The following is a 115343-nucleotide window of genomic DNA, read 5'->3' on the forward strand; positions in this document are numbered from 1 at the left end:
TCGGTTCCGGGGCGGGTCCCCGGGCGTCGGCCCTGGTACAGCTACTGCGGGTGTGCGGTTGTGTCAGCGGACGCCGAGCAAGTGCTCCATCGCCAACTGGTCGAGCTTCTCGAAGCCGAGGCCACGAGCGGCCAGGGCGTCGGGGTCGTAGGTTGCCTTGCGCAACTCATCCAGGGACTCCCCCGCGCCGAGCGTCGGCTGGGCCAGGTCCGCGACCCGCGCCGCGGCGAGCGCCTCGGCGACCTCCGGGTCGGCCCGGAACGCGGCCACCTTGTCGCGCAGGATCAGGTAGTTGCGCATGCAGCCGCGCGCGGTCTCCCAGACGCCGTCGATGTCCTCGGTGCGCGGCGGCTTGTAGTCGAAGTGCACGTAGCCGTCGTATCCCGGCTGGCCCTCTGCGCCCTGCAGCACGTCGACGGTCCAGAACGCCTCGCGCAGGTTGCCCGCGCCGAAGCGCAGGTCCTGGTCGAACCGGGGACCGTGCTGCCCGTTGAGGTCGATGTGGAACAGCTTGCCGTGCCACAGCGCCTGGGCGATGCCGTGCGCGTAGTTCAAGCCGGCCATCTGTTCGTGCCCGACCTCGGGGTTGATGCCGACCAGGTCGGGGTGCTCGAGGTCGTTGATGAAGGCGATCGCGTGCCCGATCGTCGGCAGCAGGATGTCACCGCGCGGCTCGTTCGGCTTCGGCTCCAGCGCGAACCGGATGTCGTAGCCCTGGTCGCGCACGTACGACGTGAGCAGGTCCATCGACTCCTTGTACCGGTCCAGCGCGGCCCGGACGTTCTTCGAACCGCCCGACTCCGCCCCTTCCCGGCCGCCCCACAGCACGTACGTCGTGGCGCCGAGCTCGGCGGCCAGGTCGACGTTGCGCAGCACCTTCGCCAGCGCGTACCGGCGTACGTCACGGTCGTTGGCGGTCAGACCGCCGTCCTTGAAGACCGGGTGGGCGAACAGGTTCGTGGTGGCCATCTCGACCACCAGGCCGGTGTCGGCCAGCGCCTTGGTGAACCGCTCCAGCACCTGCTGGCGCTGCGCGTCGTCCGGCACCAGGTCGTCGTCGTGGAAGGAGATCGCGGCGGCGCCCAGCTCGGCCAGCTTCTCGACCGCCAGCACCGGGTCGAGCGGCGCCCGCACCGCCGTACCGAAGACGTCGACACCTTCCCAGCCGACCGTCCACAGTCCGAACGAGAACTTGTCGGCCTTGCTCGGGGTGTATGCGTTCACTCTGGAATCTCCTGCCATTGTCGGGAGTTCGAGCTGTCCTCGACGGCTGCCAGGACGCGCTGGACCTGCAGGCCGTCGGCGAACGACGGCTCCGGGTCCTTGCCCTCGGCAATCGCCGTGACCAGGTCGACCACTTGGTGGGTGAAGCCGTGCTCGTAGCCGAGCAGGTGACCCGGCGGCCACCAGGCCGCGACGTAGGGGTGCACCGGCTCGGTGGCCAGGATGCGCCGGAAGCCCGCGGTCTCGGGGTCCTCGGTCGCGTCGTAGTAGTGCAGCAGGTTCATGTCCTCGAAGTCGAAGGCCAGGCTGCCGGCCGAGCCGTTGATCTCGATCCGGATCGCGTTCTTGCGGCCGGTGGCGAACCGGGTCGCCTCGAAGACACCCAGGGCACCGCTGCGGAAGTTGGCGATGAACACCGCGGCGTCGTCGACGGTGACCGGGCCGCGTTCGCTGCTCGCCGTACCGGACAGGCCGCTGTGCGCCTCGGCCTTGGGACGCTCCTTGACGAAGGTCTCCAGGCGACCGCTCACCTCGGCGATCCGGTCGCCGGTGATGAACTGGGTCAGGTCGACGATGTGCGCGCCGATGTCACCGAGCGCGCCGGAGCCGGCCTTGTCCTTGTCGAGGCGCCACGACAGCGGCGCCTCGGGGTCGGCGATCCAGTCCTGCAGGTACTGCGCCCGGACGTGCCGGACGGTGCCGATCTTGCCCTCGGCCACCAGTTTGCGGGCCAGCGCGATCGCCGGGACCCGCCGGTAGGTGAACCCGACCATCGACCTGATCCCGCTGCCCGCCGCCTTCTCCGCCGCGGCGGCCATCGCCTCGGCCTCCGCGACGGTGTTGGCCAGCGGCTTCTCGCAGAGCACGTGCTTGCCGGCCTCGAGCGCGGCGATCGCGATCTCGGCGTGGCTGTCGCCCGGCGTACAGACGTCGACCAGCTGGACGTCGTCACGATCCAGCAGCGTGCGCCAGTCGGTCTCGGTCGTGCTCCAGCCGAGCTTGCCCGCGGCCTCCTGCACCGCCTCGGCGTTGCGGCCGCACAGGACGTTGAGGTCCGGGTGCAGCGGCAGGTCGAAGAAGCGCGGCGCGTTGCGCCAGGCCTGCGAGTGGGCGGCCCCCATGAAGGCGTAACCGATCAGGCCGATGCCCAGGTTCGTCATACCGTGTGTTCCCTTTCTCAGCTCTCGCGGTGTTGGTCAGCTTTCGAAGGCGGTCGGGAGGTACTGGTCCACGTTGTCCTTGGTGACGACCGGCGCGTACAGCTGGACGGTGCGCGGCACCTCGACCTCCACCAGGTCGCCGAGGGCCTTCTTCTGCACCAGCAGGCGAGCCAGCCGGACGCCGTCCGCGCCCTGCGTGGACGGGTAGATGACAGTCGCCCGCATCAGCGTGTTGCCGGCCTTGATGTCGCGCATCACGTTCGCCGAACCGGCGCCACCGACGACGAAGAACTCCTTGCGGCCGGAGTTCTTGATCGCGGCCATCACGCCGACCCCCTGGTCGTCGTCGTGGTTCCAGATCGCGTCGATCTTCGGCGCGGCCTGGAGCAGGTTGGCGGCGGCCTTCTCACCGGACTCGACGGTGAACTCGGCGGCGACCCGGTTGTTCACCTTCAGGCCGCAGTCGGCCAGCGCCTCCTTGAAGCCCTGGCTGCGGGCCTGGGTCAGCGGCAGCGAGTCGATCCCGGCGATCTCGGCGATCACCGCGTCCTTCTTGCCCTTCATCTCCTGGCAGATGTAGGTGCCGGCCGAGACGCCCATGCCCTTGTTGTCGCCGAGCACGGTGGTCCGGGCCGCGAAGTTGCTGCTGAACTCGCGGTCGACGTTGACCACCGTGATGCCGGCCTCCATCGCCTTGGTCGCGACGGGGGTCAGCGCGGCGCCGTCGAACGGCAGCAGCACGATCGCGTCGACCTTCTGGTTGATGAAGGTCTCGACCTGGCTGATCTGCTGGCTCACGTCGTTGGTGCCCTCGGCCACCACCAGTTCGACGTCGGACAGCTTCTTCGCCTCGGCCTGAGTGGCCTTGGTGATCGCGCTCATCCAGCCGTGGTCGGCGGCCGGCGCGGAGAAGCCGATCTTGACCTTCTGGCCCGGCTCGTCGTTCTTTCCGGCGGCCGCCGGCTGGTTGGAGTTGCTGTCGGCGGTCTTCTCGGCCTCCGGGGTGTTGCTGGTGCAGGCGATCAGTGCCAGCGAGCTCAGGCCGGCCACACCGGCGACCTTCAGGGATCGTGCTGTCAGGAACCGCGCGGGTCGTGCGGACATCGTCGTCCTCCAATGTGCGAACTGCTCTACAGGGGTAACGGAACTCATGGTGTGGTGGCGCGGGCGGCCAGGCGCTGCTGGAGGAGGACCGCGATCACGATGATCAGGCCCTTCGCCACCGACTGCGCGGAGAAGCTCAGGTTGTTCAGGGTGAAGACGTTGTTCAGCGTCGTGAAGATCAGTACGCCGAACACGGTGCCGACGATCGTGCCGCGGCCGCCGGACAGCAGCGTGCCGCCGATCACCACCGCCGCGATCGCGTCCAGCTCGTACAGCACACCGTGGGTGGAGCTTCCGGTCGTCGTCCGGGCCATCAGCATCACCGCGGCGATCCCGCAGCACAGGCCGGCCAGCACGTAGAGGGCGACGGTGTGGCGCTGGACCTTGATGCCGGCCAGCCGAGCCGCTTCGGCGTTGCCGCCGACCGCGAAGGTGCGGCGGCCGAAGGTGGTGCGGTTGAGCAGCACCCAGCCGAGCGCGGAGACGATGACGAACATCCAGACCAGCACCGGCACGCCGATCACCGAGCCGCCGAAGATGTCGAAGAACGACCTGACGGAGATGATCTGGGTCTTGCGGTCGGAGATGATCTCGGCCAGACCGCGCGCCGCGGCCAGCATCGCCAGCGTCGCGATGAACGGCACGATCTTGCCGTAGGCGATCAGCAGGCCGTTGACCAGGCCGCAGGCCGAACCGACCAGCAGCGCGGTGGTGACGATGAAGATGACGCCGTAGTCGGCGGCCAGCTGCTGGGTGGCCAGCGTGGTGGCCCAGACCGACGACAACGCGAGCATCGCGCCGACGGACAGGTCGATGCCACCGCCGGTGATGACGAACGTCATACCGATGCTGACCACGCCGATCACCGCGGCCGCCCGCAGGATGGTGAGGACGTTGGCGCTGGTGGCGAAGGTGTCACCGGAGGTGACGACGCCGACGATGCACAGCACCACCAGCGCGACCACGAGTCCGACGTTGCGCCCCATCCCGCCGCGCAGCAGGGCCGCTCCCCCGGTACGCCGTGGCGCCCCCGGCTGGGTCGTGGTCGACTGGGTCGACGCCGTACCGCCGTCGAGTGCCTGGGCCGGCAATCCGTCCCGCGGCCCCTGGGCCGCCTGGGCGGGCAACCCGGTGGCTGATCCCGCTCCCGCCGGCGTGGCGCCGGCGGTGCTGGGAACGGAGTCCTGGACGGAGGGCTTTCCGTTCGGTGTTTCGGGGTTCGTCCCCGGTCGTGCGACTTCCTCGCCCATCACACGGCACTTCCTTCCATCACCAGGTCCAGGACCCGGTGCTCGTCGATGTCCACCGCGGGACCGGTGTGTACGGCCCGCCCCTCCCGCATCACCACGACCCGGTCGGCCAGACCGAGCACTTCCTCGACCTCGCTGGAGACCAGCACGATCGCGACTCCGTTCGCGGCCAGCTTGCGAATCAGCGCGTAGATCTCCGAGCGCGCGCCGACGTCGACCCCTCGGGTCGGTTCGTCCAGCAGCAGCACCCGGCAGTCCCGGAGCAGCCAGCGGGCCAGGACGACCTTCTGCTGGTTGCCGCCGGACAGGTTGCGCACCGGATGCTCCACCCCCGCTGGGCGGACGTCCAGCGCCTTGGTCAACTCCTCCGCGGCCTTCTTCTCCGCGGCGCCGTTGAGGAACCCACCGCTGGCGAACCGCTGCATCGTCGAGACCGTGATGTTCTTGTAGACCGCCTCGTCGAGCAGCAGCGCCTGGCTCTTGCGTTCCTCGGGCGCCAGGCCGACACCGGCCTTGACCGCCGCCTGGACCCGGCCCGGCTTCAGCTCGGTGCCGTCGACGCGGACGGATCCGGTCGCGGCCCGGCGAGCGCCGTACACGGTCTCCAGGATCTCGGAGCGGCCGGAACCGACCAGGCCGGTCAGGCCGAGGATCTCGCCGGCCCGGACCACGAAGCCGATGTTCTCGAACTCGCGCGGCCGGGACAGGTCGGTCACCTCGAGCACGGTCGGCGCGTCGTCCGGAACCGTGCCGCGGGGTGGGAAGACGTACTCGATCGAGCGGCCGGTCATCAGCCGGATCAGCTCGGACGTCGGCGTCTGGCGCGCGTCCAGGCCGGTGGCCACGGTGGCGCCGTCCTTCAGCACGGTGACCCGGTCGCCGATCTCGCGGATCTCCTCCAGCCGGTGCGAGATGTAGATGACCGCGACGCCGCGGGACGTCAGGCCGCGGATCACCCGGAACAGGTTGCCGACCTCTTCGGAGTCGAGCACGGCGGACGGCTCGTCCATCACGATCAGCTGAGCGTCACGGGACAGCGCTCTGGCCATGCTCACCACCTGCTGACCGGCGGCCGGCAGCAGCCCGACGGCGCGGCCGACCGGGATCTCGCCGTGGCCAAGGCCTTCGAGGATCTCCCGCGCCCTGGTGTTCGCCTCGTGCCGGCGGGTCAGCCCGAAGCGGGCCGGCTCGTGGCCGAGGAACACGTTCTCGGCGACGGTCAGGTCGGGCACCAGGTCGAGCTCCTGGTAGATCGCGGCGATGCCGAGGTCGATCGCGGCGGTCGGGCTGTTCAGCGCGACTTGCTTGCCATCGACAACGATCGCGCCCTGGTCGGGCTGGTGCGCGCCGGTCAGCACGCGGATCAGCGTCGACTTGCCGGCGCCGTTCTGGCCGAGCAGGCAGTGCACCTCGCCCCGCCGGACGTCGAGATCGACGCCGTCCAGTGCCCGGACGCCTGGGAACTCCTTCACGATCCCGGTCATCCGCAACAGTTCTTCGTCGGCCACCCCATCACCTCTCCTACTGACCCCGCCCACGGTGTTCTGACTGCTCATTGCGCGACTCCGGTGGCGTCGCGGCCGACCAGGGTCGGGTCGAGAAAGACCTGGTCCAGCGAGATCTGCGCGCCGCCGCGGACGGCGGCGGTGAAGCCCAGCTCGGACTGCACGACGCGGCAGCCGCCGCCGTCGGGAGCGATCACGCGATCGCGGATCGCGCTCTCCAGCGGTTCCTTGAGCCAGGGGCCGAGCACGGCGAAGTACCCGCCGAGCACCAGCACGTCCGGGTTCAGGATGTTCACCAGGATCGCGCCGCCGATGCCCAGCCAGGTCCCGACGTCGGCGAGTGCGCGCAGAGTCCGCGCTCCGCCGGCCTCGGCCCGGCGGGTGATTTCGGCGAGCCGCTGCTCGACGTCGAGCGACGGGTCCCGCACCGGGTCGTCCGCGTCGGTCGCCTTGTTCAGCAAGGCGGTCAATCCGACCACGGTCTCCCAGCAACCGGTCCGGCCACAGCCGCAGATCCCACCGGCCGGCGCGACCGGCATGTGCCCGACCTCGCCGCTGAAGCCGCGGCCGCCGCGCAGCAGATGCCCGCCGGCGACCATGCCGCCACCGACGCCGACCGCGCCGGTCAGCAGCACGATGTCCTCGACCTTGCTCCCGGTGTCCTTGCGCAGTTCCGAGTACGCCGCGAGCGCGGCCAGGTTCGCCTCGTTGTCCACCCGCACCGGGTACGCCGGACCGCCGAGCCGGTCGCGCATCGCGTCGACGATCTGCAGCTCGCCCCAGCCGAGGTTGGGCGCGAGCTTGAGCGAACCGGTCGTGCTGTGCACCAGGCCCGGCGCCGCCAGCGTCAGGCCCGCGGTCTGCCCGCCGCGCGCTCCGACGGCCGTCACGGCTTCGTCGACCAGCTCGGCGAGGCGGTCGAGCGTCGTACCGGGCTCGAGGTGGGCCACGTCGAGCGGGACGCGGCGTTCGATGATCGTGTCGCCGCTGAGGTCGAGCGCGGTGACGGCGAGGTAGTCGACGTTGATCTCGGCGCCGACTCCGCAGACCGCGCTGCCGTCGAGCTCGACCAGCTGGCCGGGGCGGCCGAGGGCGCCACGCTCGGACTCGGCGCGGCCGTCGCGCAGCAGCCCGCGCTCGACCAGCTCGGCGACCAGGCTGGAGACGGTGGCCTTGTTCAGGCCGGTGTCCGCGGCGATCCGGGCCCGTGACTTGGGACCCTCGGAGCGCACGTGGCGGAGAACGACGGACAGGTTGTTGCGGCGCAGCGAAACGTGGTCAGCGGCAACCATGCCGCCGCCCGGCCGACGACCGTCGGTCAGCGTCACAAGACCCCCACCCCTTCTCCCCCGACAGGAGAACGGCACCGGCACTGTGATGCCAGTCACAGACTTTGTCTGTTGAGCCAACAAACTAAGTACGCAGGCTTTCGCCGTCAAGATGTTGCGGCCAGATTTCTTGCGAATTACCGGCTGTAAGAGAACGCTCTCTCTGCGGATCTCGTAGTGATCTTGCAAGAATTCGTCAAGCTCTTGCGATCAGGTCTTGCGTCGTGAAGCGACCGTTTGTACGCTCGGCGCCACTCTCCGCAGTCCTGCCCGCCCCCACCAGGAGCCTGCACATGGCACTCACACGACGTACTTTCCTGGCCGCCTCCGCGGCCACAGCGGCGACCGCCACCACCGTCGGCAGCACCCTCGCCGCCTCCGCCACCACCGCGACACCGGTGGCCAGTCCGCCGGGCGACGTGGTCGGCAAGATCACCGTCGGCTACCAGGGCTGGTTCGCCTGCGCCGGGGACGGTGCCCCGATCAACGGCTGGTGGCACTGGAGCAACAACTGGGGCCAGCCGCCGTCACCGACCAACAACGCCCTCGGCAGCTGGCCGGACGTGCGCGACTACACCGCGACGTACCAGACGGCGTACGCGAATCTCGGCAACGGCCAGCCCGCGAAGCTGTTCTCGTCGTACGACCAGCAGACGGTGAACACTCACTTCCAGTGGATGCAGCAGAACGGCTGCGACACGGCCGCCCTGCAGCGGTTCAACCCGTTCGGCGGCGAAGGCCCGACCCGGGACGCGATGGCGGCCAAGGTGCGCCAGGCCGCCGAGCAGTACGGGCGCAAGTTCTACATCATGTACGACGCGACCGGCTGGCAGAACATGCAGTCGGAGATGAAGCAGGACTGGATCGACAAGATGCGCGCGTACACGTCGTCGCCGGCGTACGCGAGGCAGAACGGGAAACCGGTGGTCTGCATCTGGGGCTTCGGGTTCAACGAGGGCAACAAAGCCTGGCCGGCTTCGGTCTGCCTCGACGTGGTGAACTGGTTCAAGGCCCAGGGCTGCTACGTGATCGGCGGCGTACCGACGCACTGGCGACGCGGCGTCGAGGACGCGCGGCCCGGCTACCTGGACGTGTTCCACGCCTTCAACATGCTGTCGCCGTGGATGGTCGGGCGGATCAGCGACGTCGCGGGCGCGGATCACTACTACAACAACGTGAACCAGCAGGACCAGGCGGACTGCAACGCGCACGGCATCGACTACCAGCCGTGCGTGATTCCCGGTGACCTGCAGTCCGGGCACCGGCGGCACGGCGACCTGATGTGGCGGCAGTTCTACAACCTGACCCGGGTCGGCGTGCAGGGCATGTACATCTCGATGTTCGACGAGTACAACGAGGGGAACCAGATCGCCAAGACCGCGGAGAGCGCTGCCTGGGTTCCCCAGGGATCAGGGATCCGGGCGCTGGACGAGGACGGCACGGTCTGCTCCTCGGACTACTACCTGCGGCTGACCAACGACGGCGGGCGGATGTTCAAGGGGCAGATCGCGCTCACCCCGAACCGGCCGACGCCGCCGATGCCGCCGCAGGGCGCGGGCGGGGTGATCTTCTACGAGCATGTGGACTACCTCGGCGCCGCCGGAGCTGCGCTTGCCAAGGGCAACTACACGCGGGCGCAGCTGCAGGCGGCCGGCGTCCAGGACAACTGGGCGTCGTCGGTGCGGATCCCGGCGGGCTGGACGGTGACCGCGTACGCGGAGGACAACTTCAGCGGACAGTCGTGGACGTGGTCGTCGAACACGCCGAACTTCACCGCCCTGTCCCCCAACGCGAACGACCACTTGACGTCCTGCCGGATCCAGTAGGTCGCGCACAGCAACGAACCCGGCCTCCGACAACTGTCGCTCGAGGCCGGGTTCGCTGGTGGTGCGTCAGAGCATCTCGAGGCTGTCGGTGGTGAGGGTGATGACGGCCCCGTCGAGGTGCAGGCGGCAGGCGATCGCGTGGCCGGCGCAGGTGAACAGCGCCGGCCCGGCGGCGTCAACCACCTTGTAGGCAACGGGTTGCGGGCACCGCTCGGCCGGAGCCTGCTGCTGGAGATGGCAGCCGAGCACGTGACAGCTGGCGATCTCGCCGTCGACGTTCATCAGCGTCAAGCCGTGATCCGGGCAGACGCCCCACGTGACACCGCAGACCAGACCCTCGCTCGCGGCGAGCCGGACCAGACTGCCGGCGGTCGACTGGAGATGGCTGGCGACCGCTCGGAATGTCTCCACCGCGGCGTCGAGATCGCGCCGGAGTTGCCGCGACTCGACGGACTCGGGCAGACCGCGGGTCGCGATCAGCAAGTCCTCGGACAGCGCCTTGGCGGCCAGGGCGATCTCGTCCACCCGGACCGGCGTACCGAAGCCGGCCTCGCGAGGATGCACCGCAACGCGGCCGTTGGTGCCGACCTCGTTGCGCCAGTCGCCGGACACGGGAGAGCGCTCCCCGGTGTTCTCCGTGGTTTCCGGATCGGGGTGTGTGCCCGACTGGTCGGGCGAGGCTGATTCGGCCGGCTGCAGGTGTGGCTCAACGCTCGCGCGGGGTTCCTGCGGATCGGGGTGTGGATCGTCCTGCGGCTCCGGGTCGCTTGGTGGCGCCTTGCGCTTCGGCCTCTTGGCAGGAGCACCTTCGGATGCGTCACTGCCACGGCTGGTGGCCGAAGCCTCCAGCGGTGCGTCGGGATCGTTGCCGACGACGCCGATCGGTCGGCTGGGGCCGTCTGGTTGGGGTGCTGCCTGCGAAGCGTTCATACCTGCCTGTGGATCGATTCCGAGCCGGCCGTCCTGGATCGGCGGCAGCGACCGTGCGCCCCAGCCGAACTCCTCCCGGCCACCGGCGTCCGCCGTACTGTTCAACCACCGCGACCTCTCACTGTCGCCGCGGTTCGCCCGCTTGGCTCTCGCCATTCGTCGCCCCCTGATGACGTGTCTCCCCGGTGGCCGATGGTGCCATGTCCGCAGGGGGTGCGACCAGAGCGAATCACCGAGCGTCACACAGGGCTGAACAAGCCTTGCGCACAGCAACGACCCCAGTCGGTGAACCTCGCCCGGACCGGCCCGGGCGACACCTCACCTCGTCCACTTCCTACGTTCCCCTGCGGGCCGGATCGCAATCACACCAAGGGAATTTCCCAACGCGCGCTTAACACTTCCCGTCGCGACGTGTCGGTAACCACACGCAGCGGTACGACCGCTCCGGGTGGTGGCCACTCGTTGCGTTGAGTTACATCGAAATTTGATATGGTTTTCCGGTGCCGGAGCAGATGCCCGATCTCGACGACCTGACCACCGCGATCGAGGACTTCACCACGATCTTCATCCGGCTGCCGGCGGTTCGCCGGTTCAACTTCTCCACGCTCGGCGTGCTGCACACGCTCGGCCGGCGAGGCCCGCTGCGGCTGACCGATCTGACCGCGACCGAGCAGTTGAAGCAGCCGGCGTTGACCAGCCTCGTCGCGAAGCTCGAACGCGACGGCCTGGTCACCCGCTCGCCCGATCCGACCGATGGCCGCGCGGTTCTGCTGTCGCTCACCGCCGAAGGCGAGGAGATCGTGCGGTCCCGCCGGATCAGCCGGGTCGAGCGACTGGCCGAGCTGGTCGATCAGCTGAGCGACGAAGAACGCGCTCTCCTGGCCGACTCCGTGCACGTGCTGAAACGCCTGACCGAGATTGCCGACGACGACCCCGTGAGGACTCGATGACGACCAGTTCCTTCCCGCTCCAGCCGACGCCGATCCACGTCGCCGACGAGGTGCTCGACGATCTCCGGCAGCGCCTGCTCGCCACCAAGTGGCCGCTCGACAAGGACAACGAGGACGGCCGGTACGGCGTACGGCGTACCGATCTCAAACGGCTGGTCGCGTACTGGGCCGACGGGTACGACTGGAGAGCGGCGGAGAGCGCGATCAACGCCTACGAGCACTACCGGGTCGAGGTGGACGGCGTACCGGTGCACTTCCTGCGCAAGCCGGGAGTCGGTCCGCGCCCAGTGCCGCTGGTCCTCAGTCACGGCTGGCCGTGGACGTTCTGGCACTGGTCGAAGGTGATCGACCGCCTCGCCGACCCCGCGGCGTACGGAGGTGATCCGGCGGACGCGTTCGACGTGATCGTGCCGTCGTTGCCGGGCTTCGGGTTCTCGTCCCCGCTCGAACGGCCGGACATGAACTTCTGGAAGATCGCCGACGTGTGGCACTCGCTGATGACCGACGTACTCGGCTACTCACGGTACGCCGCCGCGGGGTGTGACGTGGGCGCGCTGGTGACAGGGCAGCTCGGGCACAAGTACGCCGACGAGCTGTACGGGATCCACATCGGGTCGGCGCTGAAGCTCTCGTTCTTCGAGGGCGAACGCGCTTGGGACATCACCGGCGGACGGCCGATCCCGGACGGACTGCCTGCGGAGGACAGGGCCCGGCTGCTCGAGGTGGAGAAGCGCTTCGCCGTGCATCTGTCCGCGCACATGCTCGCGCCGACGACCCTGGCCTTCGGTTTGTCCGACTCCCCCGCCGGCCTGCTGGCGTGGCTGCTCGAACGCTGGACGAAGTGGTCGGACAACGGCGGAAACGTGGAGAGCGTGTTCTCGGCCGACGACCTGATCACCCACGCGATGATCTACTGGGCCGGCAACTCGATCGAGACCTCGATCCGCACCTACGCCAACAACAACCGCTACCCGTGGACACCGTCCCACGACCGCAAGCCGGTCGTCGAGGCGCCGACCGGGATCACCTTCGTCAGTTACGAGAACCCGCCGGGGGTGCACAGTGCCGAGGAGCGGATCCAGAACTTTCTCGGCAGCGACCGGGCGGAGTGGTACAACCACGTGAACATCACCTGCCACGATCGCGGCGGGCACTTCATTCCGTGGGAGATTCCCGAGGAGTGGACGGAGGATCTGCGGCGGACTTTCCGCGGGCGCCGGTGAACCTCAATTCGTTGCCTGTCGCCCCTATCGGCGCGGCGGGCGGGCACCGAGGGTCCGATCTGCGGCTCCCGGTTGGTTCAGTCGGTCGGGGTGAGCTGCTTGCGGAGGAACTCGACGGTGCGGGTCCGGGCGGCCAGCGCCGGGTGGCCCGGGGTCTCGCGAACTTCGGCGGTCAGGACCTGGTGCGCGTTGGCGGAGAAGCCGCCGACGTTGCCAGGTCCAGAGTCCAGCTCGAACACCTCGAACGCGTCGCCGAGCCGCTCCCGCAGGGTGGCGAAACGCTCGTCCGGGACCGCGCGGTCCTTGGTGAAACGGAGCCCGAGAACGCAGAGGCCGTCCGTGCAAGAGCGCTCCACGACGGTCTCCAGTTCCTGCTCCGAGACGCCGGGATCGCGTCGCCTCGCCCGGCCCAGCGGGAACGGTGTCGCCGGCTGACTCATCACCGGGGCCCGGACCGCGTCGTCCACCGCCGTCGCCAGCGCGAACCCGCCGGTGAAGCACATCCCGATCACGCCGACCCCGCGTCCCGGCGTACGGGCCGCCAGCTCCGCGGCGACGGCCCGCAGGAACCGCGTGATCGGCCGCTCGGCGTTCACCGCGAACGCGCGGAACTCCTTGGATACGCACAGCCGCGCGAACACGCTCACGCCGTACGCCACCGTCGCCTCGCGCCCCGGAGTCCCGAACGGCGACGGCACGACCACCGTAAATCCCTCCGCCACCAGATGATCGGCGAGACCGAGTACCTCCGGCGAGATGCCGGGGATCTCCGGGATCAGTACGACGCCCGGTCCCGAGCCCTTCTCATAGCAGTCATAGGTCAGCCCACCGCCCGTGAACGGCGCCTTCCGCCAGCCGGACAGATCGGACCTCGGTGCGGAATCAGCAGTCATCGTCGAGCACTCCTCAGCAGCTGAAAGGGCTCAGGGTGGCCACGGTGGCACGCCCTCAAACCAATCTTGCAGCTTTTGACATCGGCATCGACCCGAAACTGTTTCCCCGCTCTGACATACTCCGCCCCAGAATGTCACTCTCAAGACCCTTGGGGGGGTCCCCTGTGTTGCCCATCCGCCCGTCCCACCTCCTGAAACTGGGCCTTCCGGCCGCGCTCGTCGCGACCACGCTGGTCACCGTCACCGGTTCGTCGGTGTCGGCAGCCCCACCGAAGCCCTTCTACGACGCCTTTGCGGTGCCGGACCGTCAGGTCGCGGCCGCCACCGAGGCCTACGATCCGCACTCGGTCCTGGTGAAGTTCTCGTCGCGGGCGAGTGCGGCCGCCCGCGCGTCGGTCCTTGCCAAGCACAACAGTCGCCAGGCCGCCGTGCTGGTGACCGACGACTACGCCACCGTGACCAGCAACACGGCCGCTCCGGAGCTGCTGAAGAAGCTCAAGGCCGAGCCGAACGTCGAGCTCGCCTCGCTCAACTACGTGCGGACCAGCGCGGCCACGCCGAACGACGAGTTCTACGGTTCCGACCAGGGCTACCTGTCGACGATCCGGATGCCGCAGGCCTGGGACCGCCAAAAGACCGCCGGCAGCCAGACGATCGCCGTACTGGACACCGGCGTCGACGGTGGGCACCCGGAGCTGGCCGGCCGGGTCTACACCGGCTACAACGCGATCAATCCCAAGGCGTCGGCCAACGACGACGAGGGTCACGGCACGATGGTGGCGGGCATCATCGCCGCGAACACGAACAACGGACGCGGGATCGCCGGCGTCGCGTGGAACGCACGGATCCTGCCGGTGAAGGTGCTCAACTCCCAAGGCAGTGGCTCGGACTCGTCCGTCGTGGCCGGCATCAACTGGGCGGTCTCACACGGCGCCCGGGTGATCAACATGTCCCTCGGCGGCCCGAGCTACAACCCGGTCATGCACGCCGCGGTCAGGAACGCCGTCGCCAAGGGGGTCGTGGTCGTCGCGTCCTCGGGCAACGAGTACTCCTCCGCGCCGAACTATCCCGCCGCGTTCCCGGAGACCATCTCGGTCGGTGCCACCGACACCAACGGCGTCCTGACGTCGTTCAGCTCGTGGGGCGACTCGGTCGACCTGGCTGCTCCGGGCTGGCGCATCATCTCCACCGGTCCGCGCGCGCTCACCGACCCGGCCTACCTGCCCTACTGGGGTGGCAGCGGGACGTCGTTCTCGGCGCCGATGGTGGCTGCCGTCGCCGCAATGGTGCGCAACAGGTACCCGAGTTGGACTCCTGCTCAAGTCGAGGCACAGCTGAAGAACACCGCCCGCGACGCCGGTCCGCGCGGCCGCGACCCGTACTACGGCGCCGGCGTTCTCGACGCCGCGAACGCGCTCGGCGCCCCCTGGGCACCGGAGTTCTGGGCCGCCGGCCCGGACGGCAACGACGTTCCCGCCCGGGCCACAGCGATGGCCCACGCCTCGATCACCGGCGCGATCGGCACGGAAGGCGAGGAGGACTGGTACTCCGCGCAGTCGTCGGCCGCCCGCAACGTGGTCGTCACGCTCACCCCGCCGCGCTACGACGACGCGAACCGGCCGCAGAACAACGACCCGGTGCTGTCGATCTACAACGCGCAGCTCCAGCTCATCGGCTTCGCCGACGCCGGCGACAAGGTGGCGGAGAAGGTCACCCTGAGGCTGCCCGCCGGCCGCGCGTACCTCAAGGTGAACAACTTCAACGGGGCGCGGGACAGCCGGCCCTACACCCTGTCGGTCGCGGCCAGCTCCACTGGCGGATCGTCGGTCGGCCAGCGCTACTGGGTCAACAACACCGCCCCCGCCGACCTGACCGGCAATGTGGCGCAGACCTACTCCCCCTCGTTCACCTTCGAGCGCGAGCTCGCACCGTCGAGCGTGAACACCACGACCGTGCGACTGCTGCACGGCAAGACCGGCGCGGTCATCCCGAGCACGGTGTCGTACGACCCGGCCACCAAGCGGGTCACGATCGACCCGACCCCGACGCTGCAGGACAACACGCCGTACCGGGCGGTTGTCGGCGCGGTGAAGGACACCGGCGGCGCCACGATGCCGGGCTCGTACTTCGTGTTCTTCCGGACCGTCGACGTCGCGCCGGCGCCGATCACCAACTTCACCGTCACCGGCCAGTACGCCGCGGCTGCGATGAAGTGGACGCTGCCCGGCATCACCGACCTCGACCAGGTCGTCGTACGGCGTAACGCCGGAACGGTCGCGCCGACCGCGCCGGACACCGGCACCTCGGCGTACATGGGCCCGGCCTCGAGCGCCACGGCGACCGGGCTGGCGAACGCGACGAGCTACGCGTTCCGTGCCTGGGTCAAGGACCGCAGCGGCAAGTGGAGCACGTCGGTCGCCGCGAACCTGACCGGCACCTACCCGACCATGAAGGCCAACGCGACCGCATTGGACTTCGGCGGCAAGGTGACGCTCAGCGGCACCCTCGTCCGGGTCGACACGAAGGCGCCGATGGCCGGCGTACTGGTGTCGCTCTACGGCCGCAACAAGAACAGCTCGACCTGGCGCGAGATCACCCGCGTCACGACGAGCGAGACCGGCTCGTACAGCGTGACCTACCAGCCGACGTATTCCACGGTCTTCGCGTGGGGCTACAACGGTTCGCCACAACTGCTCGGCTCCCGCACCGGCACCTGGACCACGGACATCCGCCCGACCCTGACCGCCAACCTGTCGGCCACGTCGATCAAGCTGGGTTCGGCCACCACGTTCTACGGCTACGTCCGCCCCCAGCACGCCGGTTCCCCGGTCTACCTCCAGCGTTCCACCGGAACCACCTGGACCACGATCACCAGCACCAAGCTGAACTCGACGGGCAACTACGCCTTCTCCATCAAGCCCACCACCCGAGCCAGCTACACCTACCGAGTCGTCTTCCAGTCCGACGGCGACCACGCAACGGGCGTCAGCCCGGCCAGGAGCTTCACGGTCAGCTGACCTCGGGTCGCTGACACGACAGCGCGCCTGCCTGGTATTTCGGGCAGGCGCGCTGTTTGTTGTGCGGGATCAGAACTTGACCTCGTACCCCAGCACATCCGACCACTCGCGCGCCCACTTCCGCGCCTGGTCCAAGTCCGTGACCCGGCCTGTCGGCAGGTCGACCGAACCACCGGCGTGAAGCTTGGCGACTATTTGCTCTTCAAGCCCCTCGTCGCCCAGATCTCGGGCAACGATCAGTGCTTGCACCAGGCGCGCGGGATAGTTCGCCGGTGGCAGCCACGCGTGAACAGGACCGCGGCGCACGTCTTCGGAGGAGGCGAGCAGCCGACAGAAGTCAACGCGGTCCTTGACGAACTCAGCCGCCGCCTGCCACGGACGAACGAAGTCGATCAGAACCTCGTCGGCCGATACCGGCCAGGGAAGAGCGCCACGACTGTCGTAGATCGGTACTGGCCTGGCTCCCCGGCCCGCCATCCACGACTCGAGTCGCACGTCCCCGACATTGAACACCCAGGTGAGCTCACCGCCATGTTTGCTGCCGAGCCACAAGCCATAGCTCAGCTCGCCCGCGGTCCACTCAGCTCCGCGACGTGGCACCAGCGACGCCTCGACCGGGATCGCACCCGCTTTGATCGCCTGCCTCAGCATGGCGGAAGCATTCACCTTGGTTGCCATCGATCATCTCCGCCCAGTCATCCCGGCTTCCGAGCAAACCCATCACCACGTTCGCAGAAATCTGAAGCCGTGTTTGTCGTTGCCTTCTTCGTACGCCATCGCCTGTATCGACCGGTCGAACGGCGAACGCTCCAGGAATTTCACCAGTTCAGGCGCCTTCCCCTTCAGCACCTGATCGGCCTGCCGAAATTCGACGGCGGGATCGTTCCCGATCATCTCCGCGGCTCGGTGGAGCAGCGACAGCCGCGGCAGAATCTCCCGCGGGTCATCGGTGAGGTCGAGCGCCGCCGCGGCCGCCAATAGGCCGGCTCGCAGTTCCCGCACGTCCTGATGCCGGACCGCAATCGAAGCGGCCCGCTCAGCGAACGAGCCCAGGACCCCGTCAGCGCCGAGTGGCATCAACGCCTTCAGTTCCTCGAACGACATCTCGCCGACCGCACGCACCAGCAGATCACGAATCTGACCGTCGCGAGCCGACGGGAGGTCCTGTGGGCCGTAAGCGACGTTCCGATCGGGCCGAAGAATGTCGAAGCGTTTGTCTGGGTTCAGATCACTCACCTCGTCGGGGGAAGCACCGTCATGGCTGTCCCACTTGTATCCGGCGTTGGTCAGCATCTCAACCTCACGGGCCAGGACCGTCTGTCGCTGAGCTCGGGCATCTCCACGGCATCTGATGTGCGAGCGGTGAGCCTACAAGACGCCTTGACTGTTCGTGATGAGCAATCAACTTTGGGGCCGGCTTCAGACGAATGCTCTCAGCCAAGTTGGATTGTTCAGCTGGCTGAGTGCCCACTCGTACTGGGGACCTCGGAGGGAGTTGAGTTCGGGGCTGCTGGTGGGACCTAGGTGGGCCAGGTCTTGGAGGAAGGTGAGCGGCGTGCGGAGGATGGCGTGTGGGAGGGCTGCTCGTTCCGCCTCGGTTAGTTGGTTGGTCAGGGCCGCGTCGTAGCTGTCTACGAGCTGGCGGAGGGGTGGCGAGGCGGGAGGGGTGGCGTCGTGTCGGCCCAGGTGTTCGTTGACGAAGAAGAGGGTCAGGGCGAGGTCGTCGATTCGGGGGCGGTCTCCTAGGAAATCGAAGTCGAGCAGGAGGGTCAGGCGGTCGCCGGAGAGGTGGACGTTGGTGGCCCAGAAGTCGCCGTGGACCAGTTGCGTTGGTAGGGCTGGGTGTGGGAGGGACGCGGCGAGGTGGGCGGCGGCGTTGACGTAGGTCGCTTCGGTGGGTGACAAGTTCCAGGTGCGGATCGCGGCGACTGCGCGAGTTATGTCTGTGTGGGGTGGGACGTGGTTTGCGAAGGGTGCGACGGCGGCCGCTGGAGAGCTCGGCGCATCGACGAGGGCGTCGTGGAGGCGGGCGAGCCAGGGCATGGCTGCGGTGATCGTGGGCCAGGTGGTCATGGGGACGCCGCGGGGATCGACGAACTGTTCGACCTCGATCAGGTGGTCGGCGGTTTGCAGCATCGTGGCGCCGGTGCGGGTGGGGAGCGTTTGTGGAATCGGCCAGTCGTGGGCGCGTAGGTGAGTGCGGACAGTTTGTACCGCGGTCAGGCGGTCCGGGGTGACCCAGGGTGGGCAGGCTCGAACGACGAGACGGCCTTGTTGCGTGGAGATTTGCAGGTTCAGGTTGAAGTTGCCGCCGAGGTCGCGGGTGACGGTCACGTCGGTGAAGGCGTATGCGTCGCGGACGTCTTCGAGTAGCTGAGCGGTGGGCTCGGCGCGGTGGGAGGACGGGGTCATGGGGCGTAGTGCTGGACGGCGCCGGGGTGGCTGAGGTCTACGAGGGTGTGCGCCACGGCGTTGGCTTCGGTGAGGATTTCGGTGAGGTCTGCCGTGGTCAGGGTGCGGTTGTGGACTACCAGGTGGCCGTCTACTACTACGTGGACCACGTCAGTGGGCCGGACCGAATAGACGAGGGCGGCGAGGGGGTTGTGCAGCGGTTGGTTGTGCGGGGCGGAGAGGTCGACCAGGGCGATGTCCGCGGCGTGGCCTGGGGTGAGGGTGCCGTTGTTGTGGAGGGAAGCCTTGGCGCCGGAGCGGGTGGCCAGGCGGAGGGTTTCGGACAGGGGCATCCATTCGGCTGACTGTTGCTGGTGCTTCTCGGTGAGGGCGACCAGGCGTACGGATTCCCACACGTCGAGGGTGTTGTGGACTGCGGCGCCGTCGGTGCCGATCGCGACGGCGACGCCGGCGGACCGGAGTTGTTTGATCGGGGTGGTGTTGCCCATGGCAAGTTTCAGGTAGACCTTGGGGCAGGTGGCGACGGTGGTGCGGTCGGCGTGAAGCTGCAAGAGCTCCAGGTCGGAGTCGAGGATGCCGCAGCCGTGGGCGATCAGGGTGCCTGATTCGAGGACGCCGGTGCGGTGGAGGATCTCGATCGGGGTCGTGCCGTGCTGGGCTTGGGAGGACGTGGTCTGGTCGATGGTTTCGGCGGCGTGCAGGTGGACGCGGAAGCCCTCGGACCGGGCGACCTCTGCGGTGCGGCGGAGGTCGTCGTCGGAGACGGTGTAGGGGGCGTGCGGGCCGAGGCTGGCGGTGATCCGGGGTGGGCGGCCGTTCGCCTTTTGGTTGCCTAGGGCACGGATCTGGCGGGCGGTGTCGAAGGCGGCCTCGCGGGCTTCGGGGCCGGTGGAGGTGAAGAAGGTGGGGGCGAGGTCGGCGCGGATGCCGAGTTCGAGGGCGGCCTCGGCGATCTGGTCGGCGTGGAAGTAGTGGTCGACGAACGTGGTGACGCCGGCCAGCAGCATCTCGGCGCAGGCGAGGCGGGCTCCGACCCGGACGCGCTCGGGGGTGAGGTTCATTTCCATCGGCCAGATCTTGTCGTTGAACCAGTCCTCGATGGAGACGTCCTCCGCGGCGCCGCGCATCATCACCATCGGGCTGTGCGTGTGGGCGTTGGTGAGGCCGGGGACCGCGAGCAGGCCGGTGGCGTCGAGGGTGTCCGGCGGGTCAGAGTCCGCAGGGCGCCCGGCCTGCGACGACGCGGAGGTGCCGCTCGGGGACAACGCGGAGGTCTCGGTCGGAGCTGTCCCGGAGGCGCCGGCCGGGAATGAGGCGGAGGTGCCGGCCGCCGACGACCCGGAGGTGCCGGTCGGGCCGATCGAGCTGATCCGGCCGTTCTCGATCAGGATGTCCTGGCCCTCGTCGACGTGGCACTCCCCCATCTCGGGGACGACGAGCACCGAGCAGTTCCGGATCAGCAAGCGTGACATCAGGGCTCCCATGCGGTCCGCGGTCGTCAGGGCAGTCTTTCGCAGGTGGAGGCCAGGGCAGAGACGACCTCACTCGCCCCACTGGCACCACTGGTCGCAGCAGGTCGTGGGCGTCGGAAATAGCTCCCGCAGTCAGGGGAACAAATGTTCGAGTGTCGGGTACTGTGGGGTCATGGGTGCTGACCTTCAAGCGTCCTTGCTGGATGCTTTCGCCGATCCGGAACTCGGATCTTTGGACGCGATCCAGCGGACCGAACTGAGCCACGGCGCGTGGATCGACGTGCTGCCGGGCTGGCTGTCGGGCGCCGATCAGGTGTACGAGCGGCTGGCGGCGGACGTGCCGTGGCGGGAAGAGCGACGGCAGATGTACGACCGGGTGGTGGAGGTGCCGCGGCTGCTCTGCTTCTACGGGGAGAGCGACACGCTGCCGCTGCCGATTCTGGAGGAAGCGCGCGAGCTGCTGAGCGAGCACTACGCGGAGGAGCTCGGCGAGCCGTTCCGTACGGCCGGGTTGTGCTTCTACCGCGACGGCCGGGACAGCGTCGCGTGGCACGGCGACAAGCTCGGGCGCGGGAACCACGAGGACACGATGGTGGCGATCCTGTCGGTGGGTGAGCCTCGGGTACTCGCGTTGCGGCCACGGCCCGGTTCCGTCACCGGACCGGTGGGATCGACCATCAGGCATCGGCTCGGGCACGGCGATCTGATCGTCATGGGTGGCTCGTGTCAACGGACGTGGGAGCACGCGATTCCGAAGGCGTCGGGACGGATCGGTCCCAGGATCAGTATTCAGTTCCGGCCCCGCGGGGTGCGCTGAGGCCGTCGCCGGCAGAGTCGGGATGATTCGGGGCATCGGGGCACGCTCCTTGGTCAGGCTGCGGCGGGAAGGTCGACGACGGCCGTGGTGACGTCGGCCGGGAAGACCGCGTCGCGGGAGGCCAGGTAGAAGCCGAGCAGGCGCACGCCGAGCGAACGGCAGACACGGATGGCGGCGTCGACCCACTCACGATCGGCCGCGGTCGTCGTGGCAGGACCGGACCGACTGAGGGCCAGCATGAGCGCGCCGCCGGGGAACACCTGCAGAGGCTTGATCACCGGCCTGAGCCCGGCGGCACGGCCGATCGGACGGGCACTCTGCGGACCGACTCCCCGCTTCGGTAGAGGCTCGACGGCGAGGTCGCACAGGTCGATCACCACAGCGCCGCGGAAGCGGTCCCGCTCGTCGCAGATGAACAGGGTCAAGGTGCCGCGCCGGCGGTCACCGGCGGAGCAGTAGAGGTCGACGACGTCGGCGGCGAGCCCGGGGTCGGTGAGCGGCCGGCGACGCCAGTTCTTGGGCAGGTCGGTGAAGGTCATGCCTAGAAGATGCCGTCGAAAGACCCCGTTCCAGCGGTTGTCCACAGGGAAACATTGGCCCATCATCAGGCGCCCGAAGTGGACCTGACCGATGGGCCTCTGGACCCTAGGCTCGCTGTATGACGACCTCGAAGCACCTCGCGATGGCTCAGCTGGCGAACTCCGTGGGCGACGGTGCCTTCATCGTCACGTCGGCGTTGTTCTTCACCCGCGTGGTCGGACTGTCGACCGCACAGGTGGGACTCGGACTCACGATCGCTTGGCTGGTCGGATTTCTGACCGGTGTCCCGCTCGGTCACCTGGCCGATCGACGCGGCCCTCGAGGCGTCGCGATGCTGCTCGCGGTGTCGACCGCGGCATCGGTCGGAGCGTTCCTGTTCGTTCGCAGCTTCCCGCTCTTCCTCATCGCCGCGATCGCCTACGCGACCAGCCAGACAGGGCTGACCGCCGCCCGACAGGCGCTGCTGGCCGGCCTCGTCTCCCCCGCCGAACGGACGAGGATCCGCGCGATGCTCCAGGCGACGGCCAACGGCGGATTGGCGGTCGGCGCCGCGTTCGGTGGAGTCGCGTTGAAGTTCGACACCACCGAGGCGTACCTGACGGTTTTCGCGATCGATGCGGTGAGCTTCCTGGTGGCCGCGGCGTTGATCCGGCCGGTGCCGGCCGTTCGAGCCGCGACCGAGCGGCACGCGAGTACGCCGCGACTCGCGGTCCTGCGCGACCGCCCGTACGCCGTACTGGCGCTGCTGAACGCCGTGATGCTCATGTTCATGCCGCTGCTCAGTCTGGTCGCGCCGTTGTGGATCGTCGAGCGCACCAACGCTCCGGGCTGGGTGGTCGCGTCGTTGCTGGTGATCAACACGCTCGGCGTCACCGTGTTCCAGGTCCGCATCGCGCGCGGTGTCACGAGTCTGAAGACGGCAACTCGATCGGTACGGGTGGCCGGCGTCGCGATGCTCGTTGCCTGCGCGGTGTTCGCCCTCTCCGCGATCGACGCTCCCCCAGCCGCGACGGCCGTCGTACTGGCCGCGGCTGCTGCGTTGCTGACCTTCGGCGAGATGAAGCTGGCCTCGGGCGCTTGGGAAATCAGCTTCGGTCTCGCCCCGGCCGAACAGCAAGGCCAGTACCAGGGATTCTTCGGCACCGGCCCCGCGATCGCCCGCATGTTGGGCCCGGTTCTGCTCACGACACTGGTGCTCGGCTGGGGTCCGATCGGCTGGATGGTGGTCGGTGCGCTGTTCCTGGGGACCAGTTGCGCGACTGGTCCCGCCGTACGATGGGCGGTACGGACTCGGCCCGCCAGCAAGGCGGTCCAGCCTTTACTGGTAGAGGAGTACGCCGCCTGATGGACATCCCCGGCCTGGTCGAGATCACTACCTACGAGGACCTGCGCGAGGTCGTGCCTGCCCCGCTGGCCCACGCTGCCGACAAGAACCGCAAGGAACTGCACGAGCTCGACAAGCAGTGGCTCGCCGCGTCGCCGTTCTGCCTGATCGCGACCTCCGCGGCCGACGGCAGCTGCGACGTCTCCCCCAAGGGCGACCCGGCCGGCTTCACCAAGGTGCTCGACGACACGACCATCGCGATCCCCGAGCGGGCGGGCAACCGCCGGATCGACGGCTTCCAGAACATCCTCACCAACCCGCACGTCGGCCTGATCTTCCTGATCCCGGGCCGCGGCGAGACGTTGCGGATCAACGGCCGGGCCCGGATCGTCCGGGAGGCGCCGTTCTTCGACGAGATGGTGGTCAAGGGCAACCGGCCGCAACTGGCCCTGCTGGTCGAGATCGAGGAGATCTTCCACCACTGCTCGAAGGCGTTCCTGCGTTCCAGGGTCTGGAAGCCGGAGACCTGGGAGCCGGACGCGGTGCCGAGCCGCGCGAAGCTGGCCAAGGCGCTCGACCGCCCGAACGACGACCTGGCGACACTGGAGCAGTACTACGGACCGAAGTACGAAGAGGGCATCTACAGCGTCAAGTACTGACGTACGCCCGGTGAAGCAGGCGCGAGTACTCCGTGGCGCCGATGACACCTGGTCGCCGCGACCTCTACCGTTCTCAAGGTGAGCACTACAGCGTCGGTCCCCCGGTCGCAGGTCAGACGCATCGCCCTGCCCGCGATCATCTCCGTCGTGGCCGTCTTCGGGTCGATCCGGGCCACTGAGGGTCAGGCGGACCGGCGTCCGGCCGACTGGCTCCTGGTCGTGCTCGTGCTGATCGGCTCGGTGGCGCTTTACTGGCTGGACACCCACCCGGTTCCGGTCATCTGGACGATCACTGTCGCGACGCTGATCTACATGCTGCGCGAGTACGGCTACGGGCCGGTGATCTTCAGTTTCGTGATCGCGGTGTTCGCCACGATCAGAGCCGGGCATCGAGCCGCGGGCTGGGCGGCCATCGCCGCGCTCTACAGCGGACACGTGCTGGGCCGGCTTGTGCTCGGCACCAACGACCAGAACGTCTACCAGGTGCTCCTGGTCGGCACCTGTTTTTTGGTGCTCGGCTTCCTGGCCGAGCTGTTCCGTGCGCACCGCGAGCGCGTCGCGGCGGCCAACAAGACCCGTCGCGAGGCGGAGCTCCGCCGAGCCGGTGAGGAGCGGTTGCGGATCGCCCAGGAGTTGCACGATGTCGTCGCGCACCACATCTCTCTGATCAATGTGCAGGCCTCGACAGCACTGCACTTGGTCGACCGGCAGCCCGAACAGGCCGGTCCGGCGCTGTCGGCGATCAAGGAGGCGAGCAAGGAAGCGCTGGTCGAGCTGCGGTCGATCGTGGGCATCCTGCGGCAGACCGACGAGTCAGCGCCGCGGCAACCGGTGGCCGGACTCGAGCGGCTCGACCATCTGATCAGCGGTACGTCGCGGGCCGGGCTGGAGGTGCACACGATCGTGCACGGCGACCCGCGCCCGCTGCCGACCGGGCTGGACCGGGCGGCGTTCCGGATCATCCAGGAGTCGCTGACGAACATCGTGCGGCACGCGAAGGCGACCGCCGCGACCGTCCGCATCCAGTACGGCGAGGAGACGCTGGTGCTGCAGGTCGACGACAACGGCGAGTCGCTGACCGGACCGCCGCGCGAGGGCAACGGGATCATCGGCATGCGCGAGCGCGCCACGGCTCTCGGCGGCACCCTGACCGCGAGCCGTACGCCGACCGGTGGGCTGCGGGTCGTGGCGCACCTGCCGCTGGAGCCGCGCACCACCTGACGGGCGCGCGGCCGTACGGCGTACTGGCGTCGGTCAGGGCAGCCGGACGTGGGACGGGTTGAGGTCCTTCACGCTGGGCACACCGAGCAAGGCCATCGTGCGCCGCACCTCGGTGGTGAGAATCTGCGCCGCACGCTCGACTCCACGCTGCCCACCGGCCATCAGCCCGTACAGGTAGGCACGGCCGACCAGACAGGCGTCAGCGCCCAGCGCCAGCGCTGCGACGATGTCGGCCCCGCTCATGATGCCGGTGTCGAGGTAGATCTCGGCGTCGGAGCCGATGGCCTTGCGGACGTCCGGCAGGATGCGCAGCGGCGTCGGAGCCCGGTCCAGCTGGCGGCCGCCGTGGTTGGACAGTACGACGGCGTCGGCGCCGGCATCGACCACCCGGCGCGCGTCGTCGACGGTCTGGATGCCCTTGATGATCAGCGGGCCGTCCCAGATCGAGCGGATCCAGTTGAGGTCGTCCAGCGTCATCGTCGGGTCGAACAACTGGTCCAGCAGCTCGGCGACCGTACCGCCCCAGCTGGACAGCGAGGCGAAGGTCAGCGGCCGGGTCGTGAGCAGATTGATCCACCAGGCCGGGTGCAGGGACGCGTCGAGCACCGTCTTGGCGGTGAGCGTCGGCGGGATGGTGAAGCCGTTGCGGACGTCCCGCAACCGCGCACCGGCGACCGGTACGTCGACGGTGAGCATCAGCGCCTCGTACCCGGCGGCGGCCGAGCGCTTGACCAGGTCCTCCCCCGCGTCGCGGTCGCGCCACACGTACAGCTGGAACCACTTGCGGGCGTCCGGACCGGCGGCGGCGACGTCCTCGATCGAGGTGGTGCCCATGGTGGACAGCGCGTACGGGATGCCGATCTGCTCGGCGACCTTGACCACCGCGCTCTCGCCCTCGTGGTTCATCATCCGGGTGAAACCGGTTGGCGCGAACGCGAACGGCAGCTCGGAGCGGCGGCCGAGGATGTCGGTGCCCAGGTCGATGTCGGACACGTTGCGCAGGATCGACGGCTGCAGCTCCATCTCGGCGAACAGCCGGCGGGCCCGCTGCAGGCTGATCTCCGACTCGGCCGCGCCGTCGGTGTAGTCGAACACCGAGCGCGGCGTACGGCGCTTGGCGATCGCGCGCAGGTCCGCGATGGTGAGGGCCTTCTCGAGTCGACGCTCGGTCGGGTTCACCGTGACCGGCTTGGGCCGCAGCAGCGGCTTCAGCTCGGACCAGCGGGGGATCTGGCGATCGGTCATCGGGTGTCCTCGTGGTTCGAGCGGCTGTGGTCGGACCACAGCATAGCCTGTGGTCCGACCACACAGCTAGACTCCCCGCTGTGAAGAACTACGAGCTGGTGCTGCAGCAGGTCGAGGCCGACCTCGCGGCGGGGCGGTTGCGGCTGGGTGGGCGACTGCCTGGAGAGCGGGCGCTGGCGGAGCAGCTCGGGATCAGCCGGCCGTCGGTGCGGGAGGCGGTGCGCGTACTGGAAGCGCTGGGCGTCGTGCGGACGGCGACGGGGTCAGGGCCGGAGGCGGGCGCGGTGATCGTTGCCGAGCCTTCGGCGCCGTTGACCGCACTGCTGCGGCTGCACCTGGCGACCAGTCACTTGCCGATGCACGACATCGTGCAGACACGGGTGCTGCTGGAGTCCTGGTCGGCTCAGGAGGCGGCTGGGCTCTTCGCCGAGAAGGCTCGACACGAGGTTGCCGGCGAGGACCTGGTGGCAAAGCTCGCGGTGGCCGAGGAGCTGCTCGAGCGGATGGACGGCGAGGGGTTGTCGCCGGAGGAGTTTCATCTGCTGGACGCGGAGTTCCACGTCGCGCTGGCGGGGCTGGCGGGCAATGTGCTGATCGCGGCGGTGATGGGATCGTTGCGGTCGGCAATTCACGGATACGTGCTGGCGGCCGTGCCGAATCTGCCGAACTGGGACGCGACGGCGATCGGCCTGCGGACCGAGCACCGCGCGATCGTGGCGGCGATCCGGGACGGGCAGGGTGACGACGCTGCCCGGCTCGTGACCGAGCACATCGAGGGGTTCTACCGGGCCGCCCGGTTGTCGTCGCCGACCTGGTGAGTCAGTTGGTCGCGGCGCCGGCGATGAACGGGATCGGGATCAGGCCGGGCATCGTGTAGTGCTCCAGCTCGATCGTCGTGAAGCCGGCGTTCTGGATCGCGGTCGCGATGTCGCGGGCGGGGTTGCAGCCGCGGTCGAGGCGCCGGGTGAACGGCGTGGCCGCCACCTGGAGGCGGTGGGTCCAGGTGCCGCGGGGTGCGGCGACGTGCTCGACGAAAACGAAGCGGCCGCCGGGACGAAGCACCCGGCGGAGCTCCTGGAGTGTCGCGGGGAGGTTGCCGACCGAGCAGAGCACCACGGTCGACAACACCCCGTCGACGCTTGCCGCTGGCAACGGAATCTCCTCGGCGCCGGCGGCGAGGACGCGGCGCCCGGCCGCTGTGCGGGTGAGCCGGGCGCGGGCGCGGCGGTTCGGTTCCAGACCGATCCACTCGACGTGATCGGGCAGGTCGGCGAAGTTGGCGCCGCTGCCCGCGCCGATCTCCAGCACCGTGCCGGAGAGCGTGCGGATCAGGTCTCGTTTCGCCGTCTGGTAGCCGCTCCAGTTCCTCATCTCCGGCGCCATGTTAGTCGCAGCGGTCAGTGGCCGACAGGGCCGTGCGACGGAGGCCGAGCACGACGACGGCGCCGACGACCAGGTGCAGCAACGCCAGGCCCAGCTTGGCGCCGATACCGATTCCGCTGACGAGCGGGCTGCCGAGGGACAGGACGCAGGCGGCGACCGCGAGCATCGTCCAGATCTTGCGGGCATTGACGGTACGGCGCTCGAGCAGCGCGAGCAGACCCCAGCCGGCCAAGGCCGAAACGGTCGCCGCGAGGAAGACCGCGACGCCGGTGACCTCCGTCGTCGACGAGCCCTGCTCGGCCTTCAGCTCGATGCCCGCGAGCGGAGCGAGGACCGCCCAGGTCGCCACCGTCGCCGCGGACGTCGCGCCGATGACCGCCAAGCGGCTCTTGCCGGCGACGCGGGTGGGTGAGGTGTTCTTGGTGATGGTCATGATCGGTGCCTTCCACTGGTCGAGGTGCGTCCCAGCGTCACGAGAGAGCGCGTTCTGCCGCATCGGCCGCGCGGCTGCGGCGCCCCGCCCGGAAGTCGGTCCGGCACCGACTTTGGTCGGTGGTCGCCGCACCGGCCCCGGACCTAGGCTCGAACGCATGGATTCGAGCTGTCAGCCGCCGACGCGGCGACGACGCGTCTACGACCTGCTGCCGCTGATCGCGATCGCCGTCTTCACCGGCTGCACGATCGTCGGACGGCAGGCCGGCCACCAGAGCGGAACCGGCTGGCTGGTCTTCGACATCGTCTTCGGGGTCGTTGCCGTCGGCCTCATGCTGCGGCTGGGCCCCTGGCCGGTGCGCACGGCACTGGTACTGGCCGTGCTCGCCGCGTTCTCCCCCGCCGCGACTCCGACGTCGACCGTCGGCACCTTGACGGTTGCGCAGCGCCGGCCTTTGCGGGTCGCAGCACTGGTCGCGCTCGCCGGTGCGGCCGGGCACCTCCTCCAGCGCATCTGGCGGCCGGTCGAGGGGCTGAACCTGTTCTGGTACGTCGTGCTCGACATCGCCGTTCATGCGGCCTTGCTGGGGTGGGGCCAGTGGACGCAGGCCCGGCGCGCGTTGGTCGGATCACTGCGAGAGCGCGCTCTCCGGGCCGAGAACGAGCAGGGCCGGCGCGTGGCCGAGGCGCGAGCGCTGGAACGGACGAAGATGGCGCGGGAGATGCACGACGTGCTCGCTCACCGGCTGTCGTTGCTGGCGACGTACGCGGGCGCCTTGGAGTACCGGCCGGACTCGTCGCCGGAGAAGCTCGCCCAGGCGGCGGGCGTGATCCGGACCGGAGTGCACCAGGCGCTGGACGAGTTGCGTGAGGTGATCAGCGTGCTGCGCGACGGCGAGATCGAGGAGTTGCCGGGTGGACGGCCTCAGCCGACGTTCGGCGATCTGGACGCGCTTGTGCAGGAGTCCAGAGACGCGGGGAGCGCGATCTCGTACGACGCCGAGGTCAGCGCGGCGGAGACGTTGCCACCGGCGACCGGGCGGACGGCGTACCGGGTGGTGCAGGAGGGGTTGACCAATGCGCGCAAGCACGCGGCCGGGCATCCGGTGAATCTGGTGGTGCGGGGTCGGCCGGGTGACGGGTTGACGATCGAGCTGACGAATCCCGGTGGCAACGGGGTTCCGGTAGCGCCTGGGAGCGGGGCCGGACTGGTCGGGTTGACCGAACGGGTGCAGCTGGCCGGCGGGACGCTCGATCACGGGGAGGTGGCCGGGCGGTTCAGATTGCATGCTTCGTTGCCCTGGCCCGGAGTGACACCGGAGTGACTACGGTGGACGGCTATGAGTGAGAGCGCGACGATTCGGGTGCTGGTGGTGGACGACGACGCGCTCGTCCGGGCCAGTCTGGAGATGATGCTCGACGGCGCGCACGGGATCGCCGTGGTTGGTCAGGCGGCGGACGGGGACGAGGTGCCGGCCGCGGTCGACGCGCACTTCCCGGACCTGGTGCTGATGGATCTGCGGATGCCAAGAGTCGACGGGATCGCCGCGACCCGTCGGGTCCGGGCGCGGAAGAACCCGCCGGAGGTCGTCGTGCTCACCACCTTCGACACCGACGAGAACGTGCTGCACGCGCTGCGCGCCGGCGCGAGCGGGTTCCTGCTGAAGGACACACCACCGGCACAGATCGTGGACGCCGTACGCCGGGTCGCCGCGGGTGATCCGATCCTGTCGCCGGCGATCACGCGGCGGTTGATGGATCGGGCGGCGACGCAGGCGGACGCGCACACGCAGGCCCAGGGAGCGCTCTCCCGGTTGAGTCCGCGAGAGTACGACGTGATGCTCGCGGTCGCGCAGGGCAAGGCCAATGCGGAGATCGCGGCGGAGCTCTTCATGAGTCTGGCGACGGTGAAGGCGCACATCTCGCACATCCTGACCAAGCTGGAGCTCGGCAACCGCACGCAGATCGCGCTGCTCGCGCACGACGCCGGGCTGGCGTGAGCGGAGCCCGCCGCACTGGCGTGCGCGGCGGTTCACGTTGGCTTTGGTGGGACGGCGCTGACCGGGCGATGCTCTAGCGTGGGCGCATGATTCGGGTCTTGCTGGCGGACGACCAGGCGTTGGTGCGCGCAGGCTTCCGGTCCTTGCTGAACGCCGAGGACGACATCACGGTGATCGGCGAGGTCGCGGACGGCGCCGAGGCGGTCGCGGTGGCGCGCGCGGAGAAGCCTGACGTCGTCCTGATGGACATCCGGATGCCGGGGACGGACGGGCTCGAGGCGACACGGCAGATCGGTTCCGAGGAAGCGCTCTCCGACGTTCGCGTGGTGATCCTGACGACCTTCGACCTGGACGAGTACGTGTTCGAGGCGTTGCGGGTAGGCGCGAGCGGGTTCCTGGTCAAGGACACCGAGCCGGTCGAGCTGCTGCAGGCGGTGCGGGTGGTCGCGCGCGGGGACGCGTTGTTGTCGCCGGGAGTGACGCGGCGGTTGGTGGCCGAGTTCGCGTCGCGGAGCCGGCAGCCGCATGCGAGCAAGGAGCTCGACGTCCTGACCGAACGCGAGAAGGAGATCGTCGCGCTGGTCGGCGAGGGGTTGTCGAACGACGAGATCGCGGCCCGGCTGGTGCTCAGCCCGGCGACGGCGAAGACCCACGTCAGCCGGGCGATGGTGAAGCTCGGCGTCCGCGACCGGGCGCAGCTGGTCGTGCTGGCATACCAGACGGGACTCGTCCGGCCGGGCTGGTTGGGCTGACTACCTAGGTACGTCGCAGCGCCGGGACGGCGGCGGCCGAAGGTCCCGGACGGCGCCGAGGGCGACGACCGTCGCGGCGCCTTCGGGGCTCCACCGACGCGCCGCCCGGGGTGCGTACTCCCCCGGCGGTAGTTGCAGTGACTCCTGGTGGGCGACGCGGGAGGTGGGGGTTCGGCGACACCCTCGGGGTATGACGACGACAGCTGCCCCGCTGGTTCAGGTGCACGGCCTGACCAAACGTTACGGCGACACCCTCGCGGTCGATGGTGTCGATCTGGTGGTTCGGCCGGGTGAGGTCTACGGGTTCCTCGGGCCCAACGGCGCCGGGAAGACGACGACCCTGCGGATCCTGACCGGCCTGATCGCACCGACCAGCGGGAGTGTCGAGGTGCTCGGCGGCACGCCGGGCCAGGCTCGGGTGCTCGCACGGACCGGGTCGATGATCGAGTCGCCCGCGTTCTACCCGTACCTGTCGGGACTCGACAACCTGCGACTGCTCGCCGAGTACGCCGAGGTGCCACGCGCCCGGGTCCGGGAAGTGCTCGAGCTGGTGGATCTGGCCGGCCGCGCGAAGGACCGCTTCTCGACGTACTCGCTGGGCATGAAGCAGCGGCTCGGAGTCGCCGCGGCGTTGCTGAAGGATCCGGAGCTGGTGATCCTCGACGAACCGACCAACGGGCTGGACCCGGCCGGCATGCGGGACATGCGCCGGCTGATTCGCGAACTCGGGTCGGAGGGCCGCACCGTCGTCCTGTCCAGCCATCTGCTCGGCGAGGTCCAGCAGGTCTGCGACCGGGTCGGGATCATCAACGCCGGCCGGATGGTCGCCGAGCACGACGTCGAGGAGCTGCGCGGTCAGCAGGAACTGGTGATCCGGGCGAGACCGCTGGAGAGCGCTCACTCGGTTCTCCGGGATGTTCTCGGTCCCGAGGCCGTGCACCTGTACGACGACACGCTGCGCGTGAAGGTCTCCCCCGATCGCGCGGCCGAGCTGAACCGGTTGCTGGTGCAGGCGGACATCGCGGTGTCGGAGCTGCGCAGTACCGAGAGAGCGCTCGAGGACGTGTTCTTCGAGCTCACCACGGAGGAGAAGTCCCATGCTGGGTAGCTATCGCGCGGAGCTGATCAAGCTGCGCAAGCGGTCGGCGGTCTGGGTGCTGTTCGGGGCCGGCCTCGTGCTGAGCCTGATCTTCGGGTACGTACTGCCGTACGTCAGTTATCTCACCGGCGACGACAACCCGCAGACCACCGGAGTCCCTCGCGCGGAGGTGCTGCGCGGGTTGCTGCCCGAACGCGTGCTGGACAACACGATCGGCGGGTTCCCGGTGTTCGCGGGAGCGCTCTCGCTCGTTCTCGGGGCGATCGTCGTCGGCGGCGAGTACACGTGGGGCACGTTGAAGACCGTGCTCACCCAGCGGCCGGGCCGGATCTCGGTGCTGGGAGGGCAGTTGCTCGGACTGTTCACGATGGTCGCGGTGTGGGTGCTGGGGATCTTCGTGGCCTGCGCGCTCAGCAGCCTGGGAATCGCGGCCGCCGAGGGCGGGGCGATGAACTGGCCCGGGCCGCTGGAGATTGTGGAGGCGTTGGCCGGCGGGTGGCTGGTGCTGACGATGTGGTGCCTGGCCGGCGCGGTGCTGGCTGTTGCCTTCCGCAACGTTGCGTTGCCGATCGGGCTGGGTGTGGTGTGGATCCTGGGCATTGAGACGTTGCTGGCCGGCGTGGTGAGCAGTTTGCTGCCCGACCTGGAGGTGCTGTCCGACGCGTTGCCGGGGGCGAACGCCGGAGCGCTGGTGTTCAGCGTGACGGGGATGGTCGCGGCTGACGCGCCGCCCGGGGTAAGGGATGCCGTTGGTGGCGGACGGGCGTTGGCGACGCTGGTGGCGTACAGCGTGGTGTTCGTGGCGCTGGCGGCGTACACCACTCGGCGGCGGGACATCGTGTGAGACCGCGGAGCGTCCGCGGTCAATGCTCTCGGCTCCGGATCGCGAGGCGGATGCGTTTCCCGCCGCCAGGCCGGAAGATGTGGTCATGAGTCATCAGGGCCACGAGGGCTGGTTTCCGGAGTGCCTGATCTGCGGGGCCGGCAATCTGGGCGGCAGCGTGTGCCTGACTCCCGACGTACACCCTCTGACGCCGATAGGCACGGGGCGACCTCGGACCTCGATCCTTGGCCAGGATGACGATCGGCATTGGTGGACGCAGTGTCTGCTGTGCGATCACCGCATGCTGTCGGACCCGCTCGCGTGGGGGTCGGTGGCGTACTGCGTCGATTGCTGGGATCGCTTCACATCGCGCGGTTTCTTTCCGCCGCCATCTGCGGCGCAAGCGCGCCGGCTGACGGACCAGGAGTGGGATCAGTGATCGAGCGGACCGCGTTGGTGGTTCACGCGCATCCGGACGACGAGGTGTTCGCGACGGGGGCGGCGACGATCGCGCTCTCCGACGCGGGGTGGCAGGTCGTCCTGCGGGTCGCGAGTGGTGGTGAGGCCGGTGAGGATCCGGAGCTCGGGGAGGCGGACGCGCGGCGGGTTCGGACCGGGAAGTTGGCGCGGTCGTGTGAGTTGCTGGGGATCTCGGAGTGGGGATGGCTTGGCGAGCCGGGACAGTGGATCGATCGCGGTGGGGACGGGGGGCCGGGGACGGTTGCGGACGCGGAGAGCGCGATCTTGGTCGACGCCGTACGGCGGGCGCTGGTGGACGTGCGGCCGGACGTCGTACTGACTGTCGGGGGCGATGGGCTGACCGGACATCCGGATCATGTCGCGATGGGCGCAGCCGTGCGGGAGGCGGCGCGGGCGGGCCAGGTGGAGGTGCTGGGCGCGCGGCTGCGGGCGGCGGATGTTGCTGCGGGGCGGGCCGAGCTCGGGCGGCTCATCGCGCAGGGTGGAACCCCTGGTCGCCAGAAGCCGAGGATCGGATCTGGCCGGGTGGTTGGTGCGGGCAACGAGATCGCGCTGGTCGAGGTGAGCGGCTCTGGGCTCTCGTCGAAGAGCGGCCGCGGCGAGCGGGATCCAGGACGGCCGATTGCGGAGGACGGAAGCAGAAGCTCGACGGCCGAGACCGAGCAGCGGCGGCGGGCGGCGCTCGACGTCTATCGCGACGGGCTCGGATCTCTGCCGCTACGAGAGGTGGTGAGTGGGCAGGGACGGCTCGGAGATTCGGTACTGCTCCGAGCCGTCCTCGACGTGCGTGGGTGGGACCGGGACTTGTTCGAGCGGGGTTAGAGCCGGCGGCCGGCGTGGGCCAGGGCCAGTTCGCAGAACATCGCGTTGGCCCAGGAGAACCACTCGCGGGTGTACTGGTTGGGGTCGTCGACGTGGAAGCCCTCGTGCATCTGACCGGTGCCGCCGGTGGTGTCGCGCAGCGTCTGGAGGATCTGCGCGCGCTCCTCGGCGGATGTCGCGGTCAGGCCCTGGACGGCGAGCGCGATGTGCCACACGTAGTTCGGCGGGGTGTGCGGGCTGCCGATGCCGGACGCGTGCTTTCCGCTGTAGTAATAGGGATTCTCCGGGCTGAGCAGCAGCTTGCGGGTCGCGAGGTACGTCGGGTCGTCCGGCTCGGCGTACCCGCTCAGCGGAGCCGACAGCAGGCTCGGCATGTTCGCGTCGTCCATCAGCAGGCACTCCCCCGCACCGTCGACCTCGTAGGCGAAGACGCGCCCGAACGTCGGGTGGTCGACCGTGCCGTGCTGCGCGATCCCCTCGTCGATGCCGGCCCGCAGCTCCTTGGCGCGGCCGGCGAGCGCCGGGTCGCCGAGCACCTCCGTCGCGATCACCTCGAGGTAGCCGAGCACCACCGAGGCGAACATGTTGCCGGGCACGTTGAACCCGTGCTCGGTGGCGTCGTCGCTCGGCCGGAAAGCGCTCCACGACATCCCGGTCGGCTTGGTCCAGCGGCCGCGGCCCTCGCGGACCAGCGTGTCGGTGACCGGCTCGCCGTGCCGCTCGAACCGGTACGGCGAACGCTGCTCGTGGTCGAGCTCGACCGTCCACAAGTCGATGATCGCGTTCGCGGCCGTGCGGAACCGCTCGTCGATCACGTCGTCGCGGCCGGTGATCCGCCACAGCTTGTACGCGAGGTCCAGCGGGAAGCACAGTGAGTCGATCTCGTACTTGCGCTCCCACACCCACGGCGACATCTCAGTCAGGTCGGTGGTGTGGCCGGCGCCGTTGGCCTCGCGGTTGAAGGCGTTCGCGTACGGGTCGATCGCGACGTACTCCAACTGCCGGTGCAGGACGCCGATCAGCACGTCCTGCAGACCGGGGTCGTCGGCGCACAGCACCAGGTACGGGCGCAGCTGGGCGGCCGAGTCGCGCAGCCACATCGCCGGGATGTCGCCGGTCAGTACGAACGTCGTACCGTCGGGCAGGCGTTCGGCGACGGCCGGCAGGTTCTGCGCCATCGACTGCTGGAACATCGTCGCGATCACCGGGTCGCCGGTGGCCTGGCGGACCTCCTCGGTGGCGCGGGCCAGCACGTCGGGGTCGATCATCAACACATCACCTTTCAGCGGGACAGGATGTCTCACACCGCAGTATTCACGGCGCTCGACGGGGCGGGATCGTCAGGGAGCGCTCTCCACGGGCCCGAGCAGCAGGACCGACGGGTTGGGCGAGAACGTGTGGTCGAGGACCAGGCTGGCCGCACCCACCGCGCCGACGTCGGCGCCGAGCGCGGTGCCGGCCACGGCGAAGGGGTGCACCGAGCGGACCAGGAAGCGCTCTCCGAGCGTTTCCCGGACATTGTCGGCGAAGAACGGTGCGAGCTTGTCCCAGTGCGGACCGCCGAACACGACGCGCTCCAGGTCGAGCAGGTTCGCGATGTCCTCGACCACCTTGGCGACACGCGCGGCCAGGGCGGTGAGGATCTCGCGAGCCGCGCCTGGTGCGTCGGCGGCCGCGGCGCAGAGCGCGGTGAAGGCGCGGTCGACGGCGTGACGATCCTCGAGGTCGATGCCGTCGGCAATCACTCCGGCCTTGGCCGCTTGCTGGACGAGGTAGCGCGGCTGGCTGGTCTCGCCGACGCAGCCGCGGCGTCCGCAGGCGCACGGCGGGCCGTCCGGGTCGACGATCACGTGACCGATCTCGCCGACGTTGCCGGACGAGCCGCGGACCACCTCGTCGTTGATCACCAGGCCGGCGCCGACGCCGGTGCCGAGGTAGAAGAACACGAAGCTGCCGCGGCCGTTCGGTCCACCGGCCCACTTCTCGGCCGAGGCGGCCGCGGTGACGTCCTTGTCCAGCAGGACGGGAAGCCCGGTGCGGTCGCGCAACGCGTCGCGGAGGGGAACCCGGTGCCAGGCGGTGAGGTTGGGTGGGTCGACGACCGCGCCGCGCTCGACGTCGATCGGTCCGGGGGCGGCGATCCCCACGCCGACCACGCGGGCGCGTGGTGCGCCTGCTTCGGTGATGACCTGCTCGATCATGGCCGAGATTCCGTTGATCAGCGCGTCGGGGTCGTCGGCCCGGGACAGGTCGGCCGTGCGCTTCGGCGCGGGGTCGGCGTTGAGCAGCGCGGGGTCGGTGTCGAGCAGCGCGGGACCGGTGCCCGACGGCGGCGGCGCGGAGTCGGCGTACGTCGCGACGGTTTCGGTGTCGGCTCGGCGGCGGGCGACGATGGCGCCGGTGAGGTCGAGCACGACGACCGTGACGACGGCGGGGTCGAGGTGCACGCCGACGGCGTACTGGCCGGTCGGTTCGAGCTCCAGCAGGGTGCGGGGTTTGCCGAGGCCCGCGTTCTTCTGCCGGCCGGCTTCGCGGACCAGGCCGGCGTCGAGCAGGCGGCGGGTGATGTTGGAGATGGCCTGGCCCGACAGTCCGGTCGCGGCGGCGAGCTCGACCCGGCTCAGCAGCTGGTCGGCGCGGCGGATCGCGTCCAGGACGACGCTGTCGTTGAACCCTCCGACGCGGTCCAAGTTCGTACCGCGCCGGACCACAGCCGGCGGCTGCACCGTGCTCACCACTCCCCCTGTCCTCACGCCGCGGTCACCCGGAGACCGGGTCCGCACCCCACGGCAACGACCAGTCGTACTGGATGGTGCCGGCGCCCGTGCTCCACGTGTTCGGCGTCGTGTTCACCAGCCAGTCCAGCGGCTCGAGCTGGTCGCCGCCATCGAGCGCCAACCGTATACCTTCGGCAAGTTCTCGATCCGCCCGCGCGGTCCGGGCCGCCGGGTCCACGGAAACGAAGAGAGCGCTCCCCGACCGAGCGACGAGATCCAGGAAACGCTGGTTCAGCTCCCACGGGGTCTGTGGAGTACATGGGACGCAGTCGGCGTCGAGCACGAAGAACCGCTGGTGCTGCGGCAGCCGGAAGGCCAGCGAGTTCACGCCCATCTTGCGGGTCCGCCCCCAGTCCCGGCCGGACGTGTCGTCGCCGGTGCGCTGGACATCGACCAGGCCGGCCGCGAGATGCCCGACGGTGTTGCAGCCGATCAGCACGACGTCCTCGGCGGCCGCGCGGATCTCGCGATAGAAGTCGAGCACGATCTCGGCGGTGGTCCGGGTCGGGTCGTGGAACTGCCAGCCCGAGTTCGTCAGCCGCGCCCCCATCGCCGGGCCGAACCGGCCGAACACGTCGTACGTGCTGAAGTCGTGCTTGACCAGCTCGAAGCCCCACGACCGGAACCGCTGGAGGTCGCCGCGGACCAGGTCGAGCACTTCGGGGTACGTCGGGTCGAGCGCGCGGCCAGGTCCCTCGCCGCCGTTGGGATGCGCCCAGGGACCGCTCTCCCGGGACAGCAACGGCCGGAACCACAGGCCCGGCCGGGCGCCGAGCTGCTTGACCGACTCGGCGGTTGCGGCCATGTCGTCGAAGAGTCCCGGAATCCCGCTGTCCCACGGGCCACCGGACGCGTTGCCGCCCGGGTTCCAGCCGTCGTCGACGACGCTGAACGGCTTGACCGGGTGACCGTCGGCCAGCTCGACGATGGTTGCCGCGTCCTGGAGGACCGCCTTTTCGTCGAAGCCTTCGCCGTAGGCGTAGTACCAGTTGTTCGCACCGACGACCGGCCCGATGTCGGTACGCGGCGGAAGGTTGGCGCTCATCGCTTCGGTGGCGGCGTGCAGAGTGGTCCACGGCGTGCCGGCGTCGGCGAACTCGCGGACGACGGCGGCCTGAAGGCGCCGTCCGTTGAGCTGGGTCGGGCCGCCACCGTTGCGGAGGTCGAGCCAGAGGGTGACGCCGGTACGGTCGACGGTCCAGGAGCAGAAGGCCCCGGGATGGACGTCGACGCCCATGCCGGTGGTCGCGCCAGTCTGCTGATCGTGGGCGAGCCAGTACCACGGAAGCAGCCGCTCGGGCTGGAGATGCCGCCACTGCAGATCGCCGTACGAGCGCTCCCAGGCGTCGCCGAGGATCAGGGCGTTGTCCGGGAGAGCGCGATCCCAGCGGAGCGCGACGCGGGAAACGGTGGTCGCCGTGACGGTGATCTCGCCGCTGTCGGACCAGGTGATCTCGGTCCGGAGAGCGCTCCAGCGGTGTCCGTCCCGGGTGGCTGCGGTGAGGGCGTCCGTCGGGCCGGACTGCACGAAGACGTGGCTTGGCTCGTTCACCGGGCCGAATTTACCCCACAGACTTTAGTAAGTCTGCGGGGTAGCCCAAATCGGCCTCGGGACGTCAGGCAACCAAGCGCTCGACGGCTTCGACCAGGCGGTCGACGTCCGACTGGTCGGTGTACGGCGCCAGGCCGGCCCGGGTGGCGCCGGTGTCGCCGAGGCCGAGGTGGCGTGAGGTCTCGATGGCGTAGAACGAGCCGGACGGAGCGTTCACGCCGTACTCGGCGAGCTTGGTCGAGACCGCGACGGGCTCGTGGCCGGCGACGCTGAACAGCAGCGTCGGCGTACGGCGGCGCGCCTTGCCGTGCAGGGTGATCGCATCGATCGCGCCCAGCCGCGACTCCAGCTCCGCCCGGAGCGTGTCCTCATGGATCTCCAGCACCATGAGAGAACTCAGCAACCGCTCTCTGCGGTTCTCGCCCACTCCCCCGAGACCGGCGATGAAGTCGATCGCGGCGGTGGTGCCGGCGAGCAGCTCGTACGGGAGCGTGCCGAGCTCGAAGCGTTCCGGTACGGCGTTGCTGGACGGGAGGAGCTTGTCCGGGTTCAGGGTTTCCAGGAGCGCGGGTGACGCGGACAGGACACCGCAGTGCGGGCCGAAGAACTTGTACGGCGAACAGGCGTAGAAGTCGGCGAACGAGGTGTCGATCGGGGCGTGGGCGGTGAGGTGGACGCCGTCGACGTACAGAAGGGCGTCGGTGGTGCGGACCGCGGCGGTGATCGCTTCGAGATCGGGCCGGGTGCCGAGCAGATTCGAGGCGGCGGTGACAGCGACAAGCTTGGTGCGCTCCGAGAGCAAGGGCGTGATGTCGTCGAGCTCGGTGGTGACGGGGTCGAACTCGAGCCAGCGGACGGTGGCGCCGACGGCTTCGGCCGCCTGGACCCACGGCCGGACATTGGCGTCGTGGTCGAGGCGGGTCACCACGACCTCGTCGCCCGGCCCCCAGCTCTTGGCCAGCGTGCGGGAGAAGTCGTAGGTCAGCTGGGTCATGCTGCGGCCGAAGACGATGCCGTTCGGGTCGGAGCCGAGCAGGTCGGCCATCGCCTGGCGGGCCTCGCCCACGATCTCGTCGGCGCGGCGCTCGGCAGGGGTGAGGCTGCCGCGGTTCGCCAGCGCCGACGTCATCGTGCGGGCGACGGCGTCGGCGACCACCTGGGGTGTCTGGGAACCACCGGGGCCGTCGAAGTGCGCGGCACCTTCGGACAGCGCCGGGAACTGCTTGCGGACCGCATCCACGTCGAAGTCAGGCATGGGGACATCCTTGCTTGCCGTACGGCACGGAAGGAAGGAGCAGGCGAGCTCCGCAGTGGCGCGACCCCGCGTACGCCGGTACGACGTGGAACCCGAACGACAGCGAGCGCCGGGTCGGCCCGGACGTCGAGCGGGTCTTCGGCCGACGTCAACTCCTGCCCAATTTCAGGCAGAAAGCGGACATTGTCGGCGCCGTACTGCAGGATGTCAGGAGTGAGCACCTTGACGACTCCTGACAAGCCGCCGGTCCGGGCGTGGCTTCCGACCATGTTGACGCTGGCCGCGATCTGGGGCTGCAGCTTCCTGTTCATCTCGGTCGGGGTGCGCGAGCTGCATCCGATGTATCTGGCGCTCGGGCGCGTGATCGCCGGCTCCGTTGTCCTGCTGGCGTTCCTGGCGATCAAGCGCGAGTCGCTGCCCAGGGAGCCGCGTTTGTGGGCGCACACGTTCGTCATCGGTGCGATCGGGTCGGCGATCCCCTGGACGCTGTTCGGGTACGGCGAGCAGCGGGTGCCGTCGTTGCTCGCCGGGATCTGGAACGGCATCACCCCGCTGGTCGTGCTGCCGGTCGCTGTCCTGGTGTTCCGCACCGAGAAGTTCACCGCGCAACGGGTGATCGGTCTGCTGATCGGGTTCGCCGGCATGATGGTCGTGCTCGGCGCGTGGAACATCGAGGGCGGCGCCGACCTCACCGGCCAGCTGTTCTGCATGGCCGCCGCCGTCTGCTACGGCCTCGCCGTGCCCTACCAGAAGCGATTCGTGGCCGGCAGCAAGCTGTCCGGGACCGCGCTCTCCGCGAGCTTGTTGCTGTGCGCAACGATCCAGCTCGCGATCGTCGCGCCGATCGTCACCGGCGAGGCGCCGCCGATGCCGTGGACGCTGTCGCCCGAGGTGATCGGCAGCGTGCTCGCGCTCGGCGGTCTGGGCAGCGGGGTCGCGTTCGTGCTGAGCATGCGCAACATCCGGCTGATCGGCGCGAGCATGTCGTCGATGGTGACCTACCTGATGCCGATCTTCGCGATCGTCGTCGGCGTGCTCGTCCTGGACGAGCACCTCACCTGGTACCAGCCGGTCGGCGCGCTCGTCGTGCTCACCGGAGTCGCGGTGTCACAGGGCGTCGTACGGCGTCCGGTGCGGTCGGGAAAGAAGCCGCGCAAGCCTCTGCAACCGACGGTCGCGCCGGTACCGTGAGCTGAAACCGGCGATCCCGGGGAGGGCGGTCGCCGGCTTCAGGGCACAGGGGGCGAGACGATGAGTACTGGCACGAAACCCGACACCCACGCGATGGTCGTGGTGCATCGGGCGTTTCGGCGGGAGTTCGAACGGCTGCCGGACCTGATCGACAGGGTGCGTGAAGGCGACACCAAGCGCGCGGCCGTGCTGGCCGAGCACTTGAGCGACCTGGTCGCGGCCCTGCACCACCATCACCAGGCCGAGGACGACCTGATCTGGCCGTTGCTGCTCGAGCGCGCGACGCTGCAGACCGACCTCGTGCGCCGGATGGAGGCGCAGCACGCGGCGCTCGGTGTCGAGCTCGATCGGATCGAGAGGCTCGCGCCGGTCTGGGGCCGGACCGCGAGCCGGGTCGAGGGTGCCGACCTTGCCGCCACGGTTCGGGACGCGTCCGCGATTCTGCGGCAGCACCTGGCCGAGGAGGAGGACGAGATCCTGCCGGTGATCGCCGAGCACCTGACGGTCGAGGAGTGGGGCGAGGTCGGCGAGCGCGGCGCGAACGGGATCCAGGACAAGCGCAAGCGGTTGCTGTTCCTCGGCGCGATTCTCGAGCAAGCCTCACCCGACGAGCAGCGCGAGTTCCTGAGCGAGCTGCCGCCGCCGGTCCGCGGACTGTGGAAAGTGGTCGGCCGACGCTCGTACTACAACTACACGCGCCGGATCAGGAAGGGCTGACCCGGGGCGCCGGAGAGCGCTCCCCGATGGTCAGGACCGGCGCAGGTTGGGAATCGACGCGACGACCACCGCGACCAGTGCCAGCAAGGTGCCGGCCACGGCCTGGACGGTGACCTCGGTGTCGGTCGCCGGCGCGAAGAGGTCGATGAGCAGGCTGGCGATCAGCTGGCCGGCAATGGTGCCGAGCCCGAGGACGAAGACGCCGACGATGCGGACCACCGCGGCCGCCGAACTGATGAACACCACGCCGCACAGGCCGCCGACGTACAGCCAGGGGTCGCTCGGCAGCGGGCGCGGCGCACCGCGGAAGGCCAGATCGACGAGGAAGACGACGACCAGCGCGCAGGTCCCGACCAGGAAGTTGATCGTGCCGGCGGCCAGAGCGCCGTACGCGTCACCGGACGCCGTGCGCGCGACCCGGCCGTTGATGCCCTGCTGGATCGCCGTGCCGATGCCCGCCACCGCGGGCAGGATCGCGAGCAGCAGCCCGGACGGATGACTCAGCTGGTCCGACACCGCCAGTACGACGGCCAGCAGCGCGACGACCGCGCCGACGACGCGCAGAGTCGTGTACGGCTGCGGACCGGCCGGGCCGAAGCCGAGCCGGTCGACCACGAGGCTGCTGACCGCCTGCCCGCCGACGACCGCGACGGTGAACACGGCGACGCCGATCACCGCGACCGTGATCGACTGCGTCGCGACCAGGAACGCCCCGGCCAGCCCGCCGAGGCACTGCCACCAGCGCAGCGGACCACCGGAACCTTCGGACGGCGTACGGATGGTTCGCCAAACCTGGCCGAGCGCCTCGCGGATCCGCGGCACCAGCGCCGCCGCGGCGAGCAGCACGATCAGGCCGGAGGTGAACGAGATCAGCGCGGCGGTCACCCCGTCGCCGAGCCGATTGCCGAGATCGCCGTTCACTCGCGACTGGACAGCGACGAGCATGCCGATCCCGAAGGACGCGGCGAGCCCGAGGAGCTGGTGCTGCTGAGCGCTGCGGACGGGACGGTTGTCGGTCGTTGTCACCCTTCCATCATGACCGTTCGCCTTCAGACGCCTGACACCGGTCCAGGTCTCAAGACCGCCGGATCAGCGCGAGGTACATCGCGTCGGTGCCGTGCAGGTGCGGCCACAGCTGCACGTCGGGCCCCTCCCCCAGCTCCGGTACGCCGGGGAACAGCGCCCGCGCATCCTCCAGTACGGCGTCCGGCCGGCGCGCCAGCACGGCGTCGACCACCTCGCGCGTCTCCCCCGGATGCGGCGAGCACGTCACGTACGCGACGACGCCGCCCGGCCGGACCGACGTGATCGCCGACGCGAGCAACGCCTCCTGCAGCGGTCGCAGCTCGACGACGTCTTCCGGCGTACGGCGCCAGCGCGCCTCCGGGCGACGCCGCAGCGCGCCCAGACCGCTGCAAGGCACATCGGCCAGGACGCGGTCGTACCAGCCGGCGGGCCAGGTCGGCTTCGTCCCGTCGCCGACCAGCACCTGGTGTTCGCCGGGGATCGCGCGCAGGTTGGACCGGACCAGCTCGGCCCGATGTTTCTGCGGCTCAACCGCCGTCAGCACGGCCTCGCCCTGATTGGCCAGCGCCGCGAGCAGCGCGGACTTACCGCCCGGACCCGCGCACAGGTCGAGCCATTTCGCGTCGCTGCCCTCGAGCGGCGCGGTCGCCAGAGCGGTCGCGACGAGCTGCGACCCCTCGTCCTGAACACCCGCTCGGCCGGTCGCGACGGCCTGGATCCGGCCGGGATCGCCGCCGCCCTGCAAGACCGCCGCGTACGGCGACCAGCGGGCACGGCTCGCGCCGGCTTCGATCAGCTCGTCGATGTCCGACAGACCGGGCCGCGCGACGAGCGTGACCTTCGGCGGGTCGTTGTCCGCGTCGAGCAGGTCCTCGACCGACCACTCCACGGACTCGGCGTGCTCGGCGACGGCCGCCGCGTCGGGCGTCCTCGTCGCGAGCGCCTCGGCGAACGCCTCGATCACCCAGCGGGGATGCGCCTTGGCGATGGCCAGATAGCCGACGTTGTCCTCCTCCGCGGGCGGCGCGACGGTGGCGATCCACTGGTCGAGCGTGCGCTGGCTGATCTTGCGCAGCACCGCGTTGACCAGACCGCTGCGGCTCTGGCCGACCTCCGCGCGCGTCAGCGTGACCATCTCGTTCACCGCGGCGTAGGAGTCGACGCGCATCCGGAGCAGCTGGTGCGCGCCGAGCCGGAGCAGGTCGAGCAGCTCCGGGTCGAGATCGGCCAGCGGGCGGGAAACGCTGCGGGTCAGGAACGCGTCGTACGTGCCCTGCCAGCGCAGCGTGCCGTGCACGAGCTCGGTGCAGAACGCGGCGTCGCGACCGCTGAGGCGCTGGTCGCGCAGTGCCTTGTTGAGCGTGAGGTTGGCGTAGCCGTCCTCGCCGTTCACCTGCCGGATCACCCGGTACGCGATCTGGCGAACCTTGTCGGGACGCCGTTGCGGGGCGCGGTTGCGCGGCGTACGGTCGCTCACTCGGCACCCAACTGGTCGTCGTCGGTGAGGCGAACCCCCCGGGCCCAGTCGGCGCCGGGCATCGGCTTCTTGCCCTGCGGCTGGACGGTGACCAGCTCGATCGCCTTGCTGCCGGTGCCGACCGTCACCGAGGACTTCGTACTGCGGATCGCGCCCGGTGGCAGTTCCTCGTCGGTCAGCGCGGTCGCGAGCACCTTCAGCCGCTCGCCGCGGAACGTCGTCCAGGCGCCGGGCGACGGGTTGCAGCCGCGAACCAGGCGGTCGACCTGCCGGGCCGGGTGCTTCAGGTTGATCTCCGCGTCCTCGACCGTGAGCTTCGGCGCGATCGAGACGCCGTCGGCGGGCTGTTCGACCGCTTGCAGTACGCCGGCTTCGATGCCGTCGAGCGTGTCGACCAGGAGCTTGGCACCGGACTTCGCGAGCCGGTTGAGCAGGTCGCCCGCGGTGTCCTGCGGGCCGATCGGCTCGGTCAGGACGCCGTACACGGGACCCGCGTCGAGCGCCTTGACGATCCGGAACGTGCTCGCGCCGGTCACGTCGTCGCCGGCGATGATCGAGTGCTGGACCGGCGCCGCGCCACGCCAGGCCGGCAGGACGGAGAAGTGCAGGTTGATCCAGCCGTGCGGCGGGATGTCGAGCGCGGCCTGCGGCAGCAACCCGCCGTACGCGACGACCGGGCAGCAGTCGGGGGCGATCTCCTTCAGGCGGGCCAGGAAGTCGGGGTCGCTGGGCTTGACCGGCTTGAGGATCTCGACGCCGCCGAGCTGTTCGGCGTACTGGGCGACCGGGGAGGCGACCAGCTTGCGGCCGCGGCCGGCCGGGGCGTCCGGCCGGGTGACGACGGCAACGAGTTCATGGCCGCTGGCAACGATGGCTTCGAGCGCGGTGACCGACACCTCGGGGGTGCCGGCGAAAACGAGTCTCACAGGCCGAATCCGTTCATCGCGTGCGGGGAGACCTTGATCTGCGGCGGGCCGGACAGGCCCGACCACTCGGCCTCGCGGATCGCCTTCATCGCGGCCTTGCGGGTCTCGCGGTCCAGCCGGTCGACGAACAGCACGCCGTCCAGGTGGTCGGTCTCGTGCTGGATGCAGCGGGCCAGCAGGTCGTCGCCCTCGATCACCACCGGGTCGCCGTACATGTTGAAGCCGCGGGCAACCACGCGCTCGGCGCGGCGGCAGTCGAAGGTCAGGCCGGGGATCGACAGGCAGCCCTCGGGACCGAACTGCTCCTCGGCCGACAGCGTGAGCTCCGGGTTCACCAGGTGCCCCAGCTCGCCGTCGACGTGGTACGTGAAGACCCGCAAGCCGACGCCGATCTGCGGCGCGGCCAGGCCGGAGCCGGGCGCGGCCTGCATGGTGTCGGTGAGGTCCGCGACCAGGCGGCGCAGCTCGGCGTCGAAGTCGACGACCGGGTCGGCCTTGGTCAGCAGCACGGGATCGCCGAACAGACGGATGGGTTGGACCGACACACAGACTCCTTCGCAGCAGGACCTGACAAGTCTAGTGGCGGGCGTACGGCGGGCTGCGGCGCGTGGGGTGATACGGCGGCTCGGGGCGCTGGGGTGCGGCGGTTCGATATCACACGGATGTAATTCGCGGGGCCCACTCCCAGTTGTTGCCGTGAGCACGTAGTGTTGCCTCAGGCGTACCTACAGTCACACAAACCACACGCCCAACGGGAGTAGACGATGCGCACAGCGACACGGGGGGCTGCCGCACTGATCAGCTTGGGGGTCCTGCTGTCGCAGGCTCCGCTGGCTCGGGCCTACGAGTTCGACCCGGCGTACCGCGCCGCGGACGCGAAGCCGCTGCGGGCGCCGGCGGTGGTCGGGCCCTCGGCGCCGGCCGCTGAGCCTGCCGAACCGTCCGAGGCTTCCGAGCCCGCTGAACCTTCTGAGCCGGTGGACGCGCCGACGGCCGCTCCGGTGGCCGACGACGGCGCGGCGGCCGAGCCGCCGGTCGCGCGGAGCTGGAGCGAACTGGTGAAGCAGGTGACGCAGACGTCGCCGAACAACCTGAAGCTACGGGCGACCGCGGCGGAGCAGTCCAAGCAGGTGATGCGGTGCTTCACGCTGGAGACGGAGAACTACTGCCTCGGGCTCGGGTTCGTGGACAAGGTTCCGACCGGGGCGCAGATCAGTTCGACGGTGGTCGAGCCGGACGTCGCGCGGGACGACCTGCGAGCCGGTGTGTCGGCCGAGCAGGACATCGCGACGGGTGCGTTGAGCCCGGCGGCGTTCGTGGCCGAGCGGGCGTCGATGTCGAAGGCCGAGCGGACGAACGCCGAACTGGAGGAGATGCAGACGGCGTGGGACGGGCGGGACAAGGCGCGCGCGCTGCGGCTGCTGGACGCGGAGGGGAATCCGCCGGCGGGCGAGTCTGCTGCGCCGGACGCTGAGACGGCGGGTCGGGCGGACTCGGCCGCGCCGGGTGGGTCGGACTCGGCTGCGACGGACGGCTCGGACTCGGCTGCGCCGGGTGAATCCGACTCCGCCGCGCCGGGCGGGTCGGCGACGACCGCGCCGACTTCCCAGGCCGGGCGGACCGACGTACCGGTGCCTGGTGCGGGTGAGACGGTCGCGCCGAGCGCCGGGCACACCGTGGCGCCGAAGCCCGGGGACCCGTCGACCAAGCCGTCGCCGCCGCCGTTGAAGCCGCCGGTGGTGGTCAAGCCGAAGCCGGTCTCGAACTACATCATGAAGGGCTACCAGACCTCGCAGGAGCGCGGGTACTGGTGCGGCCCGGCGACGTTCCAGTCGATCGACTGGGCCGACGACAAGCAGAAGGACACCCAGGCGTCCTGGGCCAAGGACCTCGGCGTGACCACGTCGGGAACCGCGATCTCGGCGATGGTCAAGCAGACCAACCTGAAGACCAACTGGGACCTTGCCGCCGGCACCTACATCGTGCAGAACGTGAGCCACTGGACGCCGGCGAAGTTCCTCCAGGTGCACCAGAACCACCTCGGCGACGGCGCTCCGGCACCGGTGATCGAGCACGTCCAGCTGCTGAAGCGGTACTTCCCGTACCTGGCCTTCAACCACAGCGGCCACTACCAGGTCGGTCGCGGCTACAACAAGAAGGCCGGCACGATCGGCATCTTCGAGGTGTTCAACGAGCGCCGGTTCAACAGCCGGGGCAACGACACCGACGGCCCGCGCAACATCCCCGCCACCGCGATGTTCAACGCGACGCTGGCGAACCAGTTCAAGAACATCGGTCTGTAGGAGATGCGCGACCGCATGCCTGATCGTCACGGCAGCTCCCGCGGCCGGGGTCGTCACCTGCTGATCCCGGTCGCCGCGGTCGCGCTGCTGGCGGCCGGCTGCTCGGGATCGAACTCGGGATCGCCGGAGAGCGCTCCCTCGGTTTCTCCGACGCCCTCCGGTACGCCGGGCAGCACGCCACCCCGGCCGGGCGGTACGCCGAGCCAGCCGCCCGAGAGCACTCCGACGGTGAGCCCCGGGACGCCGTCGGGCAAGCCGGTCTGGACGAAGATCCTGCGCCAGCCTGTCGACGGCCAACACATCGTCACGCAGCAACGCAAGTACCTGGTCACCCGCGGCAGTGACGAGGCCGGCACCACCACCGTGACCGACCGGGCGAGCCGCAAGGTCGTCGTACGGCATGCGCCGCCGACTGGGTTCGTCGCGCAGTCTCCGGTCGTGATCGACGACCGGTGGGCGCTGATCGAGGAGATCCGCTCGGACGGTCCCAACCCGCAGATCCGTGCGTACCGGTATGACCTGAGCACTGGCGCGAGAACGGATCTGGCCACGCAGAGAGCGCTCCCCCGGATCTCGGAGCCGGAGATCGGCGCGTACGACGGGACGTTCGCGTACAGCAGCACCGACGCCAAGAAGCGGTCGTGCCTGGTGATCGCCGCGCTGGACACGTTGGCGGCGCGCACTGTGATGTGCGTGCCGGATCCGGGGTACATCGCCGATCCGGTGGTGTCGGCGGATTCGGTCACGTTCAGCACGATCACGGCGCCGCAGAGTCCGCAACGCTGCAAGCGTCTGTTCACCGCGCCGCTCGCCGGTGGGTCTGCGCGGCCGATCGCAGCCGGCCGGAACTGCATCCAGTGGAGCGGTGCGACGTTGCGTGGGGCAACTATTTGGTCGGAGATCGGTGCGGACGATCCTGACCAGTACCAGAGCCGCGCCTATCTGCGGGAGTCTCCTGGTGCTGCTGCCCGGTCGCTCGGCACGATCGTCACGGACACGATCGTCGCCTGTGGCAACTGGATCCACTGGGAGGTCCGGGCCATGCGCAACGGGGTGGAGACCTACCAGCTCCAGCGGTGGCAACCTGGTCTCGCGCGGCCGCAGGTCATCTACTCCACTCCCCCGGACACGGCGATCACGGCGCCGACCTGCCAGAACAACACCATCTTTGTCGAGGCTGCCCATTTGGGTGGAGGCACGAAGTACACCGAGGCGCTTGCTACTGGCACTGCCTAATAACAGCTTGGCGACTATGCGGCCGGCGACGTCGTCTGTGGCTAGTGCCGCAGCGGCCGGAGGGTGCTAGGCGGGCCGATGCGTGAGGTGTGGGGCCGGAGAGCCCCCTGGGAGCCCCGGCCCGGAGGTGTGCCGGTCTGGGCTCCCGCGGGAGCCCCGGTTTCGGAGCTCTGCCGGTCTGCGCTCCAGCGGGAGCCCCAGTTCCGGAGCTCTGCCGGTCTGGGCTCCACCGGGACCCAGGTTCCGGGGTTGTACCCGGCTCCGCCCCAGCCCCGCTCCCAAGTCCTACCGATCTCGCTCCAGCGGCTGCCCTCAGTCACTACTTGTACGGGTCAGGGCTCTGGCGGGACCGCCGGTCTCGGAGGTGTGCCGGTCAGCGCTCCAGCGGGACCCCGTTTCCGGAGTCGGGTGGGCCAGGGCTCCAGCGGGAGCCCTGGTTCCGGAGTTGTGCCGGTCAGGGCTTGAGTGGGAGGCCTCGGTCGCGGAGGTGGGTGCGGAGGTCGGCTGCTGAGGTGAAGAGTTCGGCGTCCAGGCCTGCGGCGCGGGCGCCGTCGACGTTGCGTTGGACGTCGTCGGTGAAGAACGTGCGCGCGGGGTCGAGGGCGAAGCGGTCGACGAGTAGGCGGTAGATCTTCTCGTCGGGTTTCACCACCTGCTCGTGACCGGAGACGATCTCGCCGGTGAAGGTGTCGAGGATCGGGAAGGTTTCCTTCGCGATCTCCCACTTCTCGCCGGAGAAGTTGGTCAGCGCGTACGTCGGGACGCCCTGCGCCTGGAGCTCGGCGAGCACCTCGACGGTGTCGGTGAACAGACCCTTCACCATCTTCACCCAGCCGGTGTCGTACGCCGCGATCCACTCCGCGTGCTCCGGGTGCAGCGCGGTCAGCTCCTCGACGGCTTCGGCCCACGGGCGGCCGGCGTCCTGCCGCATGTTCCAGTCGGGGGTGGTGACCGCCGTCAGGAAGTGCCGGCGCTGCTGCTCGTCGGGGATCAGTTCGGCGTACAGGTAGTCCGGGTTCCAGTCCAGCAGGACCCCACCGATGTCGAACACGACCACGTCGACCTTCTGCTCACTCATGCCTCCACCCTACGAAAGTCCGGATCACGCTCCGCCGCCGCACCGGCGCGTGCGTGCAGAGCGGGAGAGAGCGCGATCTGGCCGAGGAACAGGATGACGCCGAGTGCGGCGCAGGCCAGCCAGGTGGTGGTGCTGCCGAAGTGCTCCAGGGCGTTGGTCCCCGCCAGCGGACCGATCACCGAACCGAGTCCGAACGACATGCTGCCGGCCAGGCCCATGTACCCGCCGCGGAGATCGACCGGGGCGAGGTCGGCGAACACCGCGCCGATCACCGCGGCGAAGCCGATCTCGCCGATCGTCCAGACCACGACGGACAGGCCGTAGCCCCACCAGCTGTCGACGAGCGCGCCCACGCCGAAGCCGAGCCCCACGATCAGCATCGAGCCGGCCAGCAGTTTCGGGCGGTCCAAAGCGGCCAGCCGCCGATTGACGAACGGCTGGACGACGACGATCACCACGCCGTTCAGAGCGATCACCAGCCCGTACGTCGAACTGGGCAGGCCGTCGCCCGCCATCGCCAGCGGCAGCGTCGAGTAGCCCTGGAAGTAGATCGTCGCGTAGCCGATCTGCAGCAGGATCATCAGCAGGAACGTACCGTCGCGCAGCACCACCGGGAGCAACGCCCGGCGCGGACCGTCGTCGAGCACCGGCCGGGTCTCGGGGACCATCCGCCAGATCACCAGCGCCGCGACGACCGACGTACTGGCGTTGATCCAGAACAGCAGGTTGTAGCCGATGCTCGCCAGGACGCCGGCGCTGACGGTGGAGACCGAGAAGCCGAGGTTGATCGCCCAGAACAGCAGCCCGTACGCGCGAACGCGCTCTCTGGGCTGGAGCAGATCGGCGACCGTCGCCTGGACCGCCGGGCGGAACAGGTCGCCCATCAGGCCGACGACGAACGCGGCGACGGCGATCGTCTCCAGCGAGCGGGCAGAGCCGAGCAGGATCAGGGCGGCCGCCGTACCGAGGAAGCCGATCAGCATCGTGCGGCGGCGGCCGATGCGGTCCGAGAGCCAGCCGCCGACGAGTTGCGAGACGACCGAGCCGGCGCCGACCGCGGCCGCTACGGCGCCCGCGGTGCCGACGGACAGGTGGCGCTCCTGGGTCAGGTACAGCACGAGGAAGGGCTGGACGAAGCTGCCGAGGCGGTTGACCAACTGGCAGACCCAGAGCGCCCAGAACGAGCGGGGCAGCGGAGAGCGCTCCCTGGGAGCACCGATCGATGTCATGTGTCCCAGGCTGGGGTGGGTCGGCGGGTGGTGTCGATCATTAGTTTCTGGACTAATCGTCGCCATGGTCGGCGAGGGTCATTAGAGTTGCGGGGGTGATCAGCATTTCGCTCAACACCGACGACGTGAGCCGGATCCGGTTCGCGTTCTCGCCGGTGTGGGAGACGGTCACCAGCGTCCGGGCCCTGAGCAACAATTCGCTGGGGAGCGTGCACGGGCCGTGGCTGCGGAAGGTTCGCCCGCTGCTCGGAGAGCACGAGAGCGAGGACGGCGACCGGCGCGGCGAACTCCGGATGGCCCGCGAACAAGCAGACGACGAGTTCGCGGAAGCGCTGCGGTTGCTGCGGGCACTGATCCCGGCGATCGGCTACATCCCGGACTTCATCACCCCGGCGCCGCCGCGGCGCTCGACCAGCTTCGAAGCGGGGCTGGCGGCGATCGAGGCGACGCCGTACGAGCTGGTGGTGGACGAGCTCGGGAAGTTGCACCACGACACTCCCGATCCGTTGCTACCAGGACTCATCGCGGATCCGGGCGCCGCGCTGACGCGGATCACCGCGGCGCTGCGCACGTACTGGCAGCGGGCGGTGGAGCCCGACTGGCGGCGAATGCGGGCCTTGCTGCAGGACGATCTCGTGTTCCGGCTCGACGAGCTGGCCACGGGTGGCTTCGAGCGGCTGTTCCGGAATCTGCATCCGTCCGTGCGGCTCAACGGGAACCGGATCGAGATCGAGCGGCCGTTCGTGTGCTGCGACGGGGTACCGAAGGGCGGGCAGGGGGTGCTGCTGGTGCCGTGCGTGTTCACCTGGCCCAGAACGTTGATGGTGACCGCGGCGCCGCACGTGCCGACGATCACCTATCCCCCGCGCGGGCTGGGGCGGTTGTGGGAGAGCCAGCAGGACACGGAGGGTTCGCCGCTGGCGGACCTGGTCGGGCGGACGCGGGCCGCGATCGTGAGCCACCTGGACCTGCCCATGTCGACGACGCATCTCGCGCACGCGCTGGACGTCTCGGCACCCACGCTGAGCGTCCATCTCGGCATCCTGCGCAACGCGGGTGTGGTCGACTCGCGCCGCGACGGTCGGACGGTGCTCTACTACCGCACGTCGCTCGGCAACCAACTCCTCGCCGCGGGCAGCAGCCAACTCTCCGAAACGGCCTGAGTACGGCGGCGTAGTCGTCATGAGCATCGCGGTCGTCCCGTACGACGGCGGTGGAACGTCGGCGGCTCGACCAGACCCGCACCGCCGACTTCGCGCCCGATCAGCCGAAGCTGGCCGCGTCGAGCTGGACTGCTTCGCGCGCGAGCAACTGAAGCTCGCCGGGTCGACCTGGACTGCTTCGCGCGCGATCAGCCGAAGCTCGCCGGGTCGACCTGGACCCGGAGCGGACCGGGGAGCTTCTTCGTGCCGCGAGCCGACGACGCTTCCTTGAGCGCCCGGGCGAGGCCGGAACCGTAGGCCCTCGGCGTACGGACCACCGCGCGTACGGTTTCGTCGTCGACGTCGACCGGGCCGAGAACCTCCAGGCCGGCTGCCGCGTCCACCAGATCGCGGACTCGCGCGACCATGTCCGCGACCGCGTCCGAGGACCCGACGAGCTCGGCCAGTTTCGCGGCCGGGGCCAGGCGGGCGGCTCGGCGTTCCTCCAGCTCGCGGGTCGCGTAACCCTCGGGGCTCCAGCGGACGACGGCCTGCAGCGGCATCGCCGACGGTTCGCCGACCAGAATCACCTTGCCGCCCTCGCGGGCCGGACGCACCATTGCCGCCGCGTTGAACCAGCGCCGGACCGCCTCCTCTGGCGCGCGCAAGTCCTGCCGGGCGAGCAGCAGCCAGGTGTCGAGCAGCAGCGCGGCCGCGTACCCGCCGTCGGCGATCGGCTCGGCTCCTGGTGTCGTGACGATCAACGCCGGCGTCCCGGGGATCTCGTCGAGCATGCTGTCGCCGCCCGACGTACGGACGAGAACGCCTGGGAACGCTCTCCCGAGTTCCTCCGCCGTTCGGCGGGCGCCGACGACGGCCGCGCGCATCCTCGTGTCGCCGCACTCCGGGCAGCGGTGATCGGTCGCGGGCCGGCCGCACACGCTGCAGCTCGGCGGCCCGGCCGAGCCGGTACGCCGCAGTGAACCGCCGCACGTCGTACACCGCGACGGCGTACGGCACGTCTGACAGACCAGGCTCGGCAGATACCCGGCGCGCGGCACCTGGACCAGCACCGGACCGGTCTTCAACCCGTCGCGCGCGATCTCGAACGCCTGGTGCGGCAACCGTGCCGCTCGCGCGGCCGGGTCGCGCGCGAGATCGCGATCCGACTCCCCCGCGATGTGTACGGCAGGAGCGGCGGCGCGCGTGACCGACCGATCGGCGATGAGCTCGGCGGCCCAGCCGGACTCGAGCAACGCGGCGGTCTCGGCGGAGCGCGCGAACCCGCCGAGCAGCGCGGCGCACTGCTGGCGATGGGCACGCAGCAGCAGGACCTCGCGGGCGTGCGGGTAGGGCGCGCGCGGCTCGGCGTAGGAGTCGTCGCCGTCGTCCCACAGCGCGACCAGGCCGAGGTCGGCGACCGGCGCGAACGCCGCCGCGCGCGTGCCGATCACGACGCGCGTGCAACCGCGCAGCGCGGAGAGGAACGCGCGATATCTGGCGGTGGGACCGAGGTCGGCCGAGAGAGTCACGAAGTTGTCGGGCCCGAGGACTGTCGCACAGGCCTTGGCGAGTCGCTCCAGATCGCGGGCGTCGGGGGCGAGCAGCAGAGCGCCACGGCCGGTCGACGCGCAGACCGCGGCGGCTTGGGCGAAGGCGAGGGCCCAGTCGGCACCCGGTACGGCGGTCCAGATCGCGCGAGGTGCTTCGGTACGGCGTACTGCGTCGAGGAAGTTTTCGGCCTGCGGGTACGGCGACCACTCGGACCGGGACGTCGACTCGACCGGCCGGATCGGCTGGCCGCAGCGCAGGGTCTCGGCCTCGACCTTCGCCAGGCGCGGTGGGACGGCGAGGCGGGTCACGTCGGCGAAGACGCCCGCGTACCGGTCGGCGACGGCGCGGCACAGGTCGGCGACCTCGGGCGTGAGCACCTGCTCGGGCGAGACCACCTTGCGCAGGCGCGCGAGCTTGCCGTCGTGCTCGGACGACGCGAGCCGGTCGAGCACGAACCCGTCGAGGTCCTTGCCGGCGAAGCGCACCTTCACCCTGGTCCCGGGCTGCGCCGCCTCGGCGAGGTCGTCGGGCACGAGGTAGTCGAACGGGCGGTCCAGATGCGGCAGCGACACGTCGACCGCGACCCGGGCGACGGGCAGCACGTCGGTGATCCCGGCCGGCTCCTTGGTCCGCGAGCGCCGGACGGTCTCGCGCAGCAAGGTCAGCTGCTCAGGACTCTCCCCGTTCGGTGCCACTCGGGAACTCTAGTCCGATCGCCGGACAACCCGCCGCAGGCCTGTGGACAACACGACGACGAACGCCCGCACCCCTGGCCTGGGGTGCGGGCGTTCGTCGTACGGCTTACTTCGCGACAGCGGCCTTCAGTGCGTCGACGCGGTCGGTGCGCTCCCAGGTGAAGTCGTCGCCGGTGCGGCCGAAGTGGCCGTTGGCGGCGGTCTGGGTGTAGATCGGGCGGAGCAGGTCCAGGTCGCGGATGATCGCGGCCGGGCGCAGGTCGAAGACCTCGAGCACCGCGGCGGTGATCTGGTCGACCGGCACGGTCTCGGTGCCGAAGGTGTCGACGTAGAAGCCGACCGGGGCCGCCTTGCCGATCGCGTACGCGACCTGGCACTCGGCGCGGGCCGCGAGGCCGGCGGCGACGATGTTCTTCGCCACCCAGCGCATCGCGTACGCCGCGGAGCGGTCGACCTTGGACGGGTCCTTGCCGGAGAACGCGCCGCCACCGTGGCGGGCCATGCCGCCGTAGGTGTCGATGATGATCTTGCGGCCGGTCAGACCGGCGTCGCCCATCGGGCCACCGATCTCGAAGCGGCCGGTCGGGTTCACCAGCAGCTTGTAGTCGGTCGAGTCGATCTCGAACTGCTCGAGGATCGGGTCGACGACGTGCTTCTTCACGTCCGGGGTCAGCATCGAGTCGAGGCTGATGTCGGCGGCGTGCTGGCTGGAGACCACGACGGTGTCGATCCGGACGGCCTTGTCACCGTCGTACTCGACCGTGACCTGGGTCTTGCCGTCGGGACGCAGGTAGGCCATCGTGCCGTCCTTGCGGACCTCGGACAGCCGCTCGGACAGCCGGTGCGCGATCGTGATCGGCAGCGGCATGAGCTCCGGGGTCTCGTTCGACGCGTAGCCGAACATCAGGCCCTGGTCGCCGGCGCCCTGCAGGTCCAGCTCGTCGGAGGAGTCGTCGGCGCGCTTCTCGTAGGCGGTGTTGACGCCCTGCGCGATGTCGGGCGACTGGCTGCCGATCGCGACCTGCACGCCGCAGGACGCGCCGTCGAAGCCCTTCAGCGACGAGTCGTAACCGATCTCGAGGATCCGGTTGCGGACGATCCCGGGGATGTCCACGTACGCCGACGTGGTGACCTCGCCGGCCACGACCACCAGTCCGGTCGTGATCAGGGTCTCCACCGCGACGCGGCTCTTCGGGTCCTCGGCCAGGAGGGCGTCGAGGATGGAGTCGCTGATCTGGTCAGCGATCTTGTCCGGGTGACCTTCCGTCACCGACTCGGACGTGAAAAGGCGCCGTGCCACGGTTCTCCCTCAGGTTTGCTGGTGTCCACACGGCGAGGCCGTCGCCCCGCCCCACACGCACCGCCTCGGGCGATGCACCTCGGCAGTATGCCAGCACTTCGGGCCGGGTGCCGTGCCGGACACCTGTTTCGTCCGCTTGATGGGACTGCCGTCTTGCATCGTGGGCACGCCTGCGCTTGCGAGCGTGTTTCCGGCCTGCTCATCGACTGGTTTCGGCAGCCCAACGCTCGGACCAGGCGAGCAAGGGCTTGAGTGAGCGGGACAGATCGCGGCCGATCGCGGTCAACTGGTGCGCCTTCGACTCGTCCTGCCACAGCAGCCCGGCGTCCCGCAGTTCGGCCAGCCGCGCACTCAGGACCGTCGGCGACACGTCGTCGCACCGCTCCTGCAGTGCGCGGAAGCCGACCGGTCCGTCCCGCAATTCCCAGAGCACGCGTAGCGCCCAGCGCCGGCCGAGCAGGTCGAACGCCGCCATGATCGGCCGCCCGGTCCGCGATCCGCGCACCGGCCGCCCAGGCACGGGAGTACCAGTCGCCATCGTCGACCTCCTTCACCCACTTCGGTCTTGCGCTATCGAATCAGTAGCAGCATAGTGCTACGTATTCCATAGCGCTCCCAGGAGGTGGGATGTCAGCGCGGGTGCCACCGGTCGAACCGCCTTATCCGGAACGGATCCAGAACCTGCTCGGCAAGCTGATGCCGGCCGATGCGCCGTACGAGCCGTTGCTGTTGTTCCGCGTACTGGCCCTTCATCCGGAGTTGGCGGAGCGGATGCGGCCGATGGCCTCCGGCCTGCTGAACAAAGGGCTGCTGTCCGCACGCGACCGGGAGCTCGCGATCAGCCGGATCACGGCGCGGGCCGGCGCCGAGTACGAGTGGGGTGTGCACGTCGTCGTGTTCGGGCCGGCGGTCGGACTGGATCGAGAGGTCTTCGATGCCGTTGCCGCCAGGGACGTCTGGCCCGATCCGGTGCTTCTGACAGCGGTGGACGAGCTGCACGACGAGGCCACCTGGAGTGCGGCCACGTGGTCGGCCTTGCGGGACCGGTACGACGACGCGCAGGTGATCGAACTGCTGCTCCTGGTCGGCTGGTATCGAACCTTGTCGACGGTGATCAACGCGCTCGAGATCCCGCTGGAGAGCTGGGGAGCGCGCTCTACGGCGTTCAGGCGTGCGGGCCGACGGTGATCTTGTCGATGGTGAGAGTGGGCCGGGCACCGAGGATGGCGCCGAGGCGTTCGGCCTCGTCGTCGAGGGCGCGGAGCTGGGCGGGCTTCAGCCGGCGGAGCGGCTCGACGGTGAGCTGAAGTTTGCGGCCCGACAGGCGTTGGTGCCACACCCCCGCGACGACTCCGTCCACCAAGAGGACCGGGTAGTTGCCGGCCTGGCCGCCGGCGAGTGCGCGGGTCGAGGCCTCGCCGGGAAAGACCAGCTCGCGCGGATGGCTCCCGACGGCGTACGCGTCGAAGTACGGAAGCAGCCGTACGCCGCGGACCGGTTCGTCCGGGAAGTCGGTGTCGCCCTCGGCGAGCCACGCGGGCCCGCCGTCCAGTTCCACCTGCTCGAGGCCGTTCTGCTGGAAGAGCTTCGTGATGAAAGCGGGCGACGTACTGAGCCACTTCGCGAACTGCTGCGGGGTGGCCGGACCGTAGGAGTGGAGATAGCGCCGCAGAAGTTCGGAGAGCGCTTCCTCGCCGTTCTGGGGCTCGAAGGGCGGAGCGAAGCGATGCGGGTTCGCGTACGTCGTCTTGCGGCCGCGGTTCGGGCCGTAGCAGAGCACGCCGGCGGACGCGGCCAACGGGATCGCCTGACGCCAGCGCGGCCAGTAGCCCTGGAACGCGGGCATCACCGGTTCGCCGGCCCACGCACCGGTCCGGGCAACGACCTCGTCGGTCAGCTCGTCGGCAGTGAGATCCGTGTCGGAGAGCGCTCCCCCGATGGCCTCGACGACCTCGGCCGTCTGCTCCGCCGTCATCCGCATCTCCGGCGTCGCCAGTGCTCCCGAGCGCGGCAACGCGGAGAGCGCTCCCGTCCACAGCGGCAGGTCCTCGGTCGGCAGCAGATGCACGGTCCCGCGCGGGCCGAAGGTCTTCACCAGGGAGCGCTCTTCCCACAGCGCCCGTTGGACCTCGGCCCGCGTCGCCTTCGCCAACCGCAGCGCCACCGACACCTCGCCGGCCGACAGCACCTGCGCATGAGCCCCACACATCGCCCGTACGACGTCCGCCGCGCTGGTCGCCGTACTGGCGTGCAGGTGGTGCCGTCGCATCCGTCGCGCGACCACGGCCGGCCAGGACAGTGAGTTCATGACCGTCAGGCTAGAAGCAGCAGCGGTCAGCTTCTGGCCTTTGCTACTTCGGGCCTGTCACTGGAACAGGCCGCTGTACGCGTTGAGCGCGGGCTGACCACCGAGGTGCGCGTAGAGCACGTTCGAGTCCTTCGGGATGTCGCCACTGCGGACCAGGTCGATCAGTCCGGCCATCGACTTCCCCTCGTAGACCGGATCGATGATCATCGCCTCCAGCCGTCCACTCAGCCGGATCGCGTCCATCGTGGACTCCACCGGAATCCCGTATTCGTCGCCGGCCCACCCTTCCAGCACGGTGATCTCGTCGTCCCGCAACTCCCGGCCGAGTCCGATCAGCTCGGCGGTCGCGTGCGCGATCTTCGCCACCTGGGCCCGGGTCTCCGCGAGCTTGGCCGAAGCGTCGATGCCGAGCACCCGACGCGGCCGGCCCTGGCCCGCGAAGCCGGCGATCATGCCCGCCTGGGTGCTGCCGGTCACGCTGCACACCACGATCGTGTCGAAGAAGACCCCGAGCTCGTCCTCCTGCCGCCGGACTTCGTCGGCCCAGTTGGCGAAGCCGAGTCCGCCGAGTGGATGGTCGGAAGCACCCGCCGGGATCGCGTACGGCGTACCGCCTGATGCGCGCACGTCGTCGAGCGCCTGCTGCCAGCTCTCCTTGAATCCGATCCCGAACCCGGCCCGGACCAGCCGCACGTCGGCGCCCATGATCCGCGACAGCAGGATGTTGCCGACCTTGTCGTTCACCGGATCCGGCCAGTCGACCCAACTCTCCTGCACCAGCACGGCCCTCAGCCCCGCCTTCGCAGCCGCGGCAGCGACCTGACGCGTGTGGTTCGACTGCACTCCCCCGATGCTGACGAGCGTGTCCGCGCCCTGCGCCAGCGCGTCCGGCAGCAGGTACTCCAGCTTCCGCGTCTTGTTGCCCCCGAACGCCAGGCCGCTGTTCACGTCCTCCCGCTTCGCCCAGATCCGCGCGCCCCCGAGGTGCGCGGACAACCGGTCGAGCGGATGCACGGGACTCGGCCCGAACAGCAGCGGATACCGCTCGAAATCACCGATGGGCATGCACGACTCCAAACCTCGCCAGACAACTGACATGCAATATATTGCACATCGCCACCATCGTCCAGTCAGGTCTCAGGAGTGAGCGTCCGCCACCGCGCCAGCGGCCAAGCGCACCCGCTCGACAAGTTCCGTCGGCGCCATGACCACCGCGGCACCACCCTGAGCCAGTACCGCCGCACAAGCTTCCTCGGCATTCTCAAGATCCGTCTCCACCACAAACCACCCGTCCCCGTCGGCGAGCACCGGAGCCGTCGCCCGGAACCGCCGCAACGCACCCTCCCGCGCCCGCACGACGATCGGGTACGACGGCATCGACTCCCGGAACAACCGCTGGGCCTCCGCCCAGTACTTCGGCAGCTCGAACCCGCTCGGCCGCGTGAACCCCTCGTCGGTCAGCAGCGCCGAACCCACCCGACCCAACCGGTACGTGCGCAGCGCGCCGTCCGGCCGAGCCGCGACGAGGTACCAGGTCCGGGACTTCGCGACCAGCCCGAGCGGCGCGACGATGAACGGCTCGGCCGGGTTCCGATACGTGATGGCGATCCGCCGCTCCTCCCAGATGGCCTGCCGGCACAGGTCGAGCCAGCGCGGCACCTCCCGGCGGTCCTCCCAGCCGGCGTGGTCGATCAGCAGCCGCTGACGCGCGAACTCCGCGTCCCGCCGGGCCGGCTCGGGCAGCGCCGCGATCAGCTTGGCGATCGCCTGGTCGCTCGACGCGTCGAGGCCGAGATCGGCGAGCACGTGCGCGGTCGCGGTCACGAACACCGACATCACCTCGGACGGCGTGAGCCCGGTGAGCCGAGTCCGGTAGTCGGGAAGCAGCGTCCAGCCGCCGCCCCGGCCGCGTACCGAGTAGACCGGCACGCCGGCCAGGCTCAGCGCATCGAGATCGCGCTGAACCGTCCGCGGCGAGACCTCCAGGTGCCGGGCGAGTTGGGCGACCGTCGCCTGGCCGTGGGTCTGCAGGTACAGCAGGAGCCGGAGCAATCGTTCGGCACGCATGCCTCGACTATTCCAGGAAAACAAGCCAGCCGATGACGTGTTTTCCTCCTACGGTCGCCCGGACAGCAATCGACCTGGTGGGAGACGTTCTGGTGACAGCCGTCGTGGTGGAAGACCTGTGCATGACATACCGGGCGCCGGTGCGCGAATCGGGGTGGAAGGCGACGCTGGGCTCGGTGTTCAACCGGCAGTACCGCGACGTCCCCGCCGTACAGCACGTCTCGTTCGCCCTGCGCCCTGGCGAGGTGGTCGGTTTCATCGGTCCGAACGGCGCCGGCAAGACGACCACGATGAAGATCCTCTCCGGGTTGCTGCACGCCACCTCCGGACAGGTCCGGGTGCTCGGCCACTCCCCCTGGCAGCGCCGCTCGGACTTCCTGCGCCGCATCGCCTTCATTCGCGGCAGCCAACCGGTGGGCGGCTCCCAGGAACTCACCGTGCTCGACACCCTGCGGTACCAGCGGCTGCTGTACGAAGTGCCGCCGGCCGAGTTCCAGCAGAACCTCGACGAACTGACCGCCTTGCTCGAACTCGGCGAACTGCTCCCCCGCCAACTGAGAGCCCTGAGCCTTGGCGAGAAGATGCGGGCCGGACTGGCCCTGTCGCTGGTCTACCGGCCGGAGGTGATGTTCCTCGACGAGCCGACCCTCGGCCTGGACGTCACCGGCGCGACCACGATGCGCCGCTTCGTCGCCCAGTACGCCGAACGCACCGGCGCGACCGTGCTGCTGACCAGTCACTACATGGCGGACGTCGCGACGCTGTGCCCACGACTCGTGCTGATCGACAAGGGCAGGATCCAGTACGACGGGAAGCTCGACGAGCTCGCCGCGAAGCTCTCGCCGTACAAGCTCGTCCGGCTGACCGCGCCCGGCGCCGACGAGCGGCGGCTGCGCGAGGCCGGTGAGCTGGTCGAGTCCTCGGACGGGACCTGGGTGCTGCGCGTCCCCCGCGCGGACGTCGCCCGGACCACCGCCCGGCTGCTCACCGAACTGGACGTCGCGGACCTCTCGGTCGAGGAAGCTCCGCTGGAAGCGGTCATCGACCAGGCGTACCGGGAGGGCGTCGGGTGAGCGCTCTCTCGCTGGGATCTCACCGGCCCGGTCGGCTGCTGAGCTTGATCGCCCTGCGAATCCGCCGGGAGGTGCTCGAGTGGTCCGGCACCTGGTGGTTCCTGCTCACGTTGGTCGTCCAGGCCGCCCTTGGACCGCTGATCGGAATGTTCGTCTGGTCGGCGGTCTATCCCGCCGACTCCTACGTCGCGACGTACTACGTGACGCTGCTGCTGGTCACGGTGATGACGGAGTCGTTCGAGCAGCACACGTTCTCGGAGAAGATCTACGACGGAACGATCAGCCACGACCTGCTCCGGCCGCAGCCGGTGGTCGTCGACGTGATCGGCGCCAACCTCGCCATCCGGATTTGGCTGACCGCGATGGGTATTCCGCTGGCACTGCTGGCCGGGTGGGCGTTCGGCGTCTCGCTGAGTTGGGCCTCGGTGCTGGTGGCCGTGCCGCTCGTCGTACTGGGTGGGGTGCTGAGGTTCTGCTGGGTCTTCCTGCTGTCCCTCACCGCTTTCTGGACCGAACGGGTGCACGCGATCGCCGGATTCGGCTGGACGCTGACCTCGTTGCTCGGCGGCACGATCGCGCCGCTGGCGTTCCTCCCGGGACCGCTGCGCGACGTCGGCCAGCTCCTGCCGTTCTACCCGATGCTCGGACTGCCGGCGGACGTCGCCGCAGGCCGCGTCCACGGCCTGGCTCCGGTGCTGACCGGCATCGCGATGCAGGGAGTGTGGATCGCGGTATTCGCCGTCTGCGCCGTCCTGCTGTGGCGCGCCGGCATCCGTCGCTACACGGTGGTGGGCGCATGACGCTGCTCAAACTGTTCGCCGCCGGATTCGGCAGGTCCCTGCGGGCGACCCTGACGTTTCGGGTCAACCTGCTGTTCGACATCGGCCTGTCGGTGATCGGGCTGGTCGCCAGCCTCGCGACGGTGTTCATCGTGTACGCGCGCACCGACTCCCTGGCCGGCTGGACCGAAGCCGAGACCTACGTGCTGATCGGGACCTTCCAGGTGCTCAGCAGCCTGAAGTCCACCTTCATCGATCCGAACCTGGCATGGTTCCCGGACAACGCCATCCGCCGCGGCATGCTCGACACGTTCCTGCTGCAGCCCGCGCCGACGCTCTTCCTGGCCAGCTTGGCGCGCTCGACTCCGCTGTCGCTGGTCCAGCTCGTGCTCGGCCTCGGCGTCATCACGCTCGGGATCGTCGATCACGGGCAGCCCCCGGAGCCCGCGGCGGTGCTGGCCTGGATTATCACCCTGGCCGGTGCGCTGGCCGTCACCTGGGCGATGGGCGTACTGCTCGCCTGCCTTGCCTTCTGGGCGCCGCGCCTGCAGCTCGACGTCTTCTACGCCTCGGCCTGGCAGCTGGGCGGCTACCCGACCGACATCTACCGGCGGCCGCTCCGCCTGGTCCTCACGTATCTGTTCCCCCTCACCCTGATCGCCACGGTCCCGACGAGCACCTTGCTCGACGGACCGCGTGTCCTGGTCCTGGTGTCGACCGTGGCCGGAGCCACGGTCAGCTGCCTTCTCGCGGTCGGATGCTGGCGCCTCGGCCTTCGGCGCTACACCGGGGCGACGTCCTGAGGCCCGGTGCAGCGGCGGTGTCAGCGGTGGACCGTCAGCGTGAACTCCTTGGCGTACGGCTGAACTCCCATGCGACCCTCCGGCTCGGTTCCGTCGTTCCAGACTCGCAGTTGGTGGACGCCGCGACTGGTCGGGCGGTAGGTCAGGCGATAACGGCCGTCGGTGCCTGCTGTGACCGTGGCGGTGACCTTGGTCCACTCGGAGTCGACCAGACGCTCGATCCAGACCGGAACGGCTCCGGGCGCGACGCTGCCGGTGACAGCGACGCGTTGGCCGACGGCCGGCGTACGGTCGCTGACGGCGACACTCACCAGACCGTGGACCTGGGTGTAGTTCGAGCTGCCGCTGCGCAACCACTGGTCGTCGCCGGCGAAGATCGCCACGCCGGAGAAGCTGCTGTAGATCGGAACGGTCAACGCATACGCACCATCGGCGTCCGTGACCGTCGGCACGTCCGGATGACCGTCGACGCCGTTGCCCGTCCTGATCGCGAGATCTCTTCCCGCGAGGCGTTGCCAGCCGTCGGCCGCGGTCCAGCCTTCGAGGTAGCCCGACACCGCGACTTTGTCGCCGTAGCCGACGGTCGACGCGGGAGCGGTCGAGGTGATGCGCGTTGGGTCGAGTACGCGCAGCAGGTACGGCGCGGCCGGCTGGAAGGTCCGGGTCTGGGCCGGGCCGCCGTTCTGGTCCAAGACGGTGAACGACGACAGGTACCAGTCACCGGCGTCGGTGCCCAGCGGCAGCTCGAACATCGCTTCGCCGAAAGCAAGCTGCTCACCGGTGCCGACCTTGGTGAGAGTCCCGTTGGACGGGCAGCCCGGGCTGGGGTCGATGCGCCCAGTCAGGACCGACGCCTCAGGCGTCTGCTGGTACGCGTACACATCGACGATGGTGGGGAATGGACAGGTCGGGGCGGCCGCCGCCGGCCCAGCTGGTAGCAGCACCGCGGCCAGCGGAAGGAAGACGGCGAGGAGCCGTCGCGGAAAAGAGCACCTCATGGTGGACCTCCTGGTCTCACCACTGTCGATGCGCAGCCACACCCCGATGTTGCGCCGACGGCATGGCGGGCTAGTGCCAGCGCGTGGCGGCAGAGTTCAGCGATTCGCCCACGTAGCAAGGCGGCTCGCGAGGTCGGCGACGCGCTGTCGCAGCTCGTCCGGCGCCTCGATCACGAACGGCAGGTCGAGGCCGGCCAGCACCGCGGGCACCCAATCGAGCGATTCGGCGCGGAGCTCGACGCGCACTTCGTCCCCGAGCGCGGTGACGACGGCCAGCCCGAGCGGGAGGCGCCGCTGAACGTCGTCGACCGTGCCGCTCACCCGGACCGACACCCGGTGGGTCCACGGCGCCGTGGCCAATGACTCCAGTACGGCGTGCGCCGGGTCGTCGTCCGGAATCGGTCCGGTCGTTGCCGTGAGCATCGATACCGCGGCGATCCGGTCGAGCCGGAAACTGCGGCCGGCGGTGGCGACGTACCAGCGCCCGGCGTGCGCGACCACGCCGTACGGCGCGATGGTGCGGGTGCTTCGTCGTCCGTGGCGATCGGTGTAGTCGAGCTCGACCGCCAGCCGGTTGCGCGCGGCCTCGGCGATGGTGAGCAGGACGCCGGTGTCGGTGGGGGTCGAGGGCCGTGGCGGAGCCGTGAACGACGACGTGGCGAGCAGCGCGCCGAGCTTGTCGGCCAACCGGGCGGGAAGCACCCGGCGAAGCTTCGCCAGCGCGGTTTCCGACGCGGTCGACTCCGGCACCAGTCCGGCACGGCTGCCCAACACGAGCCCGATCGCGAGCGCGACTGCTTCGTCGTCGGTGAGCATCAGCGGCGGCATCCGGTAGCCCGGCCCCAAGCGGTAGCCGCCGTACCGGCCGCGGACGGATCGGACGGGGATGCCGAGCTCGGTCAGGTGCTCGGCGTACCGGCGGACGGTGCGTTCGTCGACTCCGAGCCGGTCGGCGAGGTCCGCGACGCGACGGGTGCCGCCGGCCTGGAGCAGCTCCAGCAAAGCCAGCACCCGGGAGGTCGGCCTGGTCATGCTCCAGAATCTCACGGATACAGGGCGGAGTCTGTCCGGTATTGGTCCTAGCCTCGGGGCGATCACCACTCACCGAGGAGAATCATGACGATCTTCGCTTCCGTCCGCATCGTGACCGACGACGTCGACCGACTGACCGCGTTCTACGAAACCGTCACCGGTCTCACCGCGCGCCGGCCGGCACCGGTCTTCGCCGAGCTGCCGACCAGCGCCGGGTTGCTCGCAATCTCCAGCAGCCGGCTGACGGACTCCCTGTACGGCGAGGAGGTCGTGCGCGCCGGGGCCAACCGCACGGTCCTGCTCGAGTTCCTGGTGCCGGACGTCGACGCGGAGTTCGACCGGTTGCGTGACCTGGAATTCGTCCAGGAGCCGACGACGATGCCGTGGGGCAACCGGTCGGCACTGCTCCGCGATCCGGACGGCAACTTGGTCAACCTGTTCGCCCCGGTGACCGAGGAGGCGGCAGCCCGTCGCGCGGAGCAGTCTCCGGGTCGGTGAATGCGCTGAGGCGTCGACCAGCCGGCACGACCTGAGCCGCCCGCAGCCTCGGCGCTCAGTGCCAGTGCGTGGCGACCAGGTTCCAGATGACGCCGGCCAGGGCGTCCTTGCTGCCGGACGGAACCGGCATCGCGTTGCCGTCGCGGTCGAGGATGACCGCCTCGTTGATGTCGCTGCCGAAGACCTTGCCGCCGGAGACGTCGTTGACCACCAGCAGATCGCAGCCCTTGCGTTCGAGCTTGGCGCGGCCCAGGTCGAGCACCGAGTGGTCGGCGTCGCCGGTCTCGGCGGCGAAGCCGACGATCACCTGGCCGGAGCGCCGACGGTCGTGCGAGACGGTGGCGAGGATGTCCGGGTTCTGGATCAGGCTGACCGCGGGAACGGCGCCGTCCTCGGTCTTCTTGATCTTGTGCTCGGCGACGTCGGCGGGACGGAAGTCCGCGGGGGCGGCGGCCATCACGATCGCGTCGGCGTCTGCGGCCCGGCCGGTGATCTCGTCGTACAGGTCTCGGGTCGAGGTCACCGGAACCACCTGCACGCCGGCCGGGTCGGGAAGCTCGGAGTTCGCGGCGACCAGGGTGACCTTCGCGCCGCGGGCGGCCGCGATCCGGGCCAGGGCGTAGCCCTGCTTGCCGGACGAGGAGTTGCCGAGGTAGCGGACCGGGTCGAGGTGCTCGCGGGTGCCGCCCGCGCTGATCAGCACGTGCTTGCCGGTCAGATCCGCGACCGACTGGCCGGCCGCGCGGGCGGCGGAGTCGGCGAGCATCAGCTGACTGATCGCGAAGATCTCGGACGGCTCGGGCAGCCGGCCGCGGCCGGTGTCGGCGCCGGTCAGGCGGCCCACGGCGGGGTCGAGCACGGTGATGCCGCGCGAGCGCAGCGTCGCGACGTTCGCCTGGGTGGCCGGGTGCTCCCACATTTCGGTGTGCATCGCGGCGGCGAACAGGATCGGGCAGCGCGCGGTGAGCAGCGTGTTGGTGAGCAGGTCGTCGGCGAGCCCGTGCGCGGCCTTGGCGATCAGGTTGGCCGTGGCGGGAGCGACGACGACGAGGTCGGCGCCCTTCCCGATCCGCACGTGCGGAACTTCCTGCACGTTGTCGAACGGGTCGGCCGTGACCGGCTGCCCGGACAGCGCCGCCCAGGTCGCGGCCCCGACGAACTCCAGCGCGGCCGCGGTCGGTACGACGCGCACGCTGTGGCCCGACTCGGTCAGGCGGCGGAGCAGGTCACACACCTTGTACGCCGCGATGCCGCCGCCGACACCGAGTACGACGGACGGCTTCTTCGCCGGCTGGACCGGCCCGTTCGGCAGGTCGCTCTGCTCGGCGGGCACGCCAGAAGCCCCGGTGACTTGCTGCGCCCGGTCGGGCGTGTCGTCACCAGGGCCGTGGGGTGTGCCCCCGGTCGCGTTCATCGACGCGGAACTACTCGGCGGCGGACTTCTCAGCAGCGGCGGCAGCAGCCTCCGCCTCGGCTTCGGGGTCGATGTCGGTGCAGGTCAGCACGCCGTCGTTGATCTCGCGCATCGCGATCGACAGCGGCTTCTCCTGGACGTGGGTCTCGACCAGCGGACCGACGTACTCCAGCAGGCCTTCGCCGAGCTGGGAGTAGTAGGCGTTGATCTGCCGCGCCCGCTTGGCCGAGTACAGCACGAGCTTGTACTTGGAGTCGGTGTGGGTGAGCAGGTCGTCGATCGGCGGGGAGGTGATGCCGATCGCGACAGGCTGGTTGCCAGACAAGTTCAGCTCTTTCCAGAGATGTTGGGTGATCGAATCAACTTTACCAACTGATCGGCCGCGTCCCGAACCGAGGCGTTCACGATCGTCACGTCGAACTCCTTCTCGGCCGCCAGTTCGAGCACCGCGGTCTCCAGCCGGCGCTCCCGCTCCTCGGGCGTTTCGGTGCCGCGACCGACCAGGCGGCGGACCAGTTCGTCCCAGCTCGGCGGGGCCAGGAAGACGAAATGCGCCTCCGGCATCGTCTCGCGGACCTGGCGGGCGCCCTGCAGGTCGATCTCCAGCAGCGCCGGACGGCCCTCGGCGAGCTTGTCCAGCACCGGCTGCTTCGGCGTTCCGTACCGGGCGGCCTTGTGAACGACGGCCCACTCCAGCAGCTCGCCGTCGGCGATCATCCGGTCGAACTCCTCGTCGGAGACGAACAGATAGTGCACGCCGTGCTCCTCACCCGGCCGCGCCTTGCGGGTGGTCGCCGAGACCGAGATCCAGACGTCGGGGAACCGCTCGCGGATCTCGGCCGCCACGGTCCCCTTGCCGACCGCCGTCGGTCCGGCCAGCACCGTCAGCCGAGCCTCGCCGGGAACCTCACCACTGCCCGTCGGGACAGTGCCACTGCCCGCAAGGGCAGCCGCGGGCGCACTCCCGCCGCCCGCCCCAGGCGTGGCGGCGGAGGCGACCTCACCGGACGCCGGCGCGGCGGGCTTCGGCTGCTCGTCGGCTGCCGGGGTGTCGTTGGGCCTGTCCATGGTCATCTTCACACCAGTGTCCAACGAAGCAGCGAGGACTTCGGTCCGGCTCACTCGGAGAATTCGCGGATCAGTGCGGCGATCTGGTTCGACCCCAGGCCGCGCACCCGGCGAGTCTCCGAGATGCCCGCGCGCTCCATGATCTGCTGCGCGCGCACCTTGCCGACGCCGGGAATGCACTGCAGCAGCGCGCTCACCCGCATCTTGCCGATCACCTCGTTCGTCTGCCCCTCGTGCAGTACCTCGGTGGGCGACGCTCCGGAGTGCCGGATCCGGTTCTTGATCTCCGCACGCTCACGCCGTGCGGCCGCGGCCTTGTCCAGAGCAGCCGCGCGCTGCTCCGGGGTCAAAGATGGAAGTGGCACCGTGTTTCACCTGTCCCGTTGTGTGGCTTCGCAGGTGAACCTAACACGGCACCCGGCAGCCTCAGCCCAGTGCCGGGACGTCGACTTTGCACGAGTCCTTGGCATGTGACGCGATCGTCGAGTACGCCGTGGTGACCGAGCCGGTCTCCTTGCTCAGCCGAGCCAGCTCGACACGATCCGTGCCCGCCTTCTGCGCCTTCTCGGCGAACGCGACCACCGCGGCCCAGTCGTCCTTCACCTCGGCCGGAGCGCTGTCGCGCAGCTCGCGGGCGTCGTCCAGGATCTTCGGGTAGTCGGCCGGGTTGGTCGGGTCGACCTCGGCCGCGGAGGCGACGTAGCCGGCCAGGTCGACGCAGTAGGCCTGCTCCTCGGTGCAGGCGGTCAGGCCGGCGGCGGTGGCCAGCATCGCCGCGGTCATCACAACGGTGCGCATCGTTCGAGACGTCCTCTGGGGTGGTGGACAGTGTTGGCCACGACGCTACCGGCCGTGACCAACACATCAGGAACCGATCCTTTTCAGCCCTCGATCGTCACCTTGCAGGTGTCCTTGGCCTGCTTGGCGATCGCCTCCGAGGCCGCCGCGATCTTCGTCCCGTCGGCCTTGGCCAGCTCCTGCAGCTTGGCCGTGTCGCCCTTGGCGTCCTTGGCCTTCTCGGCGTAGTCGAGCACGGTCTTCCAGTCGTCCTTCAGGTCGTCCGGCGCCGACTTCGACAGCTTGTTCGCCTCGCCGCGCATCTTGTCCACCGCCTCGGTGTCCTTGATGTCGAGGTTCTTGACCGCCTCGGCGTAGTTCTGCAGTTCGGAGCAGTAGTCGCCGCCCGAGCACGCCGTCAGTACCCCGGCGCTCATCGTCACTACCGCCGCCAGGGCTGCCACCTTGCGCATCGTGTTCCTCACTGTCGCTCGCGGGCGGCCCGTCGCCACCCGTCGGCACAACAGTTCCGAACACCGGGGTCAACAGCGCGCACGGCACGCCGTGAACAACGTCGCACGCGCCGGCCGGAACCAGGCCGCGAGGTGACGCGTCAGGCAGTCTCGCCCGAGCCGGAGCCCGCGCAGTTCTGCTGGCCGTCGGCCGCGATCGCCTGCAGCGCCTGGCTGGTCGCCGGGTCGATCGACGCGTTGAGCTCCTGCAGCTTGGCCTGGTCGCCACCGGTCGCCCGGATCTGCTCCAGGTACTTCACCAGCAGGCCCCACTGGTCCCGCAGGCCGTCCGGCGCCGTCTTCGACAGCGTGGTGCCGTCGGAGATCAGCCGGTCGAGCTGCGCGCTGTCGGTCGGGTCCTGGAACGCGTTCAGCTGACCGACGTACGTCTGCAGCCCGGTGCAGTACTGCTCCTTGCTGCTCGGCGCGGCGGCCATCGGCCCGATCAGCGCCGTCGCGCCCATCGCGAGCGCGACCAGCAGGGCCACACCGGCCGCGACCTTCCGGGTCCGGCCCTCGGCGGCCATCAGTAGCCCAGGACGGTGCGGTAGGCGTCGTTGGCGCGCGCGGCGGCGTCCTGCAGCGACCCGGCGTCCGGACCGGCTCCCAGGATCTCCCGCGAGCTCGACGGTACGACGTTGCGCACCGCCGTCCCGAACACGTCGACCAGACTCTCGGCCGTCGCGCCCTGCGCGCCGAGCCCCGGCGCGAGCAGCGGTCCGCGGATGTCCAGGTCCTCGTCCGTCTTCGCGATCGTCGCCCCGACCACCGCGCCGAACGACCCCAGGTCGTCCGCGTCGGCGTTCAGCGCCCGCAGACCGTCCAGTACGGCGCCCGCCACGGTCGGCCCGTCGGCGGTCCGCGCGGACTGGAACTGCGGTCCCTCCGGGTTGGAGGTGAGCGCCAGCACGAACAGCCCGGCGCCCGACTCGCGCGCCAGGTCGATCGCCGGCTGCAGCGAGCCGAACCCGAGGTACGGGCTGACGGTCAGCGCGTCGCAGGCCAGCGGCGCCTTCTCCGCCAGGTACGCCGCGGCGTATCCGGCCATCGTGGTGCCGATGTCGCCGCGCTTGGCGTCGATGATCACCAGCGCGCCGGCCTCGCGGAGCCGGAGCGTGGCCTGCTCCAGGACGGCGATGCCGGCCGAGCCGAACCGCTCGAAGAACGCCGACTGCGGCTTGAACACGGCCACCCGGTCGGCCAGCGCGTCCACCACGCCGTACGTGAAGGAGGCCAGGCCCTCGGGCGTGTCCGGCAGCCCCCAGGAGTCGAGCAGGTGGGCGTGCGGGTCGATCCCGACGCAGAGCGGGCCGCGTGCGTCCATCGCCGCTCGCAGGCGCGTCCCGAAGGGCTGGTTGCTCATGGTCAGATCACGCTCTCTCATGAAGGGTTCCTCGAGGCCAGCACCCGGTTGGTCCGCCGGACCAGGCCGGGGCCGCGGTAGATGAGACCGGTGTAGATCTGGACCAGGCTCGCACCCGCGTCCAAAAGCCGGCCGGCGTCGTCCGGGTCGAGCACTCCGCCGACGCCGATGATCGGCAGCGCTCCCCCGGTCTCGGCGTGGATGTGGGCGACGGTCTTGGCCGAGATCTCGGTCAGCGGCCGGCCGGACAGGCCGCCCGTCTCCGCGGCCACCGCCTGGTCGGCCGGGGCGATGCCCGGGCGGCCGATCGTGGTGTTGGTGGCGATGATCCCGGCGACGCCGACGTCGGTGCAGACGCCGAGCAGTTCGTCGATCGCGGCCTCGGTGAGGTCGGGTGCGATCTTGACCAGGATGGGTTTGGGCTGCGGGCCCGCCACGCCCGGCCCGGCCTCGCCGGTCGACGAGGACGCGGCGGCTTCACCGGCCCCGGACAGCGAGCCGGCCTCGGCGCGCAGCGCGGTGAGCAGCTCACGCAGGTGTCCGGCGTCCTGCAGCGACCGCAGCCCCGGGGTGTTCGGCGAGCTGACGTTCACCGCGAAGTAGTCGCCGAAGCGGTAGAGCCGGCGCAGCGAGGTGACGTAGTCCTCGACCGCCTCCTCCAGCGGCGTGACCTTCGACTTGCCGATCGAGATCCCCAGCGGGTACCCCAGCTCGCCGTACGCCGAAAGCCGCTCGGCCAGTGCGGCCGAGCCGAGGTTGTTGAACCCCATCCGGTTGATCACGGCCTCGCTCTGGACCAGCCGGAACAGCCGCGGCTTCTCGTTGCCCGGCTGCGGGTGCGCGGTCACCGTGCCGACCTCGACGAACCCGAAGCCGAGCGCCCGCCAGGCCGGCAGGGCGATCCCGTTCTTGTCCATCCCGGCGGCCAGCCCGACCGGGCTCGGGAACCGCACCCCGAACACCGTCCGGGCCAGCGAGCCCGGCAGCGCGCCGTACGTACGCGAGAGAGCGCTCACCGCGCCCGGCACCCGACTCAGCCGCCGCAACCCGTGCAGCGTCTGCTCGTGCGCCACCTCGGCGTCACCCCGGCCCAGCCGGTACAGGACCGGCCGGACCAGGGATTCGTACGCCGTACTCACTGCTGACCGCGGATCCGCGACACCCAGTCCTGCAGCGACCGCACTCCGATGTCACCGGCCCGCTGCGCCTCGATGCCCTGCACCGCGGCGGCCAGGCCCTGCACGGTGGTGATGCACGGGATGTTGCGCGCCACCGCCGCACTGCGGATCTCGTAGCCGTCGATCCGCGGCGACCCGCCCTGGGTCATCCCGATCGGGGTGTTGACGATCAGGTTCAGCTCGCCGTCCTGGACCATCTGGACGATCGTCGGCTCACCGTTCGGGCCGGGGCCCTGGCTGCTCTTGCGCACGGTGACCGCCTCGACGCCGTTACGCCGCAGCACCTCGGCGGTGCCCTGCGTCGCGTAGATCTGGAAGCCCAGGTCGGCCAGCCGCTTGACCGGGAAGATCATGTGCCGCTTGTCGCGGTTGGCGACCGACACGAAGACCTTGCCCTCGCCTGGCAGTGGCTGCGACGCCCCGGCCTGCGACTTCGCGAACGCCGTACCGAAGGTGTCGTCGATGCCCATCACCTCGCCGGTCGAGCGCATCTCCGGCCCGAGCAGCGTGTCGACCGAGCCGCCGTCGATGGTCCGGAACCGGTTGAACGGCATCACCGCTTCCTTGACCGCGATCGGCGTCGACGGCGGCAGCGTGCCCCCGTCGCCCTGCGCCGGCAGCATGCCCTCGGCCCGCAGCTCGGCGATCGTGGCGCCGAGCATCACCCGCGCGGCCGCCTTGGCCAGCGGGGTCGCGGTGGCCTTCGACACGAACGGTACGGTCCGCGACGCCCGCGGGTTGGCCTCCAGGACGTACAGCACGTCCCCGGCCAGCGCGTACTGCACGTTCAGCAGCCCGCGCACCCCGACGCCGCGCGCGATCGCCTCGGTCGACTGCCGGATCTTCTCGATGTCGGCGTTGCCGAGCGTGATCGGCGGCAGCGCGCAGGACGAGTCGCCGGAGTGCACACCCGCCTCCTCGATGTGCTCCATCACGCCGCCGAGGAACAACTGCTCGCCGTCGAACAGCCCGTCGACGTCGATCTCGACCGCGTCGTCGAGGAACCGGTCGATCAGGACCGGGTGCTCCCACGCGTTCGCCCCGCCGCTGAGCCGCTCCAGCGCGGCGGTCAGCTCGGCGTCGCTGTAGACGATCTCCATGCCGCGTCCACCGAGCACGTACGACGGCCGGACCAGCACCGGGAAGCCGATCTCCTCGGCCACCGTGTGCGCTTCCGCGGCCGACAGCGCCGTGCCGTGCTTCGGGGCGGGCAGGTTGGCGTCGGCCAGCACCTTGCCGAACGCGCCGCGCTCCTCGGCCAGGTGGATCGCCTCGGGCGACGTCCCGACGATCGGCACCCCGGCGTCGGCCAGCCGCTGGGCCAGGCCGAGCGGGGTCTGGCCGCCGAGCTGCACGATCACGCCCGCGACCGGGCCCGCCTGCATCTCGGCGTACACGATCTCCAGGACGTCCTCGGCGGTGAGCGGCTCGAAGTACAGCCGGTCGGAGGTGTCGTAGTCGGTGGAGACCGTCTCGGGGTTGCAGTTCACCATCACCGTGCAGTAGCCGGCGTCGCGCAGCGCCATCGACGCGTGCACGCAGGAGTAGTCGAACTCGATGCCCTGGCCGATCCGGTTCGGGCCCGAGCCCAGGATCAAAACGGCCGGGGTCTCCCGCGGCGCGACCTCGGTCTCCTCGTCGTACGAGGAGTAGTGGTACGGCGTGGTGGCGGCGAATTCGGCCGCGCAGGTGTCGACGGTCTTGTAGACCGGCCGGATCCCCAGCGCCTGCCGGACGCCGCGGACGACGTCCTCGGAGAGGTCACGGATCTCGGCCAGCTGCAGGTCGGAGAAGCCGTGCCGCTTGGCCAGCCGGAGGATGTCCGGGGTCAGCCGGGGCGCGGCCGCGACCTGCAGCGCGGTCTCGTGGATCAGGTACAGCTGGTCGACGAACCACGGGTCGATCTTGGTCGCGTCGTTGATCTGCTCCGGCGTCGCACCGGCGCGGATCGCGTCCATGATCGTGCGCAGCCGGCCGTCGTGCGGCGTCTTGATCCGCTCCAGCAGCGGCTCGAGTTCGGTGGCCGGCGAACCGGCCCAGGAGAACCGGGCCTCCGGCTTCTCCAGCGAGCGCAGCGCCTTCTGCAGCGCCTCGGTGTAGTTGCGGCCGATCGCCATCGCCTCGCCGACGCTCTTCATGTGCGTGGTCAGCGTCGCGTCGGCGGCCGGGAACTTCTCGAACGCGAACCGCGGCACCTTCACCACCACGTAGTCCAGCGTCGGCTCGAAGCTGGCCGGGGTCTGCTGGGTGATGTCGTTCGGGATCTCGTCCAGGGTGTAGCCGATCGCGACCTTGGCGGCGATCTTGGCGATCGGGAAGCCGGTCGCCTTGGAGGCCAGCGCGGACGAGCGCGAGACCCGCGGGTTCATCTCGATCACGATCAGCCGGCCGTCGGCCGGGTTCACCGCGAACTGGATGTTGCAACCGCCGGTGTCGACCCCGACCTCGCGGATGATGCCGATCGCCAGGTCGCGCATGGTCTGGTACTCGCGGTCGGTCAGCGTCATCGCCGGGGCGACGGTGACCGAATCTCCGGTGTGCACGCCCATCGGGTCGACGTTCTCGATCGAGCAGATGATCACGACGTTGTCGGCCTTGTCGCGCATCACCTCCAGCTCGTACTCCTTCCAGCCGAGGATCGACTCCTCGATCAGCACCTCGGTGGTCGGGCTGGCGGTCAGGCCGGCGCCGGCGATCCGGCGCAGGTCGTGCTCGTCGTGGGCCATGCCCGAGCCGACGCCGCCCATCGTGAACGACGGCCGGACGACCAGCGGGTAGCCGAGTTCGGCGGCCGCGCCGAGCACGTCGTCCATCGAGTGGCAGATCACCGAGCGGGCCACCTCGGCGCCCAGCTTCTCGACGATGCCCTTGAACGACTGCCGGTTCTCACCGCGCTGGATGGCGTCCACCGACGCGCCGATCAGCTCGACGCCGTACTTGTCCAGCACACCGCTCTCGTGCAGCGAGATCGCCGCGTTCAGCGCGGTCTGGCCGCCGAGCGTGGCGAGCAGGACGTTCGGGCGCTCCTTCTCGATCACCTTCTCGACGAACTCCGGGGTGATCGGCTCGACGTAGGTGGCGTCGGCGAACTCCGGGTCGGTCATGATCGTGGCGGGGTTGGAGTTGACCAGGATGACCCGGAACCCCTCCTCCTTGAGCACCCGGCAGGCCTGGGTGCCGGAGTAGTCGAACTCGCAGGCCTGGCCGATCACGATCGGGCCGGACCCGATCACCAGCACCGATTCGATGTCTGTACGGCGGGGCATCAGTTACGACCTTCCATCAGTTCCACGAAGCGATCGAACAGGTACGCCGAGTCGTGCGGGCCGGCCGCCGCCTCGGGGTGGTACTGCACGGAGAACGCCAGTACCCGTCCATCGGTACCGGTCAACCTCAACCCCTCGACCACGTTGTCGTTGAGCGAGACGTGACTGACCTCGGCGGTCCCGTACGGCGTCTGGACGGTCTCCTCGATCGGAGCGTCGACCGCGAAGCCGTGGTTCTGCGAGGTGATCTCGACCTTGCCGGTGACCCGGTCGAGCACCGGCTGGTTGATGCCGCGGTGGCCGTACTTGAGCTTGAACGTGCCCAGCCCGAGCGCCCGGCCGAAGACCTGGTTGCCGAAGCAGATGCCGAAGTACGGCTTGCCGCGCTGGAGCAGCTCCTTGAGCAGCGTGGTCGGGTGCTCGGTGGTCTCCGGGTCGCCCGGGCCGTTGCTCATGAAGATGCCGTCCGGGTTGACCGCGAGCACCTGCTCCAGCGTCGCGGTGGCCGGCAGCACGTGCACCTCGATGCCGCGCTCGGCCATCCGCTTCGGGGTCATCGTCTTGATGCCGAGGTCGAGGGCGACCACGGTGAACCGCTTCTCCCCCTGCGCCGGCACGACGTACGGCTCGAAGGTGGTGACCTCGGAGGCGAGGTCGGCGCCGGCCATCGGCGGCTGCTCGAGCACCTTCTTCAGCAGCTCGGCCGGGTCCAGCGTCTCGGTCGAGATGCCGGCCCGCATCGCGCCGCGCTCCCGCAGGTGGCGGGTCAGCGCCCGGGTGTCGATCCCGGAGATGCCGACGACGCCCTGCGCGGTCAGCTGCTCGTCGAGCGAGCGGGTGGCGCGCCAGTTCGAGGAGACGCGGGCGGGGTCGCGCACGACGTACCCGGCGACCCAGATCTTCTGTGACTCGTCGTCCTCGTCGTTGACGCCGGTGTTGCCGATGTGCGGCGCGGTCTGGGTGACGATCTGGCGGTGGTACGACGGGTCGGTCAGGGTCTCCTGGTAACCGGTCATCCCGGTGGTGAAGACCGCCTCGCCGAAGGTCTCACCGGTCGCTCCGTACGACGTACCCGCGAACGCGCGGCCGTCCTCGAGGACCAGCAGTGCGTTCTGGCTCATTTCTCGGCTCCGATCAGGGTGGTGATGGATGCGGTCAGGGCAGGGGTGTCGGCCTTGTGCCGTGGGCGGAACCCGGTGTCCAGGTCCCGGCCGTCGTGCTGCCAGGTGACCACGACGAGTCCGGACCGGTCGGCGGTCACCTTGCCGGCGATGCCCTGGTCGGTCCGTACGCCGGTCAGCTGCCCGACCGGGATGAACACGTCCGCCGCGCCCTGGCGGTGGAAGATCAGACCGGCCGGGGAGACGGCCAGGTCGGCGTTGCTGCGGACACCGAGCTCGTGCACGGCGATCCGGTCCAGCCAGTCGCCCGCGGTCGTGGTCGCGACGTACACGCCCTCGACGCCCGCGGTCTTGTCGTCAGCCGGCGCGACCGGCAGCGGCGCGAGGTCGGCCTGGCGGGCCTTGCGGTTCCGCCAGCCGCGCAGCATGCCGTAGTAGGCGACGGCGATCACCAGCAGCGTGCCGGCGATTCCCAGGGCGGTTCTCACTTGGCCGCCTTTCCTTCCAATACAGCCAGTCCGTCCAGGACGGTCGGTGTCCCGCGCAGGAAGGTCGCGACCACCCGCCCCGGCAGTGTCATTCCTTCGAACGGCGTGTTGCGCGACAGCGACGTGCTCTCCGCCGGTACGACGGTGCGCTGCGCGGCCGGGTCGACCAGCGTCAGGTTCGCCGGGGTGCCGGCCTCGAGCGGCCGGCCGTGGTCGCCGATCTGCCCGATCGCGGCCGGGCGGTAGCTCATCCGGTCGGCCAGGTCGGCCCAGGTCATCAGCCCGGTGTCGATCATCGAGTGCTGGACGACGCTCAGCGCGGTCTCCAGCCCGGTCATGCCGAACGCGGCCGCGCTCCACTCGCAGTCCTTGTCCTCGACCGGGTGCGGCGCGTGGTCGGTGGCGACGATGTCGATCGTGCCGTCGGCCAGGCCTTCGCGGACCGCCTCGACGTCGGCCTTGGTCCGCAGCGGCGGGTTCACCTTGTAGACCGGGTTGTACGACGCGGCCAGGTCCTCGGTGAGCAGCAGGTGGTGCGGCGTGACCTCGGCCGTCACCTCCAGCCCGCGGTTCTTCGCCGCGCGGACGATCTCCACCGAGCCCTTGGTGGACAGGTGGCAGATGTGCAGCTTGGACCCGACGTGCGCGTTCAGCAGGATGTCGCGGGCGATGATCGACTCCTCGGCCACGCTCGGCCAGCCGGTCAGCCCGAGCACCCCGGACAGGGCGCCCTCGTTCATCTGCGCGCCCTTGGTCAGTCGCGGCTCCTGCGCGTGCTGGGCGATCACGCCGCCGAAGGCCTTCACGTACTCCAGGGCGCGGCGCATCAGCGCGGCGTCCCAGACGCAGTCGCCGTCGTCGGAGAAGACCCGAACCCGAGCCGCGGAGTCCGCCATCGCGCCGAGCTCGGCCAGCTGCGTCCCCTGGCGGCCGACGGTGACCGCGCCGATCGGGAACACGTCGGCGTACCCGCTCTCGCGACCGAGGCGCCAGACCTGCTCGACCACACCGGCGGTGTCGGCGCACGGATCGGTGTTGGCCATCGCGAAGACCGCGGTGAACCCGCCGACCGCGGCGGCGCGGGTGCCGGTCAGCACGGTCTCGGCGTCCTCGCGGCCGGGCTCGCGCAGGTGGGTGTGCAGGTCGACCAGGCCGGGCAGGGCGATCAGCCCGGTCGCGTCGATCGTCTCGGTGTCCTGGGGCGAGTCGAGGTTGGTGCCGACAGCAACGATCTCGCCGTTGTCCAGCAGGATGTCCGCGACCTCACCGCCGACGATCTTCGCTCCGGTGATCAGGTACGCGGTCATGCGACGGGCTCCTCGTTCGTGGTTTCGTTCGTTCCTGACAGCAGCAGATAAAGGACGGCCATCCGGATCGCCACGCCGTTGGTGACCTGCTCGACGATCACCGAGCGGGTCGAGTCGGCGACCTCGGCGCTGATCTCCATGCCGCGGTTCATCGGGCCGGGGTGCAGCACGATCGCCTCGTCCGGCAGCTGCGCCATCCGGTGCACGTCCAGGCCGTAGCGCCGGGTGTATTCCCGGGCGCTGGGGAAGAACGCCTCGCCCATCCGCTCGCGCTGGACCCGCAGCATCATCACCGCGTCACTCTTGGGCAGCGTGGCGTCCAGGTCGTACGACGTCGCGCACGGCCAGCTGGTCATGTCGACCGGCAGCAGCGTCGGCGGCGCCACCACCGTGACGTCGGCGCCGAGCGTGGACAGCAGCAGCACGTTCGACCGGGCCACCCGGGAGTGCAGGACGTCGCCGACGATCGTGATCCGGCGGCCCTCCAGCGAGCCGAGGTGGCGGCGCATCGTGAACGCGTCGAGCAGCGCCTGGGTCGGGTGCTCGTGGGTGCCGTCACCGGCGTTCACGACCGAGCCGTTGAGCCAGCCGGAGGTGGCCAGCAGGTGTGGCGCGCCGGACGAGCCGTGCCGGCAGACGACGCCGTCGGCGCCCATCGCCTGCAGGGTCAGCGCGGTGTCCTTGAGGCTCTCGCCCTTGCTCACGCTGGAGCCCTTGGCGGAGAAGTTGATCACGTCGGCGGACAGCCGCTTGGCGGCCGCCTCGAACGAGATCCGGGTCCGGGTGGAGTCCTCGAAGAACAGGTTCACCACCGTGCGCCCGCGCAGCGCGGGCAGCTTCTTGATCGGCCGGTCCGCCAGCGAGCGCATCTCCTCGGCGGTGTCCAGGATCAGGTGGGCGTCGTCGCGGGACAGATCCCCCGCGCTGAGCAGGTGTCGCATCACGCCTTCACTCCCGTCGGGGCGGTGGAGCCGGCGGTCGGCGTACCCGACTTGTCGCCGGGCTTGCGGGCCGGCTTGTCGGCGATCACGACGGCGTCGGCCTCGTCGTACTCGGTCAGGTGGACCGTGACCCGCTCGACCAGCGAGGTCGGCAGGTTCTTCCCGACGTAGTCGGCGCGGATCGGCAGCTCGCGGTGACCGCGGTCGACCAGGACCGCCAACTGGACCGCCTTGGGCCGGCCGATGTCGCCGATCGCGTCCAGCGCGGCGCGGATCGTCCGGCCGGAGAACAGCACGTCGTCGACGAGCACGACCACCTTGCCGTCGATACCGCCCGGCGGGATGTCGGTGTGCTCGAGCGCGCGAGCCGGCTTCAGGCCGATGTCGTCGCGGTACATCGTCACATCGAGTGACCCTGTGGGCACACTGCGCCCCTCCACGGCCGCGATCCGGTCGCGGATCCGGGCCGCCAGACCGACGCCACGGGTCGGAATGCCGAGCAGGACGACGGGGTCGGCGCCCCGGTTGCGCTCGAGGATCTCGTGCGCGATCCGGGTCAATGCCCGGGATATGTCGGATGCATCAAGAACTGTGCGCGGCGCTGCGTGCGAGTCGGGCGACTCGTGCGTCGTCGGGGCAGGGTTCATCGCAACCGTTCCTCCTTTCCCGCCTCACCGGACGGGTCTTTAAAGGACGTTCGGACCGCTTGACATGGTATCGGAAGTGACACGCCGTCTTGACGCTGGCCTCCAGCCCGGAATATTGTTACTCTGTGTAATCGTGGGGGGTTTCAGCCGGCGGCTCCAGATCCGGAGCGTCGGTCTTCACCACGAGAATGACCACAAGTCGGAGGGAAGAACCAGCGTGCCTAGCGAATACGCGAAGACACTGGGTGGCAAGCTACGCGCCATCCGCCAGCAGCAGGGACTGTCGCTGCATGGCGTGGAAGAGAAGTCCAAGGGTCGCTGGAAGGCGGTCGTCGTCGGCTCGTACGAGCGCGGCGATCGAGCCGTCACGGTCCAGAAGCTCGCGGAGCTCGCCGATTTCTACGGCGTGCCGATCCGTGAGCTGCTGCCCGGATCCGCCAGCGCGGCCGCCGCGGCAGCCGCTCCGCCCAAGTTGATCCTCGATCTGGAGGCTCTGCAGCACCTCGACGCGAGTGAGGCCGGTCCGCTCACGCGGTACGCGGCCACGATCCAGGCTCAGCGCGGGGACTACAACGGCAAGGTGCTGTCGATCCGGCAGGACGACATGCGCACGCTCGCCGTGATCTACGACGAGTCGCCGACCACTCTGACCGAGCGCTTCATTTCCTGGGGCGTGCTCAACCCGGAGGCGAAGGGCGACGTCGACGACGCGTCCGAGGCCGCCGGAGCCTGAAGCAGTACGGCGTGACCAAGACGGTCGGGGCTCGTAGCAGCTTGCCCACGGCCGCCTGCCCGCCCCACTTCACTGTGGCGGGCCCTCCTGAACGATTCGCTGTCACCGGCTGGACGTGCCCGTCGCTCGCCCAGCTGACCCGCGAGTCCTCGGCGCTCCACGGCCGGGGAACCACCTTCGTCGCACGCCAGGCGCACTCCCTGGACCACGCGCCGCGACGTACGGGTCGACGCAGCAGCTGTCAGGACGTAGCACCCCACGCAAGAACCTAGTGAGGAAGAGCTGCACCAAAGCAGCACGAGCCGGCACCGTTCGCGGTGACGACTCGATCAGGCCGGGGCCGTTCCCCCCGCGCCGCACACGGGGACGTCGAATCGGCCCGGCACCGCACCGAGGCGGTACCGGGCCTGATCGTTTTGCTGGGTCGCTGTAGGGGCCGTTGTGCTGGGCCGTCGGGACGGCCCGGCCGGTCGCCCGGGATCCGGGGCGAGCGGCTCAGACGCCGAGCGTCGGCTTGAGCTGGAGCAGCCGGGCCAGCAGCCCGTTGACGAACGCGGGCGACTCGTCGGTGGACAGGTCGCGGGCGAGCGCGACCGCCTCGCTGACCGCGACGACGTCCGGCACCTGGTCGTCGAAGAGCAGCTCGTAGACGCCGATCCGCAGGATGTTGCGGTCGACGGCGGGCATCCGGTCCAGCGTCCAGCCGACCGAGTGCGTGCCGAGCAGGTCGTCGATCGCGGCGATGTGCTCCGCGACCCCCTCGACCAGCGCCACGGTGAACTCGTTCACCGGCGGGTCGTTGTCGGCCACGCGGTCGGCCAGCGTGCCGCCGACGGCCAGGCCGCGCACCTCCGACTCGTACAGCACGTCGAGCGCGCGCTTGCGGGCCTTGCTACGGGCAGACATGTTCGGTTGTCAGCTCCAGCCGAAGACGGGCGGTCAGGACGTGACGCGGCCGAGGTAGTCCCCGGTCCGGGTGTCCACCTTGACCTTCTCGCCGGTGGTCAGGAACAGCGGGACGTTGATCGTGTAGCCGGTCTCGAGCTTGGCCGGCTTGGTGCCGCCGGTGGAGCGGTCGCCCTGCAGACCGGGCTCGGTGTACTCGATGGTGAGCTCGACCGAGGCCGGCAGCTCGACGTACAGCGGGAGCTCCTCGTGCACCGCGACAATCGCGTCCTGGTTCTCCAGCAGGAAGTGGGAGGCGTCGCCGACCACGTCGGGCTGGATCGTCAGCTGCTCGTAGGTCGACTTGTCCATGAAGACGTAGGCCGAGCCGTCGTTGTACAGGTACGTCATGTCGCGCTTGTCGACGTTCGCCACCTCGACCTTGACGTCGGCGTTGAAGGTCTTGTCGACCACCTTGCCGGACAGCACGTTCTTCAGCTTGGTCCGCATCACGGCGCCACCCTTGCCGGGCTTGTGGTGCTGGAACCACACGACGGACCACAGCTGCCCATCCAGGTTGAGCACCATGCCGTTCTTGAGGTCGTTCGTCGTTGCCACGCGTGGGAACCCTTCGAAGATCGATCAGCGGTACACCGGATTGTAGCGGTCGGGACACCGATCGGCCGATTCGTGCGGACCCCCGGGGCCCTAGGGTGGAGGTGGCAGGTCTGTCCGCGCCGCCGAGAGAGGTCGCCCGATGGTCGAAGCGTTGTTGATCCCGGTGATCGTGTTCATCGTCATCACGGTCGTCACCCGGCGGCTCAACGCCGCTGACCGCGGCGGGCGAAACCCTGGTACGCCGTCGCCGCGCGCGCAGCGGTTGATCGCGCGGCTGCAGGCCCAGCAGGGTATCCAGCCGTCGACGTTGCAGGGGCAGTACACCCAGCCGGCCTTCGGCCAGGGCGGTCAGCAGCCGCAGGGCTACGGCAGCCCGGGTCACGCCGGGATGCCGGTGCAGAACTCCGCGCAGATGGCCGGTCTGCACGACAGCCAGTACGCCGGCCCCACGCCGTACGCGGGCGCTCCTCAGCAGGCGATGCCGTTCGCCCAGCCGGGCCAGTTCCAGCCGCCGGCGCCGTGGTACGCACCGCCCGCGCCGGGGCAGCGCGCCGTACAGCCGAAGGTGTCGCAGCGCGATCTCGACCAGCGCGTTCGGGAACTGATGAAGTCGGGCAACGAGGTCGCGGCCGTGCGGCTGCTGTGCGACGAGCAGGATCTCGGCATCATCGACGCGCAGAAGCGGGCGCGGTCGCTGGTCGCACCGGCGGGGACGTCGGGTGAGGGCGCGGCCGGTGACGGTGCGGTCGGGCGTGATCGTGAGGGCGGTGGCTCGGCGGCGGTGTCCGGGTCGGGTTCTCAGGACGGTCCGCGGGAGAGGTACGTCGGGTCGGCCGCGTTCGCGGAGTCGATTTTCGACACCGATCAGGACGACAAGGAGAGCTGGGCCAGTGGCTGGGTCGACCCGCCGGAGCCCGGCGACCGCTCGGACATGGACGAGCTCTGGAAGACCGTTCGCGACCACGGGCGGCCGGGTCTGGGCTAGTCCCAGCGTGGGGTGAGCACTAGCCCCAGCGGCGGGTCAGTACTAGTCCCAGCGCGGCGTGACGACGCAGTTCCTGGTCCGGAAGTGCGGGCCGTCCGGCAGGTCCGTCGTACCGGCTGGGTGGATCAGGAACACCGGGTCGGGCCGGCCGCGTTGCACGGCGTCCCAGGCGCGGATCTGCTCGGCGACCTCCTCCGCGAGCAGCACGGCGGCCGGTCCGTGGGCGCGGACACCGAGCTCGACCAGGTCCCGCTTCGGGCCGGCCTGGGAGGCGAGGTAGGCGATCGTCTCGCCGCGCACGACGGCCGCGCCGCCCCAGCGCAACGCCGGGCGCACCAGACGCTTCTTCACCGCCGCCCGGCTGGCCGACATCACGCAGTACTGCTCGAAAACCGAGGCGAGCCACAGGTCGAGCTGGCAGAACGGCTCCTCGCGATCCAGCAGAACCCGCGTCCACCGCACGACGGCCGGCCCGTCCAGCGAGGGCTTGCCGATGGTCTGGTCCGAGTCCATCCGCAGCACGACGTCGTCGTCCACGACCGGCACCACCCGCCCGTGCTCGGCGCCGGCGCCCTGCATCGACACGAACCCGCAGTTCACGCTCGACCGGCTGCGCAAGGACCCGTCACTCTGCAGGTCCAGCGCGAGCGACCGGGTCTGGCCGCGGATCCGCAGCGGTACGACGATTCGCCCGGCCGGTGCCAACTGGTCGATCCAAGCCGGCGCGATGTCCCCCGCGGTCACCGTCACCACGATCCGGTCGTACGGCGCGCCGGCGTCCCAGCCTTCGACGCCGTCGGTCCGCACCACCCGGACCGCCTCGTACCCGGCCGCTCGCAACGTCGCCGACGCCCGCTCGGTGACTTCCGGGTCGATGTCGATCGTGGTGACCTCGCCGTCCGCGCCGACCAACTCGCTCAGCAAGGCCGCGTTGTAGCCGCCGGACCCGATCTCCAGCACGCGATGCCCCGGCTCGATCCCGGCCTGCTCCAGCATCACGGCGACGATCGCCGGCTGCGACACCGAACTGATCGCCACGCCCTCGTCGTCGCGTTTCATCAGCACGACGTCGTCGGCGTAGGCGACTTCGATGGGCACATCCGGTACGAACACGTGCCGCGGCACGACCCGGAACGCGGCCGCGACCCGATCACTGGAGAGCGCTCCCTGCGATCTCAGCACGTCGACCAGCCCGGCCCGCAGCGCCTCGGCGTACCGAGGATCGCCGTTCATCCCACAGCTCCAGCCCGCACGCGCTGCCCGGCCATGCTGCCCACTGTAGACGGGCGGGGGCTCGATCTGAGCGGTCCGAAGCCCGGTCGCTTCGCTGCGGTCAGCTGTTGGTTGCCTCAAGCAAGAAAGCGTGGTTTTCACCGTGGGTGATCGTTCGGCGACGGAATTCACACCGCCGACCGGCGCCGGGCATGGGAGGATTCCGTGGATGGCGGACCTGGGTGCGGTGGTGAGGTGACAACGCGACGCGGCGACGAGCCTCGGCTCAGGGTACGAGTCCTGGGCCCGGTGGAAATCGTCACGCGCGGCACCGCTCCGACCGTCGACACCCGGCCGGGCGCCGCGCGCGATCCCCTCCACCCGGAGTCGAGTCCCACGCTCGACCCGCACGACCCCGCGCCCGACCCGCACCACTCGGAGCCGGGCGCCGATCCCGACCCGCACCACTCGGAGCCGGGCGCCGCGGCGAACCGGCATCAGGCCGAGCCGCACGCCGGCGTCGGGCCGCGCGGCATCGTCGTACGGCAGCCCTTGGTGCGTGCGCTGGCGGTGCGGCTCGCATTGGCCAAAGGTGAAGCCGTCTCCGACGACGTGCTGGTACGAGACCTCTGGGGCGACGCCGACCTCGCGCGGCCCTCAGCCCGTTTGCGAGTGCTCGCTTCCCGACTGCGCGGTGCGCTGGGCGAAGAGAGCGCGGCCTTGGACCGCACAGCAGCCGGCTTCTGCCTCGACGCCGTCGCGGACGACCTGGCCGAAGTCACCCACCGAGTCGCCGAACTCGAGACCGCCCGGCGAGCCGGCCGCTGGGCCGAAGCGCACGCCGCCGCCGATGCCGCGCTGAACTGCTGGCGCGGCGACCCACTGAACGACCTGCCGGACCTCCCGTTCGTCGTAGCCGAGCAGCAGCGACTCGAATCGCTGTGCGTCGAACTCCGCCTGGACTGGATCGAAAGCGGCCTCGAACTCGGCACCGGCGGAATCGAGGACGAACTCGAACGCCTCATCGGCAAGTACCCGCTGCACGAACGCCTGGTCCGCCTCGCAGCCACCGCCGCCGTCCGCGCCGGAGATCTTCAGGGAGCGCTCTCCCGCCTGGACGCCCTCCGCGAACGCCTGGCCGACGAACTCGGCATCGACCCGTCCCCCGAAACCGCCGCCCTCGAAACCCAACTCCGCAGCAGCGGAACGCTTGGCCCTGCCCACACCCTCCGCACCTCGCCGCGCCCGTCCGTCCCCACTCCCCCAACGCACCAGCTGCCACCGACGATTTCGTTGCCCCAGGCCCACAAAGCCTTCGTCGGCCGAGACCGCGAGTACGCCGAACTGCTGGCGCAGATCGCGGCACCCGAGGCGCTCGACCGGGAGGCCGTGCGTGGCAGCGCGCCGCGGTCGCGCGGCGACGTCTCCGACAGCGGAACCCGGCGGATGGACAGTGCGGACACCCCCGCCGCCGGAGACCAGTCAGTCGACCGGGCGGAGGCCCACGCCGCCGACAGCGAACGGATCGGCGTCATGGGCGACGGCGCCCACAACGGGTCGCGACCCGGCCGCGGCCAGGCGGGATCCCCCACCGACGTAGCGCGAGCAAGCGACACCTCGTCATCCGACGTGGCGCGAGCACGCGGCACCTCGTCGTCCGACGTGGCGCGAGCACGCGGAACCTCGTCGTCCGACGTGGCGCGAGCACGCGGCGGATCGTCGTCCGACGTGGCGCGAGCACGCGGCGGATCGTCGTCCGACGTGGCGCGAGTGAGCGGCACCGAGCCGTACGCCAACGACACCGCGCCGTACGCCCGAGTGGTCACGCTGACCGGCGGTCCCGGAGTCGGCAAGACCCGCCTGGCCCGGGAAGTCGCCTGGCGAGAGGGCGCCCGCGGACGCCGCATCGGCTGGGTGGACCTGGGCCCGTTGGGATCATCGGACAGTCTGGTCGCCGTGCTCGCGGCAACCCTCGGCGTAGACGGAAGCTCGGAAGACCCGCTGGCCCGCTGCGCGGAGGAACTGGCCGGCGGGCTCCTCGTACTCGACAACGCAGAGCACCTCGTCGACAACACCGCCGCCCTCGTCGAGGATCTCCTGAAGTTCGGCGCCGGCACCTCGGTCATCGTCACCTCGCAGCGCCTGCTGAGGATCCCCGCCGAGGAAGAGCGCCGTCTCCGCCCCTTGGCAGCCGCCGCGGCCGCCGAACTCTTCTGCGCCCGCAGCGCCGCCGAGCCCGGCCCCGAAGTGGACGCGATCTGCGCAGCCGTCGACCGCCTCCCACTGGCCATCGAACTAGCCGCCGGTCTGACCCGCACCTTGTCGGTCACCCAACTGGCCGAACGCATCGACAACCGCCTACGCCTCCTGGTCCGCGGCCCGCGCGACGCAGGAATCCGGCACACCAGCCTCCGCGCAGCCCTCGATTGGAGCCACGAACTCCTCGATACCCCGGAGCGAGTAGCCCTCCGCCGCCTGTCCGTCTTCGCCGGCGGCTTCACCGCGGAGGCCGCCCAGGCAGTCATCGCCGACCCGTCGCCTTCAACCGACGAACCGACGAGCCCGCGTACCGACCCCGTGGAGGCGGACGGTCCCAGCACTCCGACCGACAGCGCCGCCCCGAGAGATGCAGCTCCTCGCAGCTCATCGGGCACCCCTGCCACCGATCCGCCATCAGATGCAAAACTCGTCACCGCGGAAGCGAACGCACGTGAAGTGCTGGCGGCCGAAGATGTCGGTGGGGTGCTGGCGGAGCTCGTCGAGCGGTGTGTGCTGACGGTCGAGAGCAGCGCCGAGGGAGTCCGGTTCCGCTTGCTGGAGACCGTCCGCGACTACGCCCTCGAGCGGCTGCGCGAAGCCGGCGAAGAACAAGTCCTCCGTGGCCGGCACGTCGAGTGGTACGGCTATTTCGTACGCCGGTACGAAGGCATGGGCGCACGGAACAACACCGGCGTCGGCGCCGAGGAGGCCAACCTGCTCGCGGCGGTCGACTGGTGCCTGGGCGAGGGCGCGCAGGCCGAAAAGGTGAGCGCGCTCGTCGCACCGCTGTGGTGGTACTGGCCCGGACGTGGGTTGATGGTCGAAGCGTCCGAGTGGCTCGAGCGGTCGTTGGCGGTGCTGCCGCCGGATTCCGAGGAGTACGCCGCGGGGCTGAGCACACTCGCGAGTCTGACCCGCAACCGCGGACTAATCACCGAGGCCCGGACCATCGGGGAGCGCTCCCTGGCGGCCTTCCGCGCGCTCGGTGACGAGGAGCGGGTGACGATCGGCCTGATGTCACTCACCCGAACCTGCCTCGCGGAGGGCGACATGGTCGCGACGCTCGCGCACGCGGAGGAGGTCGAACAGCGCTGCCGGGCCGACGATCGCGTCACCCGGAGAGCGCGCGCCTCGGCGCTGAACTACATGGGCCTGGCCCACCGGAACCTCCGCCGCCCAGCAGAAGCGACCAAGCTCTTCGAGGCCGCCCGGGACCGCTGGCAGGAGATCGAGGACTTCGGCGGCGTCGCGATCGCGATGGAGAACCTGGCGATCGTCGCCCGCCAGACCGGACAGCACGAGTTGGCCCACCGCTGGGCGGTCGAGAGCCTGCGAAGAGCACGGGAGAGCGCGTTCTCGATGGGCATGTGCGGCGCCCTGGAGTCGATCGCCTGCCTGGCGGTCGCCGAAGGCCGCGCCGAGGAAGGCCTACAACTGCTCGCCGCGACCGAACAGCACCGCACCGAACTCGGTCTCCCCGTCCAGGTCCCCGACGAACTCGCCGACGTCGCCCACGCCCGCACCACGGCGTACGAGGCGCTAGGCTCCACCGCGGACAAGATCATCGAGTCGGCCCAGGACCTACCACTAGAGGAACTCGCCGACCGCTACCTCACCTAGCAGCCGCCGCACCCTCATCGCATCCTTCTCGTGCCGCTACACCCGCCGCATTCTTGGACGGTTAACCCGCCAACTGGTGGGTTCGATGCCCGTCTGCACAGGTAGAACCCACCAGCCGACGGGTTAACCGACCAAATGGGGAGGCCCGCGACGTCCTCGCAGGCACGCTGCCCGGCCCGGCGCGCGATCAATCTTCCCGGCTCGGGAGGTGGAGCGGCGCGATCAGGCTGCCATCTCCCGAGCTGTAGTTGAACCCCGCCGCGGACTGACTCGCGAGCCGTGTTCCCTCTCCTCCCGGCGCCACCCTCCAAGCGCCGGGCTGAGAAAGGAAACCTCGGTCGCGTCTAGATCAACCCCTCGCGCAGGGCGTACGCGACCGCGTGGGAGCGGTTGCGGAGTTGGAGCCGGCTGGTGACGTCGTGCAGGACGTTTTTCACCGTGCGTTCCGAGTACGACAGCTCGCGCGCGATCTCCTGCGTGTCCTTGCCGTCGGCAACAAGTCGGAGGACCTGCGTCTCCCGGTCGGACAGGCCGGTGCGGGACAGGCCGCGCGGCGTCAGGACGTGGCGCTGCATGCGCGACACCTGGCCGAGCAACCGGCCGAGCAGGTCCGGCGGCAGGCTGCCGTCACCGGCGGCGGCGGTCTGCAGCAGGTGGACGATGCGATCGGCAGTTGCCTCGGCACGGCGCAGTACGCCGGAGACGCCGAGTTCGACCGCGGTCATCAGCGCGTCGTCGTCGATCGCGCTGCTGATCAGCACGGTCCGGCGGCAGCCGCGCTGCGTCGCCGACCGGAGAACCTGGATCGCGACCGGGTCGAGCGAGTCGGCGGCGATCAGCGCGACCGCTGGCGGGGTGGGGCGCTGGTCGTTCGGCTGCTGGATCCCGGGCAGATCGGCCTCGCTCAGCAGAGCGATCTCCGGCCGCGGCCGAAGCGCGTGCACCAGCCCGAACTGCGAGAGCGGGTCGAGTGCCTTCACCCAGACGGGTATCCGGCGCTGTTTCACGGGCATCACTCCCCCAGAGTGTTGAACGGAACGGATCGCATCCGCAGTCACACAAACCCCCAAGCTCGGTCGATTCGTCGTGGTCCCGGACGCGCTGCCCCTTCAGGCACCTGCCGACGCTCACCGCCGGCCGCCGCGGTCGTGCCCTGTGGTCCCCCGATGGATTCCGCAAGGTCCGACTGCCACAGCCGGCGGTTCACGCCGTTTCCCCGGGACCCCGACCTGCGACACAGCCTGCCCCGTCGCCGTTTCACCGGCGTCTCATGCCCGTTTCCTGCCCTCCCGGCAGCCTTCTCTGCCCGCACGGGCTGCCCAGACGGACAGGCGTTCGGGCAGGTCGGAGGGCTGCACGCACGGACAGGCGTTCGGGCAGGTCGGAGGGCGGCCGCGTCGTCGCCGACGTGCGCCGCTCCGGCGTACCGGCTTCGCTGGTGGCGGCCGGATCGCATTTGGTGGGTCAACCCACAAGATCCACCGTTGACCGGCCGAATTCGGGCCCCGAAACGGCCACCTCGAGGGTCAACCCACGAAACGCCGGAGCGGAGACCAGGCCTCCGGGTCGGACGGCGAAGACCGGGATGCGAAGGGTCGAGGCGGCGACAACGGCGACGGCGACGGGGTGTTCAGGCGAGTGGCCGGCGTACAGAGGGCGTGCCGGGTGTACGGGCGTACGGGGCGTGCCAGGTGTACGGGGCGTACCGGCGCGCCGGGCGCGGAGCGTGCCGGGCGTACCGGCGTGCCCGGCGTGCCGGCGTGCCCGGCGTGCCGGCGTGCCCGGCGTGCCGGCGTGCGCGGCGAGCCGACCGCGCGTGGCGGTCAGCCGAGGGGGCGACGGCAGGTGGTCGGCGCGCCGGGCGTACCCGCGTACCGGCGTGCCGCCGCGCGCGGCGGTCCGTCGAGGGCGGCGACGGCAGGTGGTCGGCGTGCCGGGCGTACCGGCGTGCGCCGCGTACCGGGCGTACCGCGTGCTCGGCGTGCCGACCGCGCGTGGCGGGCAGCCGAGGGTGGCGATCAGGCAGTACTCGCCGACCGACCAGACGATCCGGCCACCGGCGGAGGAGACCGCGACGCCCTGATCGGCAGGTGGGCGTCCGGCGGCCCGGGGCTCTGCCGGCCGTAGGGGACCGCGATCCGGGACCAGGTCCACGACCGGGAGGACCAAGTGACGTCAGTCGAGGGTGGTGATCGCGCGCAGTGCCAGGTGGTACGAATTCAGACCGAAGCCGGCGATCGTGCCCGTGGCTACGGCGGCGACCACGCTGGTGTGGCGGAACTCCTCGCGGGCCGCGGGGTTGCTGATGTGGATCTCGATCAGCGGGGCGGTGCGCTGGGCGCAGGCGTCGCGGAGCGCGTACGAGTAGTGGGTGAAGGCGGCCGGGTTGAGCACGACCGGGTACTGATTGTCGGCGGCCTCGTGGAGCCAGCCGACGAGTTCGGACTCGTCGTCGGTTTGGCGGACCTCGACGGTCAGGCCGAGTTCGGCGCCGGTCTTCTCGCAGTCGGCGACGAGGTCGGCGTACGTCGTCGCGCCGTACACGTCGGGTTCCCGGGAGCCGAGGCGGCCCAGGTTCGGTCCGTTCAGTACGAGTACCTTGCGCGCGGTCACAGGGCAACCCTAGTGCCCAGCGCGGTGAAGGCCTGCGTTGCCTCCGCGACGGCGAGCGGGTGGCGGGCGTCGGCGGTCTGACCGTCGGCGACGGCCTGCCAGTTGCGCTGGGCGAGGATCTGCTGGGTGGAGATCAGATACGCCGCAAGGAGCCGCGCGTCGAGGTCGTTGCCCAGGGCTTCGGCCAGGGCTGCCTCGTCGGCGGCGATGAACTGCTGCAGGTGGGCGGCCAGCGCGGGGGTGCTGAAGACCAGGCGGTAGTAGGCGATCACGTCGGGGTGGTCGTTCAGCCCGGTGACCGGGTCGCGGCGTTCGAGACCGTCGAGGAAGTGCTGGAGCAGCGCCTCCGCGGGCGGCGCCGGCGACGTACGGACGATCCGGGCGGCCTCGTGGGCGTGGTCGGCGAAGCGGTGCAGGACCAGGTCCTGCTTCGTGGCGAAGTACTTGAACAACGTCGGCTTGGAGACGTTCGCCGCCGCGGCGATGTCGGCCACGGACACCTGGTCGAAGCCGCGGGCGAGGAACAGCTCGATCGCGACCTGCGACAACACGTCGTGGGTCTGCTGCTTCTTGCGCTCACGCAATCCGGTCACGGCGCCGACTCTAGCCGAAGTGTTAACCTGGACAAAACATTGACCGAGTTAATCTTTGGGGAAGAGAGCGGATGCGAGGACTGGAGGAGGAACGCCGGTACGCCGACCGCTGCCGCGCCGCCCTGCACGCGATGATCTCCGGCGCGCGGGACAACGTGGTGATCGGCGAGGACACCTGGGGCGACCGCTACACGGCCGAACGCCTCGGGTATCACCTGAAGAGCCTCGCGCGGCAACTGGACGACGAGGCCGGCGGACCGCCGTTCTTCGGCGTGATCGGATACCGGGACGACGAGCAGGCGCAGGAGCATCGGGGACAGCGGTACTACCTCGGTCGCCGGCACATCTCCGACGCGATCGGGCGTCCGCCGCTGGTGATCGACTGGCGGGCGCCGGTGGCGACGAGCTTTTACCAGGCCACCGTGGACGAGCCGAGAGGAGTTGCCGTACGCCGGCGCTTCGGCTGGGCCGGCGAGAACCTGACGAGCTTGGAGGACGAGTCGCTCGCACGGAGCCGGGGCGATGAGCAAGGTGCAGAGCAGAGAGAGCGCGATCCCCGGATCGGCGACGGGGTCGTCGCCGGGATCGGCGGGATCCTCCGGGCAGAGATCGAGCGTCCCCGAGTTGGCCCGATGCGGGACATCGTGGCGACCATCCAGCCGGAGCAGGACGAGCTGGTGCGGGCCGAGCTGGAGGACTCGGTGTGCGTGCAGGGCGCGCCGGGGACCGGGAAGACCGCGGTCGGGCTGCACCGGGCGGCATACCTGCTGTATGCCCACCGAGCCCGGCTGAAGCGCAGCGGCGTCCTGGTCCTCGGGCCGAACAAGACCTTCCTGGAATACATCTCCGCGGTGCTCCCCACCCTCGGCGAGGTCGACGTCGAGCAGACCACGATCGGCGAACTGCTTGCCATCGGCATCGATGCCGTCGACAGCCCGGAGGCCGCGGCGGTGAAGCACGACGCGCGGATGGCCGAGATCCTCCGGAGAGCGCTCTACGACAGGATCAGTACGCCGATCGACGCGGTCGTCGTGCCGGACAGCTCGTACAGGTGGCGCGTCACCGGCGACGAGTTCGCTCAGATGGTCGACGACGCGCGGGCCGAAGCCACGTCGTACGGGCTCGGGCGGGAGCGCGTGATCTCGCGGCTGGTGGCGGCGTTGCAGCGGCAGGCGGAGGCGCGCGGGCAGAACTGCAACGGGATCTGGCAACGCAAGATGGCGCGCTCCGTCGCGCCGGCGGTTGACGCGGTGTGGCCGACGGTGAAGCCGGACGAGGTGCTGGCCGAGTTCCTGAGCGACCCGACCGACGAGCTCCTGAGTGCCGAGGAACGCGCGGCGATCCGGTGGCCGCGGCGACGCAAGGCGAAGTCGGCTCGGTGGACCGCCGCCGACGCCGTGCTGCTCGACGAGTTGAGCGGGCTGACCAGTCGCGTGGCGGGCTACGGGCAGGTGATCGTGGACGAGGCGCAGGACCTCTCCCCCATGCAGTGCCGGGCGATCGCTCGACGCAGTGAGCACGGGTCATTGACCGTGCTGGGCGACTTGGCGCAGGGCACGACGCCCTGGGCGGCGCGGAGCTGGCCGGAGCAGCTGACGCATCTGGGCAAGCCGAACGCGGAGATCGTCACGCTGACGACCGGGTATCGCGTGCCCGCCGCGGTGGTGGCCCTGGCGAATCGGTTGCTGTCGGCACTCGATGTCGACGTGCCGCCGACACAATCATTCCGCAGCGACGGGCGGCTGAGTGTCCAGCAGGTCCAGGACCTGGAAGCGAGCTGCGCGGACGCCGTACGGGCGGCGCTCAAGGACGAAGGCTCGATCGGGGTGATCGTGGCCGACCAGAGGACGGCCGGCCTCGAGTCCTCGCTGCAGGCGGACGGCGTCGAGGACGAGCGGGTGACCGTCGTGCCCGCGACGTTGGCCAAGGGGCTCGAGTACGACCATGTGATCGTCGTCGAGCCGGCCGAGATCGTGGACGCCGAGGAGCGGGGGCTCAATCGGCTCTACGTGGTGCTCACCCGGGCGGTGTCACGGCTCGAGGTGCTGCACGCTCGCGCGTTGCCCGCCGCGGTCAGCTGACTTCGGCGTACGCCGCGACCAGCAGACTCGGGTCCGGCGCCTCGAGGATCGTCGGCTTGGCCAGCGCGTCCAGGATGACGAAGCGCAGCCGATCGGCCCGCGTCTTCTTGTCGAGCTTCATCGCGTCCTGCAGGTGCGGCCAGGCGTCGGCGCGGTACTTGACCGGCAGGCCCAGCGATTCCAGGACCGTGCGGTGGCGGTCGGCGGTCGCGTCGTCGAGCCGGCCTGCAGCACGGGCGAGTTCGGCGACAAAAACCATGCCGATGCTGATCGCAGCGCCGTGCCGCCACTTGTAGCGTTCGGTCCGCTCGATCGCGTGGCCGAGCGTGTGGCCGTAGTTGAGCGCCTCACGCCCGATCGCTCCCCCGGCGGTCGTCGTCCGCTCGCGCAGGTCGGCGCCGACGGTGTCGGCCTTGACCTGGATCGCGCGGGCGATCAGTTCCTCGGTGTGCTCGTACGCCGGGCTGGTGGCGCCCTCGGGGTCCTTCTCGACCAGGTCCAGGATCACCGGGTCGGCGATGAACCCGCACTTCACGACCTCGGCCAGGCCGCTCACGTAGTCGTTACGCGGCAAGGTCTCCAGCGCGGCCAGGTCGCACAGGACACCGGCCGGCTCCCAGAACGCGCCGACCAGGTTCTTGCCCTCGGCCGTGTTGATGCCGGTCTTGCCGCCGACGGCCGCGTCGACCATGCCGAGCAGGGTGGTCGGGATGTGCACGACCTTCACGCCACGCAGCCAGGTCGCGGCGACGAATCCGGCCAGGTCGGTCGTCGTCCCGCCGCCGATCGACACCACGGCGTCGGACCGGGTGAAGCCGGCCTGCCCGAGCACGGACCAGCAGTACGCGAGCACCTCGGCGGACTTGGCCTCTTCGGCGTCGGGGATCTCGATCGCGTGCGCGGTGAACCCGGCCGCGACCAGGTCGTCGCGGATCACGTCGCCGCTCTCCCGCAGCGCCCGCGGGTGGATGACGGCGACCCGCTGCACGCCGTCGCCGAGCAGGCCGGGCAGCTCACCGAGCAGGTTGTTGCCGATCACCACGTCGTACGGCGCGGCCGCGGCGACGCGGATCCGCCGCGCGCCGGGATCCGCCGGGGCGGACGCAGCCGAGCCGGCGACTGCTGCCGGATCGGCGGACGCGGTCGAGTCGGCGGCCGCGGTCGAGCCGGCGGCCGCGGTCGAGCCGGCGGCCGCGGCCGGATCGGCCGATGGGTTGCTGTCGGTCATCCGAGCTGCTCCGCGATCTCGTCGGCGATGTCCTCCGGCGTCCGGCCGTCGGTGGTCACCGTGAACTTGGCGACCTCCGCGTAGAGCGGACGCCGCGCGTCCATCAGGTTCTTCAACTGGGTACGCACGTTGCCGAGCAGCAGCGGCCGGGCGACGCCGAGACCGACCCGCTTCGCGGCCTCACCGACCGAGACGTCCAGAAAGACGACGGTGTGACCGGCGAGATCCGCCCGCGTGTTCGCGTCGAGGATCGCGCCGCCGCCGAGCGACAGCACCACGCCCGGGTCCTGCAAAGCGGCAACGATCGCCGCCCGCTCCAGCTCACGGAACACCGGCTCCCCGGAGTCCACGAAGATGTCCGAGATCGGCTTGCCCGCCGTGGTCTCCACGTCGGTGTCCGTGTCGCGATGCACCACACCGAACTTGGCAGCGAGCAGCGCGGCAACAGTCGACTTGCCCGACCCGGGCGGGCCAACCAGGACGACGATCGGACCGCTCACTCCGTACCCCACTCGCGCGGCTGGATCGTGTCCGGCAACCCCGCCAGGTACGCCCGGTGGTTCCGCGCACTCTCGACCACCGAGTCCCCGCCGAACTTCTCCAGCGACACATCCGCCAGCACCAGCGCGACCATCGCCTCCGCGACGATCCCGGCCGCCGGAACAGCACAGACGTCCGACCGCTGGTGATGCGCGGCCGCGGCTTCGCCCGTGTTCGTGTCGATCGTGCGCAGCGCCCGCGGCACCGTGGCGATCGGCTTCATCGCGGCCCGCACGCGCAGCGTCTCGCCGGTGCTCATGCCGCCTTCGGTGCCGCCCGAGCGACCAGAAGTACGCCGTACCGTCCCGTCCTCGGCGACGATCTCGTCGTGCGCCTTCGAGCCCGGCGTGCGGGCCAGCTCGAAGCCGTCGCCGAGCTCGACGCCCTTGATCGCCTGGATGCCCATCAGCGCACCGGCGAGCTTGGAGTCCAGCCGGCGGTCCCAGTGCACGTAGCTGCCGAGGCCCGGCGGCAGACCGTCGACGACGACCTCGACCACGCCGCCGAGCGTGTCACCGGCCTTCTGCGCGGCGTCGATCTCGGCGACCATCGCCTTGCTCGCGTCCGCGTCCAGGCAGCGCACCGGGTCGGCGTCGAGCTTGTCCACATCCGCGTACGACGGCAGCAGCCCGTACGGCGCCTTGACCGTGCCGAGCTCGACCACGTGGCTGACGATCGTCACGCCGAACGCCTGCCGCAGGAACCGCGCGGCGACCTCGCCCAGCGCGACCCGGGCGGCGGTCTCCCGCGCACTCGCCCGCTCCAGCACCGGCCGGGCCTCGTCGAACCCGTACTTCTGCATGCCCGCCAGGTCGGCGTGACCGGGCCGCGGCCGGGTCAGCGGCGCGTTGCGGGCCAGGTCGGCCAGCGTTTCGGGGTCGACCGGGTCGGCAGCCATCACCTGCTCCCACTTCGGCCACTCGGTGTTGCCGACCTGGATGGCGATCGGGCTGCCGAGCGACAGTCCGTGCCGGAATCCACCGAGGAACGTCACCTCGTCCCGCTCGAACTTCATCCGGGCGCCTCGGCCGTAACCGAGCCGACGACGAGCCAGGGCGTCGGCCACGTGATCCGTGGTGACCTGAACGCCTGCGGGAAGACCTTCGAGTACGGCGACGAGCGCTTGTCCGTGCGACTCGCCGGCGGTGAGCCAGCGCAGCATGCGGCGATTCTCCCACGGCGGCCCGGACCACCGGTCGGCAGTCTCACCCGAGCCACCCGCGACCGGTCACCCCCGAACCGGCCCGGCACACCGAGAACCCGCCGCGCAAATCAATCGCCAGGCCATTCACGAGACCTCGGGGCGCAAATTCGCGGAGCAACCAATACCCGCCATCCGGAAACTATTCCGGCCGGACGATCGTCGGACCCGGTGCTGGACACGATTCACCTCAACAATCCCAAGGAGAAATCATGGACATCAGCCACGAGCTCGACCTGGTGATCGGCGACCTGGAGTCGGAACTGCCCGCGATGGGCGCCGAGGGTGCCGCCGGCACCTGCGTCAAGGTCTACTGCGACTTCGACTGATCCGGTGACCGATCCGGCCGCCGTGCGGGCGGCGCGCGACGCATTGGTGTCCGCGGTGCACGCTCGTACGGCGGCCGGACTGTTCCCGCCTGTGGTGGCGCTCGATCCGGACGGGCTGGTCCGGGTCGAGCGGCAACTGAGCGGGCCGGCGGACGCCGAACAGCTGGCCGGACTGCTCGACCGGCCCGACTCTTCGATCCTGCTCGAAATGTTTGCCACCCTGACGGCGGGCTGCGATAACCTGCGGACGGAATTCCCCGGGACGACCGCTGCGGGAATTCTCCGGCCGACGAACGGCGCATTGTTCGGGCCATTGGTCGGACCGATATTCCTCGCCTGCCTTTCCGGCACCGCGGAGCGCTTTCGGCCGGTCGATCAAGCGGTGGGCTTTCTCGATTTCCTGCAACAATTCCTGCGGCGGCTGCGCGACGACGCGAGACGACTGTGGTTCGACGGCCAACTCCCCGTCACCGGCCTGACCGCGCACGACGGCGAGACGCACAACGGCCGCCGCCGGGTCCTGCGGGTCGACTTCCCGGACGGCCGCAGCGTTGCCTACAAACCACGCCCGGCCGACGTCGGACGGCTGTTCCTCGCGCCCGAGGCGTCCGCGTTCGCGCTGCTCAACAGCCTCTCGGAGACCGTTCGGCTCCCGGTGATGGAACTGCTCCCCCGCGACGGCTACGAGTGGCAGACCTGGATCGAGCGGCCCGCCCAGTGGGACGTGATCCGGCCCGGCCTGTCCGGTGCGGTGCTGACCGCCGAGCAGGCTGAGCTCTTCTGGCATCGTGCCGGCTCGCTGACCGCCGCCTGCTTCGGGTTCGGCATCACCGATCTGAGCGAGGGCAACCTGTACGTCGGCGGCCCGGACCCGTTGATGTACCCGATCGACCTGGAGCTGGCCTTCGTCGACGTCCGGCGCCTGTCGGAGACCGGGCTGGTCGCCGGCGAGGGCGCTCAGCACCACCACGTCGGGCTGGAGACCCAGCCGCGGCTCTGCGCCGCCGACGGGCCGACCAACTGCCTCGTGGAGCGAGACGGTCTCCAGCCCTGGCGCCGGACCGCTCCGTGGGCCAGGGACGAGACGCGGACGGTCGTCGCGGACACTGCCCGGCGTACGGGGTACGGCGCCCACCTCGGGCGCTTCCTGCGCGGCATGTTCGACGCTTGGACGCTGATGTGCACCAACGTGTCCGGACTGCGGGCCGTGCTCGACCAGCCCGCCACCACTCGCGTCCTGCTCCGCTCGACCTCCCAGTACGGCGACATGCTCGACGACTGGCTGCTGGACGGCACTCCACTGCCCGACGACCTCGATCCGGCTGAGCGCGAGCAGCTGCTCCGCCACGACGTCCCGTACTTCTACCGCTCGACCAACGGCGGCCCACTTCGCCACTGGGACCCGGAGACGAGTACGTCGGTCGCCACGGGCCGGACCGTCCCGCCACAGCTGGACTGGGCAGGCGGGCTCACGCTGTCCCGGCTGGGCACGGCTCTCCGCGACGCGGTGGCGCCGATCGCCACGGAGCTCCACTCACCGACCCTGTTGGCGGACGACAGCACCCGGGTCGCCGTACAGGATCCCGACCACGGCGCGGTCAGCTTCGACTGGGCCGAGACGAACCGCTGGGTCTGCTACCGCTGGAACGGGTCGAAGGTCACTCTCCAGCTGGCGGCGCTTGATCAGCTCACCGCCATCCGTGAGCGTCTGCTGAAGCTGGACGGCGTGGACGCCGCCTGGCGGGCCCAGTGGGCCGCCGGCCGCTTCACCGACGACACGATCGCCGAGCGACTCACCAAGCTCACGACCACCGCGGCGACCTGGCTCCAGCAGGTCATCGACGAGCACGGCTGGCCCGGCCCGCTGCTGGTCGGTGAAGCGGCTGCGAAGGCCGCCTGCCGCCTGGTCCAGCATCTGGAGAACCAGCCCGAGTTCCAGCGAGCCTGTCTGGACCGGCTCACAGCGGCGGTCGACGTACCGCCTCGCCACGTTGCCTATCTGACCGATGCGCTGTGCGTCGCCGAAGGACGTCCACAGGTCTACGGCACCAAGTTCAACGCCGTCGATGGGCAACTCGTCCCCTGTCCCTTGGAAGACCCCGACGCCGTCGACGAGCGGCGGCAGGCACTCGGCCTGCAACCGCTGGCCGACTACGCGGAGCGCCTGCGCGAGAAATTCCCCTTGGAGGTTCGATGACCGACTGGACAGCCTTCACCGCTCTCCCCTGGCAGTCCGAGCCGCTGCACCTGCCCGGCGCCGGTGCGCCGCTCAGCGCCAGTACGGCGTACGGCGCTGTGGTGGCCGCGGCGACGCCGTTCCGGGACGGGACGCGGTTCCGGGCGCTGCCGGAGGTGCGCTTCCACCGACTGAGTGGGCGGGTCGGTGCGCCGGGTGACCTCCTGCCTGGGCTGGAGGACGGATCGCTGAAGGAGTACCTGCATCGCCGACAGGCCGAGCCGTTCCTGCTGCGAGTGCGGGAGCCGTTGATGCTCGACTATTCAGTCTGGTCGCAGGTGCGGAGGTACATCGAGCCGCTGTGGCAGCAGATCGGCGTACCGGTGGTGCCGGTGGCGTCGGAGCTGGTGGTGACGGACGGACTCGCGCAGCAGGTCAGTGAGGACGGATATCTGACGCTCGTCTGGGTGCTGCACGGGCGGCTGGAGGTTGAGACCGGTGATGTCGCACTGGTCGGTGACGAGGGTGACTTGCTGTCGTGGCCGCCTGGTGCGGCTTCGGTGCGAGGGACCGAGTGCCTGTGGCTGCGGCTGCTCGTGCCGGTCGACGGGAAGCTGGCGGCGAGGCCGGTGACCGAGTTGCTGCTGGCCGGCTTGAACCGGCGGCGTGGGACGGATGCGACGCCGTACCTGCCGATGGCTGAGGCTGGGCGGCCCATGAAGCCGCTGGTGGAGACGGCTGCCGAGCTGGCTGAGCTGAGCCGTAGCGCGGAGGTCGAGCGGAGCTTGCGGGTGCAGTGGGCGAGCCGGGTCAGTGCAGGAGCGCTGGAGCCGGCGCCCGCACCACAGAGGTCGGAGCTGGTCGCCGGACAACGGGTGCGGGCCGTCTCTCCGGTCTACCGGATGCGTGACGGCGACCGGTGGCTGTGGGCGGTCAACGGGCATGCGTTCACGATCGGTGGGGGTGATGGCGTGCTGGCTGAGTTGCAGTGCGGTGAGGTGGTGGCGCGCGACGACGCGTACCTGCCGCTGCTGCGTCGACTGCACTCGCTGCGAGCTGTGGAGGTGGTGGCATGAGCGACCTGGTGACACTGACCGGCCTGGACTGGGCCGAGTTCGCCGAGCACTACTGGGACAAGCGGCCAGTGCTGATCCGTGGGGTGCAACCGGTGCCGTTCGTGGCCGAGGAGGTCTTCGCCGCGGCGGTGCGAGCACAGGAGTCCTCGTACGACGGACATCGGGCGCCGAACGCGCAGTTCACCGTCGAGCGGACTCAGCAGGGCGACCGGCTGGAGCTGTTGCCGACAGCGGCGGACGATACGTTCGACCGGTACGAGCAGCGGCTGGCTGAGCGGCTCGGGGATCGCGGGTACGCGCTGATCGTCAGCGGGTTCCACGCCTTCGACCGCGGGCTGTGGAGCCGCGAGCGGGAGTTCTTCGCGGGGCTGTGGGAGCAGGTCGGGCTGCCGCTGACCGGGGCGATCACGACGATGTTCCACGGCAACTACGACCACAGTCCGGTGGGCGTGCACAAAGACCGGTTCGCGACGTTCATGTTCGGGTTGCGGGAGCGCAAGCGGATGCGGTTCTGGGCCGAGCGCCCCTGGAGCGAGCCGGTCAGCAGCGTGGTCGACTACGCGCGCTTCGTACCGGAGTCCTTCGCGGTCGAGGTGGAGCCCGGGGATCTGCTCTACTGGCCGGCCGGCTACTACCACGTCGGCGAGAACTGCGGCCGGTCCCCCGCGACCAGCGTGAACATCGGCGTACCGCGCGACGAGCACAAGGTCGAGTACGAGCTGGAGGACCTGCTCGCCGACCTCGATCCCCATCTGCTCGTCAGCTCGACGGCGCGCCTCGATCTCCTGGCCCAGGGCATCACCGCGCCGGCTCGGGTCACGGCGCCGGACCTGAACCTCGCGGCAGAACTTCCCGACGCACTCCGGCAAGCGTTGCGAGCGTGTCAGGAGCAGTCGTTCGACGCCCGGGTCGACGAAGTCTCTCGCCAGCGATGGTGTGCCGGAGGCTTCGAGCCGATGCCCTGCTGACCGGACTACAGTCGCCCTCATGATGCAGCGGCGGGAGGAAGAGCAGTATCGGTCGCGGGTCCGCGGATGCCTGCTGGGTGGAGCGATCGGCGACGCGCTCGGCGGGCCGGTGGAGTTCACCGACGGGCGCACGATCGTCGCCGAGCACCCCGGGGGGCTCCGGATTTTCCTTGCTGGCGGCAACAACTGGCCGCCGGGAACGGTGACCGACGACACCCAGATGACGCTGTTCGCGGTCGAGGGCCTGATCCGGGCCGGCGTCCGGACCGATCGCGGACTGGGACTGACCGTTGCCGTCACCCAGCACGCCTTCGACCGGTGGCTGGACACGCAGCAGTTGCCAGGACCGAGCGGCAAGCGGGACGGCTGGCTGCAGGGTGAGCAGTGGCTGTACGCCCGGCGCGCTCCGGGCAACACCTGCTTGACCGCACTCACCGAAGCGCGGAAGGGCGGTGACGGAATCCCCCAGTTCGGCGCCCAGGCGAACAACGACTCCAAGGGCTGCGGCGGGGTGATGCGCTCGGCGCCGTTCGGCCTGCTGCCGTACGAGAACAATGCGGACTGGGTTTTCGACGCGGCAGCCGAGTCGGCCGGGTACACGCACGGGCACCCGACCGGCAAGCTCGCGAGCGGAGCGCTCGCCGTACTGGTTCACCACATCGTCCACGGCGCCGACCTCGACGCGGCACTGGACGCGACCCAGCGGATCCTCGAGGAGAAGGAACACCACGAGGAGACCACCGCGGCACTGACCACAGCACGGGAGCTCGCCGCGAGCGCCGCACCAGGCGTGGAGACCGTCGAGCGACTCGGCGGCGGGTGGATCGCCGAGGAGGCCCTCGCGATCGGCGTGTACGCCGCCCTGGCGCGTCCCGAGCCCGGCCAGTTCCTCGACGCGCTCGCACTGGCGGTCACCCACTCCGGCGACAGCGACTCGACCGGCGCGATCTGCGGCAACATCCTCGGCGCGCTGCACGGCGAGACCGCGTTGCCGGCCGAGCTCGTGTTCGCCGTCGAGGGCCGCGGCGCGATCCTGCAGCTGGCCGACGATCTGGTGCTGGAGTTCACCCGCGGCACGCACCTGCACGGCGAGTACGGTCCCGAGACCGCGTGGCGGAATCGCTACCCAGGCTGGTGAAACGGCCGAGGCGTCCGGCCCGTCCCCCGAGGATCAGGCCCGGCGCCCCGGCCGGCGGCCCACCGGTTCGATGGGCCGGGACAGCTTCTCATTCAGCGGGTTCGATGGAAAGCCGGTGGCGGAAGATGTTGCCGGGGTCCCACGTCTTCTTGATCCGGCGCAGTCGCGGATAGTTGCCGAGGTAGTACAACGAGTGCCACGGCACGCCCGACGTGTTCTGCTCCGGGTCGGCCAGATCACCGTCGGGGTAGTTGATGTACGAGCCCGCGTTGACCGCGTTCGGCACCGGTACGCCGCCGGTGTCGCGGTAGATGTCGCGGTAGGTCTTGCGCAGCCACTCCAGGTGCACCGCGTCCTGGCCCGGGTCCTGCCAGCCCGCCGCCATCACCATCTTCATCATCACGTCGCGCTGGGCCGTCGCGGTCGCGTCCGGCGCGACGGTGTTCACCTGACCGCCGTACGGGACGAACAGCAGGCTGGTCTCCGGTCCCTGGTACGACGCGTCGGTCAGCTGCCGGTAGATCGTCTCGAGCTGCGCGTCGGTGTAGCCCTTGCGCAGGTAGCCGGCCTTGTACTTGGCGCGGGCCGGCGCGACGTCCTCCGCGATCGACCGCTCCATCGTCCTGTGCAGGAACGGCCCTTCCCCCTGGTCGATCAGCTGCGGCGCGGGCGAGACCCCGGCGACGATCGCGGCGTTGAAGTCCTTCAGCAGCTTCGCCGCGTTCGGTACACCGGCGTCGATCTGGGTGGACAGCAGGAACCCGCCGGCCGACTTGTGGGTCAGGATGAACGGGCTGTACAGCGTCGCGTACGGCGAACCCGGCGCGTTGTGACGCTCGTAGAAGTCGAAGAAGTTGCGCAGCGTGCGCAGGAACCCGGCCTTGGTGACCGTGTTCCAGTCGTAGACCGTGAGCGTGGACAGCAGCGAGGCAGGGGCCTTGGGCAACAACTTCGCCGGATCCGCGCCGCGGGCCCCGACGCTGCGCAGCAGGTACCGGGTGACCACGCCGAAGTTGCCGCCGCCACCCCCGGTGTGCGCCCACCACAGGTCCCGGTGCTCGTTGTCTCGAGTGGCCAGCACGAGGCGGGCCCGGCGGTGGGCGTCCACGACGACGACCTCCACGCCGTACAGGTGGTCGACGACCGAGCCGTACCGGCGCGAGAGCGGCCCATAGCCTCCGCCGCTGAAGTGACCGCCGACGCCGACGCCGAGGCAGCCCCCGCCGGGCACAGTCACGCCCCAGCCGTAGAACAGCGCCTTGTACACGGTTTCGAGCGTCGCGCCGGCGCCGACCGAGAAAGCGCGGTGACGCTCGTCGAACGTGACCTCGTCGTACTGGGACAGGTCGAGCAGCACCTCGACGTCGCTGTGGTCGACGAAGTCCTCGAAGCAGTGGCCGCCGCCGCGGATCGCGATCCGCTTGTTCGCCCGGACCGCTTCCTGGACGGCGTCGACGGCATCACGCGGCGAGCGGATCACCCGGGCGTAGTCGGGGGCGGCGACGAAGCGGCGGTTGGTGCCGCGCTGGACGAGGTCGGAGTAGCGGACGTCGTCGGGCAGAATCTTCCCGCCGGACGGACCGCGGTCCACGGCGGCGCTCGAAGCGGTGGCGGTCGAAGCGGTGGCGGGAACGGCGAGCAGGGCGGCGCTGCCTGCGAGCAGCCCGCGACGACTGAGGTTCGGCACGACGGACTCCTAGGTCGGGAGGTTCGACCGTAGAGGGCGCCGGCCGCTCACGGCATCAACCCGGCGGCGGATCCCGGCGGTCCACCGTCAGACGTGCGGGTGACGGTTTCAGCCCAGATACAGGCGTTCCAGCGGTCCGCCGAACAGCACCCCGAGCACCGCGCCGGCCAGCATGAACGGCCCGAAAGGAAACATCTCCTTGCGCCGAAAGACCTTCGCCGCGGTCAGCAGGATGCCGAGCACCGCGCCGAGGAAGAACCCGCCGTACAGACCGCTGACGAACTCGCCCCACCCGAGCCAGCCGAGCGCCACCGCGAGCAGCCCCGACAACCGCACGTCGCCGAACCCGACCCCGCGCGGAAACACGAACCACAGCAGGTAGAACACGCCGAACCCGATCAGCCCGGCGATCGCGGCCCGTCCCAGCGACTGCCACTGCCCCGTCACCACCGCCGCGCCGACCAGCGCGACCGACACCACGCCGTACGTCGGCCAGATGATCGCGGACGGCAGGTACCGCGTCCGCGCGTCGATGTAGCCGAGCACCGCGCCCGACACCACGAGCGCGATCCACGCCGCCAGCCCACCCGCGAAGCCGATCCGCCAGCCGACCACCCCGCCCGCGACTCCGGCGAGCACCCCACACCAGATCGCGGCCCGCCGCGTAGCCAACTCGGCGTACCGCGGCTTGGTCTGCCCTTCCTCCAGGATCGGCTCGGGAATCCTGCGCAGCAGCCAGGGCCCGAGCGCGTACGCCGCCGGAGCGCACACCACCATCGCGACGACGCCGGCGATCAGATCAGACACGATGCCGCAGCCTAGACGATCAGGGCCCGGCCGCGAGCCGCGCCTGTGGACAACTCAGCGCACCCGGCGAGCGACCACCGCGGCACCGCCGCCCAGGAGCAGCAGGCCTCCGACGACGACACCGAGGGTGCTCCAGAAGCTCTCGTTCTCGGTCACGTACGTCGTCCGCTGGAAGCCCTCGTCGGTGGCCGAGCGGGTGAACGTGTAGTCGTTGGTGATCCGGCCCGGCTCCGAGAAGTACGACGAGTAGGCGGTCAGGAAGTTCGTCGGCGCGGTCAACTGCGCGGCCTGCGCGCCGTCGACCCGGCCGGCGTACAGCAGCTCCGGCGGAAGCGACGCGTCGGGCACGGTCGACGCATCCACCCGGTACGGCGCCGCGACGTACACGGTGACCGCCTGACTCGTGGTGGCTCCCTTGCTCAGCCGCATGGGGTAGACGATGCGCTTGGAAGCGAACTTCAGCCGCAGGGGCGGCGTCTCTCCACCCAGCGTCCCGTCGGCCTCCTTCGGCGCCAGCTTCACCGCGACGATCTCCCACCTCTCCGCCAGGTACGGCGTGAGGTTGGCCGCCAGCGTGTCCGGTACGGCGTACCCGTTGGTGCGCAGCCACGCGGTCACCTGCGTCGCGTTCGAGCCGCCGAGCCGCACGACCTCGAACGGTCCCAGCACCATCTGCTCGCGGACGTCGACCGCGGACCCCGGTGCCGCTCCGGCGGCGTCGCCGCCGTGGCCTCCGAAAAGCCCGGTGTCCCGGAACGGCCAGTACGTCTTCTTCACCACGACCTTCGGCCGCGTCAGCCGCACGAGCTCGGTGAACGTCGCGGGATCCCCGAGGCTCACCTCGGCCGCCGCCGGCACCGGCATGATCCAGGCCGCCTTCTTCGACGAGCCGCGGATCGCCATCGACAGCACGATCTCCTCGGTCCTGCCGTCGAAGCGGACCAGTGCGTTCTCACCGGTCGCCCGGGCCCGCGACTCCTCGTCGGCGAGGTATCCGCCGCAGGCGCAGGCCCAGGCGGGTGAGATCCCGATCGACACCAGTCCCCCAGCGAGGATGCCCGCCACCGCTCGCCATGTCCTCATGGCGCAGACAGTACTCAGGCAAAGGTGTACGGCGCGTGAAAGAAATTGGTCGGGTCGTACTTCAGCTTGATCGCGTGCAGCCGGGACAGGCTGCTGCCGTAGTACGAGTTGTTGGAACGGCCGGCCTCCAGGTAGTTCACGTAGCCGCCGGCGGAGAACCTGGTGACGGCATGATGGCCGTTGGTGACGAAGGACTGGGCCGCGCGCAGCTGCGCGGTCGTCGGGCGCGATGGCAGTCCGGAGTACCACTGGATGACGCCGAGCGCGGAACGCCACGGCCAGGCCGAACCGCCCGGCGGCTGCTTCGCGGCCTGTCCACCCAGCGGATCGAGGATCGCCGACGCGGCGACTTTCGCACGGGCGGCGGTCCGCACCGCGCCGAGCAGGCCGTTGATCGTCGCGGCGTCCATCGGGCCACGCAGTACGTCGGAGCCGGCCAGCCAGCCCTGGCGCGGGCTCGTCGTCCCGCCGCCGAAGTACCGCACCGCCTCCAGGTGGGTCTTCACCGAGATCGAGCGCGTGGCGCCCCTGGCGCCGACGAACGACTCCAGCTGCGCGGCCGCGGCCGTCGCCGAACCGGTCGTCGACACCCCGACCACGTGGATCGACAGCCCGCCGGTGCTCGTCCCGGTGACGTGCAGGTTGGCCCACGCGGTCGAGGGGGCTTCCTTGGCGAACCGCTGCCAGCCCCTGACGACGGCGGCCGCCTTCGACTCCGGCCAGGTCAGCCGGAAGAAGCCGAGCTTGCCCGCGCCGATCGTCGCCAGCCGGAACGACGTCACGATGCCGAGGTTGCCGCCGCCGCCACCGCGCAGCGCCCAGTACAGGTCCGCGTTCTGGGTCAGGCTCGCCGTCCGGACCACACCGTCGGCGGTGACCACCTGCAGCGACAGGACCCGGTCGCTGGTCAACCCGTACGTCCGGGTGTGGATGCCCATCCCGCCGCCGAGCGCCAGGCCCGCGATGCCGACCGTCGGGCACGTCCCGGTCGGCAGCGACCGGGCGAACCTGTCGAGGTAGGCGTGTACGTCGTACAGCCGCGCGCCGGCGCCGATCTGGATCGCGTTGCTCGCGTAGGTGAGGCCGCGCAACGGGCCGAGGTCGATCATCAGGCCGCCGGCGATCGTCGACGCGCCGACGTAGGAGTGACCGCCGCCCTTCGGGACGCAGACCAGCTTGTTCTTGCGGGCGAACAGGATCGCCTGCCGGACGTCCTCGACGCTGCCGGCCCGGACGACAGCGGCCGGCTGGACCGAGTCGAAGCGCGGGTTGAACAGCTGGTGCGCGGAGGCGTACCCGGTCTGGCCGGGGCGGAAGAGCGTGCCCTTGAGCGCGCGATCGAGAGCGGCCCAGTCCGGGGCGGTCGTGGACGCATGCACGGCTTCCGCACCGGCGGTGGCGGCCACCGCACCGGCGGCCAGCAGACCACCGGCCTTCAGCAGGCTACGACGGTTCCAGAGATCCTCACTGTGGCTCACGATCGTCGAGCTCCTCACGCGCGGCGGCCCTCATCGCCGCCAGCGGTGCGGGCGACCTACCCGTCATCATCTCCACCTGCAAGGTGGCCTGATGCACGAGCAGGTCAAGACCGTTCAACAGCTCTGTACCGATCCGGTGCGCCACGAGCGCCAGCTGCGTCGGCCACGGGTGGTACGCGACGTCGAAGACCACCGGCGCGACCGCGGCGAAGTGCTCGGCCCAGGGGTCGACCGCACCGCCGGGCAGCGTCGACACGCACAGGTCGAAGCCACCGATCTGCTCGACCTGCCCGAAGTCGGTCACCGAGGTCTTCAGGTCGAGCGCGGCCGCCAGGTCCAGCAGCCGCTCGGCCTTCGCGATGTCGCGAACGACCAGCGTCACCTCGCTGACCTTCAAGCCGGCGCGCAACGCCGCCAGCGTCGAGGCCGCCGTCGCGCCGCCGCCCAGGACGACGGCGGTGTCGGCGCCGGTGATCCCGCGCTCGGCGAAGGCCGCGACCAGCCCCGGTACGTCGGTGTTGTGGGCCGAGCGTGAGCCGTCGGGTTCGAACAGCATCGTGTTCGCCGCGCCGATCAGCTCGGCGACCGGATCGACGGTGTCGGCCAGCTCCAGCGCGACCCGCTTCAGCGGCATCGTCAGCGACAGCCCGCGCACGTCGTCGCCGAGCGTGCTGAGAAACCCGCGCAGTTCGTCCTCGCCGACCTCGAACGCGTCGTACCGCCAGTCCAGCCCGAGCTCGGCGTACGCGGCCCGGTGCATCGCCGGCGACAGCGAGTGCGCGATCGGACTACCCAGAACAGCACACCGAGTCATGTCAACCGCCTTGGCGACAAGCAGAGCAGCAAGGTTTTGGGGCCTCCCGGTCTGGACTGAGGAGTGTAGGGAGCGAAGCGACCGAAGCGACGAGGGAAGACCGGGAGACAAAGCCCCGAAACCCGCCGAGCCGGAGGCGAGGCCAAGCTAGCACCGCCCCTTGTGCGCCTGGCACCAAGCCTGCAGTTTGCGGACGTTCTGCTGGTGCTCCTCGGCCGTCGCCGCGAACGCGGTCTCGCCGGTGTCGAGGTTGACCAGCGTGAAGTAGAGCCACGGACCCGGCGTCGCGTTCAGCGCGGCCCGCAGGGTGTCCTTGCCGGGCGAGTTGATCGGCGTCGGCGGCAGATCGCGGTACTTGTAGGTGTTGTACGGCGAGTCGTAGTCGCGCTCCTCGTCGGTGGTGAACACCCCGCCGCTGCGGCCGGTCACGTAGTGCACGGTCGAGTCCATCTGCAGCTTCATGTCGCGCTGCAGGCGGTTGTAGATCACCCGGGCGACCTTGCCGTAGTCCTCGGGCCGGTTGGTCTCCGCGGCGATGATGCTGGCCACGATCACCGCCTGGTACGGGTCGAGCTTCTTGCGCTGCGCGGTCTGCGGCAGCTTCAGCTCCGCCTGGGTCCGGGCGAACTGCGCGGTCATCAGCCGCAGGATCGAGTACGCCGTGGCGTTTTTCGGTACGTCGTACGTGCCCGGGTAGAGGAAGCCCTCCGGGTTGTTCTTCGCGTACGACGGCAGCCCGAGCGACCATGGCTTGGCCATCGCGGCGGCGACCGAACCCGGCGGGAGCTTGACCGTCTTGTTCTCCTGCAGCTTCTGGGCGACCTGCTCCTTGGTCCAGCCGGAGTTCACCCCGATCCGGGTGACCCGGATCGACTTGGCCGGGTCGAGCATCAACGCCAGCGCGGCCTTGGCCGACATCTTCTTGCGCAGCGTGAACGTCGCGGCCTGGATCTGCACGCTGCGCGGGTCCTCGCGGGCGGCCCGCTCGAAGGCGCGGGCCGACTTCACCACGTCCTTCTTCTCCAGCGTGTCCGCGATCGCCTGCGCGCTCTGGCCCTTGGTCACCTCGACCTGCACCGAGCCGGTGCCCTCGCCCTCGTAGTCGGGCGCGGCGAACATCTGCTCCAGGTAGTCGCGGCCCTTGCCGAAGCCGAACATCAGTCCGCCGATCAGGCCGGCCACCACCAGCAGCGACACGAGGCCGGCGAAGCAGCCGAAACCTCGCCGGGCCCGATGCTTGCGCCGGTTCGCCCGCCGCTCGGTCCGGCTCTCCGGGCGCAGGCCCAGGTCGACGTCGAGGTCGTCGGTCTCGTCGAGATCGCCGTGCGTAGAGGTCCTGCTCATCCTTCGACCACCGCTGTTCCGTTCACAGGGGCCTCCCGGGTGGGTTGCCGGTCTCCCGCTCGAAGTCGAGCGCGTGTTGCAGAATCACGACCGCCGCGGCCTGGTCGACCACGGCCCGCCGCTTGGCGCCCTTCTTACCCCGTTCGCGCAGCATCCGCTCGGCCGTCACCGTGGTGAACCGCTCGTCCACCAGCCGCACCGCCGCCATCTGTTCGACTCCGTCCGCCGCGCTCAGGTTGTCCGGACCAGCCGGTTGCCGCTCGGCCAGCTTCTGCCGGACCAGCTCGGCGGTCTCGCGGATCCGGACCGCCGCCGGTCCTTCACCACCGTTCAACGAACGAGGCAGGCCGATGACGATCTCGAACGCCTCCAGATCGTGTACGAGCGTAACGATCCGGTCAAGGTCCCCCGGTCCGCGCCGAACCGTCTCGACCGGCGTGGCCAGGATCCCGTGCGGGTCGGAACTGGCGACGCCGATCCGGGCGTCGCCGATGTCGAGCGCGATCCGCACCCCCCGGCGCATCAGGCTGCCTCAGCCGGGGGGCATGCGGACCCGGTCATCGCAGTCAGCCCGTGACCAGCTGGCCGACGGCGTGCTCGACCGCGGACAGCGCCTTGTCGGCACCGGCCGGGTCGGTTCCGCCGCCCTGGGCGACGTCGTCCTTGCCGCCACCGCGGCCACCGAGCTGCTCGGCGGCGATCCGGACCAGGTCGCCGGCCTTCAGCCGCCACTCGCGCGCGGTCTCGTTCAGCGCGACCACCACGCTCGGCTTGCCGTCGTTCACGCCGACCAGCGCGACCACGGCCGGCTTGTCGGCCGGCATCCGGCCGCGGATGTCCAGCGCCAGCTTGCGCAGGTCGCCGCCGCCGACGCCGTCCGGCGCGCGGTGCCCGACGAAGGCGACGCCGAAGACGTCCTTCGGGCTGCTCGCCAGCTCACCGGCGGCCGCCAGCACCTGGCTCGCGCGGATCTTGTCCAGCTCCTTCTCGGCCGTCCGCAGCCGCTCGGCCAGGTCGGCGACCTTGGCCGGCAGCTCCTCCGGACGGGTCTTCAGGTTCTCGCTGAGCAGCCGGACGAGCGCCCGCTCACGGCCGAGGTAGTGCAGCGCCTCCATGCCGACGAACGCCTCGATCCGGCGGACCCCCGCACCGACCGACGACTCGCCGGTCACGGTCAGCGCGCCGACCTGCGACGAGTGCTTGACGTGCGTGCCACCGCAGAGCTCGCGCGACCAGGGGCCACCGATCTCGACGACCCGGACCTGCTCGTCGTACGTCTCGCCGAACAGCGCCAGCGCGCCCCACTCGCGGGCCTCGGGCAGCGTCATGTACTGCGCGGAGACCGGCAGGTCCTGGCGGACGGCGAGGTTCGCGACCTCTTCGATCTCCGACCGGGTGGCCTGGTCCAGCGCCGACGACCAGGCGAAGTCGAGCCGCAGGTAACCGGGCTTGTTGTACGAACCGCTCTGCAGCGCGTTCGGGCCGAGCACCTGACGCAGCGCGGCGTGCACGACGTGCGTACCGGAGTGCGCCTGGCAGGCCTGGATCCGCCACTCGTGGTCGACCTGCGCGTGCACGTCGAGCCCGGGCTGGAGCACACCCTCGAGCACCTCGACGCGGTGCACGATCAGGCCCTTGACGGGCCGTTGGACGTCGAGCACCTTCAGCTTCACGCCGTCGGCGACGATCACGCCCTCGTCCGCGATCTGGCCACCGGACTCGGCGTAGAACGGGGTCTTCTCCAGCACGACCTCGACGGTCTCGCCCTGCTCGGCGGCGGTCGCCACCACGCCGTCGCGCAGCAACCCGCGCACCTGCGAGTCGGTCGCCAGCTCGCTGTAACCGGTGAACTCGGTGACACCCTTCTCCCGCAGCTCCCGGTACCCCGAGGTGTCCGCGTGGCCGGCCTTCTTGGCCCGCGCGTCGGCCTTGGCCCGCTCGCGCTGCTCCTTCATCAGCGAGCGGAAGCCCTCGGTGTCGACCTGCAGGCCCTGCTCGGCGGCCATCTCGACGGTCAGGTCGATCGGGAAGCCGTAGGTGTCGTGCAGCTGGAACGCCTTCGCGCCCTCGAGCTGGTGCGCGCCCCCGGCCTTGGTGTCGCGGACCGCGAGGTCGAAGATGCTGGTCCCGGCCGTGAGGGTCCGGCGGAACGCCTCCTCCTCGGCGTACGCGACCTGGCTGATCCGGCCGAAGTCGGACTCCAGCTCGGGGTAGGACTTCTTCATCTGCTGCAGGCTGACCGGCAGCAGCTCGACCAGGCTCGGGTCCTCGTAGCCGAGCAGGCGCATCGAGCGGATCGCCCGGCGCAGCAGCCGGCGCAGCACGTAGCCGCCCTGCTCGTTGCCCGGGGTGACGCCGTCGCCGATCAGCATCAGCGCGCTGCGGACGTGGTCGGCCACGACCCGGAACCGGACGTCGTCGACGTGCTCGGCGCCGTACTTGCGGCCGCTCAGCTCCGAGGCCTTCTCGATCACCGGGAAGATCTCGTCGATCTCGTACATGTTGTCGACGCCCTGCAGCAGGTACGCGACCCGCTCCAGGCCCAGACCGGTGTCGATGTTCTTCTTCGGCAGCTCACCGAGGATCGGGTAGCCGTCCTTGCCGCCGCCCTCGCCGCGGATGTTCTGCATGAAGACCAGGTTCCAGAACTCCAGGTAGCGGTCGCCCGCCTCCCAGTCCCGGTCGGCGCCGAACTGCGGGCCGCGGTCGATCAGGATCTCCGAGCACGGGCCGCACGGGCCGGGAATGCCCATCGACCAGAAGTTGTCCTTCATGCCGAGCCGGACGATCCGGTCGTCGGGCAGCCCGGCGACCCGCTTCCAGATGTCGATCGCCTCGTCGTCCTCGTAGTACACCGAGGCGTACAGAACCGACTCGTCGAACCCGTAGCCGCCTTCGCTCTGCGGCTTGGTGACCAGCTCCCAGGCGAACCGGACGGCGTCTTCCTTGAAGTAGTCGCCGAAGGAGAAGTTGCCGTTCATCTGGAAGAACGTGCCGTGCCGGGTGGTCTTGCCGACCTCGTCGATGTCGAGCGTGCGGACACACTTCTGCACGCTGGTGGCGCGCGCGTACGGCGGGGTCTGCTGGCCGACGAAGTACGGCACGAACTGGGCCATGCCGGCCACGTTGAACAACAGGTTCGGGTCCGGCGACGGCAGCGGCGCGCTCGGCACCACGGTGTGGCCGCGCTCCTCGAAGAAGTTCAGGAACCGCCGGCGAATCTCACTGGTTTCCATGGGTGTTACCGGTAGTCCTCACGCTGTGTTGAATCGTTCTGGTGTGCTGCTGCTGTGTCGATGCCGAGCGCGTCGCGCAATTCGGTCTCCCGCTCGGCCATGCCGGCCCGGACCTCGTCACCGAAGTGCCGGATCGCGCTGGCCACCTTCTCCGCCGACTGCTGCAGGCTCTCCGGCGCGAGCACCTGGGCCCGCTTCTTCAGCCGGGTCACCGCGTAGACGCCGACGGCGGTGCCGATCACGAACCACAGGATCCGCTTGATCACAGGTCACCTCGCTTGCGCGCCTTGCGGTCTGCCTTCATCTCGTCCTTCACCCGGCGGGCCACGTCCTTGCGCTGGTTGTCGCCGAGCGCCTTGCGCACGCCGTACGTGAACGCCGCCGCCTTCACCAGTGGACCACCGGCGGTCGCCGCGAACAACGACGCCAGCGCCGCGGCGTTGGTGGTCACGGTGGTCGCGTTGTCGGTGATGGTGTCCACCTTGGCCAGCTGCGCGTTGGTCGTCGCCACGGTCTCGGTGACCTCGCCGAGCAACGGAACACTGGAGTCCGAGACGCCCTTGACCATGATCCGGGTCTCGTCCAGCACCTTGCCGAGCTTCAGGATCGGATAGGCCAGCAGGCCCACCAGGATGAGCAGCGCACAGGCCGCTATCAGCCCCGCGACTTCACCGACGCTCATGGGAAACGATCCACCTTCCGTTGCGACCACGTGGACCGCCCGACCTTATCGCGCGCCTCTACCGCAGTCCGCTTCAGGACACCATCCCCCAGATCACAGTCGCTCACCAACTCGGCGCGACCGGTTGCCGGGCCGGGAAATCGGCCTCGCCGAAGGGCGGTCCGCCGGCTGGTCGGGTCGAGCTCCTCGGCGTGCACCCGCTGCTTCGAATTCGGAACAGGTACGCTGACGAGGTGGCGGACCAGGCGCTCGATCCCCAGCAGCTGGCGACGTACTTCGTGCTCACCGAAGCGGTCAGCCTGCTGCAGCACCAGGTCGAGCAGCAGCTCCGCGCCGAGGGCGATCTGAGCTACGTGCAGTTCCAGCTCCTGGCCCGTTTGGCTCATGGGCCGGGGCGACTGACGATGACCCAGCTGGCCGACGGCGTCGTCTACAGCCGCAGCGGTCTCACCTATCAGGCCGGCCTGCTCGAGAAGGCCGGCCTGATCACCCGGGAGCCCTCCCCCGACGACGAGCGCGCGACGCTGGTGACGATCACCGACCACGGGCGCGCTCTGGTCGAACGCGTTCTGCCCGGACACGTCGACGTCGTACGCGGCCTGCTGTTCGACTCGCTGGACGGCGACGATCTGCGGCAGCTCAGCGAGATCATGACGCGGGCGCGGGACCACATGCGGGCCCTGCCGCCACGCTCCGCGGCGCCACGCAAACGCCGCTGAACACTGCCGCACGCCTTGTCCGTCGGAGTTCACGGTGCGGCTGGGCGAACGCGTCGTCGTGCTCGCCCACTCCGCTCACTTGCGGTCGCGGATTACTTGCGGTCGCGGAGGATCTTGCGGATCGCGGCGACGCGGTCGGCGTACGCGGCCTCGCCGCCGCGACGGGTGGGCTGGTAGTAGTCGACCCGGTCGACCACGTCCGGCGCGTACTGCTGGGGCACGACACCGCGCGGATCGTTGTGCGAGTACTGGTACGACGCGCCGTGGCCGATCTTCTTCGCGCCGGCGTAGTGGGCGTCGCGCAGGTGCGGCGGGACCGGGCCGACCTTGCCGGCCTTCACGTCGGCGATGGCGGCGTCGATCGCGGTGATCACGGCGTTCGACTTCGGGGCCAGGGCGAGCGCGACGACCGCCTGGGCCAGGTTGATCCGGGCTTCCGGCATCCCGATCAGCTGGACCGCGTCGGCCGCCGCGATCGCGACGCCGAGCGCGGTCGGGTCGCCCATGCCGATGTCCTCGCTGGCCGAGATCACCAGCCGCCGCGCGATGAACCGCGGGTCCTCGCCGGCCTCGACCATTCGCGCCAGGTAGTGCATCGCGGCGTCGACGTCCGAGCCGCGGATCGACTTGATCATCGCCGAGGTGACGTCGTAGTGCTGGTCGCCGGCCCGGTCGTACCGCACCGCGGCGCGGTCGACGGCGGTCTCCAGGGTCTTCAGATCGATGAGGATCGTCCGCGGCTCTTCTTCGCCGTCGACGGGTTGCTCCGCGGCGGCCTTGGCCTTCGCACCTCCGGCGGCGGCCTCCAGATACGTGAGGGCGCGGCGGGCGTCGCCTCCCGCCATCCGCAGCAGGTGGTCCTTCGCGTCCGGCGCCAGCTCGAACTCGCCGTTCAGCCCGCGCTCGTCGGTCAGCGCCCGATCCAGCAGTACGGCGATGTCGTCGTCGGTCAGCGATTCCAGTGTCAGCAGCAGCGAGCGCGACAGCAACGGCGAGATCACCGAGAAGAACGGGTTCTCGGTGGTGGCGGCGACCAGCGTGACCCAGCGGTTCTCGACGCCGGGCAGCAGCGCGTCCTGCTGGGCCTTGGTGAACCGGTGGACCTCGTCGATGAACAGCACGGTCTCGACCGCCCCACCCGGGCGGGACAGCTCCCGCCGCGCGGCGTCGATCACCTGCCGCACGTCCTTCACCCCGGCGGTCACCGCCGACAGCTCGACGAACTTGCGATTCGTCTGGTGCGACACGACCGCCGCGATCGTCGTCTTGCCCGTCCCCGGCGGTCCCCACAGCAGCAACGACATCGGCTGGTCGCCCTCGACCAGCCGGCGCAGGGGCGACCCGGGGGCCAGCAGATGCTGCTGCCCGACCAACTCGTCCAGAGTGCGCGGCCGCATCCGCACCGCCAGCGGCGCCGAGCTGTGATCGACGTCCGCCAGGCTCCCACCCCCACGCGCGGGAGCAGGAGCATCAGGAAGATCGAACAGGCCTTCGGTCACCCGACGAGCCTACCTACGCCCACCGACACCCCGCGCCCGCGGGCAGCAACCGGGACCGCGATCGCGGCGTACCGGGTGCTACTTCTTCCGCTCGTCCTCGTCGTCGGATTCGCGCAGCTCCTCCGGGAGCTCGTCGGCGAGGTCGTCGTCGTCCAGGTCGCGCAGTTCCTCCGGCAGCTCGTCCTCGACCAGTTCGACCGGGGTGTCGTCCTCGACGGTGACGAGTTCGTCGCCCTTGACCGCGTTGCGCAGGCGGCCGAGGATCCGGTCGGCCTCGGTGCCGAAGGGGTTGTCGTTGACCAGGTAGGTCCAGGTCGCGGTCGGCCGGGGTACGCCGGACTTCTCCTCGTCCAGCCCGCCCTCGCCGATCTCGGCGGTCGTCAGCGTTTCGGCCGCGTCCTCCCAGGCGCTGTCGACGAGCGGCTTGAACGACTCGATCGCGAGCTTGTTGAACTCGTCGATCGGCTTCTGGTGCACGATCCCGCCGGCCAGCGACCGCAGGTGGATGCCTTCGCGCAGGTCGGCCAGGTACGCGACGTGGTCGGTCCAGCGACGGTCGAAGTGGTGCAGCGCGATCCGCCGGGCGGCGTCCTTCACCACGTCCTCGCCGTGCTGCTCGACCAGTTCGTCGTACCGCTCCTTCGCCGCCGCGGCGAGCTTGTCCGCGGCCAGGTCCTCGGTGAGGATCTTCTCGCGGGTGTCCAGCACGATCGCGCGCTGCTGCTCGGTCAGCCGGCTGTACGACCAGGT

Annotated in this window: 105 protein-coding genes (1 of these 105 running past the window's edge); 35 read left to right on the top strand and 70 right to left on the bottom strand. The window is 70.0% G+C overall.

All coding sequences use genetic code 11. The features are described 5' to 3' along the window. Positions 1-63 precede the first annotated feature (63 nt). From xylA to BWI15_RS12650, 6 genes are read right to left on the bottom strand one after another with little or no spacing between them, the layout of a single operon-like run. Positions 64-1224 carry a xylose isomerase gene (gene xylA / locus BWI15_RS12625; RefSeq protein WP_237771245.1) on the bottom strand — a complete coding sequence of 387 codons (1161 nt, stop codon included), beginning with the start codon at positions 1222-1224 and terminating at the stop codon, positions 64-66. Further along, complete coding sequence (locus tag BWI15_RS12630) at positions 1221-2384, bottom strand: Gfo/Idh/MocA family protein (protein ID WP_077014502.1); 1164 nt, start codon at positions 2382-2384, stop codon at positions 1221-1223. The genes xylA and BWI15_RS12630 overlap by 4 nt, the downstream gene beginning before the upstream one ends. 36 nt (positions 2385-2420) lie before the next feature. Further along, complete coding sequence (locus BWI15_RS12635; RefSeq protein ID WP_077014503.1) at positions 2421-3488, bottom strand: substrate-binding domain-containing protein; 1068 nt, start codon at positions 3486-3488, stop codon at positions 2421-2423. A 44-nt stretch (positions 3489-3532) separates the two neighbouring features. Further along, positions 3533-4738 carry an ABC transporter permease gene (locus BWI15_RS12640; protein ID WP_077014504.1) on the bottom strand — a complete coding sequence of 402 codons (1206 nt, stop codon included), beginning with the start codon at positions 4736-4738 and terminating at the stop codon, positions 3533-3535. Beyond that, complete coding sequence (locus tag BWI15_RS12645; protein ID WP_237771246.1) at positions 4738-6246, bottom strand: sugar ABC transporter ATP-binding protein; 1509 nt, start codon at positions 6244-6246, stop codon at positions 4738-4740. The genes BWI15_RS12640 and BWI15_RS12645 overlap by 1 nt, the downstream gene beginning before the upstream one ends. Before the next feature lie 44 nt (positions 6247-6290). Beyond that, on the bottom strand, positions 6291-7571 hold the full coding sequence (locus tag BWI15_RS12650; protein WP_237771247.1) for an ROK family transcriptional regulator: 1281 nt from the start codon (positions 7569-7571) through the stop codon (positions 6291-6293). Positions 7572-7864: 293 nt separating this feature from the next. Here BWI15_RS12650 and BWI15_RS12655 point away from each other — a divergent pair, with 293 nt between their 5' ends. Continuing rightward, on the top strand, positions 7865-9397 hold the full coding sequence (locus BWI15_RS12655) for a glycoside hydrolase family 71/99-like protein (RefSeq protein ID WP_077014505.1): 1533 nt from the start codon (positions 7865-7867) through the stop codon (positions 9395-9397). Positions 9398-9463: 66 nt separating this feature from the next. On the opposite strand, the gene BWI15_RS38760 is transcribed toward BWI15_RS12655, so the two are convergent. Further along, on the bottom strand, positions 9464-10009 hold the full coding sequence (locus BWI15_RS38760) for a hypothetical protein (RefSeq protein ID WP_143465535.1): 546 nt from the start codon (positions 10007-10009) through the stop codon (positions 9464-9466). Positions 10010-10827: 818 nt separating this feature from the next. On the opposite strand from BWI15_RS38760, the gene BWI15_RS12665 reads away from it, so the two are divergent. Together BWI15_RS12665 and BWI15_RS12670 are read left to right on the top strand one after the other, a co-directional pair. After that, a complete protein-coding gene (locus BWI15_RS12665; protein WP_237771248.1) occupies positions 10828-11277 on the top strand; it encodes a MarR family winged helix-turn-helix transcriptional regulator in 450 nt (149 codons plus the stop codon). After that, positions 11274-12500, top strand: coding sequence for an epoxide hydrolase family protein (locus BWI15_RS12670; protein WP_077014507.1), 1227 nt, complete (start codon positions 11274-11276; stop codon positions 12498-12500). Before BWI15_RS12665 ends, BWI15_RS12670 begins: the two co-directional genes overlap by 4 nt. A 77-nt stretch (positions 12501-12577) precedes the next feature. Here the strand turns inward: BWI15_RS12670 and BWI15_RS12675 are convergent, their stop codons facing one another. After that, positions 12578-13393, bottom strand: a complete 816-nt coding sequence (locus BWI15_RS12675; protein WP_077014508.1) for a dienelactone hydrolase family protein — start codon at positions 13391-13393, stop codon at positions 12578-12580. Positions 13394-13557: 164 nt separating this feature from the next. Here BWI15_RS12675 and BWI15_RS12680 point away from each other — a divergent pair, with 164 nt between their 5' ends. Then, positions 13558-16410: a S8 family serine peptidase gene (locus BWI15_RS12680; protein ID WP_237771249.1), complete on the top strand. Its 2853-nt coding sequence runs from the start codon at positions 13558-13560 to the stop codon at positions 16408-16410. 69 nt (positions 16411-16479) lie between these two features. On the opposite strand, the gene BWI15_RS12685 is transcribed toward BWI15_RS12680, so the two are convergent. The 4 genes from BWI15_RS12685 to BWI15_RS12700 form a co-directional block, all read right to left on the bottom strand. Next, the gene (locus tag BWI15_RS12685) at positions 16480-17088 is read right to left on the bottom strand and encodes a hypothetical protein (RefSeq protein WP_143465538.1); all 609 of its coding nucleotides are present in this window, start codon (positions 17086-17088) and stop codon (positions 16480-16482) included. Between the two features lie 42 nt (positions 17089-17130). Beyond that, positions 17131-17703, bottom strand: a complete 573-nt coding sequence (locus tag BWI15_RS12690) for a hypothetical protein (RefSeq protein ID WP_077014510.1) — start codon at positions 17701-17703, stop codon at positions 17131-17133. 126 nt (positions 17704-17829) lie between these two features. Continuing rightward, positions 17830-18822 (bottom strand): phosphotransferase enzyme family protein, encoded by a 993-nt coding sequence (locus tag BWI15_RS12695; protein ID WP_077014511.1) that lies wholly within the window; start codon positions 18820-18822, stop codon positions 17830-17832. Further along, positions 18819-20294 (bottom strand): amidohydrolase, encoded by a 1476-nt coding sequence (locus BWI15_RS12700; protein WP_077014873.1) that lies wholly within the window; start codon positions 20292-20294, stop codon positions 18819-18821. The genes BWI15_RS12695 and BWI15_RS12700 overlap by 4 nt, the downstream gene beginning before the upstream one ends. A 172-nt stretch (positions 20295-20466) precedes the next feature. On the opposite strand from BWI15_RS12700, the gene BWI15_RS12705 reads away from it, so the two are divergent. After that, entirely contained in the window at positions 20467-21111 is a 645-nt protein-coding gene (locus BWI15_RS12705) for an alpha-ketoglutarate-dependent dioxygenase AlkB (RefSeq protein ID WP_077014512.1), read from the top strand. A 53-nt stretch (positions 21112-21164) separates the two neighbouring features. Here BWI15_RS12705 and BWI15_RS12710 read toward each other — a convergent pair whose 3' ends face one another. Continuing rightward, positions 21165-21650, bottom strand: coding sequence for a hypothetical protein (locus BWI15_RS12710; RefSeq protein WP_077014513.1), 486 nt, complete (start codon positions 21648-21650; stop codon positions 21165-21167). Positions 21651-21769: 119 nt separating this feature from the next. On the opposite strand from BWI15_RS12710, the gene BWI15_RS12715 reads away from it, so the two are divergent. The 3 genes from BWI15_RS12715 to BWI15_RS12725 all read left to right on the top strand — a co-directional run bounded on the left by BWI15_RS12715 (position 21770) and on the right by BWI15_RS12725 (position 24855). Continuing rightward, entirely contained in the window at positions 21770-22996 is a 1227-nt protein-coding gene (locus tag BWI15_RS12715; RefSeq protein ID WP_077014514.1) for an MFS transporter, read from the top strand. Next, positions 22996-23634 carry a pyridoxamine 5'-phosphate oxidase family protein gene (locus BWI15_RS12720; RefSeq protein ID WP_143465539.1) on the top strand — a complete coding sequence of 213 codons (639 nt, stop codon included), beginning with the start codon at positions 22996-22998 and terminating at the stop codon, positions 23632-23634. Before BWI15_RS12715 ends, BWI15_RS12720 begins: the two co-directional genes overlap by 1 nt. Positions 23635-23712: 78 nt before the next feature. Next, on the top strand, positions 23713-24855 hold the full coding sequence (locus BWI15_RS12725; RefSeq protein ID WP_237771250.1) for a sensor histidine kinase: 1143 nt from the start codon (positions 23713-23715) through the stop codon (positions 24853-24855). A 33-nt stretch (positions 24856-24888) separates the two neighbouring features. Here BWI15_RS12725 and BWI15_RS12730 read toward each other — a convergent pair whose 3' ends face one another. Beyond that, the gene (locus BWI15_RS12730) at positions 24889-26100 is read right to left on the bottom strand and encodes an alpha-hydroxy acid oxidase (protein WP_077014516.1); all 1212 of its coding nucleotides are present in this window, start codon (positions 26098-26100) and stop codon (positions 24889-24891) included. Between the two features lie 80 nt (positions 26101-26180). Here BWI15_RS12730 and BWI15_RS12735 point away from each other — a divergent pair, with 80 nt between their 5' ends. Continuing rightward, complete coding sequence (locus BWI15_RS12735; protein ID WP_083750719.1) at positions 26181-26918, top strand: FadR/GntR family transcriptional regulator; 738 nt, start codon at positions 26181-26183, stop codon at positions 26916-26918. A gap of 1 nt (position 26919) precedes the next feature. Here the strand turns inward: BWI15_RS12735 and BWI15_RS12740 are convergent, their stop codons facing one another. Both BWI15_RS12740 and BWI15_RS39345 read right to left on the bottom strand, forming a co-directional pair. Next, a complete protein-coding gene (locus BWI15_RS12740; RefSeq protein WP_168197301.1) occupies positions 26920-27471 on the bottom strand; it encodes a class I SAM-dependent methyltransferase in 552 nt (183 codons plus the stop codon). Positions 27472-27484: 13 nt separating this feature from the next. Further along, positions 27485-27916 carry a DUF6069 family protein gene (locus tag BWI15_RS39345; protein ID WP_077014876.1) on the bottom strand — a complete coding sequence of 144 codons (432 nt, stop codon included), beginning with the start codon at positions 27914-27916 and terminating at the stop codon, positions 27485-27487. 157 nt (positions 27917-28073) lie between these two features. On the opposite strand from BWI15_RS39345, the gene BWI15_RS12750 reads away from it, so the two are divergent. The 6 genes from BWI15_RS12750 to BWI15_RS12775 all read left to right on the top strand — a co-directional run bounded on the left by BWI15_RS12750 (position 28074) and on the right by BWI15_RS12775 (position 33891). Further along, on the top strand, positions 28074-29240 hold the full coding sequence (locus BWI15_RS12750; protein ID WP_077014518.1) for a sensor histidine kinase: 1167 nt from the start codon (positions 28074-28076) through the stop codon (positions 29238-29240). 15 nt (positions 29241-29255) lie between these two features. Continuing rightward, the gene (locus tag BWI15_RS12755; protein WP_077014519.1) at positions 29256-29915 is read left to right on the top strand and encodes a response regulator transcription factor; all 660 of its coding nucleotides are present in this window, start codon (positions 29256-29258) and stop codon (positions 29913-29915) included. 86 nt (positions 29916-30001) lie between these two features. Then, the gene (locus BWI15_RS12760; protein WP_077014520.1) at positions 30002-30667 is read left to right on the top strand and encodes a response regulator; all 666 of its coding nucleotides are present in this window, start codon (positions 30002-30004) and stop codon (positions 30665-30667) included. A gap of 190 nt (positions 30668-30857) precedes the next feature. Further along, positions 30858-31775 carry an ABC transporter ATP-binding protein gene (locus tag BWI15_RS12765; protein ID WP_077014521.1) on the top strand — a complete coding sequence of 306 codons (918 nt, stop codon included), beginning with the start codon at positions 30858-30860 and terminating at the stop codon, positions 31773-31775. Next, complete coding sequence (locus BWI15_RS12770; protein WP_077014522.1) at positions 31765-32610, top strand: ABC transporter permease; 846 nt, start codon at positions 31765-31767, stop codon at positions 32608-32610. Before BWI15_RS12765 ends, BWI15_RS12770 begins: the two co-directional genes overlap by 11 nt. 414 nt (positions 32611-33024) lie before the next feature. Next, on the top strand, positions 33025-33891 hold the full coding sequence (locus BWI15_RS12775; RefSeq protein ID WP_168197303.1) for a PIG-L deacetylase family protein: 867 nt from the start codon (positions 33025-33027) through the stop codon (positions 33889-33891). Here BWI15_RS12775 and BWI15_RS12780 read toward each other — a convergent pair. From BWI15_RS12780 to BWI15_RS12800, 4 genes are all read right to left on the bottom strand, one after another. After that, positions 33888-35159 carry a glycoside hydrolase family 125 protein gene (locus tag BWI15_RS12780; RefSeq protein WP_077014878.1) on the bottom strand — a complete coding sequence of 424 codons (1272 nt, stop codon included), beginning with the start codon at positions 35157-35159 and terminating at the stop codon, positions 33888-33890. The two genes, BWI15_RS12775 and BWI15_RS12780, sit on opposite strands and share 4 nt — an antisense overlap. Positions 35160-35231: 72 nt before the next feature. Beyond that, positions 35232-36626 carry an ROK family transcriptional regulator gene (locus BWI15_RS40050; RefSeq protein WP_237771251.1) on the bottom strand — a complete coding sequence of 465 codons (1395 nt, stop codon included), beginning with the start codon at positions 36624-36626 and terminating at the stop codon, positions 35232-35234. A gap of 25 nt (positions 36627-36651) precedes the next feature. Beyond that, positions 36652-38220, bottom strand: a complete 1569-nt coding sequence (locus tag BWI15_RS12795; RefSeq protein ID WP_077014523.1) for a hypothetical protein — start codon at positions 38218-38220, stop codon at positions 36652-36654. A 64-nt stretch (positions 38221-38284) separates the two neighbouring features. Then, positions 38285-39475, bottom strand: coding sequence for a cysteine desulfurase-like protein (locus BWI15_RS12800; RefSeq protein ID WP_077014524.1), 1191 nt, complete (start codon positions 39473-39475; stop codon positions 38285-38287). 204 nt (positions 39476-39679) lie between these two features. Between BWI15_RS12800 and BWI15_RS12805 the strand changes: the two genes are divergently transcribed. After that, positions 39680-40666 (top strand): DMT family transporter, encoded by a 987-nt coding sequence (locus tag BWI15_RS12805; protein WP_237771252.1) that lies wholly within the window; start codon positions 39680-39682, stop codon positions 40664-40666. Between the two features lie 60 nt (positions 40667-40726). After that, positions 40727-41383, top strand: a complete 657-nt coding sequence (locus BWI15_RS12810; RefSeq protein WP_077014526.1) for a hemerythrin domain-containing protein — start codon at positions 40727-40729, stop codon at positions 41381-41383. A 30-nt stretch (positions 41384-41413) separates the two neighbouring features. On the opposite strand, the gene BWI15_RS12815 is transcribed toward BWI15_RS12810, so the two are convergent. Genes BWI15_RS12815 through def form a run of 4 tightly spaced genes read right to left on the bottom strand, consistent with a single transcriptional unit; the run spans position 41414 to position 45357 of the window. Next, positions 41414-42409 carry a DMT family transporter gene (locus tag BWI15_RS12815; RefSeq protein ID WP_077014527.1) on the bottom strand — a complete coding sequence of 332 codons (996 nt, stop codon included), beginning with the start codon at positions 42407-42409 and terminating at the stop codon, positions 41414-41416. Positions 42410-42458: 49 nt separating this feature from the next. Beyond that, positions 42459-43886, bottom strand: coding sequence for an RsmB/NOP family class I SAM-dependent RNA methyltransferase (locus tag BWI15_RS12820; RefSeq protein ID WP_077014528.1), 1428 nt, complete (start codon positions 43884-43886; stop codon positions 42459-42461). Beyond that, positions 43883-44812: a methionyl-tRNA formyltransferase gene (gene fmt / locus BWI15_RS12825; protein WP_077014529.1), complete on the bottom strand. Its 930-nt coding sequence runs from the start codon at positions 44810-44812 to the stop codon at positions 43883-43885. Before fmt ends, BWI15_RS12820 begins: the two co-directional genes overlap by 4 nt. Beyond that, the gene (def, locus tag BWI15_RS12830; RefSeq protein WP_077014530.1) at positions 44809-45357 is read right to left on the bottom strand and encodes a peptide deformylase; all 549 of its coding nucleotides are present in this window, start codon (positions 45355-45357) and stop codon (positions 44809-44811) included. The genes fmt and def overlap by 4 nt, the downstream gene beginning before the upstream one ends. 219 nt (positions 45358-45576) lie before the next feature. Between def and BWI15_RS12835 the strand changes: the two genes are divergently transcribed. Together BWI15_RS12835 and BWI15_RS12845 are read left to right on the top strand one after the other, a co-directional pair. Beyond that, positions 45577-47115 carry a hypothetical protein gene (locus BWI15_RS12835; protein ID WP_077014531.1) on the top strand — a complete coding sequence of 513 codons (1539 nt, stop codon included), beginning with the start codon at positions 45577-45579 and terminating at the stop codon, positions 47113-47115. Between the two features lie 15 nt (positions 47116-47130). Beyond that, positions 47131-48351 carry a hypothetical protein gene (locus BWI15_RS12845; protein WP_237771253.1) on the top strand — a complete coding sequence of 407 codons (1221 nt, stop codon included), beginning with the start codon at positions 47131-47133 and terminating at the stop codon, positions 48349-48351. 454 nt (positions 48352-48805) lie between these two features. Here BWI15_RS12845 and BWI15_RS12850 read toward each other — a convergent pair whose 3' ends face one another. Both BWI15_RS12850 and BWI15_RS12855 read right to left on the bottom strand, forming a co-directional pair. Further along, positions 48806-49429, bottom strand: a complete 624-nt coding sequence (locus BWI15_RS12850) for an HAD family hydrolase (RefSeq protein WP_077014533.1) — start codon at positions 49427-49429, stop codon at positions 48806-48808. Further along, the gene (locus BWI15_RS12855) at positions 49426-50658 is read right to left on the bottom strand and encodes an MDR family MFS transporter (RefSeq protein ID WP_077014534.1); all 1233 of its coding nucleotides are present in this window, start codon (positions 50656-50658) and stop codon (positions 49426-49428) included. The genes BWI15_RS12850 and BWI15_RS12855 overlap by 4 nt, the downstream gene beginning before the upstream one ends. Positions 50659-50753: 95 nt before the next feature. Between BWI15_RS12855 and BWI15_RS12860 the strand changes: the two genes are divergently transcribed. Further along, positions 50754-51821: an ArsR/SmtB family transcription factor gene (locus BWI15_RS12860; RefSeq protein ID WP_077014535.1), complete on the top strand. Its 1068-nt coding sequence runs from the start codon at positions 50754-50756 to the stop codon at positions 51819-51821. Positions 51822-52009: 188 nt separating this feature from the next. Here BWI15_RS12860 and BWI15_RS12865 read toward each other — a convergent pair whose 3' ends face one another. The 3 genes from BWI15_RS12865 to BWI15_RS12875 form a co-directional block, all read right to left on the bottom strand. Then, positions 52010-54049 carry a primosomal protein N' gene (locus tag BWI15_RS12865; RefSeq protein ID WP_083750722.1) on the bottom strand — a complete coding sequence of 680 codons (2040 nt, stop codon included), beginning with the start codon at positions 54047-54049 and terminating at the stop codon, positions 52010-52012. A 106-nt stretch (positions 54050-54155) separates the two neighbouring features. After that, positions 54156-55349 carry a methionine adenosyltransferase gene (gene metK, locus BWI15_RS12870; protein ID WP_077014536.1) on the bottom strand — a complete coding sequence of 398 codons (1194 nt, stop codon included), beginning with the start codon at positions 55347-55349 and terminating at the stop codon, positions 54156-54158. Positions 55350-55548: 199 nt separating this feature from the next. Continuing rightward, complete coding sequence (locus tag BWI15_RS12875) at positions 55549-55887, bottom strand: winged helix-turn-helix transcriptional regulator (RefSeq protein ID WP_077014537.1); 339 nt, start codon at positions 55885-55887, stop codon at positions 55549-55551. A gap of 89 nt (positions 55888-55976) precedes the next feature. On the opposite strand from BWI15_RS12875, the gene BWI15_RS12880 reads away from it, so the two are divergent. After that, complete coding sequence (locus BWI15_RS12880) at positions 55977-56537, top strand: carboxymuconolactone decarboxylase family protein (RefSeq protein ID WP_077014538.1); 561 nt, start codon at positions 55977-55979, stop codon at positions 56535-56537. Here the strand turns inward: BWI15_RS12880 and BWI15_RS12885 are convergent. From BWI15_RS12885 to BWI15_RS12895, 3 genes are all read right to left on the bottom strand, one after another. Further along, a complete protein-coding gene (locus tag BWI15_RS12885) occupies positions 56515-57657 on the bottom strand; it encodes a winged helix DNA-binding domain-containing protein (RefSeq protein ID WP_077014539.1) in 1143 nt (380 codons plus the stop codon). The genes BWI15_RS12880 and BWI15_RS12885 overlap by 23 nt on opposite strands. Before the next feature lie 57 nt (positions 57658-57714). Further along, the gene (locus tag BWI15_RS12890; protein ID WP_077014540.1) at positions 57715-58722 is read right to left on the bottom strand and encodes a 1-aminocyclopropane-1-carboxylate deaminase; all 1008 of its coding nucleotides are present in this window, start codon (positions 58720-58722) and stop codon (positions 57715-57717) included. A 72-nt stretch (positions 58723-58794) separates the two neighbouring features. Further along, entirely contained in the window at positions 58795-59724 is a 930-nt protein-coding gene (locus BWI15_RS12895) for a helix-turn-helix transcriptional regulator (protein WP_077014541.1), read from the bottom strand. Between the two features lie 92 nt (positions 59725-59816). On the opposite strand from BWI15_RS12895, the gene BWI15_RS12900 reads away from it, so the two are divergent. From BWI15_RS12900 to BWI15_RS12910, 3 genes are read left to right on the top strand one after another with little or no spacing between them, the layout of a single operon-like run. Then, positions 59817-60797: an ABC transporter ATP-binding protein gene (locus BWI15_RS12900; protein ID WP_237771254.1), complete on the top strand. Its 981-nt coding sequence runs from the start codon at positions 59817-59819 to the stop codon at positions 60795-60797. Further along, complete coding sequence (locus BWI15_RS12905) at positions 60794-61597, top strand: ABC transporter permease (RefSeq protein WP_237771255.1); 804 nt, start codon at positions 60794-60796, stop codon at positions 61595-61597. Before BWI15_RS12900 ends, BWI15_RS12905 begins: the two co-directional genes overlap by 4 nt. After that, entirely contained in the window at positions 61594-62379 is a 786-nt protein-coding gene (locus BWI15_RS12910) for an ABC transporter permease (protein ID WP_077014542.1), read from the top strand. The genes BWI15_RS12905 and BWI15_RS12910 overlap by 4 nt, the downstream gene beginning before the upstream one ends. Before the next feature lie 20 nt (positions 62380-62399). Here the strand turns inward: BWI15_RS12910 and BWI15_RS12915 are convergent, their stop codons facing one another. Further along, on the bottom strand, positions 62400-63377 hold the full coding sequence (locus tag BWI15_RS12915; protein WP_143465540.1) for a hypothetical protein: 978 nt from the start codon (positions 63375-63377) through the stop codon (positions 62400-62402). Positions 63378-63473: 96 nt separating this feature from the next. Next, positions 63474-64409 (bottom strand): helix-turn-helix transcriptional regulator, encoded by a 936-nt coding sequence (locus tag BWI15_RS12920; protein ID WP_077014544.1) that lies wholly within the window; start codon positions 64407-64409, stop codon positions 63474-63476. A gap of 84 nt (positions 64410-64493) precedes the next feature. Here BWI15_RS12920 and BWI15_RS12925 point away from each other — a divergent pair, with 84 nt between their 5' ends. Further along, on the top strand, positions 64494-64907 hold the full coding sequence (locus tag BWI15_RS12925) for a VOC family protein (protein WP_077014545.1): 414 nt from the start codon (positions 64494-64496) through the stop codon (positions 64905-64907). Positions 64908-64962: 55 nt separating this feature from the next. Here the strand turns inward: BWI15_RS12925 and coaBC are convergent, their stop codons facing one another. From coaBC to pyrR, 15 genes are all read right to left on the bottom strand, one after another. Continuing rightward, complete coding sequence (coaBC, locus tag BWI15_RS12930; protein WP_237771256.1) at positions 64963-66321, bottom strand: bifunctional phosphopantothenoylcysteine decarboxylase/phosphopantothenate--cysteine ligase CoaBC; 1359 nt, start codon at positions 66319-66321, stop codon at positions 64963-64965. A gap of 10 nt (positions 66322-66331) precedes the next feature. Beyond that, entirely contained in the window at positions 66332-66646 is a 315-nt protein-coding gene (rpoZ, locus tag BWI15_RS12935) for a DNA-directed RNA polymerase subunit omega (protein ID WP_012921921.1), read from the bottom strand. 2 nt (positions 66647-66648) lie between these two features. After that, complete coding sequence (gmk, locus tag BWI15_RS12940) at positions 66649-67209, bottom strand: guanylate kinase (RefSeq protein WP_077014884.1); 561 nt, start codon at positions 67207-67209, stop codon at positions 66649-66651. A 230-nt stretch (positions 67210-67439) separates the two neighbouring features. After that, positions 67440-67754 carry an integration host factor, actinobacterial type gene (gene mihF / locus BWI15_RS12945; RefSeq protein ID WP_077014546.1) on the bottom strand — a complete coding sequence of 105 codons (315 nt, stop codon included), beginning with the start codon at positions 67752-67754 and terminating at the stop codon, positions 67440-67442. A gap of 61 nt (positions 67755-67815) precedes the next feature. Further along, positions 67816-68187, bottom strand: a complete 372-nt coding sequence (locus BWI15_RS12950) for a hypothetical protein (RefSeq protein ID WP_077014547.1) — start codon at positions 68185-68187, stop codon at positions 67816-67818. Between the two features lie 83 nt (positions 68188-68270). After that, entirely contained in the window at positions 68271-68639 is a 369-nt protein-coding gene (locus BWI15_RS12955) for a hypothetical protein (protein WP_077014548.1), read from the bottom strand. Positions 68640-68779: 140 nt separating this feature from the next. Next, a complete protein-coding gene (locus tag BWI15_RS12960; protein ID WP_077014549.1) occupies positions 68780-69205 on the bottom strand; it encodes a hypothetical protein in 426 nt (141 codons plus the stop codon). Then, complete coding sequence (pyrF, locus tag BWI15_RS12965) at positions 69205-70062, bottom strand: orotidine-5'-phosphate decarboxylase (protein ID WP_237771257.1); 858 nt, start codon at positions 70060-70062, stop codon at positions 69205-69207. The genes BWI15_RS12960 and pyrF overlap by 1 nt, the downstream gene beginning before the upstream one ends. Then, the gene (locus BWI15_RS12970) at positions 70059-71180 is read right to left on the bottom strand and encodes a quinone-dependent dihydroorotate dehydrogenase (protein ID WP_077014551.1); all 1122 of its coding nucleotides are present in this window, start codon (positions 71178-71180) and stop codon (positions 70059-70061) included. The genes pyrF and BWI15_RS12970 overlap by 4 nt, the downstream gene beginning before the upstream one ends. Then, positions 71177-74485, bottom strand: coding sequence for a carbamoyl-phosphate synthase large subunit (carB, locus tag BWI15_RS12975; RefSeq protein WP_077014552.1), 3309 nt, complete (start codon positions 74483-74485; stop codon positions 71177-71179). The genes BWI15_RS12970 and carB overlap by 4 nt, the downstream gene beginning before the upstream one ends. Beyond that, on the bottom strand, positions 74485-75606 hold the full coding sequence (gene carA / locus BWI15_RS12980) for a glutamine-hydrolyzing carbamoyl-phosphate synthase small subunit (protein ID WP_077014553.1): 1122 nt from the start codon (positions 75604-75606) through the stop codon (positions 74485-74487). The genes carB and carA overlap by 1 nt, the downstream gene beginning before the upstream one ends. Next, complete coding sequence (locus BWI15_RS12985) at positions 75603-76094, bottom strand: PH-like domain-containing protein (protein WP_077014554.1); 492 nt, start codon at positions 76092-76094, stop codon at positions 75603-75605. Before BWI15_RS12985 ends, carA begins: the two co-directional genes overlap by 4 nt. After that, positions 76091-77401: a dihydroorotase gene (locus tag BWI15_RS12990; protein WP_077014555.1), complete on the bottom strand. Its 1311-nt coding sequence runs from the start codon at positions 77399-77401 to the stop codon at positions 76091-76093. The genes BWI15_RS12985 and BWI15_RS12990 overlap by 4 nt, the downstream gene beginning before the upstream one ends. Beyond that, the gene (locus tag BWI15_RS12995; RefSeq protein ID WP_202817629.1) at positions 77398-78342 is read right to left on the bottom strand and encodes an aspartate carbamoyltransferase catalytic subunit; all 945 of its coding nucleotides are present in this window, start codon (positions 78340-78342) and stop codon (positions 77398-77400) included. The genes BWI15_RS12990 and BWI15_RS12995 overlap by 4 nt, the downstream gene beginning before the upstream one ends. Next, on the bottom strand, positions 78342-78989 hold the full coding sequence (pyrR, locus tag BWI15_RS13000) for a bifunctional pyr operon transcriptional regulator/uracil phosphoribosyltransferase PyrR (RefSeq protein WP_077014557.1): 648 nt from the start codon (positions 78987-78989) through the stop codon (positions 78342-78344). The genes BWI15_RS12995 and pyrR overlap by 1 nt, the downstream gene beginning before the upstream one ends. 217 nt (positions 78990-79206) lie before the next feature. Between pyrR and bldD the strand changes: the two genes are divergently transcribed. Next, positions 79207-79722, top strand: coding sequence for a transcriptional regulator BldD (gene bldD, locus BWI15_RS13005; protein ID WP_077014558.1), 516 nt, complete (start codon positions 79207-79209; stop codon positions 79720-79722). Between the two features lie 495 nt (positions 79723-80217). Here bldD and nusB read toward each other — a convergent pair whose 3' ends face one another. Continuing rightward, complete coding sequence (gene nusB / locus BWI15_RS13010; protein ID WP_077014559.1) at positions 80218-80628, bottom strand: transcription antitermination factor NusB; 411 nt, start codon at positions 80626-80628, stop codon at positions 80218-80220. 33 nt (positions 80629-80661) lie between these two features. Beyond that, the gene (gene efp, locus BWI15_RS13015) at positions 80662-81225 is read right to left on the bottom strand and encodes an elongation factor P (RefSeq protein ID WP_077014560.1); all 564 of its coding nucleotides are present in this window, start codon (positions 81223-81225) and stop codon (positions 80662-80664) included. Positions 81226-81364: 139 nt separating this feature from the next. Here efp and BWI15_RS13020 point away from each other — a divergent pair, with 139 nt between their 5' ends. Beyond that, on the top strand, positions 81365-82210 hold the full coding sequence (locus BWI15_RS13020) for a hypothetical protein (protein WP_077014561.1): 846 nt from the start codon (positions 81365-81367) through the stop codon (positions 82208-82210). Between the two features lie 42 nt (positions 82211-82252). Here BWI15_RS13020 and fxlM read toward each other — a convergent pair whose 3' ends face one another. After that, positions 82253-83443 carry a methyltransferase, FxLD system gene (fxlM, locus tag BWI15_RS13025; protein ID WP_077014562.1) on the bottom strand — a complete coding sequence of 397 codons (1191 nt, stop codon included), beginning with the start codon at positions 83441-83443 and terminating at the stop codon, positions 82253-82255. Between the two features lie 288 nt (positions 83444-83731). Here fxlM and BWI15_RS13030 point away from each other — a divergent pair, with 288 nt between their 5' ends. After that, positions 83732-87301: a BTAD domain-containing putative transcriptional regulator gene (locus tag BWI15_RS13030; protein ID WP_077014563.1), complete on the top strand. Its 3570-nt coding sequence runs from the start codon at positions 83732-83734 to the stop codon at positions 87299-87301. A 344-nt stretch (positions 87302-87645) separates the two neighbouring features. Here the strand turns inward: BWI15_RS13030 and BWI15_RS13035 are convergent, their stop codons facing one another. Beyond that, positions 87646-88314 carry a helix-turn-helix transcriptional regulator gene (locus tag BWI15_RS13035; RefSeq protein WP_077014564.1) on the bottom strand — a complete coding sequence of 223 codons (669 nt, stop codon included), beginning with the start codon at positions 88312-88314 and terminating at the stop codon, positions 87646-87648. A gap of 671 nt (positions 88315-88985) precedes the next feature. Between BWI15_RS13035 and BWI15_RS38770 the strand changes: the two genes are divergently transcribed. Further along, the gene (locus BWI15_RS38770; RefSeq protein ID WP_143465542.1) at positions 88986-89384 is read left to right on the top strand and encodes a hypothetical protein; all 399 of its coding nucleotides are present in this window, start codon (positions 88986-88988) and stop codon (positions 89382-89384) included. Positions 89385-89476: 92 nt separating this feature from the next. On the opposite strand, the gene aroQ is transcribed toward BWI15_RS38770, so the two are convergent. Further along, positions 89477-89914, bottom strand: a complete 438-nt coding sequence (gene aroQ, locus BWI15_RS13040; protein ID WP_077014565.1) for a type II 3-dehydroquinate dehydratase — start codon at positions 89912-89914, stop codon at positions 89477-89479. Further along, positions 89911-90507 (bottom strand): TetR/AcrR family transcriptional regulator, encoded by a 597-nt coding sequence (locus BWI15_RS13045; RefSeq protein WP_077014566.1) that lies wholly within the window; start codon positions 90505-90507, stop codon positions 89911-89913. The genes aroQ and BWI15_RS13045 overlap by 4 nt, the downstream gene beginning before the upstream one ends. A gap of 71 nt (positions 90508-90578) precedes the next feature. Here BWI15_RS13045 and BWI15_RS13050 point away from each other — a divergent pair, with 71 nt between their 5' ends. Further along, positions 90579-92588, top strand: a complete 2010-nt coding sequence (locus BWI15_RS13050; protein ID WP_077014567.1) for a HelD family protein — start codon at positions 90579-90581, stop codon at positions 92586-92588. Here the strand turns inward: BWI15_RS13050 and aroB are convergent. Genes aroB through aroC form a run of 3 tightly spaced genes read right to left on the bottom strand, consistent with a single transcriptional unit; the run spans position 92581 to position 95518 of the window. Beyond that, on the bottom strand, positions 92581-93816 hold the full coding sequence (gene aroB, locus BWI15_RS13055; protein ID WP_237771258.1) for a 3-dehydroquinate synthase: 1236 nt from the start codon (positions 93814-93816) through the stop codon (positions 92581-92583). The two genes, BWI15_RS13050 and aroB, sit on opposite strands and share 8 nt — an antisense overlap. Continuing rightward, entirely contained in the window at positions 93813-94316 is a 504-nt protein-coding gene (locus tag BWI15_RS13060) for a shikimate kinase (RefSeq protein WP_077014568.1), read from the bottom strand. The genes aroB and BWI15_RS13060 overlap by 4 nt, the downstream gene beginning before the upstream one ends. Continuing rightward, positions 94313-95518, bottom strand: coding sequence for a chorismate synthase (aroC, locus tag BWI15_RS13065; RefSeq protein WP_077014569.1), 1206 nt, complete (start codon positions 95516-95518; stop codon positions 94313-94315). Before aroC ends, BWI15_RS13060 begins: the two co-directional genes overlap by 4 nt. 372 nt (positions 95519-95890) lie before the next feature. On the opposite strand from aroC, the gene BWI15_RS13070 reads away from it, so the two are divergent. From BWI15_RS13070 to BWI15_RS13085, 4 genes are read left to right on the top strand one after another with little or no spacing between them, the layout of a single operon-like run. Further along, positions 95891-98083 carry a DUF4135 domain-containing protein gene (locus tag BWI15_RS13070; RefSeq protein ID WP_077014570.1) on the top strand — a complete coding sequence of 731 codons (2193 nt, stop codon included), beginning with the start codon at positions 95891-95893 and terminating at the stop codon, positions 98081-98083. Next, entirely contained in the window at positions 98080-99138 is a 1059-nt protein-coding gene (locus tag BWI15_RS13075) for a hypothetical protein (RefSeq protein WP_077014571.1), read from the top strand. The genes BWI15_RS13070 and BWI15_RS13075 overlap by 4 nt, the downstream gene beginning before the upstream one ends. Continuing rightward, positions 99135-100106 carry a JmjC domain-containing protein gene (locus BWI15_RS13080; RefSeq protein WP_077014572.1) on the top strand — a complete coding sequence of 324 codons (972 nt, stop codon included), beginning with the start codon at positions 99135-99137 and terminating at the stop codon, positions 100104-100106. The genes BWI15_RS13075 and BWI15_RS13080 overlap by 4 nt, the downstream gene beginning before the upstream one ends. A 19-nt stretch (positions 100107-100125) precedes the next feature. Beyond that, positions 100126-101244 (top strand): ADP-ribosylglycohydrolase family protein, encoded by a 1119-nt coding sequence (locus BWI15_RS13085; RefSeq protein ID WP_237771259.1) that lies wholly within the window; start codon positions 100126-100128, stop codon positions 101242-101244. Positions 101245-101332: 88 nt separating this feature from the next. On the opposite strand, the gene BWI15_RS13090 is transcribed toward BWI15_RS13085, so the two are convergent. From BWI15_RS13090 to BWI15_RS13135, 10 genes are all read right to left on the bottom strand, one after another. Then, positions 101333-102931, bottom strand: a complete 1599-nt coding sequence (locus BWI15_RS13090; RefSeq protein WP_077014573.1) for an FAD-binding oxidoreductase — start codon at positions 102929-102931, stop codon at positions 101333-101335. A 108-nt stretch (positions 102932-103039) separates the two neighbouring features. Beyond that, positions 103040-103738: a prepilin peptidase gene (locus BWI15_RS13095; RefSeq protein WP_237771260.1), complete on the bottom strand. Its 699-nt coding sequence runs from the start codon at positions 103736-103738 to the stop codon at positions 103040-103042. A gap of 54 nt (positions 103739-103792) precedes the next feature. Further along, entirely contained in the window at positions 103793-104821 is a 1029-nt protein-coding gene (locus BWI15_RS13100; RefSeq protein WP_077014574.1) for a DUF2330 domain-containing protein, read from the bottom strand. Positions 104822-104835: 14 nt separating this feature from the next. Next, the gene (locus BWI15_RS13105) at positions 104836-106299 is read right to left on the bottom strand and encodes an FAD-dependent oxidoreductase (RefSeq protein WP_077014575.1); all 1464 of its coding nucleotides are present in this window, start codon (positions 106297-106299) and stop codon (positions 104836-104838) included. After that, on the bottom strand, positions 106286-107113 hold the full coding sequence (locus tag BWI15_RS13110; RefSeq protein ID WP_077014576.1) for a shikimate dehydrogenase: 828 nt from the start codon (positions 107111-107113) through the stop codon (positions 106286-106288). Before BWI15_RS13110 ends, BWI15_RS13105 begins: the two co-directional genes overlap by 14 nt. 147 nt (positions 107114-107260) lie before the next feature. After that, positions 107261-108457, bottom strand: a complete 1197-nt coding sequence (gene mltG / locus BWI15_RS13115; RefSeq protein WP_077014577.1) for an endolytic transglycosylase MltG — start codon at positions 108455-108457, stop codon at positions 107261-107263. Between the two features lie 22 nt (positions 108458-108479). Beyond that, the gene (gene ruvX / locus BWI15_RS13120) at positions 108480-108980 is read right to left on the bottom strand and encodes a Holliday junction resolvase RuvX (RefSeq protein WP_077014578.1); all 501 of its coding nucleotides are present in this window, start codon (positions 108978-108980) and stop codon (positions 108480-108482) included. A gap of 43 nt (positions 108981-109023) precedes the next feature. Beyond that, a complete protein-coding gene (gene alaS / locus BWI15_RS13125; protein ID WP_077014579.1) occupies positions 109024-111693 on the bottom strand; it encodes an alanine--tRNA ligase in 2670 nt (889 codons plus the stop codon). A gap of 5 nt (positions 111694-111698) precedes the next feature. After that, the gene (locus tag BWI15_RS13130) at positions 111699-111959 is read right to left on the bottom strand and encodes a DUF6167 family protein (RefSeq protein ID WP_083750725.1); all 261 of its coding nucleotides are present in this window, start codon (positions 111957-111959) and stop codon (positions 111699-111701) included. Then, positions 111956-112375, bottom strand: a complete 420-nt coding sequence (locus tag BWI15_RS13135; protein ID WP_077014580.1) for a DUF948 domain-containing protein — start codon at positions 112373-112375, stop codon at positions 111956-111958. The genes BWI15_RS13130 and BWI15_RS13135 overlap by 4 nt, the downstream gene beginning before the upstream one ends. 233 nt (positions 112376-112608) lie before the next feature. Between BWI15_RS13135 and BWI15_RS13140 the strand changes: the two genes are divergently transcribed. Beyond that, positions 112609-113094 (top strand): MarR family winged helix-turn-helix transcriptional regulator, encoded by a 486-nt coding sequence (locus tag BWI15_RS13140; RefSeq protein WP_077014581.1) that lies wholly within the window; start codon positions 112609-112611, stop codon positions 113092-113094. A gap of 92 nt (positions 113095-113186) precedes the next feature. On the opposite strand, the gene BWI15_RS13145 is transcribed toward BWI15_RS13140, so the two are convergent. Further along, the gene (locus tag BWI15_RS13145) at positions 113187-114593 is read right to left on the bottom strand and encodes a replication-associated recombination protein A (RefSeq protein ID WP_077014582.1); all 1407 of its coding nucleotides are present in this window, start codon (positions 114591-114593) and stop codon (positions 113187-113189) included. Positions 114594-114671: 78 nt separating this feature from the next. Continuing rightward, on the bottom strand, positions 114672-115343 hold the 3' end of the coding sequence (gene secA2, locus BWI15_RS13150) for an accessory Sec system translocase SecA2 (RefSeq protein ID WP_077014583.1). It continues 1800 nt past the right edge of the window; only the last 672 of its 2472 coding nucleotides appear in the window; its start codon lies beyond the right edge, outside the window; the stop codon is at positions 114672-114674.

Origin of the sequence: Kribbella sp. ALI-6-A (assembly GCF_001984195.1) — a bacterium.
Classification (GTDB): domain Bacteria; phylum Actinomycetota; class Actinomycetes; order Propionibacteriales; family Kribbellaceae; genus Kribbella.

Coding starts and splice junctions, on each gene's coding strand:
- BWI15_RS12630 (WP_077014502.1), bottom strand. CDS start 2,384: ATGACGAACCTGGGCATCGGCCTGATCGGTTACGCCTTCATGGGGGCC.
- BWI15_RS12635 (WP_077014503.1), bottom strand. CDS start 3,488: ATGTCCGCACGACCCGCGCGGTTCCTGACAGCACGATCCCTGAAGGTC.
- BWI15_RS12640 (WP_077014504.1), bottom strand. CDS start 4,738: ATGGGCGAGGAAGTCGCACGACCGGGGACGAACCCCGAAACACCGAAC.
- BWI15_RS12655 (WP_077014505.1), top strand. CDS start 7,865: ATGGCACTCACACGACGTACTTTCCTGGCCGCCTCCGCGGCCACAGCG.
- BWI15_RS12670 (WP_077014507.1), top strand. CDS start 11,274: ATGACGACCAGTTCCTTCCCGCTCCAGCCGACGCCGATCCACGTCGCC.
- BWI15_RS12675 (WP_077014508.1), bottom strand. CDS start 13,393: ATGACTGCTGATTCCGCACCGAGGTCCGATCTGTCCGGCTGGCGGAAG.
- BWI15_RS12685 (WP_143465538.1), bottom strand. CDS start 17,088: ATGGCAACCAAGGTGAATGCTTCCGCCATGCTGAGGCAGGCGATCAAA.
- BWI15_RS12690 (WP_077014510.1), bottom strand. CDS start 17,703: ATGCTGACCAACGCCGGATACAAGTGGGACAGCCATGACGGTGCTTCC.
- BWI15_RS12695 (WP_077014511.1), bottom strand. CDS start 18,822: ATGACCCCGTCCTCCCACCGCGCCGAGCCCACCGCTCAGCTACTCGAA.
- BWI15_RS12700 (WP_077014873.1), bottom strand. CDS start 20,294: ATGTCACGCTTGCTGATCCGGAACTGCTCGGTGCTCGTCGTCCCCGAG.
- BWI15_RS12705 (WP_077014512.1), top strand. CDS start 20,467: ATGGGTGCTGACCTTCAAGCGTCCTTGCTGGATGCTTTCGCCGATCCG.
- BWI15_RS12710 (WP_077014513.1), bottom strand. CDS start 21,650: ATGACCTTCACCGACCTGCCCAAGAACTGGCGTCGCCGGCCGCTCACC.
- BWI15_RS12715 (WP_077014514.1), top strand. CDS start 21,770: ATGACGACCTCGAAGCACCTCGCGATGGCTCAGCTGGCGAACTCCGTG.
- BWI15_RS12720 (WP_143465539.1), top strand. CDS start 22,996: ATGGACATCCCCGGCCTGGTCGAGATCACTACCTACGAGGACCTGCGC.
- BWI15_RS12730 (WP_077014516.1), bottom strand. CDS start 26,100: ATGACCGATCGCCAGATCCCCCGCTGGTCCGAGCTGAAGCCGCTGCTG.
- BWI15_RS12740 (WP_168197301.1), bottom strand. CDS start 27,471: ATGAGGAACTGGAGCGGCTACCAGACGGCGAAACGAGACCTGATCCGC.
- BWI15_RS39345 (WP_077014876.1), bottom strand. CDS start 27,916: ATGACCATCACCAAGAACACCTCACCCACCCGCGTCGCCGGCAAGAGC.
- BWI15_RS12750 (WP_077014518.1), top strand. CDS start 28,074: ATGGATTCGAGCTGTCAGCCGCCGACGCGGCGACGACGCGTCTACGAC.
- BWI15_RS12755 (WP_077014519.1), top strand. CDS start 29,256: ATGAGTGAGAGCGCGACGATTCGGGTGCTGGTGGTGGACGACGACGCG.
- BWI15_RS12760 (WP_077014520.1), top strand. CDS start 30,002: ATGATTCGGGTCTTGCTGGCGGACGACCAGGCGTTGGTGCGCGCAGGC.
- BWI15_RS12765 (WP_077014521.1), top strand. CDS start 30,858: ATGACGACGACAGCTGCCCCGCTGGTTCAGGTGCACGGCCTGACCAAA.
- BWI15_RS12770 (WP_077014522.1), top strand. CDS start 31,765: ATGCTGGGTAGCTATCGCGCGGAGCTGATCAAGCTGCGCAAGCGGTCG.
- BWI15_RS12780 (WP_077014878.1), bottom strand. CDS start 35,159: ATGATCGACCCCGACGTGCTGGCCCGCGCCACCGAGGAGGTCCGCCAG.
- BWI15_RS12800 (WP_077014524.1), bottom strand. CDS start 39,475: ATGCCTGACTTCGACGTGGATGCGGTCCGCAAGCAGTTCCCGGCGCTG.
- BWI15_RS12805 (WP_237771252.1), top strand. CDS start 39,680: ATGTCAGGAGTGAGCACCTTGACGACTCCTGACAAGCCGCCGGTCCGG.
- BWI15_RS12810 (WP_077014526.1), top strand. CDS start 40,727: ATGAGTACTGGCACGAAACCCGACACCCACGCGATGGTCGTGGTGCAT.
- BWI15_RS12835 (WP_077014531.1), top strand. CDS start 45,577: ATGCGCACAGCGACACGGGGGGCTGCCGCACTGATCAGCTTGGGGGTC.
- BWI15_RS12845 (WP_237771253.1), top strand. CDS start 47,131: ATGCCTGATCGTCACGGCAGCTCCCGCGGCCGGGGTCGTCACCTGCTG.
- BWI15_RS12850 (WP_077014533.1), bottom strand. CDS start 49,429: ATGAGTGAGCAGAAGGTCGACGTGGTCGTGTTCGACATCGGTGGGGTC.
- BWI15_RS12855 (WP_077014534.1), bottom strand. CDS start 50,658: ATGACATCGATCGGTGCTCCCAGGGAGCGCTCTCCGCTGCCCCGCTCG.
- BWI15_RS12875 (WP_077014537.1), bottom strand. CDS start 55,887: ATGGCGACTGGTACTCCCGTGCCTGGGCGGCCGGTGCGCGGATCGCGG.
- BWI15_RS12880 (WP_077014538.1), top strand. CDS start 55,977: ATGTCAGCGCGGGTGCCACCGGTCGAACCGCCTTATCCGGAACGGATC.
- BWI15_RS12885 (WP_077014539.1), bottom strand. CDS start 57,657: ATGAACTCACTGTCCTGGCCGGCCGTGGTCGCGCGACGGATGCGACGG.
- BWI15_RS12890 (WP_077014540.1), bottom strand. CDS start 58,722: ATGCCCATCGGTGATTTCGAGCGGTATCCGCTGCTGTTCGGGCCGAGT.
- BWI15_RS12895 (WP_077014541.1), bottom strand. CDS start 59,724: ATGCGTGCCGAACGATTGCTCCGGCTCCTGCTGTACCTGCAGACCCAC.
- BWI15_RS12910 (WP_077014542.1), top strand. CDS start 61,594: ATGACGCTGCTCAAACTGTTCGCCGCCGGATTCGGCAGGTCCCTGCGG.
- BWI15_RS12915 (WP_143465540.1), bottom strand. CDS start 63,377: ATGAGGTGCTCTTTTCCGCGACGGCTCCTCGCCGTCTTCCTTCCGCTG.
- BWI15_RS12920 (WP_077014544.1), bottom strand. CDS start 64,409: ATGACCAGGCCGACCTCCCGGGTGCTGGCTTTGCTGGAGCTGCTCCAG.
- BWI15_RS12925 (WP_077014545.1), top strand. CDS start 64,494: ATGACGATCTTCGCTTCCGTCCGCATCGTGACCGACGACGTCGACCGA.
- coaBC (WP_237771256.1), bottom strand. CDS start 66,321: ATGAACGCGACCGGGGGCACACCCCACGGCCCTGGTGACGACACGCCC.
- BWI15_RS12950 (WP_077014547.1), bottom strand. CDS start 68,187: ATGCGCACCGTTGTGATGACCGCGGCGATGCTGGCCACCGCCGCCGGC.
- BWI15_RS12955 (WP_077014548.1), bottom strand. CDS start 68,639: ATGCGCAAGGTGGCAGCCCTGGCGGCGGTAGTGACGATGAGCGCCGGG.
- BWI15_RS12960 (WP_077014549.1), bottom strand. CDS start 69,205: ATGGCCGCCGAGGGCCGGACCCGGAAGGTCGCGGCCGGTGTGGCCCTG.
- pyrF (WP_237771257.1), bottom strand. CDS start 70,062: ATGAGAGAGCGTGATCTGACCATGAGCAACCAGCCCTTCGGGACGCGC.
- carB (WP_077014552.1), bottom strand. CDS start 74,485: ATGCCCCGCCGTACAGACATCGAATCGGTGCTGGTGATCGGGTCCGGC.
- carA (WP_077014553.1), bottom strand. CDS start 75,606: ATGAGCCAGAACGCACTGCTGGTCCTCGAGGACGGCCGCGCGTTCGCG.
- BWI15_RS12990 (WP_077014555.1), bottom strand. CDS start 77,401: ATGACCGCGTACCTGATCACCGGAGCGAAGATCGTCGGCGGTGAGGTC.
- BWI15_RS12995 (WP_202817629.1), bottom strand. CDS start 78,342: ATGCGACACCTGCTCAGCGCGGGGGATCTGTCCCGCGACGACGCCCAC.
- pyrR (WP_077014557.1), bottom strand. CDS start 78,989: ATGAACCCTGCCCCGACGACGCACGAGTCGCCCGACTCGCACGCAGCG.
- nusB (WP_077014559.1), bottom strand. CDS start 80,628: ATGTCTGCCCGTAGCAAGGCCCGCAAGCGCGCGCTCGACGTGCTGTAC.
- BWI15_RS13020 (WP_077014561.1), top strand. CDS start 81,365: ATGGTCGAAGCGTTGTTGATCCCGGTGATCGTGTTCATCGTCATCACG.
- fxlM (WP_077014562.1), bottom strand. CDS start 83,443: ATGAACGGCGATCCTCGGTACGCCGAGGCGCTGCGGGCCGGGCTGGTC.
- BWI15_RS13035 (WP_077014564.1), bottom strand. CDS start 88,314: ATGCCCGTGAAACAGCGCCGGATACCCGTCTGGGTGAAGGCACTCGAC.
- BWI15_RS13050 (WP_077014567.1), top strand. CDS start 90,579: ATGCGAGGACTGGAGGAGGAACGCCGGTACGCCGACCGCTGCCGCGCC.
- aroB (WP_237771258.1), bottom strand. CDS start 93,816: ATGACCGACAGCAACCCATCGGCCGATCCGGCCGCGGCCGCCGGCTCG.
- aroC (WP_077014569.1), bottom strand. CDS start 95,518: ATGCTGCGCTGGCTCACCGCCGGCGAGTCGCACGGACAAGCGCTCGTC.
- BWI15_RS13075 (WP_077014571.1), top strand. CDS start 98,080: ATGACCGACTGGACAGCCTTCACCGCTCTCCCCTGGCAGTCCGAGCCG.
- BWI15_RS13080 (WP_077014572.1), top strand. CDS start 99,135: ATGAGCGACCTGGTGACACTGACCGGCCTGGACTGGGCCGAGTTCGCC.
- BWI15_RS13085 (WP_237771259.1), top strand. CDS start 100,126: ATGATGCAGCGGCGGGAGGAAGAGCAGTATCGGTCGCGGGTCCGCGGA.
- BWI15_RS13100 (WP_077014574.1), bottom strand. CDS start 104,821: ATGAGGACATGGCGAGCGGTGGCGGGCATCCTCGCTGGGGGACTGGTG.
- BWI15_RS13110 (WP_077014576.1), bottom strand. CDS start 107,113: ATGACTCGGTGTGCTGTTCTGGGTAGTCCGATCGCGCACTCGCTGTCG.
- mltG (WP_077014577.1), bottom strand. CDS start 108,457: ATGAGCAGGACCTCTACGCACGGCGATCTCGACGAGACCGACGACCTC.
- ruvX (WP_077014578.1), bottom strand. CDS start 108,980: ATGCGCCGGGGGGTGCGGATCGCGCTCGACATCGGCGACGCCCGGATC.
- alaS (WP_077014579.1), bottom strand. CDS start 111,693: ATGGAAACCAGTGAGATTCGCCGGCGGTTCCTGAACTTCTTCGAGGAG.
- BWI15_RS13135 (WP_077014580.1), bottom strand. CDS start 112,375: ATGAGCGTCGGTGAAGTCGCGGGGCTGATAGCGGCCTGTGCGCTGCTC.